Here is a 115310-nt window from a genome sequence, read left to right as displayed (position 1 = left end):
CTTTTTTAAAGAAAAATGCAAAAAGCTGACTGTTCGCGTGTATTTTAAACGAAACGTCTGTTTTCAAATGTTTTTTGTACAATAAGAAATCAAAAAGAAGTAAAACTACAATATTTAAGTCATATAACCACCCCCTAATCATTCGGGGGAATTTAAGTATTGTCGAGAAAGAAGATAATGCAAGGAAGAAAAGAAATAAATTTGGGCACACTTATAATATGAATGCCCAATGATTTGCCAGCTTCTTACTTTGTAAATGTAATAACGTCGTTATCTACCGTTACTCTGATTTTATCACCTGGGATAAATTCGCCTGCCAATAGTTTCTGCGCTAATGGGTTCTCAACATATTGCTGAATTGCACGCTTAAGTGGTCTTGCACCAAACACAGGGTCAAAACCATGTGCTGCTATTTTATCTAACGCTTCAGGTAACAATTCAAACTGGTAGCCTTTTTCAAACAATCTGGCTGTTAATTTATCTAGCTGTATATTCACGATCTCTTTAATATGTTTATCTATTAAAGGATGGAACACTACGGTTTCATCGATGCGGTTTATAAACTCAGGTCTAAACTGAGTTGCAAGGACGCCCATCACCTTTTCTTTCAAAGATGTGTAGTCATTTTGACCAGCTTGTTCTTGGATAATGTCAGACCCTAAGTTTGAAGTCATAATGATCACTGTGTTTTTAAAGTCAACAGTACGGCCTTGACCATCTGTTAAACGACCATCGTCTAGCACTTGAAGTAATATATTGAAGACATCAGGATGTGCTTTTTCCACTTCATCCAATAAAACAACTGAATATGGACGACGTCTAACCGCTTCTGTTAAATAGCCACCTTCTTCATAACCTACATAGCCAGGAGGTGCACCAACTAGTCTTGCAACTGAGTGCTTTTCCATAAACTCAGACATATCAATGCGAACCATGGCCTCTTCAGTATCAAACATAAAGTTTGCTAGCGCTTTTGTTAACTCTGTCTTACCTACACCTGTCGGTCCTAAGAATAGGAATGAGCCAATCGGACGATTTGGATCTGCAAGACCAGCTCTTGAACGACGTATCGCATTTGATACCGCATTTACCGCTTCATCTTGCCCTATAACTTTATTGTGTAGTTCATCTTCCATTTGAAGTAACTTTTCGCGTTCACCTTGTAGCATTTTAGCTACTGGGATACCTGTCCATCGAGACAAGATTTCTGCAATTTCATCTTCACCGACTTGATTCTTTAACAAACTCATTTCTTGCATTTCAGCTTGAGATGCAAGATCAAGTTTTCTTTCTAGTTCAGGAATTCGTCCATACTGAAGCTCTGACATTCTTTGTAAGTCGCTTGCTCGACGTGCAACTTCAAGATCTAATCTCGCTTGCTCTAGCTCACCTTTTATTACTTGCGTGCCCTGTAAAGATGCTTTTTCGGCATTCCACACTTCATCAAGCTCTTTATATTCACTCTCTAATTCTGAAATTAAACTCTGCATTTCAGTACGACGCTTTTGACTTGCTTCGTCTTTTTCTTTCGCTAGTGCATTGTCTTCTAACTTTAGTTGAATGATCTTACGCTCTAACCTATCTAGTTGCTCTGGTTTAGAATCTATTTGCAGACGAATAGAACTGCCGGCTTCATCTATTAAATCAATGGCCTTATCAGGAAGTTGTCTATCTGAAATATAACGATGGGAAAGATTCGCTGCGGCAACAATAGCAGGATCTGTAATATCAACAGAGTGATGAAGTTCGTAACGCTCTTTTAAGCCACGTAAAATGGCAATTGTGTCTGAGACACTTGGCTCACTCACAAATACTTTTTGGAAACGTCTTTCTAACGCTGCATCCTTTTCAATGTATTGACGATATTCATCTAGTGTCGTTGCGCCAACACAATGTAACTCACCTCGGGCAAGTGCAGGTTTTAGCATATTTCCGGCATCCATAGCACCATCGGTCTTACCCGCGCCTACCATAGTGTGGATCTCATCAATAAATAAGATCACTTGCCCTTCTTCTTTTGCTAATTCATTTAGAACGGATTTTAAGCGCTCTTCAAACTCACCACGATACTTGGCACCAGCTACCAGTGCCCCCAAATCAAGAGAAAGAACTCGCTTATTTTTAAGGCCTTCAGGTACTTCACCATTAATGATACGCTGAGCTAAGCCTTCAGCAATGGCTGTTTTACCAACGCCAGGCTCACCAATTAGAACTGGGTTATTCTTGGTGCGTCTCTGGAGCACTTGTATTGTGCGTCGGATTTCTTCATCACGGCCAATTACTGGATCGAGTTTGCCCTGTTCTGCACGTTCAGTTAGGTCTATAGTAAACTTTTCAAGAGACTGACGAGTGTCTTCAGCATTTGGATTATCGACTTTTTGGCCGCCTCGAATTGCTTTTATTGCTTGTTCTACTTTTTTCTGAGTTAGTTGCAACTCTCTTAAAATTTGACCTAATTCACCTTTATCTTCACACGCAGCAAATACAAATAACTCACTCGATATGTATTCGTCTTTGCGTTTTTGCGCATATTTATCACACAGATTGATAAGAGAAATAAGCTCATTGTGGAGCTGAACGTCTCCACCAATACCAGAAACCTTAAAAATTTTATCGATTGATTTAGTAAGTTTGTTGTTTAGTTCGTCTGCACTTATCCCTGCTTGCGCTAATAAAGCTCTAACACTTGAACCATTTTGTTGTAGTAGTGCATACATCAAATGCACAGGCATAATAAATTGATGGTCTCGGCCTAATGCCAGTGATTGCGCATCGGAAAGTGCTGCTTGGAATTTACTTGTGAATCTATCTAAACGCATGACGTCTAAACCTTTATAATAATAATCTAGTTACTTTATGGGTATTCAACAGGTATTGTTCAAGGCTATTTTAAGGTTTTAATTTGGTTTATTTGCGCCAAATCAATGTCGCTAATCGACCCGTAATTGCATCTCTGCGGTAAGAAAAGTACTTTGATGGTGAGGAAAAGGTGCACTCATACTGGCTATATATTTGTGTTACTCCTAGCGAAGACAACTGTCGTTTAGCGATAGAAAATATATCAGCTAGGTACTTTTGATTTTGTAGCTCTGTGAAATCATCAATATGTGAAGAGTTGATCCTTGTAAAAGCATTCACAACATCAGAACCCACTTCAAATGCAGTAGGTCCAATTGCTGGACCTAACCAAGCCGATATTTGCTGATTCGGTGCGGTAAACTTCTCAATCGTTTTCTCAATAATATTACCAGCGAGAGGCCGCCAACCACCATGCACAGCCGCCACTTCTTTACCATTATTACTCGCTAACAAAATTGGCAAACAATCAGCTGTCATAATTGCCAAAGGCTGTGCTTTTAGTTTTGTATAAAGCGCATCTGCTTTTGGCCTATCAGATAGCTTCTGCTCTGTAACAGAGTTTGTTACCTCTACAACATTGGCACTATGAACCTGATCTAGCCAAAATGGTGGACTTGGTAAAAACTCATTTAATACTCGATGATTAGCCAAAACCACATCTTCATCATCGCCAACATGATATCCAAGGTTAAAACTCGAATAAGGAGGTCTAGAACAACCTCCTAAACGTGTAGTTTGAATACCACCGACAACTTGGTGTAATGGCCAGTCAACTAACTGCATATTCTAATAGACTAAATCGGGATTGGCTTTCGTGTCATCACGTAACGCCTGGGTTAGAATCTGCATATCTTCAGGTACAGGGGCTTCCCAAGTCATTTGCTCTCCCGTAATTGGGTGCGCAATACTCAATTTAATTGCATGCAGCGCTTGACGTTTAAAGTCTCTTAGCTGCGCGAACAATTCTGGTGTTGCATTGCGAGGAGGACGAGGGCGGCCGCCATATAATTGATCACCTACAAGCGGGTGCGTTAAATAAGCCATGTGTACACGAATTTGGTGAGTACGACCTGTTTCTAGTCTTAAGCGTAAACGTGTATGCGCTCTGAATTTTTCTGCAACGCGATAATGCGTTACCGCAGGTTTGCCCATTTCATGAATAGCCATATGCGTGCGTTTTGTTGCATGACGACCAATTGGTTTTTCAACCATGCCTCCGGCTGTCATTGTACCATTACATATCGCTTCATATTCACGGGTAAAGTTATCGCGTTTTTGTAGGGCTTTAACAAGATGTGTTTGGGCTTGGATGGTTTTTGCAACAACCATTAAACCTGTCGTATCTTTATCTAGACGATGCACAATACCGGCTCGTGGCACATTAATGATATCCGGATGATGATGTAATAAGGCATTTAATATTGTGCCATCTGGATTACCAGCACCTGGGTGTACCACTAGCCCCATAGGCTTATTGATAACAAGGATGTCATCATCTTCGTAAACGATGTTTAACTCGATGTCTTGTGCTTCATATTCACGCGGCGCTTCGATTTGCGTCTCGATGGAAATTAATTCCCCACCTAATAGCTTTTCTCTCGGTGTCGATAAGACCTCACCATCGACGGTGACTTTTTCATCTAAAATCCAAGTTTTTATTCTTGAACGTGAAAAATCAGGGAACATTTGCGCCAAAATTTGGTCTAGACGTTTACCGCCTAATTCAGTTGGCACTTCGGCTTGTAGAGAAATTTGCTCAGACATCTGTTAGTTTACCTAAATTACCAGTGCAAGCTTAGCTCGACTGGGTTAGAATCGCATAAATGCATAGTTTACTCGGTTTTGCCATCTTGGCCTAGCCGAAGACACCGAAGGTAGTAAAATAAAATGATAACTAAATTAGGGAAACGCGCCTTTGCCATCCTAGTCAGTACTTCTTTTCTAGGTCTTGCGGCATGTTCTTCTGCGCCTGAGCAAGAAGACATTGAACGAGTACCAAACAAATCTGCACAAGCTTTATATGAAGATGCTAAGTCAACTTTAGACTCAGGACTTTATGCCCGCTCTATCGAATTATTAAGTGCACTTAATTCTCGCTACCCATTTGGCCCTCACGCTCAACAAGTACAAATGGATTTAGTATTCGCACACTATAAAACAGGGAATACGGATCAGGCACTTGCCACCATAGATCGTTTTATACGCTTAAATCCCAATCATAAAAATTTAGATTACATGTATTTCATGCGTGGCTTGGTAAATATTCAAGCTGATGAAAATGCATTCCAGGAATACTTTGGAATAGATAGAGCTGATAGAGATGCAAGCCGCACCAGTGTGGCTTTTCAAGACTTATCAACATTAACGGATAGCTACCCAAATAGCCCTTATGTTGCAGAGGCTAAAAAGCGCCTTGTTTGGTTGCTTAATAAAATGGCACGTTATGAAATTAAAGTTGCTGAGTATTACTTCGAACGAGAAGCCTTTTTAGCCGCGGCTAATCGCGGTAAATATGTTGTTGAACACTTCTCACAAAGCAGTTATTTAATTGAAGCGCTTGATATAATGGAAAAAAGTTACGAAAAATTAGGATTAGATGAGTTACGTCTGCATGCGCAGCAAACACGACTTCTAAATGAGCAAATAAGAAGTAGCAACTAAATAATACTCAAAATAAAAATGGCGCTTATCAGGCGCCATTTTTATTTCAAAGTTAAATTGCTTCTTCGTCTTCTTCACCAGTACGAATACGTACAACTCGCTCAACTTCAGTTACGAAAATCTTACCATCACCAATTTTGCCTGTCTGCGCAGTCTTTAAGATAACCTCAATTGCTCGGTCAACATCTTCATCTGCTAATACAATATCTAATTTAACCTTAGGTAAAAAATCGACCATATACTCTGCACCACGGTATAACTCCGTATGGCCTTTTTGTCGACCAAAGCCCTTAACTTCACAGACCGTCATACCTGTTATGCCTATTTCAGACAAAGCTTCACGAACATCATCTAATTTGAATGGTTTAATTATTGCTTCTATTTTTTTCATGGCGTTTTATTTCCTTAGCGAGTGCGTCGATTTTAGACAATCCCCTAAAACAAGGCAAACAAACTCGTTGCAAACATAGAAGAAAAAGCTTCATAATGCATTGTGCTATAATTGAATAATTGCTCTTTTCTAGGTGTAAATATGCAACATCGCGGTTTCACATTATTAGAATTGCTTATTACCATTGCTATCTTAGCAATCCTTGCGACTCTATCGTTTACAGGTAATACTGATTTAAATGAAAAAACTCGAGCTGAATCTTTTGTGCTTGAACTAAAAAGACATATTACGTTTGCTAGAGCAAAAGCAACGACAAGTGATGAGATAGTTATTTTATGCCCAGTAAATGCGACTGAATTAGCTGCGAAAAAAAACCTCACTTGCACCAACGATTGGAAAAACGACCAAATCATTTCATTTATAGATAAAAATAATAATGCCACATACGAAGTAGCGGGTGATGATTTACTACGCGTCATGGAGAAAATCGCTGTAAACGATAACCTAAAAGCCCCTGACACTCGTGTGAGATTTGATAGTAGTGGTCGAATTGTGAATAGTAATGGCGGTAAGTTTATCTACTGCCCACTGAATAAAGCTGAACATGCCAAGGTAATGACGCTTACTGTTGGAGGAACATCCCGTTATAACGGTGATGCAGAAGATGCTGATAATTGCTTGTAAAAACTTTGACAAATGAACACTTTGTTCTATATTAATTTAAAATAGTTAATATTTTAAGGTTGCAAGGATGGCAGCTAAAAGCACACCTAATTACACCCGAGGTTTAACTTTAATTGAGTTACTCATCACCTTATCTTTAATCGTTATTCTTAGTCTTTTAGCGGTACCTTCATTCAATAGTGTTTTACACAAGAATAGACCTGAAGTAGCCCTGAAACAGATAAAGCGACAAATTTTTTTATCTCGCAGCTACGCTATTACCCACGATAAATATATTAGTATATGTGGCTTAGTTCATAATAAATGCCACAAAGATCTTTGGCATGAGTCCTTAACCAGCTTTGTTGATACTAATAGAAACCATGTATTAGATGCTGACGAGCAAGTTTTATATGTAATAGACAGAATAAACATAAAAGACGAATTGTCGTATCCCAGACATGCTATTACCTTCAAACCCGATGGTAGTTTAAAAGGTCTAGCAAATGGGACTTTTGTTTACTGCTCATTCGATTATGAAGGTAAACCAATCGGATTGGAGATGAGCATTAATAATGCAGGTAGGGCTAGATTAAGAGATACAAAAAGGTGTAAGAAGCGCATTTAGCGCTCCCAACAGTCGACTGGCTCACTTGTGCCAGTTGAGCCTTTAATACCAGTATCTGTAATTGTAAAAGTTGTACAAGCTGTATCGCCTGCCACCGCTCCAGCAGCAGCTGTCGCAGTTATCGTGAATGAGGTGCCTGTGTCTGGCACCTCTACTGTAATATTAAAATAACCATTTTCACTCGTTGAAGGGACGTTAATTAAATTCAAATCATCCGCATAACTTCTATTATCAGCATAGTACTGCTCTTGTTTATTGGCAGCATCTAATAGTAAAACCATTGCATCTGAGCGTGCGGCTCTTTTAACGTATTCGGTGTACTGAGGATAGGCGACTGAGGCTAAAATGCCCGCTATCGCAACAACAATCAGCATTTCGAGCAAGGTAAAGCCCTTTATGCGATTACTTTTCATCATGATCTTCTCGCTTGTAAATATACATTTGCTTTGTCATAATACCATGGACTTCATTACTCAAAAATGTTGGCTGCCCTGCGCTATTGAGTGTTGGTAAGGGACCTGCTACTTTTGCACTTAAGAATGGTTCACTCGGTTTACTGCCATCTGGGCCTTTACCTCCCGAAGAGTCAACATTCTTTAATTCAATATTCAAACGACCAGTGCTGCGTTTGGAACCTCCTTCTGTTTCAGACTCGTTATGATAAAGAACCACAGGTGTACTGGGAACTTCTCTCACTGTGTCATACCTAATCTTTTGGAAGACACGCGCACCATAATGCAAATGTAGAGCATATAAAGCCCCACCACCGCTGCCAACTGAGCATTGGTCTATTGATGTATCTAAATGTGGTGTAAACGAAGTAAAGTAAGCAATACCACCCACTACGGTTGCTTTAGCTAGCGACTTTTCTCCAACTCTAAGTTGATACTTCCACCCTTTAAGCGCACCCAACTCGGCTTCTTTTTCATAAAATGCTTGTTTAGACGCTGCTTGATAGAAAGGTTCATCTTTCACTTGCATAAGCTGACTATGGTAAATCGGATCAGGGACTTCATCGCCTTGATATGAGCGTGTAACCGTGTTTTCATCACGTATCACATATAGCTGATTGTTCACTATCTTTTCAAGCGGGCTAGCTCTATTTCCACTGCCTATAATAATCGCTTCATAAGGCACTTCTCTTCTAGTTGAATATGTCCCATTACTGGTTATAGTCTTAGTCACTTTGCTAAAGAAAGTACGAGCAACTAATGGTTGATAAAAGAAGCGTCTATCATCCCTATTTTTTGAGCCTGATAACTCTGCAAATTTAAAGTGTGTCCAAGGATTATCAGTATCATTTGGCTTGTCTCTAGGCATATCTACTCGCCAAATGCTTCCTCCCGTGTCAGCTGCATAAATTCGATCCGTAAAGCCATCATAATCAGAATCCATGAGGGAGACATCTGCTGCTATGCTATGTATGCCTTTAAACTTGCTTGCTTTTTCAGTATTGCTAGCTGGTCCACCGGGTGTCAACGACCAGACTAAATTGCCACTCTCAGCATCGACAATAAATAAACCACGTCCCTTACTATCACTAGTTTTAGAAATATTATCTTTATTGGTATCGTAACCTGCACCAAAAATCACAACTGGCTTTTCTTTTTGCGAACGAATATAAGTAACAAAAGGCTTTGACCATGACTGACCTAATTCTTCAAATCCTGATTTTTGTGATGTTATAGGAGCGCCCCATAACATTTTAGGTGTATCAGGATTAGTTATATCTAAAGCATAATAAGCCGTTCCTCCTCTTCTAAGCCCAAAAAACAGCCACACTTTGTCTGTACCATTAACAATGCTGTCTCTGTTAATGTCTTTATGGAAAACAGTAATTGGGCCATCTACACCATAAAGCTTTGTTCCATCTAGCTTATTCATTAACGGCTTTTGAATATCAAGCAACTTACCCGGTAAAAATGCCCAACTTTCTTTTACTGTGTTGCCATTATCTTTGAAAGCATGCAGAAAGCCTGAGTTAGTGCCAATAAACACTCGGATATCATTATTACCATAGTCTATGTTCACTGGTTTTGAATGAAGGGGATCACCAAAAATATCTTTTCTTCTTCCCGAATCGCTATTTTCATTTAACACATCTAGACCTGATACCCAATCCATGAGGTCCTTAGTTTCTGCATCAGTAGACGTTCCAAACTTGTCCATTAGCTGAGTTGCACCTACCGCATTTTTGGCTTCCGACCACTTAAATGGAATTAAACTCCCTACTCCAAAATCAGAAAACAACTTTCGGGAGGTTTGTTGAGATAATTGGTAATTCACACCACCTTGCTCAATATTATTACCGTCATTCGAACCTGGCTTAGACCAAAAAGTTGTCGCATCTTTACTGATGATGCCATCTTGCGTATCAAGTGCAGGCTTATTCGACATGTCAATGATTTCACCATCTTTAACCTGTAGTTTTTTTAAGTTGCCTTGCCAGCGGGTATGTTTCTCAGGATAAAACATAGTGTAATAAAGGGAGTTACCACTTTGTGTCTGATCCGAACTATTCATTGATACTGAAGGAGAGACAAAGCTCGAGCTTCGTTGGTTTATGGCAACCAAGATTTTATTAAAGTCATCTTTTAATTTTTCTGCAGTGTCCGCTTGATAGTAATCACCACCTCCTAGTGCGGCAGTTTTTCTTAAAATTTTCTCACCAGCACCACTCATTCCCTCACCAAAACCAATGGTGTATACATAAGCTGTGTCTTTTAAATCAGATGTATTCGGGTAAAGATCGACTTCGACAGGATCTTTACCGCCTCTGCCATGCATAGCTGCTGCCAAAGCCGGCATATAACTGTTCTCTATAACAGGCGTATCTTGTTTGAATGTATTTTTATAGAGTTTAGAGATATCTGAATTCGAACTCGTATCAACAGAGGGGTCACCATCGGTCATTAAAATTACATTCACAGCGCTATTACACCTTTGCTCACCAGCTTTTGGGGTAAAAGGAGAGATGTATTGATCACCTAATTCTATATTTTGATCCCTTCCAATAGATTGGTTATCAGCGTAACCTTTCTTCTTACCAGTTAAATACAAATACGCTTCCCAGAGAGTTTCGCTCAAAGGAGTCCCCCCATTGGCCTCTAGGGTATTAATTTTATTTTTTATATCCGATTTGCTAGAACCTATCCCAGAAAGTACATACCCTCCTTCATTGTCACTGTTAAATCGCATCAAGCCAAAATCTACATTCTCATTCGCTTTATCTTCAATCAGGTCTGTTATGGTATCTTTTGCAACACCTAAACGATTATCCGGGCAAAGTATCCATCTTCTACGATAATAATCATAACCACAGCTGGTACCATACTCACTCGAAAATGCCATACTGCCCGAGGTATCAAATACAATCATTACCCTAGGCTTTTCTTCAATATTGACATTATGTTTAACAAAAAGTTCGATATCTTCAGATTTTGCAGTTGATGCGAGCAATAAAGATACAAGACCAAAAAATACACTATATTTCATCTTAGCTGCCCTCATTGTGACTAATGATTTCTTGACCAATCCCTATGACCACTGTAATTGTATGTTTATTCTTTGACCCATAGGTTATGGTTGACTCCATTTCCGTTAGATTACATGTTAAGCCATCTGTATAAGCGAACTGTCTTGGGCAGTGTAATTCCATTTCACCGTTATTTAAGTTTTTAAGTGTATTCGTCATATGCGAAGGGGTTGAGGACGAACTCATATCCATACCTTCATCAGGCATTTGTTGACGCTTAAGTGTAAATCGATTGTTAGCACTGGTCCCTTCTGCAACTATGAGCTTATGGATCTCACCAATAAGCTCGGTTTCAGCCTCTGCACGCTCTTGTGCGGCATTGGTAATTTTCAAATCTATACTACTGCTGCTCATTAGACTCACTGCAACAGCGGTTACGGCCACTATCATGATCATCGCTGTAATTAACACTACGCCTTTTTGTTTATTTACATTCGCCATGCTGTCGACCCCAAATTATTCAGTCGAATCGTTGTTGTGAAAACCGTACGCCTAATTTTGTCAGTGAAAGTATGTACTCGCTTATCCTCATCTAAACCTAAGGTGTAAGTCTGACTTGTAAGCTCTAAATCTGCATCTGCTTCAAGGGATCTAACGAGTAAAAATACCTGTACTGTTAAAATACCATCGGTATTTTCCCAAAGCGCAGCTGTCATATCTTCAGTGCTGCGATATGTATCAACTTTGTTATCTGCATCACTGTCTATACCAAACACCATGCGCAAGTCTTCAATTCCTTCCATAATTGGTTCTGTTGTCAAGCCGCCCTCAACAGTAAGGCGTTTTCTCATCAATACAGGAACCGTTATGCGACGGTTATTTATGGTAAGGTCTTGCTCATTTATATAATAAACATGATGGCTATATGGCCACAAAGTAGCGTTCACAGTAGGAAGTGGGTTACCTGCATCTTCTCCCGAAATAAACTGCGCTTTTTCTTGCTCTGCAATAAAGTAATAGCGGTTAGTCTTTGGTTTATTTGTCGGAGTTGGGATGATTTGCCGGCCTTCTAAAAACTTCACTTGAATAACATCTGTGCTCTCTTTAGAGTCATCAACACAGCCAAGCATTTTATTGCCATCAGACACTTCAGCATAAACAGGTCTGAAGTTTGTCGGAGTGGTATCAGGGAAGCTACCGTTATTTAATCCACCAAAACAATCAGGATCTGGGTTAGCAACACTTGTAGTGTTATCGATAGAAAACTCAGCTTCGTAAAATGTTCCCCAAAAACCAATTTGTTCAATATCTCTTCTTAAAATTGATAACGTTAGACGACCCGTTTCTTGCAATTCTCCAATTGCCATCGTATCTCGAGTGGTTGCTTTCATACTGACATAAGTCGCAATGACCCCACCTAAAATTAAGAAGCCAATGAACATAGAAATCAGAAATTCTAAAATAGTGAAACCTTTCTGCTTCATTTTATCCTCTGATCAATAAGTAACTATCTAGTTTTACTAAACGACGCCTGTCATCTACATTACCGCACTGTATGTCTTTGGTCGCATCGGACGCCTTAAAATCTTGCCTACCACGCCATGAAACAATGACGCTCACATCAAACCCCATGTCTGCAGTATTCGCTACTGGTGTAATATTGATACAGACCGTAGCTTCGTCCAAAGACCCAGTATTTTCTCTTGCTCTAATCGCCGCTTTCCAGTTTTCTAGGTCTGTGAGTGCTATATTCTGTGCTGTACACGCATCAGAATAACAATCGTCTTTTGGTTTGAGATCAGTGGTACTACTGAAAGTTTGTTTATATAAAGACACAATATCTGCAGTATCATTCGACCTTATACGTTGCATGATATCTTCACCGAGAGAGATCGCAGCAGCACGCTGCATAGAGTCAAAACTGGCTTTTTTGGCTTGCGCCTGTAGAGCAACAGCGCCTAATAACCCAAAGCTCAACACCATAAATGCGATTAGCACTTCTAGTAGGGTGAACCCTGATTGTGTTCGATTGATAAATGGCATACGCAGTCAAAAACGGTTTATGATTCGTGCATTATTTTAGAATTGATTACTAGAAGCAATTTTTGAAGGGATAAGCGGCTTTTATTTCTGACAAACGGTCTATAAATAATTTTTTATTGCAGAATAAGCACGGCGGCTTACAGAGAGTTTCTCTGGATAATTATTTAGGCTAATTAAAACACCGTTACTTGTGTGCTCAAGCTGCTTTATCGACTTCAGTTTAACTAAGGTATTGCGATGTATCTGTACAAAGTGTTCAGGGTATAAGCTGATTAACTTTTTAAGACTTAAATCAATTGTCGCATCACCTCCGAGGAAATAGATTTGAGTGAGTTTATCTTCTGCTTTTGCCACAATCACATCATCAACTTCGACCCAACGGGTTTGATTTCCTACTTGATACTGAATGCGAGGTTTAAATAAGCGCGCTAAAAGTGAAAACAAATCCGATTGACTCACAGGCTTAACCAAAAAACCTGCTGCAAACACATTAAAAGCTTGCAAAGCAAATTCACTGTGGGCGGTAATAAAGATTATTTTTAAGTCACGATATTTCTGATTAAGTATTTCAGCCGTTTTAATACCATCAAGCCCTGGCATATTGATATCAAGAAACAGCAATTGTACTGAATGTTCTTTTATAGCCGGCTCAACCTCATCGCCAGAGCCTACTTGTGCAACACACTCATAATGTGGCCAAGTTGATAGTAAACGAATAATTCTCGCTCTTGCTAAAGGCTCGTCATCAGCAATGATGTACTTCATACTTTAGCTCCAATGGGAATACGTAATTCTGCTACAAACTTATCTTGCTCAATTGTTGTTTGCAAACTTGCTCTATTACCAAAGTGAAGCTCAATACGAGCTTTAATATTCGACAAGGCGATCCCCTGCCCTGAATGACCATTGCAGTCATGATGAGTAATTGGATTAGTTATCTTGATCGCAATTTGTTCATCAGCATCAATAATTAACACATCAATCTGGCTTCTGTTACCACTCGGCTCGATGCCATAATTAACTGCATTTTCGAGCAAAGGCTGCATTGTTAAGACCGGTAATTGGCTTATCAAGTTGCAAGAATCAACCTGCCATACAACCTCGAACTTATCGCCAAAGCGCCATGCTTCAATAGCCAAATATTGCTTTGATAAGTTTATCTCATCTTCTAGGGTTGTTAATTGCTGTGTGCGCATTGCAGCTTGAGATAACCGCGCTAAGTTTAACGTTGCTTGCTCGGCAGCTTGGGGATCAACATGAGTTAACTCTGCAATGGCATTCAAGCTGTTATTTAAAAAATGAGGCCTTATTCGAGCATGTAGTGCGTCTAACTCCACTTTTGAGAGCGTTTTTATCGTCTCTACTCGTTCAGCATAAATGCTCATTAAATAAATAAAAAATAGCTGCATACCTAACCCTAATAAACAGTGCTGAGTCGCAATAGTCCAATCAATTTGGTCTGCAATATAATGCTGTGACAATAAACTTAGAATTAAGGTGTTTGTTTGAAAAATAGCTAAAATTATAAGGATTTCTGAATAGGAACTGAGCTTTGATAGCTGCGTTTTTAAGCCGTAGACAACAGCCAAACTTGTCGTGCTGACAAGATGGATAAATAGACTAATTAAACCTAGACGCTCCCAAGCTGAGCCAACACTCATCGGGGCAAAAGCTAACAAGGCTGCTAGTAATTGTGATGTAACGAGCATGGCAAGTACGCCACGCTCGGTGACCATGATTGGCAGCAATGCAGATGTTAAATCGGGCGATTTAAACCTTGCTGCCATAGAGTTATCTCAACTCGGCTGGCACCGCAAATACAATGCTTTCTTCAATGCCTGGGTTTTCGACCACAGTTTTACCACCTAACTCTTTTAAGCGAGTGATAACTTGTTGTACGAGCACCTCAGGGGCTGATGCACCCGCAGTAACACCGACTGAGTTGATATTCTCAAACCAACTTGCATTAACACAACTCGCATCGTCAATTAAGTAAGCAGTTGTGCCCATCTTCTCAGCAAGCTCACGTAAACGATTCGAGTTTGAGCTGTTTTTAGCCCCCACCACTAATAACACATCAGCTTTGTCTGCAAGATCACGCACGGCATCTTGACGGTTTTGTGTTGCATAACAAATGTCATCTTTTCGTGGACCATCAATCTCAGGGAATTTAGCACGTAACGCATCAATCACATCTGCAGTGTCGTCAACTGATAAAGTCGTTTGACTACAGTAGAATAAGTTACTTGGATCTTTCACCTCAAGGGCTGCAACATCTTCAGGGGTTTCTACTAAGTAAATACCGCCTTCTGAGTTGTCGTATTGACCCATAGTGCCTTCCACTTCAGGGTGACCTTGGTGACCAATCAAGATACATTCAGTGCCACGACGACTTGCACGTGTTACTTCCATATGCACTTTAGTAACTAGAGGACAAGTAGCATCAAATACTTTTAATTCACGACGCTTTGCTTCTGCTCGCACAGCTTGCGATACACCATGAGCGCTAAAAATAACAATACTATCATCAGGTACTTGGTGTAGCTCTTCAACAAAAACAGCACCGCGATCTTTTAAGCCATTAACGACATACTTGTTATGTACGACTTCATGACGCACATAAATAGGCGGGTTAAAAATATCTAATGCACGCTCCACAATTGAGATAGCGCGATCAACACCCGCACAAAAGCCACGAGGGTTTGCTAATAAGATATCCATTAGCCAGTTACCTCTAAAATATCAACTTCAAACGTCACTTTTTGACCTGCTAGAGGATGGTTGAAATCGATAGTCACAGAGTCACCAGCCACTTCACGAACAAGGCCTGGTAGCTCGGTACCATCAGGCTGAGTGAAAGCGATAATACTGCCCACTTCAGCTGGCGCATCAGGACCAAACTTACTGCGGTCAACATAATAGATGTTGTCTGGGTTTGGCTGACCAAATGCATCTTCAGGTTCTAAATCAAAAGATTTACTCTCCCCCGCTTTTAAGCCTAAAAGGCATTTTTCAAAGTTTTCAGTCAGGCTACCATCACCCATGAACAACTTTGCAGGTTTGTTATGTACTTTTGTTGAATCAGCTGCCGATCCGTCTTCTAGCTTGATCGAAAAATGAAAAAGAACTTCTGATTTTTCGCCAATGACGTGTTCGCTCATGCTTTTTTCTCCTGAGAACCATCTGCACCTTCACCTGTGAAGGCATCTAAAAGAAGTAGACCCGCACCACAAACAATTGCGATATCAGCCACATTGAATGCTGGATAGTGCCAATCTTGATAATAGAAATGTAGAAAGTCTACAACATAGCCATGCACTAAACGGTCCACTAGGTTGCCAATCGCACCACCAATGACCATTGAGTAAGCGCCACATAACACCCAGTTTTTCGCTGGCAGCTTTTTCAGCCAATAAGTCAGTAATAAACTGATCACCACCGCAATGCTGCTGAAAAACCAGCGTTGCCAACCGCCTGCATCACTCAAAAAACTAAATGCAGCACCATAGTTGTGCATGTAAGTGAAGTTAAAAATTGGCAAAATCTCTATCGATTCATAGAGCTTCATATTTGCCACGACTACTGCTTTGGTTATGTAGTCTACTGCAAAAAGCAGTAGACTCAGTACTAACCAAATTAAACCCGATTTTTGTTTAACTTCGGTCACTCGCTGCTCCTACGCAAACTGACGCTGTTCGCCGTCACCGTCAACGTTGCTCACACAACGACCACAAATCTCTTCATGGCCTTCGTGTGTACCAACATCATCACAATAGTGCCAACAGCGGTCACATTTCTTCGCGTCCGTTGAAGCGACTTTAATGAATAAGCCGTCAATATCTGAAGACTCTGCACCTTCAGGTTTCGCACTGACTACTTCAACATTTGCTTTTGACGTCAATAGTACGAAGCGTAACTCGTCACCGATCTTATTCAGCGTCTCAGCTAAGTCACCACCAGTGTATAGCGTCACTTCAGCTTGAAGTGTTGCACCAATAACTTCATCTTTACGCGCAGCTTCTAATACCTTGTTAACTGCATCACGTACTTCAAGCACTTGCTGCCAGTATGTATTGTCAAGTTGGCCTTCAGTCACATTTGCTAAGCCTTCGTACCACACATCAGTAAATACAAAGTCACCACGCTCGCCTGGTAATACATCCCAAATTTCTTGTGCTGTGAAGCTCATGATTGGTGCCATCCAACGCGTCATTGCTTCTGCAATATGGTAAAGCGCAGATTGACAAGAGCGACGTGCATGACTGTCAGCTTTAGCTGTGTATTGACGGTCTTTAATTACGTCTAGGTAGAATGAACCTAGCTCACCGGTACAGAAGTTCATTAGCTTTTGCGTCACAACTAACATTTGATAGTTGTCGTAAGCACTGATGATTTCTTTTTGTAACTCAGCGGCACGTGCCACAATCCATCGATCTAGCTCAACCATATCTTCAACGGCAACTAAGTCAGTTTCTGGGTTGAAACCGCTTAAGTTTGCAAGTAAGTAACGGCTAGTGTTACGAATACGACGGTAACGATCAGCTGAACGCTTAAAGATTTCATCCGATACAGTCATTTCTGCCGTGTAATCTGTTGATGCAACCCATAGACGTAAAATGTCAGCACCTAGCTTATTCATAACATTCTGTGGAGAAATCACGTTACCTAGTGACTTTGACATCTTGCGGCCGTTTTCATCTACAGTGAAACCATGAGTTAGTACTTGCTTATATGGAGCATGGCCGTTAATCGCTACCGACGTCATCATAGAAGACATGAACCAACCACGATGTTGGTCAGAACCTTCTAGGTATAAATCCGCAGGACCGGTTAACTCTTCACGCGCATCTACTACACAAGCGTGTGTTACACCTGAGTCGAACCATACGTCTAGCGTATCTTGTACTTTTACATACTGCTCGGCATCAGCACCGATTAAATCAGCTGCGTCTAAGTCATACCAAGCTTGAATGCCTTTTTCTTCAACCAGTTTTGCAACGTCTTCGATTAGGTTTTCAGTATTTGGATGTAACGCACCTGTGTCTTTATCAACGAATAAAGAAATTGGCACACCCCATGTACGTTGACGTGAGATACACCAGTCAGGGCGACCTTCAACCATGTTCGCAATACGGCTCTCGCCCCACTCAGGTAACCACTGCGTTTTTTCGATTTCACTTAGTGAATCTTTACGTAAGTCAGCTTGATCCATGCTGACAAACCATTGCGGTGTAGCACGGAAGATAATTGGCGTTTTGTGGCGCCAGCAATGTGGGTAGCTATGTTGTAATGCATGATGGTGCATTAACGCGCCTTTTTCTGTTAGCACTTCAATCACGCTCGCATTGGCTTTAAATACGTGCTGACCTGCAAATAATTCAGTATCAGGCAGATAAACACCGTTTGCGCCAACTGGATTTGCTACTTCTAGGCCGTATGCCTGGCCTGCCGCGAAGTCTTCTTGACCGTGACCTGGTGCGGTGTGAACAATACCCGTACCAGAGTCAGTTGTTACGTGCTCACCTAAAATTACAGGTACGTCAAAGTCATAGAATGGGTGTGCAACACGTAAGTTATCTAACGCTACACCTTTTGCATAACCTAACACATGGAAATGATTGAAACCGAAACGGTCCATACAATCTTTAACAAGCTCAGAGCCAAGGATTAAGCGCTGTACTTTACCTTCGTCTTCAACTTGAACTAGGGCATATTCTAGATTTTCGTGAACAGCAACCGCACGGTTAGCAGGCAGTGTCCATGGCGTTGTAGTCCAAATAACTGTACCGACTGTGCCATTACCTTCATGACCTTCTGCTAAGCCAAATGCTGCGACAACCGCTTGTTGGTCAACAAAGTCAAAACGTACATCGATCGCCGGTGATTGCTTGTCTTGGTATTCAACTTCCGCTTCAGCTAGTGCTGAACCACAGTCTGTACACCAATGAACCGGCTTAGCACCTTTATGTAAGTGACCGTTTTTAATGATACGACCTAAAACACGGATTGCGTTTGCTTCAAAGTCAAAGTTCATTGTTAGGTAAGGTTTGTCCCAGTCGCCAAATACACCTAAGCGCTTGAAGTCAGCCTTTTGCCCTTCGACTTGCTTTTTAGCGTAGGCACGGCATTTCTCTCTGAACTCAGCTGCAGATACTTTATGACCAGGTTTGCCTACTTTTTTCTCTACTTGTAGCTCAATAGGTAGACCATGACAGTCCCAACCAGGTACATAAGGTGCGTCAAAATCAGAAAGCGTTTTAGACTTAATAATAATGTCTTTTAAAATCTTATTAACTGAGTGACCTAAGTGAATATCGCCATTTGCGTATGGAGGACCATCATGCAAAATAAATGGCTTCTTACCTTTTTTCGCGTTACGAATTTGGCCGTAAAGGTCAGCTTCGTACCAAGCTTTCAGCATTTTTGGTTCGCGTTGCGCAAGATTACCGCGCATTGGAAACTCAGTTTCCGGTAGGTTCAAAGTATGTTTGTAGTCGCTCATTTATCCTAGTTTCCGTATCGGCTACTTAATAGTAAAACATTGTTGTGCGTCAGCCACATCACTTGCTATTTGCTCAGTCAACTGGGCCAATGTCTCGAATTTTTTTTCATCTCGAAGCTTTTTAACCAGCTCCACTTTTAGAAAACGTCCGTAAACGTTTTCATCAAAATCAAATATATGCACTTCTAATAGTGCTTTGGTGCCATTTAACGTTGGCTTTGTGCCAATGTTTGCCACCCCGTTTAATACGCGGTTGTCTAAATAAACTTTAACAGCAAACACCCCCTGTACAGGGATCACTTGACGTTTTAGTGCAATATTCGCGGTTCTAAACCCAAGCTCTCGGCCTTTTTTCCAGCCGTGGATCACACGACCTGAAATCGCATAGGTATGACCTAGCATCTGGTGCGCCGAATCTAAATCACCTTGCGCAAGTGCCGCTCTGATTAAAGTACTACTTACACGGCAATCATCACGGCGTAAGCTGGCCGTGCTTTTGACATGCATATTTAATTCAGCGCCAATTGCGCTCAGCATATCAAAATCGCCTTGGCGGTTTTTGCCAAACTTAAAGTCATCACCCACTGTAAGTGCTTTAACACCTAGCTTTTTGATTAACACTTGTCGAACAAACTGTTCGGCATCCATCGAAGCAAACTCTTTGTCAAACTTTACACATATCACTCTGTCGATGCCGAGTTTATCTAGTAGAGCAAGTTTATCTCTTAGTCGTGTTAAGCGTGCCGGCGCTTTGTCTTTGGCAAAAAACTCTTGCGGTTGCGGCTCAAACAACATCACGGTACTGGGTAATCCGTACTGTTCAGCATCCTGTATTAAGCCTTTTAAAACAGCAACATGACCTAGATGCACACCATCAAAATTACCTATTGTCAGCACACACCCTGCGTGTTCTGCTCTAATATTATGGATGCCTCTAATTAATTGCATGAAATAAAAGCCTTCACCACCAATTTATTCAAAGTGCCAGATTATACCCAAGTTGCTTGAAAATGCGAATAATCAGATAACCTTAACCTAAGGCTCATACTATGCCTTAGGTTAGGTATTAAGCCGAAGCTTCTTTTATGGTCTTCAGTCGTACCCCAAACGCGAAAAGGACACCGAAGTAACTTACCATGGCCACAGCGAGTAAAGCGCAAAGTAATGTAATTTGTTCAATCAAACTCCAGCTTTGCCATGTGTATTGCTGAGCAATAAAATAAACCAGCACTGCCATCAATATTGCACTCACAATACATTTCAATGCAAACCATAGGCTAAAAGAAGAGAACTGATACACACCTTGCTGGTTTAGCTTTCTATAAAGCAAAAACGCATTACAACTTGCTGATAAAGAAGTTGCTAAAGCTAATCCTAAATAGCCAATGAATGGGGCAAGCATGATGTTAAACACCATGTTCAAAACAAGCGTGATAATACCGATCTTGACCGGAGTTTTAGTATCTTGTCGGGCATAAAAACCGGGTGCTAATATCTTAATCAACATAAAACTGACTAAGCCAACCGAATAGGCGGCAACGCCCATACTCACTGCTTTGACGTGATCGACTTCACCCTCAGAGAAAGCACCATGATCAAATAAAACAGAGATAATTAGTGGGCTAATTACCATCAAACCCGCCATGGCCGGAAAGCCTAAAAACAGTACAAAGCGCACACCCCAATCTAATGTGTTCTGAAAATCTTCTGATTTTTCTGTGGCATATAGTTTAGACAATGCGGGCAAAATAACCGTGGCAATACCAATACCAAACAAGCCTAATGGGAACTCAATGAGTCTGTCTGAGTAGTAAAGCCAAGCTATGGAGCCCGTCACTAATAGTGAAGCAATGATGGTATCTAGCAATAAGTTAATTTGCGAAATCGACACCCCAAACATGGCGGGTAACATTAGCTTGCGCACTTTCGTCACTTCAGGAGAGCGCCAAGCAAACACTGGTTTATTCACCATACCGATACGTAAAAGAAAAGGAATTTGAAATAAAAGCTGTGCTAGACCACCAACAAATACTCCAATAGCCAGTGCATAAGCACTCACATCAAAGGCATCATGTAACAAAATCGCACAGCTAATAATAGAGATGTTTAATAAAACCGGGGTAAAAGCCGCTGCGGCAAAGCGGTTATAAACATTTAGCACAGCACCACTCAGTGCAACCAAGCTAACAAAGAACAAATATGGAAAGGTAAATTTTAATAAGCCACTCGCTAATTCAAACTTTCCTGCATTTTCACCTCCTTGCCACCAGTCAATAAACCAACCTGTACCAAATAACGCTGCGATGACGGGGGAGCCAATCACACCGAGAATGGTCACTATTAGTAAAATGGTTCCCAAAGTACCCGCGGCTTGAGCAACAAACAGCCTTACTTTGTCGTTTCCATGCTTTTCTTTTATTTCGGATAGCACTGGCACAAATGCTTGAGCAAATGCCCCTTCTGCAAATAGTCGTCTTAAAAAGTTTGGGATACGGTTCGCAAATAAAAACACATCTGCAGCAAGCCCTGCCCCGAGTAAATTTGCAACGACAGCATCCCTGACTAGTCCCATCACGCGTGAAATCATCGTCATGGCACTGACTATCATGCCTGATTTAAATAACCCTTTTGCCACAAATTTACTCCCAAGAACATATAACTGGCAGATTATGCCACAGACTTATACTGTCCTTGAACGCCAACCTTCGACAATTTGTAAATATCTTTCGTTTAATACTAGGTGTCGAGTTATAGATTTGATACAATCGCCCGCAACAATCACAAAACCATGAGGTGTTATGGTTTTGTTGATTCTGAGCCTGTTGCAACTAGCGCTATGCAACTTAAAACCATGGTTTTAGTACATTCAGGCCAATATGACCCAAATGGAAAAGGCTGGGTGGTCATTTTTTATTGACTTTTGAGAATAAAACAGGCATATTCCTCGGCCTTTAAATTAAGCTTATTTTAAGATTGTTAGGAGCAAACCTTGGCTAACATCAAGTCTGCAAAAAAACGCGCTATTACTAGCGAAAAGCGTCGCAAGCACAACGCAAGCCGTCGTTCTATGATGCGTACTCTATTCAAGAAAACTGTAGCTGCTATTGAAGCTGGCGACAAAGAAGCTGCAACTGTAGCTTTCGCTGCTGTAACTCCAGTTTTAGACCGTTACGCAACTAAAGGTCTTATCCACAAAAACAAAGCTGCTCGTCATAAGAGCCGTTTAGCTGCTAAAATTAAAGCACTATAATTTGTTTTTGAATGAAAAAACCGACTGTTAAGTCGGTTTTTTTTTGCCTTTAAGAAAGGAAGAAGAGAAGCTTTTTTTAATAAAGCTCCAATTCTGGATAAAACTTTTTCAGCATCGCTGCAATTTTCTTCGGTGAAAACGGTTTAACCACAAACCCTTTTGCCCCTCTTTCGATAGCATCTTTAACGTTATCAACGGTTGAATGGGCAGATACCATCACAACATTAATATTTTCGTTGATTTTATTAATGTCAGCGATCAGCTCTTTGCCGTCACCGTCAGGTAATTCGATATCCAAAAATACAATATCGAAATGTTGTTCTTCGCATGCGGTAATACATTGTGTCGCAGTAGAGGCTTCTCTCACATGGTCTATTCCCAAGTGCATCAATGTTTGATGTAAGAAACTACGAACTGTACCCACGTCGTCCACTATCAGTACTGATATCTGTTGGTCCATAATCATCCTTTCATATGCCGCCGAATAAATTTAGGCTATGATTAAATCATAGAATCATTATAGAGACATGCAAATAAAAGGCTACAAAACGAATGTCTAATCAATCAAAAAAACAATCTTTACTAGGACAAGTTAATCCACAACAAAAAAAACGGCAAAGTAGTCAAAAGAAAAAACGTCTTTCTCCACAACAACAAAATGTCGCTATGGCACAAGCACAATTAGCCCAAACTCAACTCAATAACCCCCGAAAACAAAAAGGTATCAAACGTTGGATTACACTTTGCATTATTGCCTTATTAATTATTGTTTTTCCTAAACCGCAATTGATTACCTATGAAAAACTAGGGGTCGTTGCTACCAGTGTCTATTGGTCTGCATTGCCAGGTCTTGATCCAGTCATCTTTGATTCATCGCTTCACCCAAGGCCAGCACTAGATAAGAATACTCTCTATTTATGTATGAATAAGCTCGATCCTGATACCTGTCAGAAGTATCAAATAATCAAAAAAGAAGGTTTCTTTAGTGCCTTAAAAGTGCTTATTTCGAATTAAAAAAACTAATCTGAAAATTACAAAAATACTCGTTTGAAGCATGGTCAAACTAACACCATAATGGCGCTCCTCTAACCAACCACAGGAACCCAAACAGACCATGCCAAACGAGCTCGACTTGTTGCTAAACATAGTGCTTCTACTTTTAGGTGCTGGAGCCTTTTTTATCAACCACTTAACTACTTTACGCGTTGCCGCATTGGCCGCTTGTAGCTTATTATTTTTATCGTTTAGTTTTGATCTGATGAGTACCAGTGTGGTGTCTAATTTAAGTCTAATTATGATTAATACATTTTATCTATTTAAAGTGTATACATTCGGACAACTTAAATTAAGTCATACCGACTAACATATTATTAACCTATCCTTTAAATTGTCTTGGTAGCCAATTCCTTAAGGCTAGGCTAAAATCATCGCCATATCTTCAATGCTACAGCTGAGGTGACGTATGGCGATGACAGATGAAGAATTGTTTATGGCTTCAATGGGTGATGTCACTCCGCTTGCCAAGAACAATCAAATAGAACTACAAAAGAAAAAAAACGCCCCGACCCTGAGTCAACTTGAAAAGCGCAAAGCCGCTGAGCAAGAGTTAGACTTTGATCCTAATTATCTTTCCACCGAATATGTAGATTTACTTGATCCACACGACTTACTGAGTTTTAAGAAAAGTGGTGTGCAACATGGGGTGTTTAAAAATTTACGCTTAGGAAAGTATCAAATCGATGCCACTTTAGATTTACATGGCAAAACATTTAGAGAAGCCAGAAAAACACTCTTTGATTTTGTTACCGATTGTCAGCAAAGAAGTATTCGTGTCTTGCTGATAAGACATGGCATTGGGTTAAACAGCAAACCACACCCAGCCATTTTAAAAAGTTATACTAATAAGTGGTTACAAGAAATGCCTATCGTTTTAGCATTTCACAGCGCATTGAAGTGCCACGGTGGTTCTGGTTCAACCTATGTACTGTTAACTAAAAGTGAAGAGAAGAAATTAGAAAACCGAGAGCAACACGCTAAGCGTTAATCTCCTGATAAGCATTGCAGCTTCCATGATCTGGAAGCTCTGCTGCTTTCGCCTGGGTAAACCAAGCAGAAACTGCCAAGAGAATTACTGAGATAAAAACGAAAGAAAATTTAACTCCACCTTGACTGTCACGCATTGTATTACCCTGTTTATTATTATTTTTTTACTAAACTACTGAAAGTATAAAATTCACACAAGATGTTTTTTTATACAGTAAGTGAAAGGCATGAATAAGCCTCTCAACTTAAGTATTTACAGTACTTATGTATTAGTCTTTTAATACCCTTTTTGTTTGCACACCAGATTACTTAACTGTGTATTTGATTGCTGTGCTTTGACATTATACGCAATTTGTTCACAGACTGTTTTGAGCTGAGTTAAAGCCGCGCAATGTGGTGTAATGGTTATTTTGGGGTGAGACCAAAAAGAATGCATTTTAGGTAGAGGCTCTTCGGTAAATACGTCCAACACTGCAGCGGCGAGTTCGTCTTGCTCAAGGGCTATTAATAAATCAGATTCGTTTAAATGTTTACCTCGAGCAACATTAATTAGTAGACAATGATCTGGTAACTGTTTAAACACCTCTAAATTCAAAATCTCTTCTGTCTCTGACGTCAACGGCAATAAACACACCAATACATCAAGCTCTTTTAGAAAATCAGATAGCTGAGCGTCACCATGGAAGTGAGTAATATGTTCTAATTGCTTTTCAGAGCGAGACCAACCACTGATTTTAAAGTTATTGCTAATCAGCTTGTTTGCAACACTTAACCCTAATTCTCCCATGCCTAAAATACCCACATGTTGAGTTGAATGCGCACGCTTTGGCTTCCACAGCTCTTGTTGCTGTTTTATTAAGTACTCTCTAATACGAAGCTTATGCGCCAAAGTATGAGTTAATACATATTCAGCCATGTCCTCAGCCAATTGTGTATCTACTATGCGAGTGACTTGAACATGTTCAGGAATAAGCCTTAAGTCAATCGCATCAACACCCGCCCCATAACTCTGCACCACTTTCAAATTAGGTAGCTGTGCCCAAAGCGTTTCAGGTGCTTTCCAAGCCAATACAAATTCGATTTCTGCTAAGTTTTCGCAGTGCGGCCACTCATATATTTTAACATTAGGTAACTGTTCGCTAAGTTCAGCAAGGAGTTTGTCGTTATTACGACCAGTGACACAGACTAAAACTGACATTTATTTTCCTAAATATATAATTATCACTACATCATATTAAGCTTAATCGCAACGCTCAAGCTTCGACAAGGCATAACTTCACTCTGATATTTAAGGTGTCATAAAAGCACCGTAAAACTGCAACAGGCTTGTCACACAGTATTTTTAATCTACAAAAAACTTACTGTAGAGAACGATCATGATCAGTGTTGATAAGGTTATCGAGGCTAATTTACCCCAGTTAGAAAAATCCCCAAAAGTAAAAGGGCTAGTCAAAAAAGGTTTGGGGTATTTACTTCATGAACAAGAATTTGTGGCATTTGCTGATACCTACCCGCATCTACAAGGGTTAGAATTTGTTGAGCAAGTGCTTGACGAGCTTGAATTTGATGCTCGTTATACCACTAAGCAACTTGAGCATATTCCAAGCGAGGGCTCTGTTGTGATCGTCGCAAATCACCCTATCGGCTCTTTAGATGCACTCGCTTTAGTAAAACTTATCAGTAAGGTACGAGGAGACTTAAAAGTCGTAGCAAATCGCATGCTGATGTCGCTGACGCCCATGCACTCGTTATTACTCCCCGTTGATAATTTATCGGGGACTAGCCGAAAGCAAGAACTCAGCAATATTCATAAACACCTCAAGCAAGGTGGCGCTATGCTGATATTTCCTGCTGGTGAAGTATCACGTCTCAGTCCAACAGGGATCAAAGACTGTAAATGGAATAGTGGCTTTCTGAGAATGGCAAAACGCGCCAACTGCCCCATTTTGCCCATCCATATCAAAGCCAAGAATAGCCCTTTGTTTTATGGTACTTCCATGCTCTATAAACCATTAGCAAGCTTGCTGTTGGTTAAGGAGATGTTTAAGCAACGCCAAAAATTTTTAGAGTTCGAAATTGGTGCATGCATTCCGCCTGAGTCTTATTTACATAACAATGTAAAAGACAAAGAAATGGTCTCTCTCATTCGTAAGCAACTTTATCGCATTGGCTCTAAAAAGACATTGCCGCTCACAACACAAACACCTGTTGCGCCTCCTGAGTGTAAAAAAGCCTTAAAGAGTGCTCTTGAAGCGTGTGAGCGTATTGGCGAAACACAAGATGGTATGCAAATTTACCTTTACCATTACACGGGTAGCTCGGTCATTTTCAGAGAGTTAGGTCGATTACGTGAACATGCATTTAGAGCAGTTGGTGAAGGCACAGGTAAACGCCGAGATATAGATAAATACGATATGCATTACACTCACTTAGTGTTATGGGACCCTAATCAACTTGAACTTGTGGGGGCTTATCGTCTTGCCAGCGCCAAGAAAGTTCTTGAGCAACAAGGCCGTGAAGGCTTATACACCGACACCTTAGTCGATTACAGTGACAAGATGACACCCTATTTTGAACAGGGCCTAGAGCTAGGTCGTAGTTTTGTCCAGCCAAAATACTGGGGACGTAAAAGTTTAGATTACCTTTGGTATGGCATAGGTGCATTTGTAAAACGTTACCCTGAACACCGTTATTTATTTGGGGCTGTGAGTCTATCAAATGCTTTACCTGAAGAAGCTAAAGCCATGCTGGTATATCACTATCAGCATTATTTCGGTGACCTCAAAGAGCATGCCGTAGCAAAACATAAATACCGACTTGATTCGATTCAAAAAGACAATTATCAAAAACTATTTTTAGGCAACAACATCAAAGCTGATTTCAGTGAATTAAAGCATGTACTAGCAAATATGAATGCTCAAGTACCGACTTTATTTAAACAATACACTGAGCTATGTGAAGAAGGCGGCGCGAACTTCCTCTGCTTTAGCGTTGACCCTGATTTTAGTAACTGTATTGATGGCTTAGTGCTGGTTGATCTTGAGAAAATCAAACCACAGAAAGCAAAGCGTTATTTAGCATAAATAAAGAATAATGACTGGTTAATTTGTAACCCTCCGAGCTAAAATACAAATTCGGTATTTGAAACAGATAGAAACATGTTTAAGGTTTCTATCTGTAATTTTCAGTGTTAACGTCGGGTCTATTAAATTACAAAGGACCCAATACGTTTCAAAGATGATCAGAAAAGTACTTCAAATAGCCATTTTTGCGGTAATATTTATCGCAGTAACCGCCTATCAAGAGCTAGGCATGTTAGCAGATAATGGTGAACAGTCCGCACCTTACTTCTCATTACCGACACTTGAAAATGAGCATAAGCAAATCAGTTTAAGCGAATTTGAAGGGCAGCAAACCGTTGTGTACTTCTTTGCACCTTGGTGCAGTATTTGTAAGTTCAGCATGCCAAATTTAGATAAGCTTCATGAACAACAAAAACTCAATGCCGTTGCCATTGCCCTGGATTATGATTCAAAAGAAGCGGTTGAAGCCTTCACACAAGATTTAGACCTTAGCATGCCAGTGCTCATGGGTAATCATCAAATCGCCGCCAACTTTAAGGTGAAAGCCTACCCCACTTATTATGTGATTGATGAGAACCTGATAATAACTGAGCGTTCTGTTGGGTATTCGACAGAGCTTGGATTAAGAGCCCGCTTATAAGCTGTGTTAATTAAATAAGAAAGCCTTAGTCAGAAAACATTTGTAAAAATGTCTTTATAAGCAACCTTTGTAATAAAGTGTAGAAGCGCCTCTACACTTTATTACCTAAACCCCTAATACACTTACAACTTATCTCCTTAAACTAATCGCCAATTCATCCAAACTCAGCTTGCAACAAGGATCCCAAATGAACAAGCTCGGCGCATTTTCAACTACCCTATTTAAGTTTTCACCGTTATTTTTAGCCATTTCACTGCCTGTTCATGCCGATGAGCAAAAACAGCAGAACAAAAAAATTGAGCACATTGAAGTACTCTATAAACGTAGTAGTATCACCAGTGAAATTACCGAAGATACTGAAAAGTTGATTGAAATGCCCGGTGCACTTGGCGATCCATTAAGAGCCGTTTATGCTCTACCAGGTGTTGTCGCTGCAGGCGGTTCAATGAGCGAACCTGCAGTTAGAGGCTCATCGCCCAGTGATAATATTTTCGAAGTGGACTTTATGCCTGCAGGCTACATATTCCATGACTTTGGCAGCTCTATTTTCAATCGTCATATTATTCAGGATTTCCAGCTTTACTCAGCTGGTTATGGCGCAGGTTATAGTAATGCTACAGGCGCAGTGTTCGATGTGACATTACGCAACCCTAAGTATCAACCTATAACCACTACCCTAGATTTTTCGATGTTTAATGCCGGTGTATTTGTTGAAGGTCAAGCCACAGAGAATACCGCATTTTACTTTTCAGCTCGAAAAAGTACTTTGCCGCTATTTTTCTCAGAAGGAGAAGAACTTGAAGATGATGACGGCGAATTAACGGGGGTAACAATCAACGATGCGCCCGATGACCATGATTATCAAGGGAAATGGCTTTGGGATATCAATGCGAATAATACCCTAACTTTTAATTTCACTGGTGCAGAAGACTCAGCCGCGGCTGGCTTTAATGAACGTGCAGAACTTGCACAAAAAACACCTGAATTTCAGGGGGATGCACGATTTATCCGCGAATTCACCAGCCAAAATATTTTATGGGATCACTATAATAAAAACTATCACTTCAGAGTCGGGTTAGGCGTGTTAGACCATTCTGGTCGACTTGAATATGGTAAACGAGCCACGTTAACGGAAGGATATTTCGAAGAAGAAGCAGAAAAGCAAACAACACTCAAGGCCCAATTAAACTACAAGTTAAATACACATCATCGAGTCGTGACTGACTTTGCTTACTTCGATAATGAAACCACATATAAGTATGACTCTTTTCAGTATTTATGTACTGAACTAGATCCTGATTGTGACCTGAAAAAAGGCGAACGCATAACCGGTAAACAAACTGCTGGCGCAGATAGCGGGTTTGTTGGTATCACCCATGTTTGGCAAATCAACGACAAGCTACAAACTGAAACCGGCGTGCAATTTCAACATAACAAACTCACTGATGAAAACTTTGTACAGCCTCGCCTTGCTTTAAACTATAACTTATCTGACTCAAGCACTATAACGGCTAAGTTTGGTCAGTATAACCGTCAACAAGACATCGACTACATTTTACCTGAGGTCGGCAATCCAAAACTAAAATCACAATCAGCAAATCACACGACTCTTGGGTTCGCGCAAGAACTTGAAAATGAATGGTCTTGGTCGGTAGAAGCCTATTATAAGACCATGGAAGATTTACCTTTGGCGATTGAAGATTCAGCCCCCGATGCACATAACCTATATGCCAATGATGTTGAAGGCCGAGCCTATGGTGTTGATTTTCTGATCAACAAAAACAAAACCGATAACTGGTATGGGTGGCTAGCATTTAGTTATGCCAAAAGTGAGCGTACGGACTTAAGAAATAATGTCACGCGTGACTACTATGCCGATACCCCATTTGTGTTCAATGCAGTATTTAACTACGAAATTAATGAGCTTTGGCAAGGCGGCTTTAACTTTACAGCACGAAGTGGTCAAGCATATACACCGATTGTTGGCGTGAGAGAAAACCCAGACTTCGATAATCGCTTTTTACCTGTCTATGGCGAGCCATTCTCAGAGCGTCACGATCTTTATCACAGACTCGACATACGTTTTGAACGTAAAACACGCGTATTTGGCCTAGATGGTAAACTTATTCTGGAACTAATGAACGCATACGGCCAAGACAATGTCAGCAGCATCGACCTTGATTACAAAAAAGTAAAGTCAGTAAATGACTTATATATAGAAGAAGAAACCGATGACTTTGAGATACGCCCTTCTATTGGGTTTAGCGTGACTTTCTAATATCACTTTTAAATTAGTTTTCGACCCTCCTAGGGCTTACCATATCTTGGTAAGCCCTGCATGATCCGCGCAAACAAAACCGGGAAAGAATGTTTATCCATAAAAGCTAAATTAGCCAAAGGTGGAGATTTTAATAAGCTCGCCAAGCAGCACTCTAGCTGCCCTTCTAAAAAGCGTGGCGGCGATCTGGGTTAGTTTAACAAAGGCGATATGGTTAAGGCTTTTGACGATGTGGTGTTTAAAAAACCACTGTTTGAAATGTACTGCCCTGTGAAAACTAAGTTTGGCTATCACCTCATCAAAACCGTTTATAGAACCTAACACTCAATGAGCCCCCTGTGAATGAAACGAAGTTTGCTGCTTCGTTATCATCATTTTTATTGATGAATCCAATTCAATTAATCAACTTTTACTTCTTATAAATTCCTCTAAAATTAGTTGCAGTTAAACAAAATCATCAACGAGGAATTCAATATGTTTACAGTTATTTTTGGTCGTGAAGGGTGCCCTTTCTGTGTTCGTGCAAAAGAACTTGCTGAACGCTTAAAAACAGAGCGTGACGATTTTAACTATCGCTACGTAGACATCATCAAAGAAGGTGTGAGCAAAGCAGATTTAGAAAAGTCAGCAGGCAAACCTTGCCCAACTGTGCCACAGATTTTCTTAGATCAATCTCACATTGGTGGATTTACCGACTTTGAAGCCTATGCAAAAGAAAATCTAGGTTTGTACAGTAATTGAGCAACACATATTTGCAGAAAAGTAAAAAGCCCTAAACACCTTGAATTTGTTACTTTGCTGTAAATTTGCACAAAACGCACTGGTTAAATTTCACACAGCATCAGTCACATATAAATTAGTTCTAATTTATACAAGCAATTGCTGGGCTTTTCCTATACAATGCGCGCCTCTTTAAATTCGTTGAGGCGCATTAATGTCAGAACCAGTCACGTTTGAATCTTTAGATCTTTCACCTGCAATTTTAAAAGCAGTCGAAGAGCAAGGATATAAGACACCATCTGAGATCCAAGCTCAATGTATACCGTTATTGCTAGAAAGAAAGGACGTACTGGGACTAGCGCAGACGGGTACAGGTAAAACAGCAGCATTTGCATTACCACTATTAAACAATATTGACCCGGCTACGAAGCAGCCACAAATTTTGGTGTTAACACCAACACGCGAACTTGCTATTCAGGTAGCAGAAGCATTTGAACAATATGCTAAATACACTAAAGGCGTTGAGGTACTGGCGCTTTACGGTGGTCAAAGCTACGGCATTCAGCTAAGCGCTTTACGCCGCGGTGCACAAATTATTGTTGCGACACCGGGTCGTCTTATCGACCACATCAACCGTAAAACGATTGATTTATCGCAGCTTAATGCTCTTGTTCTTGATGAAGCTGACGAAATGCTTCGCATGGGCTTCATTGAAGATGTTGAAAACATCATGGAGCAAACACCTGAAGACAAGCAAACTTGTTTGTTCTCAGCAACTATGCCTAAGCAAATTCAGTCTATTTGTACTAAGTACTTAGACAACGCTGAGCAAGTTCGAATCGCAGCACGTAACTCAACTGTATCAACAGTTGAACAAGTATTCTGGCGCTCTACTGTTCATAAGAACAAAGCAATCGTTCGCTTCCTAGAAGCTGAAGATTACGATGGCGCAATCGTATTCGTACGTACACGTAACGATACTGTTCAACTTGCAGAACTACTTGAGCGTGAAGGTTTCTCAGCAGCACCATTAAATGGTGACATGAACCAACAAGCACGTGAACGTACAGTTGACCGTTTAAAAAGCGGCTTAGTAGACATAGTAATCGCAACTGACGTTGCAGCACGTGGTCTTGACGTTGAGCGTTTAAGCTTAGTTATCAACTACGATATCCCGCAAGACAGCGAAGCATACGTTCACCGTATTGGTCGTACTGGCCGTGCTGGTCGTACTGGTAAAGCAATCCTATTCGTGAAAGGCAATGAGCGTTACTTACTACGTAACATCATGCGTCACACTAAGTCTGAGATTGCAGAAGTTGAATTACCAGATGCGAAAACAGTTGAGCAAAAACGTATCGCAGCATTACAAGCTAAGCTTACTAATGCACTAGAGCACAAAGACATTACTTTCTTTAATGAAGTTGCTGTAGATCTTGCTCAAAAGCTTGAACTAAGCCCTGAAGACTTAGCGGGTGCGTTACTAGCGCTTGCACAAGAATCTTCACCGTTAAAAGTTGAAGAAATTAAGCGTGAACGTCGTGAACGTGATGATCGCCGAGGCCGTGATGGTCAGCGTAATGAGCGTGGTGGTGAGCGTCGTGGTCGTGAGCGCGGTGACCGTGGCAATCGCAACAGCAGCCAAACACCTATGGATACATACCGTATCGATGTTGGTCGTGATCACGGTGTACAAGTTAAGAACATCGTTGGTGCAATTGCGAATGAAGCTGATATCTCAAGCAAATTCATCGGTGATATTCGTTTATTCAACGAACACAGTACCGTTCAACTGCCAAAAGATATGCCAGCTGATGTATTAGGTCATTTCAAGAACGTATTTATCTGTAAGCGCCCTATGAACATGACTAAAAGTACACACCCAGCTGATCAAGCAGGTGGTGGTCAAGAACGTGGCTTCCGTGGTGAGCGTAACGATCGTGGTAACCGTGGCCAAGGTAAGCGTAGCTTCCGTGATAACCGTGGCGGTGACCGTAAGCCTCGTCGTGACGGCGAGCGTGGTGAACGCAAAGAGCGTCGCCCAGTAAGCTTCACAGCTTAATAAATAGCTAACACTAAAAAGCCCGCATAAAAATGCGGGCTTTTTTATGGCTTATTGAATAATATTTCCTTAGAGATATTAAGTTAACCCTAGTTTTCTTAATAATTTTTTAGATTCATAATCAGCACCATAAATTAGTCCACTTGCGCGATTATGTTGCCATGGCTGACCAATTTGAAACAATCCCATTTGCTCACTCAAAGCAACATCTAAAGTCTTACAATCTGTTTTTATCTCTGGGATCTGAATAATGTCATAACCCTGTTGATAACCTATCGCTGAAATCAAAATATCAGGATTTATACAATTTCCATCGTCCAGTACAACTTGGTTGTACTCAACAGCTGAAACCCGTGAAACTAATTGCACGCCTAATTGCCTGAGTTTCTTGTCATTAATACCTGTATCAGGAAACGGATCTCGGTGTTTTAACCAGTTAGCTAATTTAAACTGCTTAGGTATGCGTAAAAAGCCAAATAATTTCAGTAACCAAAAAGTAGAAATACCCAGGACTGATTGCGAAAATAAGAATCGCTGCTTACCTTGTGCGAGATATACTTTATTGTGTTGACTTAATGTTTTAGCAATCTGCCGACCCGATGCCCCATCTCCAGCAACCACAATATGCTTATTTCGAAACGCCATAGACTCTAATTCATTTAGGTCTAGTTGCTGAAAACGCGTTTGTTTATCAGATAAGCGTAATGGTGTTGAAAAAGCCCCTGTCGCTAGTACGACTGTTTTAGCTTTCACCTCACCTTTCGTCGTTTTAATTCGAAAACCAATCGTATCATCATAGGTAATGCCTATCACTTTGCAGTTGATAGAAAGGGGTAAGTCAGCGTGTTTGGCAAATTCAGCCAAGTAATCTGCAAATTCATCTTTCGTTAAATAGGTATTTTTTGAACTTGGTTGATGAAAATTAGGTAATTTATTAAGACTATTAGGTGTAAACAAGCTCAAACCTTGATAACGCTTCCGCCATTGCTCACCTACTTTGTTATGCGCTTCGACAATCTGAAAGTCGACATTGCGGGCTTGTAAATAGTGACCCAATACAAGCCCCATATGGCCTGCGCCAATAATTAATACATCAGTACTTAATTTCATAAATGCTCCAAAGTAATTACCGTCTTATGGTAAAAACATTCTGAGCATCTGAATTGAATAAACTGGCTATACTTTTGAATTAGCGTTTGTGTGTAACTAACTTACTTAATTGATGATAGTCGGAATGATATCCTTCATATAAATATTTAACATTTACCTTTTTTAAGTATTCTGCCAAATTATCTAAATCATTTTCGAGTTTATAGATTTGCGCAATTCTATAAAGTGTTAGTGCCAACATTCTAGGGTTACTATTCTTGTATAACAGCATTTCGGCTTGTTTATAATATTCAATTGCAATGTTATTTTTTTCTATATACTGATTACTTCTTGCAAAGTTATAGTATGCGATTATTTTCTTTTTATCATGTTTAGTATACCTAACCGCACTAAGCGCCTTTTGATACATCAAAGAGGCTCGCTCATAGCTCTTCCATTGAGAAAGTATATGCCCTTTATTCGTATTTAATTCAAAGTGGAAAATCGGTTCGACTTGTTCACCAAATTTATTTTCTGCTAATAGAAGTAATTTATATGCCCTTTCTTTGTCTCCAAAGACATACTCCATATTAGCTATCTCTACCATCCTTATCGGTTCTTCAAATAAATTGTAAATATTTTCTAGGTTCTGAATGGTCTTATTAGCAAAATACTTCGCTTGCTCAGTCTTCCCAAAATAAGAAAGGGCTTTTGAATAATAAAAGTTTAATTGAACCTCAAAGACTTCAGGCTTATTTTTAATATTTATAAGCTCAGGAGATAGCTCTATAATTTTTTCAAACTTCTGGTTGTCATAATAATAATCAAGCTTATAAGTCATAAGTTTAAACCAGGAGTTTGAGTACTGCTTCTCTAAATCAATCCTTTTATTTAACAGCTTTAAACATGATTTTTCTTTATAATTTAAGCAGTATGCTTCATGATCACTGAAATTTTCGGATGAAAACGAATTAAAAGAAAAGACACTTAAAAATATTAAAATAAATAACACAGCATTAATACTCAAGAAAAAATGTGAAGTGTAAAATCAATTAAAAACTCTGGAATTAACCTATAATCCCATTTTTAATTATACTTTTTTTCTAACTTTACTAGTTAAACGATGATAGCTAGGGTGATAGCCTTCAGATAAATGTAGAAAATTCACACGACTCAAATACTTTAACACAGCAGTTAAATCATTTTTTTTCTCATATACCTCTGCAGTTCTCAATAAAATAACCGCCAATAACTTAGGGTTATTTTGTTCTAACAATAATAGCTCTGTTTTTTTGAAATATTCTAAGGCCGTATCATGCTTCTCCATGAGTTGGTTAACTCGAGCAAAGTTAGATAAAGCAACAACTGTTTTTGCATCATGCTCTGTGTCTTGAATCCAATCTAGCGCTGTTTTATAAAATTTGGCGGCTCGGTTATAGTTTTGCCAAGTATAAAAGATGTGTGCTTTATTGCTGTGTAACTCAAAATGAAATATCGGATCACCACGCTCTCCAAATTTATTTTCAGCTAATAAAAGTAATTGATAAGCTTTCTCTTTATCACCGAACACATACTCCATATTGGCGATTTCAACCATCCTCATGGGGTCTTCAAATACATGATAAATTTTTTCCAGTTTAGCAATCGCTAATTGTGCGTAGTGTTTAGCTTTCTCTCTTTCACCAAAAAAAGCGAGCGCTTTTGAATAGTAATAATTCAACTGCATCTCAAACACTGTCGGTTTATTTTTTACTTCTAAAAGCGGGATCACCGTCGTTTCTATTTTACGAAATTCACGTCTGTCATAAAAATAGTCAAGCTTATACGAGACTAACTTATACCAGTCTTTTGAATATTGAGGAACTGAAGCCGCTTGTTGAGTCAGTAAAGCTAAGCAAGCCTGCTCTTTGTGATCTAAGCAATAAGATTCATGATCACTAAAGTTTTCAGAAGAAAATGCGAAAGAGGAAAAAACAGTTATTAATAAAAAAATAATGAGCACAGTCAGATCAGCTTAAATTCTTATACAACTTAATCAGTCTAGTTTAATTAAAGTTGAACATAGATAAGAAAAAACTATTAAATATGGGCTTCATTTAAACTCGATTACAATAAAACAACCCTAAAAAACTAAAAAAATTAAATCACACAATCCTTTATAACTAAACCCTATCTTGAGTCGTAATTAGTTATGCAGCTACAAAGTGCAAAAACAGAAATTTTCAAACTTTCAGTGTAAACAAGTGTAAACAACCTACTGCCTTTATTGCTAAAAAGTGTTTAAATGCACCACCTCATAAGTTATGAGGCTATTGTTAATAAAAGGAAAATAACAATGTTTAATTATTCAAAAGTCGCTTTAGGCGTAACCGCATGTATTGCCCTTTCTGGCTGTTTAGAAGTTGAAGATAATAACAACGATGCTTTAGTAGCCCAACTTGAACAACAGAACCAAATTTTACAAGGTCAACTTGATCACCAAATTGCACGTTCAGAGGCCTGGAAAACAGCCATCACACTTTCTGGCTCGGTAAAACTTGCCACTGAAGGCGATACTTTGACTGACGATGTAACTGTCACTCTTTACTACAACGGTAAATGGCATGATGCAGTGACGGTTGATGAAGCGGGTAATTTTGAAATTGCGGGTTTACCAAGCCGTACTGATGTTATCGCCCAAGTAAGCAGCCCATCGAATGCGATCATGACACGTAACTTTTTCTTCGAGACTGACTATTCAAATGATCAACTAGTCCAAAACATATCTACTTTTGAAGTGGGTCAACCTGAGACTCTTGAGTTCACAGTACTTGAAGAAGGCACAAATTTACCTTTCGAAGGACTAGTTTTAGAGGCCCACTTAAACGGTTATCATAACGGTTGGGTTGATGAAGCGATTAGAGAGTTAGTCGAAGATAACGTTTCTAAAGCCACTCTTAATTCTGAAACAGGCAATTATGAATTAGTTGTGCCAAAAGGTATTAATACATCACTTTCTCAAACTACTGATTTAGACGCTGATGGTATGGATGATGTAGAAGGCTTAGGGTTCAGCAACTCTTATCAGCTAAAATTTAATCCAGTAACATACTTAAGTAAAATCGAAGCTGAGCAATTTAAATTAGCACTGACATTCTTAGCCCCTGATGGTTCAGTCGTTAAACCTGACAACATTTTCGCTACTAATAATGACTTTGGTGAGAATAAAGCAAGTTTTGATGACGAAAGTCAGTCATTCACTTTAGATGCTAATTATTACGGTAACCTAGAAGTACTCATTCCTTCTTTTACGGCCAACGATATAACCTATCAAGCCAGCCAAGTAAAAGTTTACAACTTCAACGAACATTCTCAAACTTATGATGTCCGGATTGATGGTGGTTATTACTATAATGTCGATATTGTTCCACAAGATAATATTGTGAGCGTAGCTGTTAGGTTAAGAGGCGAAGAGCAAACCACCCCTAACCTTGAACTAGTTTCAACCACGCAAAACTTCCACCCTGAATCACATGCATTCACTTATTACTTTAATGCTCCTATTGAAGTAGGTAATCGAACAGAAGCTAAGCTACTTCATACTAATGCTCTGGTTGTTACCAAAGGTAATGCTTCCACTGATGACAATATTGCACCAGGCACAACAGAAATTAGGTATGAAGACGTTGAAGTGCCAGTGACAACCAGTTTGGCTTTTAACGATACAGCCTTAACTGTTACACCAAACAGCAAGTTAGTCGAAGGGGGAAATTACACCCTAACACTTAGAAGACCTGTAAATAAGCAATCAGGTTACTATGATGACTTTTATGACAACAAATATCTCAGTGTTATGACTACAACCAGCTTTGCTGAAACACTATTTAAGGCTGATAACTTTAACTACCGTAAAAATGGTAAGCTAATTACCGCGACCAATACTGCGGGAGTTGAATCTGCCGACTATAGCTCAGAAGAAAGTTCACAGATCTGCGTACTGATTGAGAATAAATACAATGTTTCTATCACTAATGTAGAGGTGATTAAGGCCGTAGCGAATGGTCAAGACGCAACTATTAGTAATAGCTGGGTGAATAACTCTGGTTCAAGCCGACTTTATCAATTAGCAGCCAATGAATGGCTTTCTTGGTACACTGTTGAAAAGGGCGCAGCCGTTGAAAATGGCTCATACAATAAATCGTGTTTGAGTATCCTAGACGATAATAGCAATAATGTAATGTTTAAAGATCACACCAATGACAATGAAAACAGCATCACAGTAGAAATTGAATATCGCATTAATATTAATGGTAATTGGGAAACCAAATATACTGAGCAAATGCTAAATATTAATTAATCTTAACTAGCCTATTGGTTTCAAATAAGCCGCGTATATCGCGGCTTATTTATTGAAACTATCTACTTTTTAAAGCAATACAACTGCCCTCAGCGGAAGATTCAACTTCCAAGCTAAAACCATTTACACCACATAAACGCTCAACCAAAGACAAACCTATGCCAAAGCCACTGCTGTTCTTCGCTTTTACACCTTGTTGCTTCGCGTGTTGAAAATCAAAGCCACAGCCACTGTCTTTTATTTCAAATACACTATTTCGAGCGTGAATTTTTATACCGCCTTGCTCGGTATAACGCACCGCATTTTGCACTAGGTTTTCGATGATGATCTGCAAGCTTTATGAATCTGCATTTAATGTTGAACCCGGCTCTATCTCACACTCAATTTCGAGTTGCTTACGAATTTGAAAAATGTGCGAGCGAAGCGCGTCTGACTCAGGTGGCTCAGCCCCCATACCTTGTCATCAGATCGCTGCGACTTAAAGGTTTTGGGTGAGATTCGGCAATAGCCAGAAAGATTTGATAATGTAAATTCGATAAGGAGGTCACACTTTGCCAACGTTCAACGACTTGGGAATGACGATTGATTGTCAGCTCGCCAATTGCTAGTGCATACTCTGCCACAACTATTTTTCACATAAATACCAATGACATCTGGGGAGCCAAATATACTTAGCAAACGCCAAGGATAAACTAGTTATTGCTTAAGTTAGCCCTATCTAACTCATAGGAGAAAAGGGCTATTTTCATCTTAAATACCTCTATTGCTCTAGATTTAATGCATTCAACAAAGAAATATAACTTTCATGATAATGAGGTGATAGCTCATCAAACTCGACTAGCTCAAAATAGTCAATAGCCTCATCGATATCTTTCATTTTCAGCTTTACTTCAGCAATCCTTAATGCAATTACATAAATAAAATTATTGTCCTGCTGAAGCTGCAATAGCGCATAAGTTTTTTGGTAATATGTTAAAGCCTCTTCATATTTCAATAAAAACTGGTTAACTCTGGCTAAATTAGAATATGCGACCATTAACTTATCATCATGGCCTGTATTGTTGATCCAATTTACTGCTCTACGGTAAAAACGCTCTGCGCGTTGATAGTTTTTCCATTGATAAAAAATATGCCCTTTATTCGTATTAAGCTCGAGGTGAAAGATAGGATCATTTCTATCTCCAAACTTGTTTTCGGCAACGAGCAAAAGCTTATATGCTTTTTTCTTATCTCCAAATACATACTCCATGTTGGCAATTTCAACCATACGAAGTGGGTCTTCAAAAGTATGGTAGAGAGACTCAACATTTTGTATGACATAATTAGCATATTTCTTGGCTTCTTCAGGCCTACGAAAGTACATTAGGGTCTTAGAGTAAAAATAGTACAGTTGGATCTTAAAGCTTTCAGGTTGGTTTTCTATTTGAAGCAATTGAAGAATGAGTGATTCTAATTTTTTGAACTCAGTCTTATCGTAATAATAATCTAACTTGAAAGTCATCAGCTTATACCAGTTTACAGAATGTATCGGTAAAGCTTGCAGCTCGTTATCGATGAAGGTTAAACACTTAATGTCTCTTAGTTCTACACAGAAATCAGTGTGATCATTATAGGTTTCAGACGCTACAGAATGACTTGAAAGCAAAATAACTACAGTTAACAAGAGTAATTTAAACATGTTGCTATATTTTAACTAAACAGATTTTATTGTATATTAATCAACAATGGTTTCGCATAATACTAAATTACTAAACTGAATAATTTTATCGCAAAGTAATCATGCTACCTTCCGGTGATGAGTCAACCTTCAACTTCAAACCATTTACATCACATAAGCGCTCAACCAAAGACAAACCTATGCCAAAGCCGCTGCTGTTCTTCGCTTTTACACCTTGTTGCTTCGCGTGTTGAAAATCAAAACCACAGCCACTGTCTTTTATTTCAAATACACCATTTCGAGCACGAATTTTTATACCGCCTTGCTCAGTATAACGCACCGCATTTTGCACTAAATTTTCGATGATGATCTGCAAGCTTTGTGAGTCTGCATTTAATGTTGAACCTGGCTCTATCTCACACTCAATTTCGAGTTGCTTTGCGCTGATTTGCTCAGCGTAGTTTAAAATACTTTGCTCAATGAACGGCTCAATAAGTACTGGCTGTTTAGTGAGTTGTGTTTCGCCTCGTGCAACGAGTAATAGACTCTCTACTGTCTTTTGCATATTCTCAGCAGCATGGTGAATACGCTTAAATACGCCCCGCTGTTGCGCTGTCAGTTGCTTGTCAGCCTGTAGAAGCTCACATGCACCTAAAATACTGGTGATCGGCGTTCTCAGCTCATGACTGGCATCTCGGGTAAACTGAAGTTCTCGCTCGACAAACTCAGACACTTCATTGAGGGCTTTTTCTAAACTATTAGCAAACGCCCCAAGTTCGTTATTAGCAAATGGTGCAGCAAAGCCTTTTGGAAGACGCTCTGGGTCACATGAATTCAATAACTCGCTGAGCTCGGTAAGTGGTTTTAAAGCGCGTTTAGAAAAGAAATAAGCCAATAACGCACTCAACAGCAACATGATTGCCGCTAAGATACCTAACAAAATAAGCGCTGGCTGCGTAAAGCCTCTGACAACCAATAGCTGACTCACTTCTGACACCAACAGCGCATCATCAAACTTTAATCGCTCAATATGGTAATGCAGGCCATTCTCTCCAAAGATCTCTTTCTCTTTTGGATACTGTTCGAGAGAGCGCTGGATCTTTTCGGGCAATATTTCTTGGTTGTTATAAACCCTAAAATAACTTTTGCTGGGTGAACTGTACTGCCCTGTTGCCTCGTAACTTTGCTCTAATCGATGCCGCTCTTCCATAACTTCTCGGTGGATAAATTCATCTTCTACCGTGAACATAAAAATAAAACTCATACCGACAAACAGGCCTGAGTTGATAAGGGTAAATAACCCAAAATAGGCAACAAAACGGCTTTTTATGGTGCGAAACATTAACTTTCTACCTTCAAAGTAAATCCAACACCGTGTAAAGTCGCCAACATATCATAAGCAAACGGCTTATCGAGTTGCTTACGAATTTGATAAATATGTGAGCGAAGCGCATCTGACTCAGGTGGCTCAGCCCCCCATACCTTAGTCATCAAGTCGCTACGACTTAGAGGTTTAGGGTGAGACTCTGCAATGGCCAGCAAGATTTGATAATGTAAATTCGATAAGGGGATGACACTCTGCGCACGTTCAACAGCTTGAGTCTGGCGGTTGATTTTCAGCTCGCCAATTTCGAGTACATGATCTGTCGCAACCCGATGGCGCATTGATAGAGCTTCAATGCGAACCAATAGCTCTGCCAGTGCGAAGGGTTTTGTCAGATAATCATCGGCACCTTGCTTAAAACCACTGAGCTTATCATCTAATGTGTCGCGTGCTGTCAGCATAATAATGGGAATATGACGGGTACTTTGGGCTCTTAACTGCTGACAAACCTGTAAGCCGTCGAGGCCGGGTAACATGACATCTAATACGATGACATCAAAATAGCTATTCATCGCCAATTCAAGCCCTTGCGTGCCACTATAAGCAAAATCAACTTCATGACCTTGTGCCATCAAGTAATCCCCTATGTTGGCAGCAATATCAGTTTCATCTTCGACCACTAAAATTGATAATGCAGATGTCATACCCTATCCATTCTTATTCTTTTCAACCTAATGCGATACCTCGAGTATGCCATGCCACACCGTGAAGGTAATGTGAAATTCACTTTCACATCGCTTTCACACCTAAGTCAATAAGCTCATTACATCTTATTAAAGGAGCAATTGATATGGTTAAGAAAATACTTTTAAGTTTATTGGCTGTGGTTTTAGTTCTTGTGGCAGCTGGGTACTGGGCTTACAACCTAATAGACAGAGACGCTTTTAAGCATGATTTCAAAAACACTCAAAAGGCAGATCTACCTTACATTACAGAAAATATCCCTGAGCACAGAGGCAAAATATTAACGGTGGTTACCAGTCACAGTGAGCTAGGCAATACAGGCAAAACCGTTGGCTATGAATTGACTGAGTTATCACGAGCATATTATGTGTTTGAAGCCAATGGTTTTAGTGTCGATATCGCCAGCCCACAAGGTGGCAAGCCACCACAAGTGCTTGATGGCGACGATATGAATCAATACGACTATGCCTTTTTAAACGATGCAGCGGCAAGCAAAAAACTTGAGCACACCTTTAAGCTCAGTGAGGTAAACCCAGATGACTATCAAGCCGTGTATTTTGTCGGCGGTAAAGGCACCATGTTCGACTTTATTGATAACCCAGATATCACTCGTCTTGTTGAGCATTTTTATAATCATAACAAAGTCATTGCCGCAGTTTGTCATGGACCTGCGGCCCTGATCGGTGCTAAGAACGCCCAAGGCGATTATATTGTTGCCAATAAAGCCATTACTGCCTTTACCAACGATGAAGAATTATTGCTTATTCCTAATGCGCCTGAAGTCTTTGGTCAATTGCTACAAGATACACTAACAGAGCAAGGCGCTAAATTCAGCGAAGGTACAATGTATCTCAATAATGTTGAAATAGACGGCAACTTAATTACAGGGCAAAATCCATGGTCTGTATGGGCCATGGCAGAAGCCACGATTAAGCAGTTAGGCTACACGCCAAAAGTGCGAGAGATCACTGCGGAAGAACACGCCGTCACCATTTTAAACACTTATCACCAGCAAGGCTCTGAGCAAGCCCTTGCCGTTGCAAAATCCTTGCTAGAAAAACAGCAACCATACATGCGAAATCTAGTGTTTATTCATTCTCTTATGGCATTTATGCAGTTTGATGTGATTGAAGGAGTGAGCTTATTAGTCTTCGTACAGCAGTTGAAGAACTTAACCTGAACTCAGATTAACTAAAGTTTTTTGGCCGTATAGACTGCTTTTTACCGCAATAGTTTGTACACTTGCAGCATCAAAATAATCGATAAAAGAGAATTGTCATGACTATTGAGCGCAAACACACAAAACAACGTATGAGCCGTATTGTGGTTCACAACAACACAGTTTATCTATGCGGCCAAGTCTGTGCTGATGCCACACAAGGCATTAAAGAGCAAACGCAAACCATGCTAGACAAGGTTGATGCCCTACTTCTAGAAGCAGGCTCTGATCGCGAACATATGTTAAGTGCTACAGTGTACATCAAAGACATGCAATATTTCGCCGAGATGAATGAAGTGTGGGATGCATGGGTACCTGAAGGCCATGCCCCTGCTCGTGCATGTGTTGAAGCTGCGATGGCACGCCCTGAGCTACTTGTCGAAGTCTCAGTGGTTGCAGCAGTTAAAAACACTTAAACTCACAATCACCCAAATGAGCAAAAATCTTTGTTTTTGCTCATTTAATTTAACCTGAGCTTTGGTTAAGAGATTTACTAAAGTATTGATATTGAAATAATAAGTACTTTTTCAAGTCTGCAGCCGGAGGCTTTTAGCGATAACAAGGCGAATTTACGCATCAATAGCTGGCCTATTGTAAGTAAATTCAACGCTGTGAGCGCTGAAAGTAGCCGCTGGAGATAGATTTATTATCCAAAGCTCAGGTTAATTCACTTAAATTACAATATTTGCAGGACGTTTCAGCTGTTCAAACACGTCATCAACTCGCTTTACACCTAAATCAAATTCAGCACGACTACTTGGCCCACCAAGGGTAAAGCGTAAACCATTTAAAGTATTATCTGATGGCTGTTTAGGGTTTTCAAACACGTCTAATGTACGCACTTCAACTTTGTTGGCTTTTAATTGCCCCGCCAAAGCATGCATATTCAATTCACTTGCCAATGGAATAAATACATTGAGCCCAGCAAATACCGCCGTCATATGATGTTTCTCGAAAATGGCTTTGAGCGCAGCGATACGATAGCGAATTTCATCAGCCAGTTTATGTTGGTTATAAGCAAACTCTTTGCTTTTTAGCGAGCGCATCAAAAGCTCGAAGTTCATCATAGACACCGCCCAACACTGGCTGTGAATTTGTTTTAATAAGGTTTGCTGCCACAGTACCGGCGAGAGCACATAGCCGGCTCGCAATCCGCCTGCAAAGTACTTAGAAAAGCTCGCAATATAAAACACTCTATCAGATGCTTGCTGCCAAAGCGGTAAACGCCAGTTATCCGGTAAGCAGTAATTCACATCATCTTCCAGAATAAAGAAGTTGTAGCGGCGACTCAGAGCTAACAGTTGCTTTAATTTCTCATCGTTATAGCGCACATTCGTCGGGTTTTGGCAGTTTGGGGTAATGTAAATGGCTTTCACCGAGTGAGTTTTACACGCTTGCTCGAGCGCTTCTAAATCTAAGCCATCCTGCTGCACAGCAATGCCTAAGGGATTTAAATTGAGCGCGTCACAGGCGTGATAAAAACCAGGATAACAAAGGCTTTCATGCACCACATAATCGTTGGGCTGACACACTGACGCCAAACTTGCGTAAATACCCTGCTGCGCCCCTTGGCAAAAAATCACCTCATGTTGCTCACATTCAAGTCCTTTTTGCTGCAACCAATTCTTAAAAAAGCGTTGATGATGTGGCAGACCATTAAGCTTATAAGTCATTAACTGCTCTAACTCTACTGGCTCATTGACCAGTGATTGCATGGCTTTAGCCAGCACTTGCTGCTGCCCTAGCATGGGTTGCATGCTGGAAGCAAAATCTGTTTCAGAGGCAAACTCACTAACTTGCTCTTTGATTGCGACAAAAGTGCCCGCGCCAAGTCGAGCAGTCACCACCGCCCTTTGCTCTAACAAAGCATAGGCCCTGGTCACCGTACCATGGGTGATCGACAGAAAATCAGCGAGCTGTCGTTGTGGCGGTAATTTCTCACCAAAGCCCAATGCTTCTTCAGCAATCGCTTGTTCTATTAACTGTGCCAAAGCGCGGTACTTAGGATGAGTTTGTGAAAGTGTATGAAACCTATCTAAATCTGGCTGCCAAATTGTATTCATAACAATAAAATCATTGCTGCTTTTTAAGCATTATGACAATTAATAAGGCAAGTACAAAACAATTAATTGTATCAATACAATTTTCAGGAGTGTTTTACTATGAGTGCCGAGTTGCTTACTTTAATACCTGCCCTTATTTTATTTTGTTTCGCCGCTGCTTTTACACCGGGGCCTAACAACATTCTACTGACTTATTCTGGCGCGAATTTTGGTGTTAAGCGCTCACTAAATCATGTCATTGGTATTCGCGTCGGTATGACCGCAATCCATATCATTATGCTGTTTGGTTTGGGAAGTTTGTTTTTAGCCTTGCCAGTGCTTCATGCCGCTTTGCAAGTTTTGGCATCACTGTACATCGTTTATCTTGCGGTAAAAATTGCTCGTACCAGCACGCTTAAAAAGCAAGATTCGCTGCTTGCCGAGCCGATGAGTATTAAACAAGCGGCGCTGTTTCAAATCGTTAATCCTAAATCACTCACCATGATCATCTCAGTCTGTAGTGCACTGACCTTACCTGGCGACTTGTATTGGCACTCAGCCATTATGGGCTTAATCATTTTTAATATTGTCGGGATCTGCTGTGCATTATTTTGGGTGACAACAGGTAAGTACATTAGCAAGTACTTACAATCACCTCAGAGTCTAAAGCGATTTAACCTGATCATGGCGGTGTTATTACTCGGCTGTTTACCCCTAATCTTTATTGCATAGGAGGCGATGATGCAATTAGTTCACCAATTGACCCCATTACAATTTAAAGACGTATTTAGTTTTTTGTCAGAACGTAGCTATTGGAGTAAAGGCATAGACGAAACGCGTCTAAAAAAGGCGATAGATCATTCTATGTGTTTTGCGCTAGTCGATGGCAAACAAATATTGGCTTTTTGCCGTGTAGTCACTGATCACGCTACCTTTGCCAATTTGTTGGATGTGTTTGTACTTGAGCCCTATCGCGGCCAAGGGTTAGGTAAGAAGCTGATTGATGCTGTGATGACACACCCTGAGCTGCAAGGGTTAAGACGTTTTACGTTAGCCACCAAAGACGCCCATAGTCTGTATCAGCAATTTGGGTTTAATGGATTAGCCAACCCAGAAATTGCCATGGAGAAGTATGTAACAGATATTTATTGCAACCCTTTTAATTAAGAGATCTATTTTGAAGGTTGGTATTAACCAAAGCTTAAATGAAACAAAATAATGGGCCAGTCTTTGCCAAGCCAGCCCATTTAATGTAATTAACTTTCTGCTGGCTGTAACTTAGCTTGCTTCTTTGCAAAACTTGCTAAATACGCTTTTCGCCACAAGGCTTCAAGCGGACCTTGTTTGAATTGACTAAGATACCAATTGGCAAAAACAAGCTGGAAAAGGATCATCCCCACAGCCATTGCTAAATAATCGATCATCGACGCAGTTAAGTGAACCTCAGGGAAAGCCCAACGAAGTAGAATTGCTAAAACGACCGATTGCATAATGTAAAGCGTAAACGCCATGCGTCCCGGTGCTTTGAAAACGTCTATCCAACGGTGGTTGTTTTTAAGTAAATAGATCACACCATGAATATACAAAATTGACATAAAAATAGCTGAGATGCTCGCCAGCAAAGAGCTCATTTCACTACCAACATTAAAGTAGCTAAAACGCATAAAAATATCTAAACTGGTTACAGCTGCTGCAGCCAATACAAAGGTTTTAAATTGGCTTGTTGTTAAACCTCGCTTGAAAAAACCGCTGCGATAGAAATAAACACCCAAAAGCATTAAGCCTGCGACTTGCCAAAACACCCATAATGGAGAGCTTATCACTATAAACGCTGCAATTATGGCTTGTATTGTCACTTGATAATCATAGTTACCAACCCAACTACTGTATTCCTCTAGGAATAAGTCTGAACCTCTCACCATTTCAGGCTCTATCCCAGTAGACCAAATCACGAGAGCACTAAACAGAATATTTAAAACAGCGCCAATAATCAGCCATTTCTTGGCTTTTCGAAACAGTTCTCGGGTAGGTAATGTGAGCTTTTTAATAATGACCAATGCGCACACTGAATATAGAAATAGAATGTCACCACCAAAGATAAATACACCGTGAATAATGCCAAAAATCATCAACCAGTTTAGCCGTGATTTTAAGAAATCTTGATAATTCAGTCCTTTCTTTTTACAGCTTTTTATCTGAATGGCTAAACCCGCACCAAATAAGATACAGAACAGTGTTCTAAATCGCCCATCGGCAAAAATAGCATTGAAGGTATCGACCCACATATCTGTTTGAGGTGTAATATCAAAAGGTACATAGCCCACTGTGATAATGCCATGAAAGTAAATATTCATCAGCAAAATGCCTAATATGGCAATGCCCCTTAAAACATCAATAGATTGGATTCGCATTGTAATCCCTCACAGATGAAGTACTTAAAACACTATCATATCGGCTTAACACAAAAACGGCAGGACAAAGTTGTAAAGAATTGTCATAACTAAAGAAACAAAAACGCCTGTGTCTTTGTTACACAGGCGTTTTCTTAACTTCTCAGTTATGTTTTTTATTATTGATCTTCGCGCTTGTTATCAAGAATGGCCACCAAAAATGCCGGTAAGAAGCTAATGCTAAGTAAGGTCGACACAAAAATACCACTTAATACTATGATACCCACACCACGATATAGCTCAGTACCTTCACCCGGGATCAAAACCAAAGGCGCTAAGCCAAAGATAGTGGTCGACGTAGACATTAAAATAGGCTTAATGCGCTTTTCGACTGCTTTTCTTACTGCATCAACCACAGGTAGGCCATTATCGACAATAAAACGACGCGTTTGGTCAACAATTAAAATCGGGTTGTTCACCACTGTTCCAAGCAAGATTAAAAAGCCTAACATGGTGATCATATCAAACGGTTGATGGAAGGTTTGCATACCTAAACTCGCAAGCCCTGAGTTTAAGCCATTCACCATCACAAGACCCAGTAAACCACCCGCCATACCTAGCGGCACAGTCGCTAAAATGAATAACGGATAGCGCCAATGGGTGAAAATAGCCACTAAGAGTAAATAGCTCAGCACCAATGCGATCATAAAGTTGCCCGATAAAGATGCTTTGGTTGCTTCGAGTTGATCAGCTGCACCGCTAATACTCACTTTAATGCCTTGAGCTATTTTTCCTTGCTGCCAAAGTGTTGGTAGTAGCTCGGTGCGCACTTTCTCTTCTGCTACTTCTAATGCCACATCCCTAGGCGGAATTATATAAACCGTCACCGTTCGGTTACCATCAACACGCCTTACTGAGTTACTGTTTTTGCTTTCAACTAAGTCAGCCAATGCATTCAACGGTAAAACTTCATCTTGTGGCGTCACAATAGGCATACTTTCAAGCTGCTCTAGCGTTTGTTTAGCACCTGCGCCACTGAATAAGAAAATATCCACTTTGTCGTCGTTTAAAATAAACTCATCAACAAACGCCCCATCACTCATTGCTGCTACGGCATAACCGAAATCTCGGCTACTGATCCCCAGTTCAGCCAAACGATGCCAACGAGGCTGTATTTCTATTAAAGGTTGATCAAGGGTTAACGAGCCCGGGTTAGAATTGATTTGTGGGTTATCAAATACTTGATTTGCTTCCTCATAAACAGCTTCTGCTGCGCGATACAAGTCTTCAATGTCATTACCTGCAATGTCTACCGCAACTGCACGCGTACCACCATCATTACTAGAAATAATCGAACCGCGCGCCGAGAACGCCCGCATGCCTTCATAGCTTCTAAACTTAGTAGTGATGGCATCCATCATCTTATTGATATGAGCAGGATCGACTGGCGCACTTAAAAACCAAATACGACCAATTGATACCGACATCGAATAATAAGCAAGTGGTGGCATATCTGTCTCGCCATTTGCAAAAGCAGCACCATCCGCTTTTACATAATCAGCAAAATAGGTTCTTAGTTCACTGCCAATGCGTTCCATTTCAGATAAGTTGTAATTAGGCGGGGCAATCATCATAGAGAAGGCTTTTGGCTCTTCCCCTTCAGGTAGGTATTCGGCTGCTGGCATCAGGGTATATGCAGCACCTAAAATCACCACAATAAATGACGCAGAGGCGATACGCGCTCGCTGTTTTGATTGAGTAAAGAATTTCGCACATTTCAGCCAAACTTGAACATAAGCCTTGCTTTGCTTCGCGCTTTCGCTAGCTACCTCTTGCTTATCTAAACGCGCCAAGGCGACAGGGACCACAAAAATGGCCACCAGCATAGATGCGATAATTGCGCCACAAATCGCAATGGCAATATCTGAATACAACTGCCCAGCTTCTTGTTGTACAAACAAGATTGGCGCAAATACCAGTACGGTTGTCGCAGTAGAAGCCAGTACAGCTGGCCAAACTTCTTTCACACCGCTAATGGCGGCTTGGCGCTTGCCTTTACCTTGTTTTTTGGCTTGAAATATCGATTCAAGCACTACGATGGTGTTATCAACAGTCATACCAATCGCAAAGGCCACACCTGCTAAAGAAATCACATTAATGGTGCGACCAAAACTCATTAAGGCTAAAAACGCGGCGATGGTACAGATAGGAATACCCAACACGCCGATTAAAGTAGCGCGTCCTGAACGCAAGAAGAAATACATGACTAAAGTTGCCAGCAAGCCACCGAGAATAAGGTTAAACCATACGTTCCCAAGGGAGCTTCGGACATACTGCACGTCATCACTCATGAGCGTCAGGCTCAAACCGTTTTGTTTAAGTAACTGCTGATTTAATTCTTCAACAATCGGCAACATGTCGTCTTTAATCGCCAAAACATTGGAACCACTTTCTCGGCGTACCGACAGACTCAATGTACGCTCACCCACATTGTAAGACAGACTGCGAGTTTCAAAGTGATCTAAAGTCACTGTTGCAACATCTTTAAGATAAATATTAGTATTGTTATGACTGCGAATTATCAAGTTTTCAAGTTCGGTCAACTGCTCAAAACGCCCGACAACACGCAATAAGTATCGGCTGGTACCACTTTCAATATCACCTGCCGATGCATCTCGATTACGATTTCTAATCGCATTTCGTAATTCACTAAGACTAATTCCACGATGCGCAAGTTGCTCTGCATCAACCTTTATTTGAATTTGTCTTTGCGCACCACCGCCCACTCTCACTTCAGATACACCTGACACGCTTTCCATTCGCGGCCGAATAAAGTCTTCTGCAAAATCTCTTAATAAATCAACATCCAGATTAAGCGGGTTCCCTGGCAGTGGTTTAAGTACAAAATACATAAACGCATTGCCCGAGAAAGAACTCGAAAATAATCTTGGCTGATCGACATTTTCGGGGTAATTGGGCACCTGACTTAAAGCATTATTTACCCGAATAAGCGCATCATTGGCATCAACCCCAAACGGAAATTCCAATTCAATTTCAGCACTGCCCATTCGCGCATAAGACACCATACGTTTTAAATTTGGTAAGCTTCTTAGATAGCGCTCTTGTTCAATTAAGATTTCTTTTTCAACATCTTGAGGGGTGGCGCCCGCCCAGCCTGTTTGCACAGTGATAGTACGTACTTCTAAATCAGGGATCATCTGCACGGGAATATTTAACGCGCCAACCAGCCCCAGAATACAACTGATTAATACAACTACGGTGACAAGCACACCGCGTTTGACTGCACCTTCAATCATAGGGCGTTACCTGCAACGCTTTTGACAGATACTTTTGCGCCGCTTTGCAATAACTCAACGCCGGCTTTGATGTATTGCTGCGAGGCTGATGCCCCTTTTACTGCCACTCGTTCAGCTTGCTGCTGCGTAACCTCAACAAATACGCGCTCTGCTGTATTGTTATTCACTGCAAAAATGCTATAGCCACCATCAGGGTGACGCTTTAACGCAGATTTAGGTAACCAAACCTGCGTATTTTCAATGGCTGGTAATTGAATGGTCACTTGTGCTGAGCTGCCCACCACAAAAGTATTATGCTTTGGTAATGACACAAATACCTTGAATGTCCGATTTACAGTATCGACTGATGCAACTACGCGCTCAACCTGACTATTTATGATACCTTCTGCTTTGTTTTGACTTTGGATCTTTGCATAAATCGGGATCGCTTGTGATAAATGAGAATAATACTTCTGAGGAACAGCGAGCTCTACACGCAACTTATCACTTGAGATGAGATTAAATACATGGTTTTGAGTACCTATCCACTCCCCTACATCAACCATACGATCTGTCACCACGCCTGCAAATGGCGCTTTAATATGGTGACGATTTAAAAGCTCTTGCTGAAGTGCGAGCTTCGCCTTAGCATTTTTTAATTCTGCATCAGCTTTAGTAATATTTGCTTTGCGCTCTGCCAATAAAGTTTGTGCGACTAATTGACGCTTTGACAGTGCTGTTAATTCTTGATGTAAACGCTGCGCTTCTTGTAATGCCACCTGAGCTATATTCAGCTCTGAACTGGCTTGTTCAAATTGCAACTGCACTAAGGTATCGTCTAAAGAAAGTAACAGCTGACCTTGTGTGACCACATCACCCGCTTCAGCTAGAATATTAGCCACAACACCAGATTGCTGACTCGCTAATTGTGCATTATGTACTGCACTGATCGATCCCGTTAATGTTAACCCAGCATCAACTGCTCGCTCGGGATAAACCACATCTACTTCAATAGACTCAGCTTTTACTGAGTCGCTATAAAAACCGACTGCCACTATGGTTACAAACCAAAGCACCGACAACTGCACAAAACGCATAGTAAACCTCAAATGATAATTATTAGCAGTAATGTAATTCATTCTTATACAATACTCAGCTATTTTGCGATAAGACTCTGATAATTAAGTTAAGCTATTAACTTACAACCAGTTATGTCAAATTAATGTCTAAACGAACTGAGTTTTGATTTAATATTATTAAAGGGTTAACACTAGACGATGGATCACCTGCAAGCACATGAATATTTGATCTCCAAGCCCGAGACTACTGTTAGCCAACCTTTTGGTGAGGGAGTCGATGTTTATAAAGTGAAAGGAAAAATGTTCGCCACATTGGCGCTAGGAAAGATGGGCAAAGGCGCTGAAGAAAATCCACATTGGTGGATGAATCTTAAGTGTGCCCCCGATGAAGCTCATATATTAAGGGATATTTTCGATGCCGTGATCCCCGGCTATCACATGAATAAACGACTTTGGAACACCATCATACTCGACGGCTCTATTCCACAAGGCGAAATAGAGCGCATGATAGATAACTCATTTATGTTAGTGGTCGAGAAAATGCCAAAGAAAGCACAAACGTCAATTTTACTGAAGCTTTAAAACAATAATAAAAACCAGTATTACACCCAAAGCAATACTGGTTTTTCTTCAAAATATTTAGGGTTACATTAGGTGTTTATTAAAGAAAGCCAGCATTTCTTGTAACGTTCTTATTCTGTATGGCTGATACACCAAGTGGTGACTTCCATCTTCAAGCTCAATATATTTCACGTCTTTATTTGCATCTTCAAGTTCTTCGGCCATCTCACGACTGTGTCTTACAGAAACAACACTGTCCTCCGAACCATGAATCAATAAAACGGGTTTAGTAAACTTTTCAGCAAAATTAATTGGAGAAACCTGCTCTAACTGGTCTCTGTCAGTGCCTATTTGCTTACGAACAATGTCTTTATTCGTGAAGTTTCTAGCTTGGTAATAGATGTAGTTTAGATCGGCTACCCCAGCAAAACTTGCTGCACACTGAAAGGTATCAGGATGTTTCACCAAGGCCATTAATGAGGCATACCCCCCGTAACTGCCACCAGCAATACACATTTTATCTTTTTCGGTATAGCCTTGTTCAACTAGCCAGTTTGCAGCGTCTTGCAGATCATCTTGCATTGCTTCACCCCAACCGCCTATTGCAGCATTTTCAAAGCTAAAACCATAACCCGATGAACCTCTAAAATTAGGCTGAAAAACTAGATAACCGTGATGTGAAAAAAACTCAGACCAATAGTCAAAACCCGCATAATCTCTCGCCATTGGACCACCATGAGGTAATACAATCGCAGGGTAGGTTTTGCCTTTCTCATAATCGGCTGGAAAAGTTAAATAGCCTTCAATGTTTGTTTTATCTCGTGCGGTATATTCAACATTATTCTTACCATTATAAAGCTCACCTTCAATTAAAGGGTACTTTGAAATGATATATTCAACTGAGCTTTTATTACGGTCACCTAATAAATACGCACCTGGGTGATCATTTGAAGAGGTGTAAAGAATATAAACTTGCCCAGTCACATCTGTATCTATTATGACATTTGTTGAGTCTGGAATGGCTTTGTTAATAGAACGCTGAAGTTTTTCTAGGTCTTCGTCCCAGTACTTAATTACATCATCAAAACCTGAATGTGAAAAACCAACGACCTCATTAGTTACTTCTGAATAAACTAAAGAGCCATCAACATCGTAATTTTCATCATGGTAGACTAATTCGCGTGTTAGCTTTGGATCCGTCACATCCATTTTAAATAACGCATCTTTATCTTTATAAATGGCTTTGAAATATAAGATATTTGGGTTTTTATCAAATCCTAACAAAGTAACTTTATCGGCAGAGAATACTTCATACTCAAATAGTTTATTCCACTTATTAGTATTTAAATCTTTCAAACTATAGGTAACAAGCGTATCGTCAATTTGGCGCATAATACGCACTTTACCTTGCCTATCAGCAATCCAACCATCGATATTCTTTTTCGGGCGCTCAATACGTTTTCGCTTACCCGTTTGTACATTAACTTTAAATACACTGGGTTTGTTTGGGGTGTCTAAATCAATTGATAATAAAACGTGCTCCGGATCGTTAGGTAACATACTGATGACATTATCTTGAAATTGCGAGTTATGCGACCTGCGGCCTATGCGAATAACATTTTTTGTCTCATCATCAGTTCTTAAGTCAAACTTTAGTAATCTCGATACATTGTAACGGATGCCCCTTTCAGAAACAGTAGAGGAAACTCCCATCAATAACACATCATTATTAAGCCAATCGAACCAATTCAGAGTGACTGATAAGTTATCGGTTTTGGAAATAAAACGCTTTTTGCCCGTTATTAAGTCAAAAACCACTAAAAACAGTGTGCCCTTGCCATTTTGCACAAAAGCCACTTTATTACCATCTGGCGATAGGTTCATTTGAGACGCATTTGCTAAACTGGCATGCGCTTCGATTGGTAATGTGCTTTTAAGTGAGGATTGCGCCGAGGCTGAAGCCCCAAAGAGTGTTATTATAAAAGTAAGAAATAAAGCATGCTTAAGCATAATCATCCCTAATCATTGTTATTATTAATTGAATTCATCAAAAATATTAACCCAGTGTTGTACCTATCTCAATAATGTACTTGATTAACTTCGCGGTCCTTTTACTGTATCTTTGCTAAAAAAGTAAAATCGGACAACGCATTGCAGTATCAAACTTTAGATTATTATATTAATCCTCACGCTTTAACGCTGCGAAGCATAGGTGGCGAAGCGGTTGCTATTCGTCCGAAGACTTGCCAATTATTGATATTGCTTCTAGAAAATGCAGGAAAACCTGTTAGTAAACAGCACATTCTTGATACTGTGTGGGCTGACTCTGTTGTCGCCGAGCAAGTTGTATTTCAATCGATCAATGAACTAAGACAGATATTTATCAATGAAGAAGTTATAAAAACCATACCCAAGCAAGGATATGTGTGGTTACCCAGTGTCACTAAACTTTCTACCCCTGACCCAAAATATAAGTCCAACCGACACACTATTAAAGTGATTATCTGCTTCGCAGTAATCACCTTTGCATTTATGCTGCATTACTCTACTTTTAAACAGCCTGAGCAATCTAAACCAAATAAAGTGGCTGGCTCTGTCGTCATACTGCCAACACAAAATCAAATTGAAGGAAACGACCACAGCTGGGTTCGTTTAGGGTTAATGGACCAAGTCATACAGCGTTTACCCAACAATCAAGCGCATGGCGTATTACAGACCGACTATGTGCTGGAAGTATTAGAGCGAGCAGGCGCGCCCTTGAGCAATGTTCAACCTGAGCATATTAGACAAATATTTACCGTCTCTGGCGCTGAATTGATTGTCTCATCAAAACTTTCAGGCTCACCGCATGATTATCAGCTGAGTTATGCGCTGCATTATAAGAATACGCAACAAAAAGGCGTACTATTTGGTCGTAACATTCAAGATGTAATCGATAAATTTAGTGATAAAGTGGCAAAACAATTAGGCGAAGAAAACTCTCTTCAAGCCAGTAACTACCATGCTGATTTTAACGATGAAATGCTGGGAGTAGCCATTGACCTAACATTAGAAGACAACCACCTAGCAGCAAAGCCTCTGCTAGAAAGTATTATTGCGCATGATCCTGAAAACCTGACTGCACAGCGACTTTTAATCAACACACTCTTTGATTTAAAAGATTACCCTGCAGTAAACAAACACCTCATGCAGGCTATTCCACTCGCTCAAAAGCTCAATGACAAAAATGAATTAAGCCGCTTACATTATCTCAATGCCATTCACGCCATTATTGAAGGTGATGACGAACTAGCTAAACCAAGAGTTGAGCAAGCTTTGCAAGTAGCCCAAAGCAATCATGATTGGCTATTTATGGCCTACTCGAAAGATTTGTTGGCACGAATTGCTCAGCACCAAGGTGAATATGAACTAGCTAAAACGTATTACCTCGAAGCAAAAAAACATCACCAAGTTTTGCGCTGCCCGGTTGGTGAAAGCAGTGTTTGGGCAAGCCTTGCTTTACTTGCCAAAAAGCAAAACAAACTCGATGAGTTCAACACTGCATTAAACAAAGCCAAGCAGATAGCTAAGAGTCGAGCGCTTACAAATCAACTCAAATATTTAAACACTCTAAATTATTAACAATAAAATCAATAACCTTAGATAATTTTAGAAAGCTTTAGTGGCTTTTATTACCTCATGTAAGCGACAAAGAGGTAATTCAAAAGGAGTCACTATGTCATTTTTTAATGCCCGAGTATTTATCGGCACCCTACTATTTTTAGCCTTCATTGTAATGCTGGTTACCTCTGTACTGTTATACAGTCAGCAACATGATGCTGTGATTGCGCTTATTCATACTTTAATCGGCGCGGCAATGATTTTGGTCGTCGTATGGCACTTATTTAAAAATTCAAAACCCCTATTCGCTTATTTAAATCCGCTAAAGAAGCATATGGGCAAAATCAGTTTGGCCATGCCACTGGCCGTTTTATTGGTAGGTTATTTGTTGGCGTCGCCATTTTTCGCGCTACCCCCTGCAATGCAAGTTTACACTTGGGGCCAAACCCTAAAAACCGCAGATAAAGCTGGCCAAGATAAAGAACTAAAATATGTCGAACGTGTAATTACCCCAGCAGAAGCCAGCGGACAAACGATCACCTTAGAGTTGAAAAAAGGCCCTTACTTTATGTGGCCACAATATGCGTTTTGGTTAGAAACTTTAGACGGTAAGTTTGTTCAACCGCTTTATGTCACAGAGAAAATCGCCACTAATAATTTCACCAATAAAGTCTCTAAAGTAAATCCTGACCAAGTATTCAATGAACATTTACTTATCGGCGAGAATGCAATTGGTAGAGAGGCATTAACCGGTGGTGAAGATGCAAAATCAAAAGATACTCGCATGCGCCCTGAATCATTACCCGTATTTTTACATCAACTTGGTGTGCAAGCCAGTAATGGCTTCTACCTACCAACCGATAATAAACTGGTTGTCGACGGCTTTAGTGGTGCAACTATGACAGATAATTTCATTTACTCAATTCAGCTACCGACCTCTCTTACTGGCCAATACAGTATCCGTTTTGAGATAAACCATTCATTCGATTACAACACTTACTACAGTAGTGACCGATTCCCTGACGATCCTGTGTATTCAGGCGACGGATATACTGCGCAACCCTCGCTTATTTATCAAGCCATCGTCGATTTTGACCAACCGAGTAAACTACAGCAAATGCAGCTTATCGGCCACGGTCACCATTCTGGTAAAGATGGCGATGTTCGAGCTGATCTCAGTAACTTTACCACTGCACTAGAGTTAGTTGATAGGATCTTAGTCTCTCATTCTCTATAACAAAAAAGCGCAGCCAACTGGCTGCGCGTTTTAAAGATCAATAATTAGTTTTATCTTTAAGTCCTTTCATGCAATAAACAATGAGTTAATTTAATACGTTTGAAAACCTCAATGAAATACTAAAGCCTCTCTACATCAAATGCTTATCAAAGAAAACCAACATTTCTTCAAGTGTTTGAATACGATATTTTTGATAGGCAAGGTGATGGCCTCCTCCCTCGAAATTAATAAACTTAACATCTTTATTTTCTGATTTCATTGCAGCCGCCATACGTAAACTATGCTCAAAGGGCACTACAGTGTCTTTAGTGCCATGCAGCAACAATAATGGTTTAGTGATTTTTTTGGCAAAATTTACTGGGGAGGTATTTTTGAGCTTTTCTAAATCTCTACCAATATATTCACGTTCAAATTTAGTATTTGTGTACCTAAAAGCTCTTGCATACAAAAACTCTAGATCTGAGACGCCAGCAAAACTAACTGCACATTGAAAAGTATTTGGATACTTTACTAGAGCCATCAAAGAAGCGTACCCACCATAACTTGCTCCAGCAATACACATTTTATTTTTTATGGCGTAGCCCTCAGAAACTAACCATTGAGCGCCGTCTTCAAGGTCATCTTGCATGACGCCCCCCCAGTCTCCAATCGCTTTACTCTCAAATTCATGGCCATATCCTGATGACCCTCTGAAGTTAGGCTGAAATACTAAATAACCATGATGTGCAAAAAACTCAGACCAATAATCAAAGCCTGCATAATCTCTGCTCATTGGTCCTCCGTGAGGAATAATGATAGCTGGGTGCCTTGCACCTTTTTTATAGTTCTTAGGAAAAGTAATATAAGCTTCTATTTCAGTTTTATCTTGAGCTAAATATTTTACCTTTGTTTTACCTATGTAGTTTTTTGACCCAATTAAAGGATAACGGTTGGCAAAGTATTCAACACTATTTTTCTTCTTATCTCCGATTAAATACCCGCCGGGGAAATCTTTCGCTTCAGAGTAAATGATGTAGCGGTTTTCTTCTCTGTCGGTATCAATTATATAATTAAGACTATTAGTTAATACTTGGTTTAAAGCAACTTGATGCTGAATATATTGAGTGTCCCAATATTGAATTCCGTTCTCTATTTGTGAATGGGAAAACCCAATTACTTTTCCTGTTTTTTGCGAATAGTGAAGCTGACCGTCTACATCATATTTCGCATCATGAAATACAAGCTCTCTTGTTAATGTAGGGTCTGTCAAATCGACTTTAAATATTGACTTTTTATCTTTATGTACAGCTTTAAAAAAGAGCGTATTTGGATCGGAGTCAAATCCTAAGATTTCTACATTATTTGCACTAAAAGCTTCATACTCAAATAACGCGTTCCAATCTTCTGAATCCAGAGATTTAAATTCAATATAAACCTTAGTATCTCTAACCTTAGTGCGAGTTCTCACTCTACCTTGCCTGTCAACTCCCCAACTAGAAACCAATTCAATATTTTTTTGAACCCGTTTATGTTGTCCAGTATTCACATTCAATTTATACACATTTGGAACATTTTTTCTGGCAAGGTCAATTAACAATAAAATATGTTCTGGATCATCGGGAAGCATGCTCAAAACCCGATCTTCAAATTGAGGCTGATTCTCAAACCCCCTAGCTCTTATGACACTTTCTACACCCTTTCCTTTTTTAAAGTCATACTTTAAAAGGTGTGTTGAAACATAATTGTTATTTTCACCAAAAACTGAACGCGTACCTATTATTAGTAAGTCATCATTAACCCAATCAAACCAATTAATTCTCACTTTGAAATTATCGGTTTTTACGATTAGTTTCACGGTATTTGCGTCTATATCAAGCACACTAAGAAGTAAATCGCCCTTGCTATTTTGAAGATAAGCTAAGCGCTTACCATCGGGGGAAATATTTAAATGGCTGTAAGAGGGGAGACTTGCAAACGCCTCAATTGGCAATTTATCTTCAGTGCGTTCTGCATGAACATCAAAAGCACAAAACCATGACAACAGGCATAAAAAGCGAAAATAGAGCATCATAATCCTTAATTTTTCTGTACATGTTAATAAATTAACAGAATAAACACTAATGCTCTTAATTAAGCGAACTATTTTTGAGAAAAGAAACGCAGCTTGATAGCACCATTCATATGTCCTGCTATCGTTAAATGAGTATTGTTAGAAGCGGGTATAAATTCACAATACCCTATAACATTAGCTGAAAGCGCAGCAAAGTTGCCACGCTATTTATACTTGGCCATTATCTGCCTGATTTTAAAGCACGCATATCTGTAATTAGCTCATCAAGCTTTTTAAACTGCCTACCATAAATGATATCTAAGTCTAAACGATATAAGGCTTCTGAGTATCTCACTATCAGCAAAAACAGTAATGTGATAACCACCCAGATATAACCCGGAATAGCTAAAAACACGTACTCAGTCGGGTAATACTTTAAAAGCACAACCATCACCTTAGTACCTGCATCACTCACTAGCCCTTGGGTCACCATTCCGATATAAAACAACGGATAAAAAAATCGGTAGTAGTTTGAGTAGGTATCTATTGAGGCTTTAAGCCAAGCATCAAAGCTTTCTAAATATTCTAGACTACTCTGCCCTTTAGATAAGTTATGTGATTTGGTGAGTTCTTTTTTCGCAATGATCACAAGCGGTGCTAGCAATACACTGATATACAAGCCTAGCCAAGGTGCACCGATTAAACTCATCACCAGCAGCATGATTAAAGCACCAATCACAATGGCTTTAATATTAACTGCAAACATATTTTGCAGTTTATCTACTATATTTTGCGACTTCCTATTATATAAGTCGTTCACTTTTGGTGCTGATAGCTCACCCTCACTCACAAAACCTTGTTTCCACATTGCTTCAATAGACTTACTCATGTGTTCACTCCTGCGCTTTTATAAACTTGTTTAATCTTTCTTTAATACGCGTAATGCGTACGCCAATACTGTTTGTGTTAGCACCAATAATTTCGCCAATTTCAGCGTAAGATTTCTCTTCTAAATAAAGCAGGATCACTGCTCTATCTATCTCTGACAAATGCTTAATGGCGTTATAAAGTAGGTTAATATCATCAGAACCAAATGCCTTGGCGTCGTCATGCACTTCATCAGGTAATGCATCAGATACAAACTGTTGCTCACCTCTTTTACGCTGTTTTAAATGGGTCAAACAAACATTTAAAGCAACCTTATAAATCCATGTTGACCATTTAGACTCCGCATTAAAATTGTCTCTACTTCGCCAAATTTGTAGGCACACCTCCTGGTAGTAATCTTCAAAATCTTCTTGGCTATGCGTGTATGCCCGACAAATTTTGATGATGATCACCGCATAAGGCAGTATTGATTGCTGATAAAAATCGCTTCCCATTCACCTCGTTCCATTTTATATTTTTTCTAATTAGTAGATAGCAGATGGTATTTATTACAGGTGCTATAAAATATTTGTTAATTACACACCTGAGTATTCAAGTGGTTAACCTTAACAAGAACAACTCGATACGGAGTTCGCTCTGCTCAAAAATAGCTGCTTATTAATTAAAATCATTTAGGCTATTGCATAAATATTTACAGAGAGCCACTCGTCATATGGCTCTTTAGTGTTCTGATCAAACAAAGTAGAATCGATAGCCAATTTGCAAGGAGCATAATTTTCAATGAAAACAATCACCTTAAGCGCTTTATTCTTGTTACTCCTGCTAGGCTGTGCGAGACAAACCGATAATCTGCAAGAATCGCTTACTTTACAAATGCAAAGTAATGCTGAGACACACGGCTTATTGGCACAAGCAGTATTAGTTAAGCACAATAATAATCTGCTGTTTGCTCACGCTATGGGTGATACGGATATATCTCGCACTAATCCAGTGACTAAAGACAGCATTTTTCCTATTTTCTCAGTCAGTAAACTGTTCGCTAGCACCTTGCTATTTCAGCTTGTAGAGCAAAACAAAATCGATTTAGACACCCCAATTGGCGAGTATCTTGAGCACTTACCGAAAGTTTGGCAACCTATACCTGTAGCCCATTTTTTAAACCACAGTACTGGCTTACCTGAGTATTTTGACTATGATGACAAGCAAGTCTTTGCGCCAGAAAGCATTGATACTGCGATTCAATCTCTAAGCAATACGCCATTGCAATTTAAGCCGAATAGCGCCATTCGATATAACCAAACTAATTATTTAGTCATTAAGTTACTACTAGAGAAGATCACTAAACAGCCTTATTCAACACTAGTTCAAACACGAATTTTAACGCCATTGGAAATGCATAATACATTTATCAAAGGAATGAATACGACGTTTCAATCTGTGACAGCTTATTTACCAAATAGCGGTGATGCGTTGCAGGTAAATCCATATACATTTCCTGTCTATGCAAATACACATTCTGACGCTTATTCAAATATTCACGACCTTAGTGTTTTTCTTTCGGCATTAATCAATGGCGAGCTGGTTGAAAAATCAGTGCTTGAAAGCCTTTGGCAACCTTCACAGTTAAGAGATGGTTCAAGAAATTATTTCGCCTCAAGTTGGGAATATGAAGAAGTTGGTAATTGGCAATCGGTTGGTCATGATGGCGGAGGTGTACTCAGAGTAAAATTGCTCTTCAAAGAAAACATGACTGACAGCATCATTATTATATATTTAACCAATGGTAACTTGGACGGCGTTTGGAGCCGCACTCTTATCAACACAATAGAAAACAAGGCACTTCCAGACCGTTACTCTAGATTTGCCTCATGGGTAGATGGATTGTTTCATTAAAAAAGGCCTATTCAAATAAACCAAATCTATAAATGAAATTTAAATTTTTCCTAGCGGTGTGATCGCCTGCACCTCAAGGGAAAACTCGCCTGCTTGCTTTTCACTGATCATAAAACCAAGAGATCTGACATCATCGAAATTGAGTTGATAATCAGCATAAAAAGAGCGACCACGATACATGAGCGTAAAGTCATCTTCTGTGACAACGAGTGTTTGTGTTTTATTTGCTGAAGTTTGAAATTTATAAACAAAGGCTGGCCCGTCAAGATATTGGTCAACTCTTAGCCTAAGCTGGTACTGCTTTCCATCGCCTTTTACAACAACACTTAACTGTTCAGCGTTCTTATTTTCTAAATTAAATGGCGTACGAACAGAAGCAAAACCGCCATTATTGCGCAAAGACACATCGCCTTTAAATTCTACAGAGTGTGCACCAACAACTAAACGACTTTCAGAAAGGCCACCCATGACGGTGTCATTAACCACAAACCAATCAAGTAAAGTCAGTTTAGTTTCTGCCAATACTGAAGACGACGCCATTAAAATTACCCCAAACAACACAGGTTTAAAACACATAACAATTCGCACTTTATTAAATATAACTTTCAGTACGACCTAAGTAAGCATTCAGATTGCATTTACATATCAAACACACAGACTCCCCCTAACCCGTTATGTTTGCTTACATTAAAACCATAGAGTGTTTTGTTAAACCTGTTAAAATCTCGCAAAAATGATAATAAGGAAATCTAATGAAGAAGTTAGCATTACTTTTCTCTTTAGCGACATTAACTGGCTGCTCTGTTAGCAATCAGGTTGAAACCCTCATTCCAGAAAACGCGGTAGTCAAAAATAAAACCACTGAAGGATATACCGATCGTTATAAAAATATTTACGATGACTTTAAGGATTATCCGGTCACTTGTAGTGAAGACTGTTACCCACCTAGCCCTATCATTAAGTGCAAATCTGACATGCAAAGCTGCCAATTTACAGGTAAAAACCCAGCTGTAAATTTGAAGTCAGGGTTTAATGTGCAGTGGCTTGGCCATGCCAGCTTTAAAATCACCACAGAGAATGGTCAGCAGTTCTTATTCGACCCTGTTTCAGATGATTTTGATTGGCCGGTTAACTGGGCGTTCCATATAGTAGCAGGAGTCGATAGAACACCAACTATTGAACTTGAAGAAGGTGATATTTCAAAAACCGATGCCATTATGTATTCACATATACACTATGATCATTTTAAAAAAGATGACTTAGCGCGCATTGGTAAAAATAGTGAGTTTTTAACACCATTAGGCTTTGCTGATCACTTTCCAGATGACGGCTATAAAATCACTGAAATGGCTTGGTATTCGAGTAAAAAAGTGGGTAATAGCACCATTCACTTTGTGCCTGCCAATCACTTCAGTAGCCGGATCTTAGTGCCTTTTATTCATGAAGATAATGACGCAACTTTGTGGGGCGGCTGGGTGATTGAGCAACAAGGCAAAAAGCTATTCTTCGCTGGTGATACAGGCTACTCTCCACACTTTAAAGATATTGCCGCTAAATATGGCCAGATGGATGTATGCCTGATCCCTATCGCCTCCTACCACAGCGAGCAACACCCAAAATGGTATCGAAAAGTGCATACCACACCTGAAGACGCCTTAGTTGCTGCAAAAGACATGAATTGTAAAGTGATGATCCCTTGGGGCTATGGCAATGCATCGTGGCAGATGGGCGATAAAACCTCCCACTCCGCCTTGTTTAGGTTGTTACATATGTATGAGCAGATAAACGCTGACACACCTATAATAGTGTTGAATGAGGGTGAATCAGTTAAGTTATAGCTATTTACTTTGACCCTCATTTCAATTGAGGGTCACATACTTAAGTTATCCTCAAGCCTTTCTAGTAAATCTTCTTCTGTTATCGTGTCTGAGATAGAATAGCTTGCACTGGTTATTTTTAATTCTCTGATACATTGGTGCCTTGCACTAACATGTATTTCTTTTAAACGCTGAGCCAACGTGTGCGCGTTCATAAAGTTAAGGTTCGGTGCATGAATAATAAACTGGCCAATTTGCAAAGAAATAATCAACTGCTCGTCTGTTAATTCCTTGCTTAACAGGTACAATACTTCGATCAAAACTTGCTCAGTAGTGACTGAGCCATATTTTTTTCGGACCTCTTCAATACCCAACACTGAAACCAAGATAAAGGAGTGTTGCGGTGTTTGCTCTTTATTTACTTGCTCTAGTAACCTTTGTAATGCACGACGATTCGCAATATGTGTTATTGGACAAGTCAGAACCAACTCTTCAAGTAAGTGACTAAGAAAGCGAACATCGAGCCATCTCCTAAAGCTAAAATAGCCAAAGGTGATGCTTACAATAAATAAACTCGGTAATAGTTCATCTAACTCAATGTATTCATATTTCCTAGAAAAGTGATATATCGCTTCTGACAAATCAAACTGAATTGAGATCATAAAGCTAGAAACTGCCACAATCGCAATAATAATTATATCTATACGTGTTCTCAATCGAATATGCTTTTTTGCTTCCTTAAGCACAATGGTGGACTCTCGTTATAATTGTTGAGAACACAATAACATACCTTTAAGAGGAACATTAAAACAATATATTTCAATGAGATATAGGTATATTCCAAAAAGGAATATACCTCAAAAATAATTCAATGGTTATGAACCAAACTCATATTAAGATAACGGTATAACACTAATTTTAAAGAAAAAGTATATTTAAACTGATATCCGCTTACGCTAATTACTTGCATTTTTTTCAATACTTTGAATCAGTATTTTCTGCATTTTTTTACCCAACTCTACATGTGTATGCAGACCATTGAATTGTTTGGCTTGGGCTTCAGGCCCTAAAACAAAAACACCCACAGGGGTATGCGTGTGTGTGCCCGTTGACCAGACGATATTTTGCTTACTCGACAGTGCTCTGCCTATTAAATTAAGCGGACGCTCAGACAAATACACATAAAACGGCGCAAAGTCATTTATTTTAGTGGCTGTTTTCAAACCCAGAGACTTATGACCCCGTTGGTAAAATGCATTCTTTTGCTCAGCTAAAATTTGCATAGCGTCATCTTCGTTAATTTCAAACTCGCTATACTTATTCACTGTTTTTACGAGCTTCTTTGGTGTGGGTTTAAACGCATTGCCTTTAGCTTCATACCAAATATCGCCATAACTTTTTTGTTGAGCATATAACTTATCTAAGATACTCAATTCGCCGAAATTAAAGTTTGGCTTATAAACATCCTGTTGATGATTACTTAGCTGCTCAGCTTTTGGTAAGTCTGCACCGCTATAGCTAAAACCAAAACCGCCGGTTTCGTGATCAGCGGTGACAATCACTATTGTATCGTCTCTGCCTTTTGCCCACTCCAATACAGCATTGACGGCATTATCGAATTTGATCATTTCATGCAATAACGTGCCTGCATCATTGTTATGTCCAGCCCAATCAATCTGTCCCCCTTCAACCATTAAGAAAAACCCTTTGTCATTTTTCGACAAGGTATTGATAGCAGTTTGTGTCATATCACTCAGACTAGGTTGATTGCTTACTCGACCATAAGAGGTATCAACGCCATTAGCCATCGCACTATTGGCAAATAACCCCAGTAACTTTGTGCCTTGCACTTGCTGTAATTGCGACTTATTAAAAGCAAGTCCATAGCCATTACGACTGGCCTCAGTTAGTAAGTTCTTATCGTCTCGACGTTTTGATTTAAGCGAAAGTGTACTGGCTTTTAACTTGACTTCAAAACCCTTGGGGTTATCTGGCAAGGCATAATTTTTTGGCACAAAATGACGCAAGCCACCCGATAACATGACATCGACAACCCCAGATTGGATCATCTGCTCGGCAATCTCATTTTCCATTGAACGATGAATAAGGTGCGACGCGAATGCCGCAGGTGTTGCATGGGTTAGACGGGTGTCTGATACTAGTCCCGTCGATTTCCCCAGCCCTTTGGCTTTTTCTAAAATCGTCGGCACTTTATATCCTGCCCGATTTAGCCCTATCATTTCACTGCCCGCGGCAATTCCAGTTGCCAACTGGGTTGCTGAGCAAGCAGAATCGACCACCAGCTTATCTGCTGGCCCATGCAGTGACAGCCCAGTGACGCCCAAGTTTGCTAACTTAGCAATGGCACTATTATCACCTCGGTAAATAGAGCTCGGTGCGCGAGTCGCATACTCTTCTAACAGACCCACTTGTTGCGGACCCATACCGTCACCAATCATCAAGATAATATTTTTTATTTTTGGCGGATTATTTACATTTAGCTGGTCTGTATTTTCAGAGGTTTTAAGTAACGAGCATGCTGATAAACTTGAGATAAATATAAGGGCACTGCTCAATGCCCAAACTGGTTTTCTAACTAACATATCACCGTTTTCCTTGGTGTTATTTAAACTGTAACGCCGACAACGGCATGCTTTGTTTGTGAGTCACATCGCCGTTGATATCTTTAAGGCCAAACTCAATATTTGGATCTGCTTGCTGCCAATCAATTTCAATAAAGCCATAATTCACATCAGACGTTGACTCACCCACTCTGTGCTTATTGGGGCTCACATCTTTCCATTTTTGTGTAAGTCCAGAACTAGTCACTTCCCATAACGGGTAATTTTGCTTTACTTGATACTTTGACAGCTCTCCCCAGTGGGTGTCGCCACTGATCATGATCACACCACCGATTTTGTGCTTTTCAATAAAATCGAATAGTCGCTGTCTGTCTGCCGGAAAGTTCGCCCAACTTTCCCAACCTGTAAAGTCAGGAATAAGTTGCAAACTAGAGGATATCACTTTTATTTTTGCAGGCTTTAGCAGCTCTTGCTCAAGCCATTGCCACTGAGCCTCGCCCAGCATAGAAATACTTTCATCAACAGGACGGTACGGCCCGACATTGTTAAAGAAACTATTTAACCAATAACGAAATTCGCCAATCGAACTGAGCGCAGGACGATTCCAGCGTAAGTCTGGCATGATCACCTGCACACGCTGTGCTTCTTCACCATACATATACGATGTATAAATACCTGAGTCTCTGGTTCGGCGCGGGCTGTCTTTGGGCTCTTGCCAAAAATCTAGCATAATTTTTCGAGATGCTTCTTTAAACGGGTACTCTTTACCCGCATCGTTTTCGCCGTAGTCATGATCATCCCACATGGCTATCACAGGCGTATTTGCGCGTAGCTGGGCAAAACCAGGTTTAATGCCCAACTTATGGTACTTAGATTTAAGCACCGTCATGTTTTCGGTGTCACCGTAAACGTTGTCACCAAGAAACACGAATAGGTCAGCTTGCTCTTTGTTGATCGCATCAAAAATCGGAATGTCTTTATCTTGGTGGCTGCAAGAGCCAAATAGAATTTTATCGACTTGATCTGCAGCGTGAACTTGAGTGACTAATCCACCTATTGATATAAGGCTTGCTGTTAAAAATGTTCTCAGTTTCATTGAGTTACTCGCATGATTTAAAGCAAAAAGAGCCTTTATCGCATTCAAAATGAAATAAGGCTCTGTGTTGTTAACTAATTTTTGTTATTAAAAAATGGAGTAGCACGTCCTGTACTACTCAGTTTGGAGATTAAAAGCGTGTTTGGAAGTTCAGCGCTGCAGTACGAGGTGCGCCAATCCAGCCTCCCCAACCACCGGCTACGCCACCCATGTAGCTCTTATCAAATAGGTTATTGACCGTAAAGCGGATTGATGCACCTTTTAGGGCACTGTCAAAGTTTTCTAAATCAACACCTACGTATAAGTCACTTACCGCGTACCCATCGATGCGCTGAGTATTAGCTGAATCCATCCAACGTTCACCTAGCCATTTTGTCGAAATACCCGCTGAATAAGCTTCAGACTGCCAATCTAGCGATAACACAGCCATGTCTTCTACTGAGCCAAATACCGTATTGCCTGCAGCAATGCCAACAGTGCCATCAGTGTATTCTGAGCTGTTGCTAGTGTATGACATATATACAGATAACTCTTGGCTTGGGTAGTAAGTTAACGAGGCTTCAACACCTGATGACTCGATACCACCGGTATTGATGTAGCTACCATTTGTACCCACTAGATAGTCATTGCCCGACTCTGAACCTGGTGCAATAAAGGTTAAGCGGTTTTGGAAGTCGATACTGTAAAGAGTGATGCTGGCATTGAAGTCTTGATTGTCGTAACGCACACCAAAGTCCATGTTTTCAGCAGTTTCAGGCTCAACATTATCTAGTGCTGATGCATCAGCTTCTAACACTTGGTCTTTAATCGCGGCAAAGTTTTCAGCATAACCTGCGAATACTTCTAAGCCATCTAATGGGGTGTACCACACCGCACCTGCTGACAATAAAACATCTGAATCTGAATTCACAGATTTTGCAGTGCCTGTGTAAGTGTCTTTACTATCTAAATCAACTAGATACTTTTTAAGACCTGCACGTACTGTGACATTCTCCATCTCGAATGAATCTTCAAGATAAAGCATGGTAGTTTCTACAGGGTAAGTACGGTCGTACTGGATCCAATAAGGTGTGTGATCAAAATCATAGCTGCTTTTTGAATCAATGATTTTGTGCCAATCACGGTATTCTGAGCGCTCATAGTCTTCATACCAGATACCTGCACGAACCACATTCGTGTTATTGCCAATCTGTTTTTCCCATGTCAGGTCAGCATTCAAACCAAAGCGATCTTTCGCATAATGAGAAGTTCGATATGATCCCACTGCACGAGCACCAGACTCATAGCAATTAGGATCATACTCTGGACCTGCTCCGCCATACGGGAAACCAATCGAGCTTTCACAACCCTCTATTGGACTTAAAGACTTACCATCGGCATCAACAAAAAATATTCTTCCTAGCGAGTCACCACCTTGTACTATGTTGCCAGATACCAGCTCACTGTGACCTTTCGCCGCATCATCTGTTACGTCAACAATATATGGTGGTAACCAGTCGCCGCGTCCTTCATTTTTATGAAAGTAAGCATTCGCTTTAAGCTCAACTTCACCAATCATGGTATCAACTTCAATATATCCGAATAAGTTTTCACGCAGCGTTGACCAACCTTGACGATACACTTGGTCAATGTAAGGGACACCCGTCCATTCACCTAATAGGCCGTCTGATTCAGGATTTTGTTTGAAACTCTCTAGTGAAACACGCTGATAGTTATCTTCGTGAACATCATCGTAAGAAAGGTAAGCAGTAATTTCTAAATTGCTATCCATACCTTTCACAAACTTAGCCGCAAAGTGGTCACGTTTGTTTTCTGCTGTGCCTGTGATCCAGTCACTGTTACTTGAATTTGAGTAGCTGAACCAACCGTATGTGTCATCTAATACTTCGCCCGTTTCAAGTCGCATGTAATATTTTTGCGCATCGAAGTTACCTAATGACAAGCTCGCAATGACCGCTTTTTCTGTACCTGGATCAATGGTGGTGAAGTTCAGCGTACCGCCCAATGCTTCATTTGAACGAGACGCCACATCAGCAGTACCTTGAGATACTTCTACAGCCATTAAGTTTTCAGTATCAATATAACGGTTTGCTTTAGCACCACCGCCATAGTTAGAGTTACCGTTGGCAATACCGTCAATGGTAATACCTACTTGCTGCTCATCTAAACTTAATTGGAAGCCACGAATTGATACTGTTGTTGACCAATCATCAGAGCCAAATGTATCGCCTTCATTGATTAAAACACCCGGTAGGTTATCAATCATTGCCATCGCACTGGTCATAGCCGATTGCTGTTTGAACATTTCGTCTGATGTCGCGTTATTCGCGTATGACACGCTTTTGCCAACAACTGTGATTTCTTCAATTTCTTGGTCTTTCTTTGCTTTTTCATCTTCTGCATAAACAGGTGCTGATAGAGCGCTCGCTATTGCAATAGCAAGTAAAGATGGTTTAGTGATGCCAGTAGAGTATAAAGTTTTCATTATGATTCCAGAAAGTAATTGGTACATACCAAAGTAACGAACGGGGGAAGATACTATCGGTGGATTATTACAGGGACTTGACAGAAATATGTATTATTTAAAAAACTGGTACGGACCAAAAAGTGTATTTTTAAGTAAGCGCTTGTTCAGCGGTGAGTGATGTGATACCAATAAAGAACCAAGTGTATCTGTGAATTAAGACCCTGAATGAGTACCCAAAGCTTTGCCTACGCCCAAGTGCGTGAAGTACTAACCAAACAAATAACAGAGCAACAATTAACAGGCAGCTTGCCTTCAGAACGAGAACTCTGTGCGACGTTTGATATTGCCCGCTCAACACTTAGACAAGCGCTTGGGCAACTTGAAAATATGGGTCTTATTTACCGTAAAAACCGCAGTGGTTGGTATGTATGCCCAAGGAAACTTAAATACGATCCAATGCAACATGCCTCATTTTTGCAATACACTACAGCGCAAGGGTTTCAACCTAGCACAGAGCTAATAGAACAAAAAAAGCAAAAGCCCTGTAGAGAAATAGCAACTGCGCTAGCCCTTGATGGCAGGGCTAGTTTAACCAGTATATTACGTGTGCGCTCTGTCGATGGGCGTGCTGTCGTGGTCGAAAATCTAAACTTCAGCAATAAGCATTTGCCAAATATTGATAAATACGACTTATCATTATCAATCAGTGTGTTATTAAAAAACACTTACCAACATCATGATGTACTTTATGACATCGCTGTAGAATCTTGCTGCTTGTTTAACCCCATAGCACAATTACTCGATACCTATGACGGCGCGTTAGGCTTAAAAGTCACTCGAATTGTTCGAGATCTTAATGGTGTGGCTTTTGAATTTGATCGTGAATACTGGCGCCATGACGCCTTAATGATTGAAAACAAAGCCAAACTTCAATTTTAACAACACTTCATTTGTTGAGTGAAAATAGCTGAGCTCAACAAAAAAACTGTAAAATTCCTGCAATGTACAACCCCTACACTGAGCAAGAACTCTAGCTTGTTTGGTGCATACCAGATCAAAGCATTTATAAAAGGTCTGTCATATGCTCAGTGTTTTTGGTAATCTATTACACGATAAACTCAGCAGCAATACCCTGCTGTTTTGTATCTATGCCATTATTGCAGCCTGTAGTACTTACGCATTTATGTACGGCTTTCGAAAACCTGTTTCTGTTGGCCTTTATGCTGATACCTCACTGTTAGGCCTATCACTTAAAACGCTTTATTTAACGGCACAAATTTTTGGTTATGCGCTCTCTAAATTCATTGGCATTAAAGTCATCTCTGAATTACAAAGTCACGGTAGAGCAAAGGCAATTTTAGTTTTAGTTTTCTTCGCTTGGGCGGCACTACTTGGTTTTGCACTTGCCCCACAACCTTACAATGCTGTTTTTATGCTATTAAATGGCTTGCCGCTCGGCATGGTATGGGGGATCGTATTTAGTTATTTAGAAGGCCGCAGGGTCACTGAAATATTAGCCGCAGGGTTATGCACTAGCTTTATTGTTGCCTCTGGGTTAGTAAAAACCGTCGGTAGTTATTTGATAATTGATTATGGTGTTAATGAACTTTGGATGCCCTTTGTAACGGCCACTTGCTTCTTACCACTCTTGATTTTATCAGTGTGGATGCTTGACCAATTACCGCCCCCTAATCAAGAAGACATAAAGCAACGCTGCGCCCGTGTCCCCATGACCAAAGCAAGCCGCAAAGAATTACTACAGTTATTAGGTTTTGGTCTGACATTATTAATCATAGGGTATGTGCTGCTCACAGTGCTTAGAGATTTACGAGATAATTTCGCTGCCGATGTATGGCTGGCAACTGGACTTGATGGCACTCCTGAACTATTTACGCTCACTGAGCTACCCATTGCTTTGGTGGTGCTCGTCATTGTGGCTCTACTCAAACTGATTAAAGACAACCACCTTGCAATGGTGATTAATCATTTACTCATTTTTGCCGGATTCACAATCACCTTATTAAGCTCGCTCGCCTATCAACAGGGAATGTTGAGCCCTATTTATTGGATGGTGCTAAATGGTGTTGGTCTCTACCTCGCCTATGTGCCTTTCTCAACCACACTATTCGAACGCTTAATTGCAACATTTAACCGCCCTGCCAATGTTGGCTTTTTAACTTATCTAGCGGACTCATTTGGTTATTTAGGCACAGTCGGCGTGATGGTGTATCAGAGCCTTGTGATTGCCCAAGTAGATTGGAATGACTTTTTGCGAGAGCTCAGTATTATCACTGGCGCTTTAGGGGCATTGCTAAGTGCCGGATCGCTTGGCTATTTTGTTTATAAAGAAAGGAAAAATAACCAAAAGCGCTCTCAGCCACAGTTGAAAGCGCAAATAGGTTAAAAAGTAAAAGTTAATTCCAATAGTAATTTAACTTCAACTGCCAAAGTGTTTGCTCCGATGATTTATATATCAATCGGAGATCAGTATCTTGATTTATGGGCACCACAAGCTCAACATTTTTACTCAACTCAGCCGTCTGCTTATGATAGAAACGTTCAATGGCAGCACGCATTTTAATATCTTGGTAAATATCACTGATCACACCGACTTCAATAGATGCATCAATTAACTGTGCAGTGCTTGCTAGCTCGCCAAAATATCCGTTTACCATGCCATACACTAAACTACGGTCATTATTAAATAGCATGGATTTACCAGCGCCACCCATTGCAAAGGTGCTTTTGCAGCCTTGGCAATTTGTTCTATCACGCTCAAATCCTAAATTAAGCTGCCAAGACCAACCTCCTTCGTTTACCCAGTCTGTATACGCTGGATTGAAAGACTCTAAATCAAGTATGTGCAGTTTATCTAAATACATATTTGAATCACGAACTGCGACTTCAACATCTAGCATTTCTAAATTCGAGTAAGGTACTCGCGCGATGTCAGATGCGAGTGAATCAAAATAACTTAAGCGAAACCCCAGATTAGACTGAGTTTTAGAGCCCACATCTAATGCTGAAACTGAATAATTTGATGGCTTTTGTGCTTTATGAGGCGCACTTTGCTGATAGTTACCCACTTTAATCTCATTACCTATTGGCAATTTCAACCTTGCTCTGACCAAAGCTTTTTTGATTACTTTAATATGTTCAGACTCATACTGTCTTAACTGCTGAAGCTGAACAAATTCAAATAGCACTTCGATGATTTTTTTCTGAGTCTGCACATTCAGTGATACGAAGTCTGCACTTTTTAATAATTCTGCATTGTTAAAAATACGCTTTGCCAGTGCATTTTCTTGTTCATTTAAGTGTTGTTGATACTGATAAAACGTACTACTTCTCGAGGGAGTAAATTTAATATCTCGAACTAAAGACTGGTCGTTATGTTCTGCCTCAGCTAACTTGGAAAAAATAGTTGCAGGGATCACCCAAGGTGACAGCTCATTTGTTAGTTTATCGCCTGCGACCAACTCAATCACTTTGGCAATGTGAAATGCACAGTTTTCATCGGCAAAATAATAAGTGTATTTTGCCCCCATTAACTCCCAAATATGGTTACTAATAAAACGTACTTCATCTGTAGTTAAATTAAGCTCATATTCCCATAAGTCTCTGAGTTCTACTTCACCATAATTGTGTTGATGACGATAAAATAATTGATCAGAAAACCCTGCAACGTAGCCGCCAAATAATCCTTTGCTAATATAAACAAGACCATTTTCGTTGTCAGGCACAATGGCACCATAATTGATACTGTAATCAAGTAACTGGTTATGTGATTCTGTCGCTCTGTTTAATTTTAACAGCATATGACCATAGAGGGATGCCGGGTTACTCATATAGCCTGATGCAAAAACCAAACTAACCGAGTGAATGGGTTGGCCCTCTCGCCATTGGGTTAACTCATCGCAATCACTGCTTGGCTGTTTAAACTTTATACCTTGTTGCAGCAACCATTGATATCTAGCGGGATATCGACATTGTTTTTCAGGCTGTTTATTAAAGGCGTTGATAGTCGCTTCAAGTTCACGATAAGGATCATCTTTACCTCTAGGTGACAAGAAGAAATCATCACTGATGATATAACTTTTAAGCTCTTGCGGTGATTTATAATGACCTAACTTTAACCATGTTGGGTGCTGTGCAAGTTGTTCAATATCAGATGCAGAATAAGTGCTAAATGACAGAGTAGAGCAAAGTAGTAATGATGAGATACGTCTTAGCATAAGAAGAAAGTGGGCATTACTGCCCACTCAATCAATTAGATTACAGAACAACTAGCAGCGAACTGACTAGTTACTTGACTTTCTACGATGCTGTAAAGTGCCTGAGCATCAGTAGCTTGCTTGTCAGCATAATCGTTACGGATTGCAGAAACGATGTCAGCGTGTGCTGTAGCTTCACAACCACGTACTTTTAGCATTGCAGCTACGTACTCGCCTTCACCCTGTGCAATTTCTTGCTCAAGTACAGGGAAAGTTTGCTGAATGAACTGAGCAGTCTTAACGTCTGCACCTTCACAAGTTTCTTGTGAAGAAACGTTTGAAGAAACAGCTGTTGTACCAAGGTCCCAGATTACGTTAGATATAGCAGCTGCAGTGCCGTTATCTGGGAAAACCATTGCACCTAGGCCACACTGTTGCCAAGGGTTAACATTGTTTGCTTTTGCTGGTGCTACAAAAAAAGCACCAGCTAGAATAGCTGCAGATAGTGTTGCTCTTAACATTTTGAAATCCTAATTTAAATTTTTATTTCCCCAAATAAGTTAGAAAATCTTATCTTACGAGAAAAATTAGCGATCATTTAATTTAAAGAATTGCGATATTTATAAACTCTGTTTTTTAACTGTCAAAGCTTAAAAATCGAATAAAACTTCAATTAACATATTGTATTTAATGTAAAAATAATCAAATCCATTTCTACATCATTTTAATGATGCTTCAACTTAAGTTTAATTATTGCCTATTTTAAAACGTTGAAACCACTAACATGCATTCAATAAAAGTGCATTAATGATTTTTTCAAAGCATAACGTTTTAAATAGTTCAAGCTCCCTTAAACCGAGAGTAAATATGACATTAATTAAAACTAGAGTCTGTGAGAGTCTGTGAGGGTGTGTTTTAAGATGTTAGAAACTGTTTGAATACTTGCTCAATCGAAATAAGTAACCCTATCTCTACCTAAACGTTTGCTTTCGTAAAGGGCTTGATCTGCCCGAGACACTGCAGTTTCAAAACTCATGTCACGTTGCCATTTAGCAACGCCAAAGCTTAACGTTGCATTTAATTGTTCTCGACTCACCTTATGTTGCAGTAAAAGAGTGGTGATCAAATCTATAAAGCGTTGAACTGTATACTTATCACTTTCATGAATAACAAATAAGAACTCTTCCCCTCCCCATCGGATCACTAGGTTAGGAGGCTCAAAACAATCAATAAAAATGCTCGAAACAATGCGTAGCACTTCATCTCCGCGCTCATGGCCAAAGCTATCGTTTATTTTTTTAAAATGATCTATATCGGCCATTACGATATAAACACTCTCTCTGTGATGCTCTTCAAACCAGCGAATATTACTTAAATGCCTTTGCGCAAACCGCCTGTTATGCAACCCAGTTAGTGCATCTTTACTGGCCATTAAAGCTAATTCTTCCCGAGAGTTGATACTCATTTCTCGCAGGGAAGCTAGTGCATAAATCATCGGCAAGCCACTGATCATAACATTTAAAAAGTGTATATAAGGCAATAAGTTAGGATAAGTAAAGTCACTTAAATGGGGAAAATCCAAAGTAACAAGCAGCGCAAAACTAAGCATCATCAATGCAGCAAAAGCAATAGAGCGTACTAATGGTATTGATTGTTCAACCAATAAAATACATGCTATTGCCCATAAATAATAATGAAAACCCAGCTCTATTCCAAAAGTGACACACACTGCGACTGAATGGACTAGAACTTCAAAACACACCAATTGAAGTGCGCAAGATAACCGCTCAGTTGCAAAACAATTTATACTAATAGCCCAGCACGTAACGCTCAATACATTTAATATAGATAACCAATAAGCTTCAATAAAAGCAAAGAAGAAAATCAGCCCTACATGCAAGAACAAACAATACCAAGCCACCGTGGTTAATATCGCAACCTTTTTATGCTCAATAGAAAAAAATGCTTGCTTATCTACATTCAAACTTGGGCCACTTCCTCATAAACACCTGCAATTAGTATAGGCAACTTTATTGTGTTTTTTGCATTTAAATATTTTGGATAAATTTATCCACTTTATCTAATTCACCTTATTTAAAATATCTCAAGTTCAAATCATGCTTATTTGCTTGCCGTATTCACTGTGTACCGATAAGTTGATGAGAACAATTCATAAGGAGTAACTAATGATGAAAGGTTTAATAAGCGGCTCAATTGCTGCCTATGCACTCTCTGCCTCTGTGAGCTTTGCTTTTTATCCAAATAACGCAAAGCATGCGATTAGCATAAGTTTTGATGACGCCAGAAAATCTCAAGTTGAAGTTGGTTTACCCATACTCAATAAACACCAGGTAAAAGCCACGTTCTATTTAATGCCGCACCATATGCAAGGCAAAGAAAAACAATGGAAACAAGCCGCCCAGGCCGGACATGAAATAGCAAATCACACAGCCAATCACCTGTGTACTGGAAATTTTCAATGGCTGAGACAGCAAAATAAAGGCTTAGAGCAAGTCGACCTTAACTTTATAAAGCAAGATATTGAATTTGCTCAAAACTACATAAAGCAACACACTGGAGTTGCAGCCAAGGGCTTTGCTTATCCCTGTGGGCAGAAGTTTGTTGGCCGTGGCAAACATGTACAAAGCTATGTACCCATTATCGCAGAAACCTTTGTATATGGCAGAACTTGGAACGATGAAACGGCAAATGACCCTAATTATTACGATCCCGCGCAAATTCGCGCTTTCAATATGGACAATAAATCATTTGAAGAGATGAAATCCTTGTTAGAGCTTGTGAAATTCAAAAACGCTTGGATAGTATTGGCTGGTCATGAAGTAGGTAGTGAAGGTTTGTATACAGTAAAATCAGAAGCCCTTGAAAAACTCCTCGTTTATTTAAAAGATCCTAAAAATGGCTTTTGGTTAGCGACAGTGAATGAAGTAAATCACTATATCCAAAATAAAAAGATGGAAAAGCCTGTGGATTAACACAGGCTTTATTTAATCAGGTAGCTGCTCTATTTTTTGCCACAAAGCCTCTGCATCGGCAGTTAACATAGAGTATGTTCGGATGTCGCCGTTTCTTTGTGCATGCATAGCTTTTTCTAAAAGCGCGTCGTATTCCTTTCTCATCTTCTTTTTAGGGTTTCTTTTAAAAATTCCAAACATATCAACTCCTACAATTGTCTATAAAATGTTACGAGCATTTCTAAAACTGAGATCACCCTCTGTAAATTCTCATGAAACTAATCCAAACTTACATTTAATTCGTTCAATAAATACTGAATGTTTAAATTCTATGGTGATTTATGATTGACGATGAATTTGATATTTCAATTTTGAAGCAGCTTGGCAATAGCCATCAGGATGAATTATTGTCAAAAATAAGGAAGAAAAAATTAGAGTTAGACAACGCGCATGAAATGGCACAAATAGAGTCTCAACACGGCCTAGAATACCTGTTTGATGAAATAGACAACTTAGAGTGAACTTATCAGTTTACTGAACGTATATATATGGTATCACATCTTCCTTAATTTGACTTTTCCATAAGGTCACATAAATTAGGCTTTATTAGCGAGTCAATGGGTGAGTTTCTTTTACGACTCACCCATTTTTATCACCTTTTATTTGGTTAATGCTTTCAGTAATTGCATGTAAAGCTTGTTATGAGCATTGTCACAGTCAGTGTAGCCATTGCAATTAACTAAAAAAGCAGCACTTGTATTAGACTCTTTAATATAAAAATTATACGTCGCATAGCCCAACTCAGAACCATGATGATGAATAACTTCTTTACCGTTTATGTTTTCTTTAAATAACCCATAGCCATACTTCAACCCACTAATATTAGTATTAATAAAATTACTCTCTGCCATCATTAATTCATGAGATGTAGTACTTAATAGATCGCCATTCACTATTATTTTCAGTACATCTGCCATATCTTTTGCTGTGCCAACTACAGGCGCGTCAGCTACACCTATATTCTGATAATAGGGCTTTGTATCTACTTGCTCTCCATCTGATAAAAAATAACCTGAATTAATGGTGGCAAATTCTTTCTCAACGCCACCATAGGTCATACTATCCAAGCCAAATGGCTCAAAAATTCGTTGACGCATCGCATTTGAATGATGCTCACCAAGTAACGTGTCAAAGATGAGCCCAGTGAGAATATAACCCGTATTGGAATAAGCCCAATCATTTCCAGCTTTAAAATTTGCCTCTTGGTCATAGGCAAATTGCATTGCAAATGCATCTGTTTTTAATGAATCAGGTTCTTGTAGCACTGCGTCGTAAAATGCACCTTCAGATTCATTTAAGTAATCAAATAGCCCTGCAGTATGCTGCAACATTTGTCTTGTAGTGATTGTATCTGCATAAGCAACACGCGAGGTGATATCAGTAGATAAATACGCTGTAATGGGCTTGTCTAAATCTAATAATTGATCGTCTACTAACATAGACGCCATTAATGCGGTTAACTTCTTACCTGCACTACCATTTGGGATACGCGCATCAATTTGCATAGGCGTTTGCTCATTGATATCTGCAACGCCAGCAGCACCATGAAACGTAAGTTCTGGCGATTCAATATAAAGTACGACTCCAGGTATTTCACCTTCTACCGTTTTATTAAGTAAAGCTTGGAAATCAAATTTCTGCCCAGCATGATTAACTGGTTGCGCATTCTGTTTTGCTGATTCACCACTCGAACCACATGCAGTTAATCCAATTGCCACAGCTAAACAAGTTAGGTATGCAAAATACGGTTTGGTTTTCATTGTTATATCCTTTTTAAATTAAGTTACGGTTAGGCTAACTAAACAAAGGGATATGAGTTGTAACGACATAAGGCAGTTTGTAGCAAAGTGTATCAACATACCTTTGAAACCTGAGCACTGATTGCTTGTTCACTTTTTTGATACACATTGATACATTTCGGGATACACTGATACGGATTATCATGCTCTACCGCTTTAATATGAATGCAAATTAACAAATACAAGAAATTGCAATGAAAATACTCTTAATCACGCCTTTGCTGCTATGTACTGTTCTTAACTTCGCTACTGCCCAGACAAGCCCAAGCAATTTAACCGATGCCTTTAACAATAAACGCGATGCGGGCGGTTACTTTTCACCAGGCTTTGTTCTTGAGCATCAGAAAGGCCTTTATCAATCAGAGGGGTTTGACAGCAAACTGAGCGTTCGCGGCGCTTATTACTTTAAAAATGGTTTTTTTCTAGAGATACCCGGAGGTTCGGATAAGTTTGAAAGTAACTTTGCCTTAGGCTACAACCTATTAAATGTCGGTGATTGGGAGTTTGATGCGCTCTACTCATCTGCCCACGGCGACCTTAATTATAATTACCTCGAAGATAGCTTTGAGAAAAATAGCACTCCATATTTAGGCCTTCGAGCTATAGGAACAATCTCAGGGTTAGACGCCATGTTCTTATACGGGGTCAATACCAATAAAAGTGACTTCAGTGGTGGTCATTATGCGGCGGCTTGGTTAGGAAAGAGTTGGAATATACAAAACTGGCACCTTTTCAGCTCTGTTGGTTTTCAGTATCGTAATGATGAAATTCTTAACTACTACTATGGCGTTCCAGAATCTGCCAAGTACCACCCAACTTTTAAAGCCAACGGTGGTTTCAACTTTATCTATAAGATGGGAGTAAAAAGACCCATCACCGAGAATTGGCTATTAGAAGGCTTTTTTAGCTATACCAATTACGCTGATAGTATTGTTAATAGTCCTTACACCCAAAACATCCTTAAATATAATGAAGATCGTAGTGATACAGGCAGCCGATTTAATGTATCTCTGCATTACGTTTTTTAGGAGAAGATGATGAATTCAACTTTTCGTACTTCTCTAATACTATCAGTATTAATCGCTTCAAAAGTGACTTCAGCTAAACAGAGTGAGGACTATAAAAACGGCACGCTAACTATCTCTCCAAAGCAATGTACCACGCTGAAGCAAGGCGAGCTCTGTTATTTAGAATTAGAAGTAACCTGGCAAATCCAAAATAAAAAAAATACCTGTCTTTTTGCTAATTCGCGAAAACTACAATGTTGGCACAACAAAAAGCAAGGTGTATTGAAACAGCCAATCACTATGAAAAACGACTTAGTACTCACTCTGCAAACTGCAGACAAACAAGTTTTGCAAACGCAAACAGTTCGCTATGCTTGGGTTTATAAAAAGAATAACAGTAAGGCCATGCGCTGGCGCATGTTTTAAAGACTATGATTACAATCGCACTTGTTGAAGATGATAGAGAATTGGCCGAGTGGATCCGTGACTACTTAGAAACCAAGCAATATGCCGTTCAGATTTATCATGATGGGTTAACTGCATACCAAGCACTCTCGGCCAATACACCTGATTTGATTATTCTAGACGGTATGCTGCCTTCAATGGATGGGTTAGAGGTGTGTAAATTACTGCGCTTGAAATCAGATGTGCCCATTATTATGCTCACCGCACGAGATGAAGAAATTGATGAAATTTTAGGCCTAGAGATGGGCGCTGACGACTACCTTACAAAACCAGTACGTGGCCGACTACTCGAAACTCGCATCAAATCTTTATTACGAAGAATGGCTTCGACAACAAGCACGGTTGAACTCGATACGATCTCTTTAGGTAATTTAGTCATTTGTAAGCCCACTCGACTAGTCACACTCAATGGAGCTTCTCTTAAACTATCAAGTAATGAGTTTGATGTATTATGGCTTTTAGCCAAACAAGCAGGGCAAGTCGTCAGTCGCGAATCACTCAGTCAACAGCTTAGAGGATTTGAGTACGATGGTTTTGACCGTACCATTGATTTACGAATTTCAAGACTCAGAAAAAAGCTCTTAGATGATGCAGGTGAACCATACAAAATTAAAACGATTTGGGGTAAGGGTTACTTACTTTGCGCTGAGGTATGGCAATAATGTGGCGATTCGCAATTGCGCTGACCATAGTGGTATTAGCTGGAAATATTCTATTGGGCCAAGTGTTTAATACTTTACTTGAACAAAACCAATTACAGCATCAAGCGCGACAATTTAGCCAAGAGCAACAAAGCTTACTCGCACAAATAAAGCTGATTACCTCCGCATTCGGCTCTGATATAGAAACACATAAGCTTAACCAATGGCTTGATCGTAACTCTCAAAATGAAGGATTTAGCTATAAATTACAATCGTTAAAAGATTACCCACTACCGCACAGCTTACTGAAACAAATAAACACCGATGGTGCTGTATTTCTGGAATCAAACGAAGGTTTAACGGCCTATGCAACTCTCCCTAAAGAACAAGTATTGCTGGTAACTCAAACCAGCATTGAACCTGAAAGTCATCAAACCGCTTGGCTATTTACGCTGATTTTTTACTCCACTCTATTGATTTTGATACTGATTTTTTTAGCGCCTTTTCTGCATCGCCTATACATGTTGCGTGCTGCAACCACCGCTATCGGCAACGGTCAATTAGATAAAAGACTCAAGGTCGGCTCTCTTTGGTATTTAAAAGAAATTGAAGTAGCGTTTAATAATATGGCTGAGAAGCTTGACCGATTAATGCAAGATATTAAGCTGTTATCAGGAGGCTTATCCCATGAACTAAGAACGCCTCTAGCACGAGTAAGAATGGGGCTAGATACATTATGCGAAACAAATGACCCTAGGCAAAAGGAGCAATTTGAAATCCGTATTAATCAAAATTTAGATGATATGGAAGCTCTGGTCGACGCCTTACTCAATTTTGCCAGATTGCAACATACATTAGACAGTACGCTTAAAACTGAACTCGACTTAAATTTGTTATTAAAGCAACAAGTTGAAAAAGCTAACGATCCTCGTTGTAAACTAAAAGTCCAAAAATCGCCTTGCTATATTAAAGCTGAGACACATTTCATAAACCTGTTATTGAGTAACTTACTAAATAATGCATTCAAGTATGCACGAAAGCGCATTGAATTAGAATGCAAGCAAGATAACGACTTCACTTACCTTATGATTAACGATGATGGTGATGGTATCGCTCCTGAAGATAGAGAAAAAGTGCTTAAACCATTTATCAGATTAAATAAGAAAAATCATAACTTAAAAGCAGGTTACGGCATTGGTCTCGCATTAGTTGAGCGTATCGTCAGCTGGATTGATGGGCAAATAACCATTAAAACATCAAAGAGTTTAGGGGGAGCAAGCTTCATTATAAAAATACCCAGAAGCTAACTAAGCAACGCTTATAGCCCAGCCATTTGCTCTTCAATATCAATACCGACATTGGCGAGTCTATCTTTTCGCCAACTCAGCCACCATTCAGTGGCATGATCCGCTATAAACTCTCGATATTCAGCAAGTTCATGGCTTTCACCTTTTGCTTGATTTAGTTCTAACAAAATCAACGCACTATTTAAACTCAGCCAATTCATATGTTGACCACGGCCAATATTGAATGAGCGCTTAGCATAATTGATTGCTTTATCAGTATCGTTTAGGGCGCGATAGTATTGCGCATGCAATAACGCTGAACGAGCAGGCTCAGTGATTTTCTCTATCACTTCAAGGGCTTCTTCAGGTTTATTCTCTTTAAGATAAAGTTTTGATAAATTATCTGCTGTAGAAAAAAACACCCAATAATTTTCTGGTGTAACCGGTTTATCTAAAACTGCATGGTAAAATTTAATCCGCTCTTCTAGGGTCTCAGCAAAAATAGCAAAATGATACATGGGTAACATGTAGTGCGAGCCATCTAATTGATATTCGGCCAATAGTGTTTTTGCTTGAATTAAATAATCAATACGTGCTTTTTTCATCCCAAACTTGCTGGCTTTAATAGAAAGCAAAGTATATGCGCGGATCTCGGCCACAGGTTTTTTGCCTAATCTGGCTAAACTTGCAGCCTTGTATAGATGTCTGCGTATGACATCGAAGTCTTCTTTATTATGTGCCACAGAATGCGCAAGCTCTGCTGACGATTTATTGACTTCAGCTTGAAGGTCATAAATGTGGGCATCCGAAAATAACAGGTCAGCTTGTTCATAATACGTCTTTGCATTAATTGCATCACGCTTACCATTATAAAGCTGCCCTTTTAGCCACTTTCCGTAAGCATAATAAAGTGGATGTTTTAATTCACTCTCTGTCAGTAACAATTCAATGTAACCACTTGCCGAATCAAACTTATCGTCATCAATAAGATGATATGCCAGTAGCGGCAATACATGTAATGACGAGCCCACTCTTTCATTGATCAGTGCAAGCTCTGCTGATAACAATGATTCGCTTTTTAATCTAAAATAATTCGTACTCGCTAAAGTCTCAATTAGGGCTTTTACTTGATCTGCTAAATCTGGCATAGATGCACCATACATATAGCTTACCCAGCTTCGCTCTGGCCCTTGTACTATCAGCTCTAATAAAAAAGGCATGTGCTTACGAGTTGACGTGTCAGCATTATGTTTTAAGATCCCAGTAAAAATAAGCGCATCATTTGGGTTAAGCTGCTGATACTGCATATAAGGAGAGTTAACAAACTCTCTTGCATCTAACTCATCACTCGCAGTGGCAAAGTCTAATGCAAGGTGCAGCTCATCTATGTCCTCTTGGAAATGACGAGCACTGTCAGCGGTAAATGGAAGATAAATTAAATCATTGTGCACAGCTGGTGTTTGCTCTACAGAGCTTTGACTCTCAATTGATTGTGCAAATGCGCTTTTAAATGCCCCTTGTTGCTCATATTTATCTATAAAATAAAAAGTACCAAATACTAAGCACAATAAAGTACAACACCCCACGATAATTCGAGTGTATGGTTTGTGTGTTTTAATTTCAGAAGAGTGCAACGGTGGTGTGTTTACTCGCATATTAGCAAGAGTAATATCAGCTTCAAGCTCATCTGATAGCTCAACAATGGGCGTTTCTTGTGGAGCACCAGTCTGCTGCTCTTTAGAGTACTCAATGAATGTAAGCTCTGGCTGCCATTGATAGCCTTTTTTTGGAAAAGTCTTTATGGCGTTATCACCAATTATGGTGCGCAATTGACTGATGTTTTGAAAAACAACCTGCTCTGATACGACTTTACCTTGCCACACTTCAGTCAAAATATCGTCTTTACTAAAAATCTTTTCAGGCTTTGAGATAAATAATGCGAGTAGCTTAGATTGCGTGCTATTTAATGCAATAACTTGCGCGTCTTTAAACAAAATCGTTTGTACTTCATCAAACTGGAAATCTAAAAACTGGATCATACTACTCGCAACCTTTGCTTTATATTCTTAATTGTTCGAGTAGCAATGCTCTCGGCCCTGAATCGCTTTAGTGTACGATAATCAGGACCGATTTCAATCATGCTTTCTCGTTCCTCTTTTGAGGCTATAGCTTTTTAACATCCAACCAATTAATTGATAAGCGAGTACGTTCACCAATTGGCTTAATCGTTAAGGTGTGCGTACCTTTAGGAAAAGTGACCGGAACTGCCTTAGCGGTTTGCCAACCATTCTCGCCCGTTGTCGTAATTTCTTTTAATAGCTCATCATTCAGCATGACAGCAAATGACTGTTTCTCACCACTATGAAACACCCTAGGTTGTATAGTGTATTTGCCCGCTTTACTCACTTTGATTTGATAATCAGCACTGGTATTACGCATATTCGCAAATACTAAGTCATGCTTAGGCTCTTGCGAAGAGTTGCGCACAGCAACATTCGTCCCCTCACTGAATGCCTCAGCTTGAATACGCGTTGGAAGCGCATGGGTAAATATCGCGTTTGAATCAACGGTATTTGAAGCCAGCCCTTCTCGTTCGCCAATCTGCGCGGTTACTTTATATCTTGCTTTGTGCTTACTTGGTTTTGTATCTACAAACTTAAGCTCGGTTACACCTTGTGCAAGGACTTGCTCTTCATTCGAAATTAAATCTTGGCGAATAACTTTATATGTTGTTCCTGTCATATCCTTGTCATACTGCCAAGTTAGCGTAACCTTACGACCATTATCTTTTAAAGCAAGTTTAGCCACTTGACTCGGATAATCAGCTATTTGAGCATGTACTATTTTGACTTGTTTTTGAGCTTTAGCTAAACCTGCAACAAATTCACTGCTACCGGCTTGAGCAGGTAAGGCTTTACCATTTGTATCAAGCACCAAACGAAACCCCTCTATGGCCGCGATAAAATCATCAGCCATTTCACCTCTTCTATCTAAATCAGGAACTTCCCAGTGCCAACTGCTACCTTTGGCAATGCGTGAAGTACAGTTTTCTTGGGTAACAGGTCCGCCACCTTGAGGAAAACGTTGTTTACCATCTACATAACAATCAGCAACCACCTCTTGAATATTGCCCAGTAAATCATGTACCCCATATCTATCGGCCTTAAATAAGCCCACAGTAGAGGATAGGATCTCTTTATCATTACAATCCTCAATGGTATAGGCTGATGTATAAGGCGCTTGATAAATTTTGCCTGTCATCGCTTTTGCATGTTGATCTGCTAAGTTTGCAATTTCACATACTTGATTGCGCTTTTTTCCATTTTCAGAAATATAATCGTCATAACCACCTGTTCTCATTACATACAGCCACTGAGCTTCTGACATTAAGCGATACTGTTTACCTGTTTTATCAGAAAGCCACTTTGCATAATCTTCAGCCCCTTTTGTACCGATGCAAACAACTGGGTGGTATTCTGACAGATTGAAGAAGTTGTCATCCCACGAGCCATCTCTTTCACCTGCACCAAACCAGCCTGGACCTATTTCATGCATACAGTTTGTTGGTGCTTTGTAGCCTGTATCTTCAACAAACTTTCTGAATTCAGACACCGTGAGCTCATATTTTGCCATTTGAAATGGTTGCATATTTACTTTATATCGGCCTTCACCTGCGTGATCTTTTGCCATAAAGCTACCAGCAGGGATACTGGCAGTTGGTGGCTCAAAGTAACTGACAATCTGACTTCCTGCATATGCCTGTGTGCAACTTAATGCTACGCATATTGAAAGGATTTTCTTAACCATTGTGTGCTCCGTTTACACCGTTTTGTTGTTTAGCAAACAATAGTTAGAAGCCAGAATTGAATCTTATTAATTTTCTATAATATTTTTCTTTATTTTTTTATCTTTAAATTCAGTGGCTTTAGATTTTTTTGAGCCAAATTTGGCATTTTGAATTTATGAGTGTATTGTTGTTATTAATATGTAAATAAAAGTTATAAGCTACATTACTCTCAGATTTTCACAGAATTAGTTACATGCTCTATATTTACACTAATAAATACCTAATCATTAATATAATCTGAGGCAAATTTCAGGTGTTATGAAGATAAAATCGGGGTTTGCAATTTCTCAAGCAGGTATCATCATCAGTTTAGTGGTCGCACTTGCTGGTGGCTTGTTTTTATATCAGCAGTTCAAGCATGCTAACAAAACTAACCAACAATTAATGAACTATAAATATGCCTTTAACGATTTTCTAAACCTTCAAACTGAGTTCACACTTTATCGCTCTCAAGACATTGCAGACTCATTAAAAGACGTTCGCACGACTTACACCCTTGAAAGAGTTTCTATGAAACAAAGATTAGAACAAGACAGTGAAGCTCTTCTGTTACTAGAACAAATACAGATTGGTATCTCAGAATTTGAAAGTAACCTGCAAGAACAAATCAAATTACAAAGACGACTCGGATTTGATGAAGATAGAGGCCTAAGAGTTTTTTTTAGGCAAGCTGTTCATCGTCTTCAAAAAGAAAGTAACTTACTAAATGATCTAGAACTCGAAGTTTTAATTTTAGAAATAAGAAGACGCGAGAAAGATTACTTGCTTCGCTGGGAACCGAAATACCTTGAAAATCATGCAGCCTTACTAAAACAAGCACAAAATCTTGTTACAACGAAATATCCAGAAAATAAACAAACTCTTATGACTAAGCTCAATGAGTACATCCAAGGGTTTACTCAATATATTTACCACTTAGAGGTTCAAGGTCAACATTCAAAGCAGGGACTTAAAGGAAAAAATACGCAGCTAAATACTATATTAAAAGAGCGCTTTAACTCCTTATCAATGCATATTAAACAAGCGCAAACTGAAGCTGCCAAAAAGCACTTAAAAGTCACTTTCTTATTCATTTTAACCACTACTTTTCTCAGTCTTTCAATCTCTTTTTTAATTAACCGTCGTATTACATTCTCCTTATTAGAAATTACATCATTTGTAAGAAAATTAGCTAAAACCGAAGACTTCAGTAAACGTTTAGAATTAAAAGGCAATGATGAACTTGCGCACTTTAGCGATGATTTAGATGCTCTACTCAAGCATTTTGAAACTCTACTCGAAAGGCTCTCTCTTGCTCAACAAAGACTTGTTGAAGATGCCAAAATGGCAAGTTTGGGCGGATTAGTGAAAGGGTTTGCTCATGAACTTAATACACCTCTAGGAATAGCAATTACCAGTGAATCTTTTTTAAGAGAAAAAGTAGAGTGTTTAAAACATGACTTCAAACATGGCAAAATTACCAAATCGAACCTTCAAATATTGTTACAAGAGTTTGATGACTCTCTTTCACTAATAGAAAGCAACTTAAACCGTTCCGCAGATCTGATCTCTAGCTTTAAAAAAGTAGCATCACATCAAGAATATGACGAACTTGTAGAGTTTGATGTTAGAGAATTTTTAAACAACCTATTTTCAAGTTTCAGGCATGAAATAGAAAAACATAATGCTACTGTTCAATTAGACATACCTAAAGGCATGATATTAAAAAGTTACCTTGGCGCATTCAGCCAAATTTTTACTATTTTTCTTGTCAATAGCCTACGTCATGCGCAAGTGCCTAGTAGACCATTAAATATTGATATCTCGTGTAAATTTGTGAGTGGTACAATACATTTTAGATTCAGTGATGACGGAGTAGGTATCAAAGAGGAGTTGCTTGATAAAGTATTTGAACCTTTTGTAACCACCAAAAGAGGTGAAGGCGGCACCGGTCTAGGACTAAGTATTGTATACAACCTAGTCACTCAGCGCCTTGGGGGGCATATAGAACTTCAGAGTGTTGAAAACAAAGGCGTATGTATCTATATGCACTTTAATGATATCTCTTTCAGGCAACACTTTGAATGACGACTCTGCGATAAATAAAACTAAGAAAATGCCTTGATAAGATTCTGAAAATAAGACTCTACGCTAGCTACATGCGACAAGTGCTCTACTAAGCAAGTATGCACTTGTGCACTGACCCTTTCTTCCTGAAGGTGATGTGCATAGCATAAATTAACGGGTGAAATAATTGCCTCTATTTCTGCATCAATCAAAATACAGGCTTGGGCTAATATCACCTTGCCTCCACCTTGCTTTAACACAACACGTTGAGCCGTACCTACAACCTTCTTGCCTTCAATATTTAAATTATAATCACCATCACAGTAAGAGTTTGGCGTTGCATGTATATCGACATTAATGTCATACCGCTTAAAAAAGGCTGACAACTTTTCGCAAAAACGTTGATAGGCTTTAGGTATTGAATAAGGCGCTTTTTCTTCCCACACATACATATGCGAAACATTAATCACACCAGGCACTTGCGGAACCGGAGCACCGCCGGTTTTTCGGCTAAACAACTGCCACCCCTGCTCGATTAATAAATTCTCTAATGCACTTGAGCTTTGCCATTTATTACCTGAGGGTAACACTAAAGTTGGTACATCAGGTTGCCACAGCACCAGCGCCTCGTTAAGTGCACCTTGTTGTAATTGAGTCAGTAACTCGGTTTCTTTGGCAAATACGTTTGCAACACTGATTTTTGGATATAAAAGAAGTCTAGGTTTCAAGAAGTTATCTAAAATTGTTTCAAGGTATAGCTAGTTTAGCGCTTTTGTTTTGAAGGTTGAATAGATTTTAGACATATCAATTTACATTTAAAATCCCCTTTCAGACTGCAACTGGTTTATATTCATGCTGCTCATATTGAGCTATTAACTATAAGGAAATCATAAAAATGAAACTAAAATTAAACAGTAAAAAACTAAAAACACTGTCTAACGACAAATCACTTTTACCTTCTGACGCGACACACAAGATTGCAGGTGGTAAGCCGCCAGCTTCTGATTCTTGGTGTGGTACAGAGTTTTGTAATGGTGGTCGAAACACATTCTGTTTCACAGATGGTTGCTGGAATTAACCACATTAATAGCCAGCTCTAAGCTGGCTACTTAAGCTTTAAATAATTATGACGCCTTTCACTTTTGTTTTCTCACCACAAAATGCAATAAAACCTTCATAAAAATTTGATTCAGCTCAACTTGAAATAAAAATCATTTCCAAAAACGGAACAATCTGTGTATTTTAGTTATATCAAAATCACTTTTAATTTTAATTTTGATTTTGTCTAAATACTAAACTATCTCTTAGAATTGCATCTCTTATTGGTACATTTTTAGGAAGCTAGGCATGGACACTGCAGCCCCCTCTTATGGCATTTTTAATACACTAAAAGCCAAACTTATTTTTGCATTTACTCTTATTCTTCTCATTCTTGCGGCAATTGGATTTACCGCCTATTTAGTGTTGAAGTCTGCTGATGATGGCTTTAAAAGTTATCGTGAATTAGCTCGAGATTCTAATCTCGCAAGTACCTTACAATCAAACATGCTTATGGTACGTATGAATGTAAAAGACTTCTTGCTCACAGGCAGTGATAAAGATATTCGTCAATACACACAATATTTTGATGAAGTCGATAGACTCATGAGCGAAGCTAAAAAAGAAATCAATGAGCCTGAACGTACGCAGATGGTTTCTCAACTCATTCAAGAGTTAGAACAATACAACGCAACGTTTAACGTTATCAAAGCATATCGTGTTCGCCGTGATGAGTTAGTATTAAATCAGCTCAATATAATTGGCCCACAAATGGAACGTGAACTTACCCAAATTATGCAAAGCGCAGCTCAGTCAAATAACACTCAGTTAGCCTATTTAGCGGGTGAAGCCATGCGTAATTTATTATTGGGTCGACTTTATGTTGTCAAATATTTAGAAAGCAATGAGCTTTCTGCATTTGATCGAGTGAATACAGAGTTTTCGTTATTTGATGACCAACTTACCTTAATCAGTACGTTAATTTAAATACCAATAACCAACAGCGTTTAGACAGCATAATGAGTAAACGCAGTACCTACATGCAAGCATTCAATGAAGTGCAAGACATCATTGTCGATAGAAACGATAAAGTGACAAATGTACTTGATGTAATAGGTCCTCGATTTGCCTCTTTAGTCAGAGATTTAAGTAAACCGGTTAAAACAGATCAAGATATACTCGGTCCACAATTAAAGGCTTCAAACGAGCAAGCTGTTTCGCAAATCTTTTTCATGTTTATGACAGCGCTAGTCATCAGTGTTGCAATTATTTTTGTCTTATTACGTATGGTAATGAAGCAGTTAGGCAAAGATCCTAATGAGCTCGATAACATTGCCATGGCAATTTCTAAAGGCGACCTTGATCTGGAATATGATGAGCGAGCTCCACAAGGCGTTTAAATCTATGTTGGCTATGCGACAGAGTTTAGGTCTAATAAGAGAAAAAGAAGCGCAAGAGCGTATCATTGCTAGAGTCAATGCTCGCATAAAAAGTGCATTGGATAACGCCAATTCAAATGTCATGATCGCCGATAAAGATCATAAAGTGATTTACTTAAATGATGCGATCCAGCAGATGTTTAATCACGTTGAATCTGAGCTACAACAAAATGAACTGCCAACCTTTAATGCAAATCACATCTTAGATACGCATAACGCAAGTTTAATGCCGTATTTTGAGCAACAGTTAAGCCATATTGAAAGCCTAACCACAAGTTTAGAAGCGCAGTTTGTGGTTGCTGCTAGAACATTCAAACTGGTCGCAAGTCCCATCATGGTTGAAGCGCAAAGAGTCGGTACTGTGTTTGAATGGCAAGATAGAACCGATGAACTTGCTGCTGAAAAAGAGAAAACACGTATTGCGTCAGAAAATGCGCGTGTAAAATATGCACTAGACGGTTCATCTGGCCAAGTTATGATTGCTGATACTGATTTTAATGTCATTTATCTAAACGACTCACTTGTTGAGATGTTTAAAGTCGCGCATAAAGACATTACTCAAGAAATGCCGCACTTTAATGTCAATGCGATTGAAAACAATAAAGTAGATACCTTCTTCAGCCATTTCAGTGACAAGCTAGCTGATATCGCTGCGCAAACCAACAGCATAGAAACGGAATTTGTCATTGCAGGGCGTACCTTCACCGTTATTATCAGTCCTGTTAACGTTGATGGAGAACGCGTAGGCGCCGTTTTAGAATGGCAAGATAGAACTGATTGGCTTGAACAAGAGAGGGAAAAAATACGAATTGCCGCAGAAAATGCTCGAGTTAGGTATGCTCTGGACAGTGTTTCGGGCAATGTCATGATTGCCGATAAAAACCTGAATATCATTTATGCTAACCAAGCGCTTAAAGCAACGATGCAAAGCGCAGAAAATGATATTCAAGCACATATTGGGCAATTCGATGCACACAACTTAATCGGCTTCTCAGTTGAGCAATTTTACTTAGAACCATAGCAACAAAGATTACTATTCAATAACCTATCAAGTGCTCACAACAGCACCGAATTCATTGGTGAGCGTGTATTCTCTGTCACTTCCAATAGAGGTTAATGGCGAGCGCATAGGCACTGTACTTGAGTGGACTGACAGAACCGCTGAAGTAAATATCGAAAAAGAAATAGACACACTGGTGCAATCTGCCGCACAAGGTGATTTAAGTCAGAAGTTAACCATAGAAGGGAAGAGCGGCTTCTTCGAAGCGTTAAGCACTGGTCTAAATGACTTGGTTTCGACCGTGGAAGTTGCCTTGAATGATGTCACTCAAGTACTCAGCGCATTAGCTCAAGGTGATCTAAGCCAACGTATCACCAACGATTACGAAGGTTCGTTTGGCCAACTTAAACAAGACACAAATAGTACCGCAGATAAACTCACTGAAGTGATTGAAAATATCACTCATGCCTCTGGCAGCATTTCTCAAGGAGCAAATGAAATCGCACAAGGGAATGCTGATTTGAGCCAACGCACCGAAGAACAAGCAGGTAGCTTAGAGGAAACCTCTGCAAGTATGGATGAGGTAACAGAGATTGTTCGTCAAAGCTCAGAGAAAGCGGAAGATGCGAATGCTCTATCAATGACTGCTGAAGATAAAGCCAGCCATGGTGGTGAAGTCGTTAAACTGGCCGTCAGCGCAATGCGGGAAATTAATCAGTCGAGTAAACAAATCACCGAAATCATCAGTGTGATCGATGATATCGCTTTCCAAACCAACTTACTGGCACTGAATGCAGCAGTAGAAGCTGCACGAGCTGGCGAACAAGGTCGTGGGTTTGCGGTGGTTGCTGGTGAGGTACGAAACCTTGCCCAGCGTTCTTCAAATGCCGCCAAAGAAATCAAAGATCTGATCAGAGACAGTCAGTCAAAAGTTGAAGAAGGTACCGATTTAGTAAATCGCTCTGGTGATACACTAAATGAAATCGTTGAAGCCACCAGCAAAGTACGTGTCATGATGGCTGAAATCGCTCAGTCTGCAAGGCATCAATCAGAGAGTATTATGCAAATCAACACCGCTATTACACAGATGGATCAGATGACACAACAAAATGCAGCCTTAGTTGAAGAAGCCGCCGCTGCAGGTGAGGCAATGGCAGAGCAAGCGCAAATGATGAATCAGACTGTAGAGTTTTTCTCTTTGAGCGAGAGCAGTTCCACACCTGTTTTAGAGCAAACCTATCTGCCTGATGAACGTTATCTGCCTAGTTTGGCGTAAATAAAACTATAAAAAATTAGCAGTGAGTAGCTTCTACTCACTGCGCTTTATAAAAACCAGAGTTCAACCTTGACCTGCAGAGTGGAACCAAAATTAAAGCCATCATTACAAAGCAAACATATAGCTACACATGATGTGCGCCCTAACAGATTGAATTCATGTCTACTTTACCATAATGCCAAGCAACAGATTTCTTTCTCTTCAACCATAAATACTTTCAAGCTTTGTATATCTATCAGGATATTTTTGATGCCTTTAAAAGATAAACTTGAAGATGAAAGCATGAGACAAAAGTTTAGCTCAAAAAAATCCCCACTAATTACTTAGTAGGGATTTACATATGAGCAGCTTATTAAAAGTAGGCGTTGTCGCCACCAAAAATAAAGCCTAGCTATCTTAAGCATTAATTACTTAAATACTTTCTCTACATCTAACACTTCAATGTTTTTCGCAGGAATGTTCAGCTTATAGCTTTCAATTTGCTTATCTTCATTGATAAGTGCTGCAGGCTTATCTGAGTTGTATTTCAGTGGTGAAACCGTTTCTTTTGCAAGACGTTTTTGCATGTCTTTGCCGTCACCTGTGATGAACACATAATGCACATCGTCAGTTTGCAGGTTTTCACGAATAACGCGGTTCACATCTTCCACTGTCAGTGAAGCAAGTTGTTTACGAACGTACTCAACAAAACTTTCTGTGTTGTAGAATTCGCTATCAAGCGCATAACCTAGCTGACGATCTTGGCTTGCCACCAGCTGAGGCACAAAGTTGCTCAAGAAGTTACGTGTGGCATTAAAGTCAGCTTCTGTCATGCCATCTTTAATTAGCTTGTCTAGTTCAAACAAAGCAACGCGCGTTGCGAAATGCGCATCATTGTTTGAACGAAGTGGACGTAACCACACTTGGAAGATTTGCTCTGAACGACCTAGGTTCGCATCTGGCTTAGTTTGGAACATACCGCGAGGGAAGTACTCAATGTACGCATAATCACCATAGTTCATACCACGTACCTGACGAATGCGCTGATATAAGAAACTGTTTGAGCTTCTATGCTCACCAAAGTAAGAGCGAACAAGCCAAAGTGCAGTCCAATCTTTGGAGCTACGGATTGTGTCGATTGGGAAACCAAATGATACTGCAGTAGATTTAGCATTTTTCTCAACAACCGTCGCATGACGGCCCGCTAGTTTAGGCGCATCAGGAATGCTTAAACGCGCTTCATCACCTTTTGGTAGGCTAGCTAAATCATTTAGCATCTGTGTTTTCACGTCATTGTCTAAATCACCCGTAATACCCACGTTTAACTTAGCTTGGGTGAATTGTGCTGCATAGAATGCTTTCACGTCATCTAGGGTTAACGCTTCAAGGTCTGACAAATCACCTAAGTTATAACTTTCATAAGGGTGACCTTCATATAGCTTATGATAAAGCACTTCTTTACCCAGCTCTTCATCATTTGAAGACTTCAAACCTGCTTTAATGCCATCAATTAGCTCTTTCTTAAGACGTTTAAAGTCATCTTCTCTGAAACCTGGGTTTAACAATTGCTCACTAACAAGTGCATACCATTGCTCAGCGTTATCTTTGTGAACACGGCCACGTAAAGAAATCATTTCTTTATCTAACTGATAGCCAAAGCTACCAGCAATTGGATAAAGTGCTTTTTGAATTTCTTTGTAGCTCTTAGTTTGTGAACCACCACGTGCGATCATAGCTACTGTTAATGCCGCTACGCCCTTTTTGCCTGCCGGATCAGCGGCTGCACCAGTGTAAAATAATAAGTTTACATCAACCAATGGTGAACTATTGGTTTTATCTAATACCTTGAAATGACGCTCAACAGGTTGACTCGCTTGTTTAGCAAGCGCTGATACAGACACTTCTTTATCGAAACCAGAAACAGTCTCAAGTGCAGACATGGTCACGGTCGTACGGCCATTATCAACAAAGTATTTGTTTGCAATGTCACGAATGTCTTCAGCTGTAATGGCATCTGCAGACGCATATAACTGGTTGATCACTTCTGGGTCACGCTCAAAATGCATATAGCTTGCAAGCGTTGACGCAATGGCTTGTGATGAATCTAAGCCATTGATGAAGCTGTATTTAAGGTTTGACTTCAATGCAGCTAACTTATCAGCATCCACCAGCTCAGTGCGTGCTTTTGCATAAGTGCTTGCAATCGCATCACGAACAGTTGCTAAATCTTCTTCTTTTTCAACTTTAACAAAGACATGCAGTAAGCCTGGGTCTTTTGTCTCTGCGTTATAAGTAAACATTTGGCTGGCAAGTTGCTTGTCTACTACAAGCTCTTGATATAACTCTGAATTCGACGAGAAATAAAGCTGTGATATCAGATCAAGCGCTGCGCGGTCTTTTTTAGTCGGCTGCCAAGCTGTGCCTTTGTAAGATACTAATAACCAGTGACCCGGCATCCCTTCAAATTGTTCATGCACATATTTGGGCGCTTGTTGTTTTGGCTCTACCGGAATATCCGCTTGGTAGTCACCTTTTTTCCAATTACCCCAATGCTTTTTAACCATCTTCATGGTTTCTTTAGGGTCAACATCACCCACAATCACCAGTGAAACATACTCTGGCTTATAAAAGCGCTCAAAGAACATCTGGCCATACGCCATTTGATCAGGCATGGCTTCAATATCTTCGAAGAAGCCCATTGTGGTGTGCTTATAGGTGTGCTTTTCAAATGCCTCTTTACGCACTGCCGCAAGTAATTTACGAATTGGGCTGGCATTATTTTTTAAGTACTCGCCTTTAACTGTTAGTGCTTCAGTACGAAACTGCTCTTCTGAATACTTTAGATTTTGGAAAATATCCGCTTTGATCTCAAGTACTTTATCTAAATGCTCTTTAGAAAAGTTTAAGTGATAGTTTGTGTAGTCGTTTGTCGTGTACGCGCGGTTGTCTACCCCTGAATTTTTCAGAATATCTGCATACACATCTTGCGGGAATTTTTCAGAGCCTTTAAACATCATGTGTTCAAAAAAGTGTGCAAAACCGGTTTTACCCGCTTCAATTTCATTTCGAGAGCCTACTGAAACCGGAATTTGTAGCGATACAACATCAGGGTAATCCGTTTTAACGACCATCACACGAAGACCATTTTCTAATTCTTCTAGTACATAGTCTTGTGCAAATACTTTGTTCTCAACAGATGCTGATGCAACAGAGGCATTTGCTGTATTGCTTGTCTGTGCATTGTTACTCATACAACCTGACAGTGCTAAAGTCACTGCAAGGCTGGTTGCCAAAAGTTTAAATTTCATACGTGTCCCTAATTACTATTATTTTAATCATGTAGCTTTGCTACAAACCGATTAATTATGCAATAAATTGCCACTATTCTCGCTTTAGAAAGCAATATTTATGTAAATAAATATATCTATTAATTACTCAGTGAACATCCGGGTTGATTGTAAACATGAGATAAATTCATAGTGTTTGAATAAGTTTCATGAAAAAAATCTATCTAGACGTCTAAATGGCTGCTATATTTACCTCACTAGCATTACAGATGGGAATGAGGACCATGGCTTTATCACTACAAGAGAAAATATCTGACCCGAATCAAGGTGTATATTTAATTGGTACTACACCGCCTAAAATGGGAACTGATGAAGCACAAGTTAAAACCATCGCAAAAAAGCTACTTGGTCGATTACATGAAATTGAATATGACGGTGTAGTGATCTACGACATTCAAGATGAAAGTAGTCGTACACAGGTGCCACGCCCTTTTCCGTTCAAACATACTGTAGATCCGTGTGAGTATAGCCAACTTGTAAAAGAGTTATCTCAACTAGATGTCATCACTTATAAAAGTGTGGCACAACGGGAAGCGAGCGAATTTAATCAATGGCTTGAAACTACCAAAACCAAGCATGATCTAAAGAACCTAGTCTTAGTCGGCAGTCCATCATCAAACGGTGAAGTAAAATTAAGCTTACCGAATGCATATGAGACCATTGCACAGCACAAAGACGACTTTTTCTTAGGTGGTGTCACAATTGCCGAGCGTCACGCCAGTAAACGAAATGAGCATGAACGCTTAATTGAAAAAACGGCTCAAGGGTGTGAATTCTTTATTTCTCAAGCTGTTTATAACGCACAGGCTACTATTGATTTAATTACAAGTTATGCCCGCAACTGCCGCCAGCAAGGTATTGAGCCAAAAAGGATCATTCTTACTTTTACCCCTTGTGGTGGTGAAAAAACACTACAATTTATGGAGTGGCTGGGGATTTCAGTACCAGAAGCAACAAAGTGGCGCATGCTTGACTCGCAAAACACTTTAAGCGAATCAATCCGTATTTGTCGTGAGAACTTAGACTTAATTATTCAAAGCTGTGGTCACTTAGACGTACCATTAGGCTTAAATATTGAAAGTTTAACAAACCGTAAAGAAGAAATTGATGCTTCAATTAACCTTTACCGTTTACTAAAAGCTACCATGGAGCTTAATCTAGCCGAGAAGCAAATTGCTTAAATATCAAGCTCAACTTAGATGTAACAAAAAAGCCATTCAAATATGAATGGCTTTTTTGTTTTGAGGTAATGTTAATCAAACATACTCTTCACATCTTCAAGTGTTGATAAATACTCATCACTGGTAAACATTTCTAATGAGCGGATCACGCCTTTGTCTTCATAAATTTGAAGTGAACCGGCTTTGTCTGATACTTGTAAAATGCCTTCAGCAATCGCACCAATACGAATGAAATCGACATAGCAAGCATGATCAGGCTTGTAATTTGGGTTCGACCAGCTTTCTGCAACTTCTACAAATTCATCTGTAAAGCCCCACTCACGCATAATAGAGCCACCAATTTTTCCCGCAAGTTTCTGGATTGCATGCGCTAAGAAGCTCGGGTTTGCAAATACTTCTGGGTGACGCTCAGCTTCTGTTAATATTGGTAAAACACCAATATTAAATACTAGCGATGCGAGTGTAATGGTATCTTTGTTGAGTGACGTGTGTTTGTTAACGCGTAAATAAAAGTCCATACAGGTAATCGCTTGGCAAGCTACCTTTAAGGTTTGCTGCCAGGCTTTGTCCATATATGCTTTTATCAACTTATTATTCGAAACAAACAGCTGCTCCATTGCCATTGCTGTTGCTATATTCTTGATTTGTCTCAAACCAATACGCGTTACAGCTTGATTTAGGGTGTTAACCTTCAATGAGCGTCCCATAAACGCACTGTTTGCTACTTTAATCATGCGTGCAGCAAGTGCTGGATCTTGTGAAATCACATCAGCCATTTGCATCAAGTTTACTTCTGGATCATCTGCAGCTTGTCTAACTTTAACTGCAATTTCAGGTAAGGTTGGTAACACCAAAGTGTCGTTGTTAATCCTATCGATTAGGATGGTCAATAATGCATTTTCTGTAGACATAAGCTGAGTCCCTCGAGTAACAGGTGATACGCGCAAAGCGTACTGTATTATTTTTATACCACTAGTATTAACTAAGTTAGGGATAAAGTTAACAAATCTATATCAATAAAGTATGAAGCTCTAAGCAAAAATATAGTCATATAAAAAGCCCTTTAGCAACTTTTATCTCATAACAATAATAATTTTCACTCAGTAAGAAACTGTGAAGAATCAGGAAACTAAACAAAAGTAGATCAACAAAAGTGCCAGAAGCCACAACGTATTAACTTCTACTATGCTTGCGTAACTAACCTTTATATTTTCGGGTCAATGTTCGCTTTGCAATTTGTGTTTCCTGTCCTGATTTTTCAGCTGTAGATAGACTATCAAAATCTGTTACATCCACATCCTTTCGATATTCTCTCAAAAAATCGATTATCTTTTTAGGAAACAGAAAATAACCACGGTAACGACACTTTTTCTCTATCAAAATAACAAGAGTACGGACTGACACATACGCCGCCCATAGAAAAATAGGTGCTAAAAGAATCTGCAAGAGTTTAGTTAGCCAAATTGACAAGCCTAAGCAGACTAAGCACTTCGCTTTTATTTTCCACTCACCGGGAAAACCATAAAACTCAAAATAGTCGAGTCGATTTAAATACCACTTGCCGATTTTAGTGCCGGTTTCATTTTGATACTTATACTCTCGACTCATAATTAACTCCTACACCTTAATTTAAAAACTAGAACACCTTCTTCAGCTCAGCAATTTGCTCGTCGGTGTAAGGCTTAGCAGGATGAAGCCCCCATACAGGCTTTGGCCAAGCAACATCATTGGTAAAGCGAGCGATATGATGAACATGTAGCTGAGGGACCATATTACCTAGCGCGGCGACATTGAGCTTATCTGGACTAAATACCGCTTGTAATGTACGGCTTAGCTGTGCCGACTCTTGCCAAAACTGAGTTTGTAGTGCTTCATCTAAATCAATGATTTCACGGCAATCTTCTACACGGGGGACTAGAATAAACCAAGGGTACTGACTGTCGTTCATCAAGAGTACTTTACACAGTGACCAATCGGCCAATTCAATGCAATCTCGTTGTAATTCAGGCGCTAATTCAAATGCCATGATTGAAATCCTCTTCTAATTATACTACTCACTTTATCCTAATACATTGCCAATGCCCATGCTTGAGGCTACCATCGCTCTACTTTTAATAACTAACAAGGTGATTTTGTGCGCATTACATTCAAATCAATGGCGCTAAGCTTACCGTTAATGGCCGCTGTAACCACAGCCGTTGCTCAACCATTAACCCTTGAGCGTATTTTTGATGATCCAGGTTTGGCTGGTAAAGCCCCTGTGCAACTTAAGTTTTCTCCTGACGGCAGTCGTGTTACTTATCTACAAGGTAAAGTAGATGACTACAACCGTTATGATTTATGGGAATACAACTTAAAAGACAACACAAATCGCCTATTAGTTGACTCTCAAGCGCTCTTCTCAGGTCCTGAAACCTTATCAGACGAAGAAAAAGCACGTCGTGAACGCCAGCGTATTTTTGGTCGTGGTATTTTAGAATACAAATGGTCAGCAGATGGTAAAGCATTGCTTTTCCCACTTAATGGCGACTTGTACTACTACCAAATTGCATCGGGCAAAAGCCGAAAGCTAACTAACACTGAAGCGTTTGAGACCGATGCCCGTTTCTCGCCAAAAGGTAACTTTGTTTCCTTCATTCGTGAGCAAAACCTGTATGCCCTAGAGTTGAGTTCAGGTAAAGAAATTCAATTAAGTAAAGACGGTGGCGGCACCATTAAAAATGGTATGGCTGAGTTCGTCGCGCAAGAAGAAATGAGCCGTATGACGGGTTACTGGTGGTCAGGTGATGAGAGCAAGATTGCTTTTACCCGCATTGACGAAAGCTCAGTACAAGAGGCCATACGTAACGAAATTTACGCTGACGAAGTAAAGCTATTCAATCAACGTTATCCCTTCACAGGCACACCAAATGTAGAAATTGAACTGGGTGTGGTAAAGCTGAATGACCAAAAAGTGGATTGGGTTGAACTTGGCAAAGACAAAGATATTTATATTGCTCGCGCTAAGTGGTTAAAAGACAATAAAACACTGTCTTACCAATGGCAAAACCGCTCTCAGCAAAAGCTCGAATTACGTTTTTACGACAGCAAGCGCAAAACACAAAAAGTGGCACTGGCTGAAACCAGCGATACGTGGATTAACCTACACTTTGACCTACGCTTCTTAAAAGACAAAAAGCATTTTGTTTGGGCCTCAGAGCGCGATGGCTTTAAGCACCTTTACTTATATCGCACAGACGGCACGCTTATTCGCCAAATCACGAAAGGTGATTGGATCGTTGAAAGCATCAAGGCAATCGATGAGAAAAAAGGCATTGTTTACTTCTCTGGTCGTAAAGATACGCCATTAGAAAGCCACCTTTACAGCGTACCGCTATTCAAAAAAGGTCATATCACGCGCATCACTCAACCTGGCAGCTTCCACAGTGTAGTTGTTGCAAAAGATGCGAAAACCTTTATCGATAAGAGCTCATCAGTAAACAAACCAAGTTCAGTTGCTTTACGTAAAGTAAACGGTGATTTCATCACTTGGTTAGAAGAAAACAAGCTAGATGACAAACACCCTCTGACACCTTACCTAAGCAACTTAGTTGAGCCCGAGTACGGCACACTAAAAGCAGAAGACGGTCAGCTGATGCACTACCGTATCTTTAAACCTGCGAACATGGAAAAAGGTAAGAAACACCCTGTTATGGTAAACGTTTACGGCGGTCCACACGCGCAACGTGTAACTAATAGCTGGCGTAGCAAAAACTTATACTTCCAATACATGGCACAGCAAGGTTTTGTGATCTTCCAATTAGATAACCGCGGCTCTTACAATCGTGGTAAAAAGTTTGAAGATCCTATCTACAAGTACTTAGGCGAAGTTGAAGTACAAGATCAGATCCGCGGCGTTGAGTTCTTACGCACACTAGATTATGTCGATGCAAACCGCATTGGTATCTATGGTCACAGTTACGGTGGTTACATGGCGCTTATGACCATGTTCAAAGCAGGCGACTACTTCCAAGCGGGTGTTTCTGGTGCACCAGTAACTGATTGGGCACTGTATGACACACACTACACTGAGCGTTATTTAGGTCACCCTGCGACAAATGCAAAAGGCTACGAAATGAGCGCTGTATTCCCGTATGCTGATGGCCTAAAAGGTCCACTGATGATCTATCATGGTATGGCCGATGACAACGTATTATTTACACACGCAACTAAGCTATTTAAGCAACTGCAAGACGATGCTAAGCCATTTGAAATGATGACTTACCCAGGGTCTAAGCACAGCTTGCGTGGTAAAAAAGTACAAACACACTTACATCAGACGATCACTAACTTCTTTAATCGTCACTTCAACATGTAAAAGTAGTGCTAAGCCGTGACCTTTCAGGTTGCGGCTTTTTCATGTTTTTCAGAAAATACCCAAAACTTACTAAAAGTATAATTCCCAAGCATAGCTATTGTCGTGCCCACCAAAAAAGCCAAAAAGAGTGGCACAATCAAACTAAGGCAATAAAACACACTGATATTCATCAACCCAAATAAATGACTCACCGATAGATGCCGAATAAGTTGTTTAAACCAATCTGAATCATAAGCTGCAAAAGTAAAAAGACGATAACCCAACCAAGTCACTATTGTGGCGCACCAAAAAGCACATACCCGTGCAACCAAACTCTCTATATTCATAAAAACCAGAAGATAAAAAATCAAGAGATCGGTGACAAAACCGAGGACCCCCACCATGGCAAATTTAATAAACTGCTGACCCAAACATCTATCTCCAAAATGACAAACACCACTGAAGAGTACGTTTAGACCGGTCTAAAAAATGTCTAAAGCTAAGTGAGTACATGTAGACATTTTTTCGACATTCTCCTGTTTAGACTGTGCGTATTGAACAATTAGGAGTAGTCAAAATGACACCACTTTCATTGGTTAAGCTGAGCCCCTCTAGTGAAGCACAATCTCGCAGAAAAGGATTCATTGAGCAGCAAAAAGAAGCCACTCAAAACAAGCCTGTTATTAGCCTCATTGTGCCTGTATTTAACGAGCAAGAGGTGCTTAGAGCATTTCATCACAGAGTATGCTCAGTGAGTGCAGGCATTAAACAGTGTCATATCGAACTTGTGTACATTGATGACGGCAGTCACGACGACTCATGGCAAATTCTACAAAGTCTCACTCACCAATTCTGTGATGTTCGGTGCTTACAACTGAGCCGCAACTTTGGCAAAGAAGCTGCCGTAACAGCTGGCCTTGAACATGCAAAAGGTGATGCGGTGGTGCTACTTGATGCTGATTTACAAGACCCGCCTGAATTGCTCCCAGAGATGATTGAAGCGTGGCAGCAAGGCGCCGACGTAGTCAATATGAAACGCGCAAGCCGTCAAGGAGAGTCTTGGTTCAAAGTAGCCAGTGCGCATGCTTTTTATCGCCTTCTAAATTGGGTATCAGACAGTCCTGTTGCTGAGGATGTCGGAGATTTCAGGTTATTATCTCGTAATGTCGTTGAGGCAATTAAGCAGCTCCCAGAACGCAATCGCTACATGAAAGGCTTGATGAGTTGGCCGGGGTTTAAACAAATAACTTTAGAATTTGAACGCCCCGAACGCGCTGCAGGCACCACCAAGTGGAACTACTTTCAACTTATCAAACTTGCCCTGTCAGGGATCACCTCGTTTAGTGTCAAACCGCTGCGTTTCGCAACTTGGATGGGGGCATTAGTATCTTTGTATGCATTTATTTTTGCCGCTTGGGTTATGATAAAAACACTGATATTCGGCGAAGTCGTGCAAGGTTACCCGAGTATGATGCTCACGATGCTCGCCCTAGGTGGAGTGCAATTACTGGCGATTGGCATTCTAGGGGAATATATAGCAAGGCTGTTTACCGAAGCAAAACAACGACCTATCTACTTAGTCATGACAGAGCATTATAAACCTTGTCACACTGCGGAGCAGCGACATGAGGTTTAGTCATTGCTTGTTGGTCATTACTGCCCTACTGCTATTAATCAGATTATTCACATTGGGCATGTATCCGCTGTACGATACAACAGAGGCAAGATATGCAGAGATAGCCAGATTAATGGTGCAAAGCCAAGATTGGATCACCCCTTGGTTTGATATCAATGTGCCGTTTTGGGGCAAGCCTCCTGCCCATACTTGGATCACCGCTCTCAGCTTTGAGATATTTGGTATCAATGAATGGAGCGCGCGCTTTGCACATTGGTTAATGGGCGCGGCAACAGTTGCATTACTTTTCGCATTTACCAAACGTATTCTAGGTCACACTCTTGCCATATATAGCAGTTTTATTTTGGTAACGTGTCTGGGCTTTTTTATCGCCACCAGCATGGTGATGACCGATCCGGCACTCCTTTTTGCAAGTACCTTAGCCATGACCAGCTTTTGGCTCTGTTACACAGAAAAAAGCCGTCTTGCAGGCCTTGTTTTCTTCTTCGCATGTGGACTAGGCATGCTTATCAAAGGTCCTGTTGCCGTTGTTATTATAGGGATTGCCCTTGTCGTTTGGGCTATTTGGCAAAATCAGTTATTCAATGCCATTAAATCGTTACCTTGGGTGTTAGGGCTCACTGTCTTTATCGTAACTTTTGCGCCATGGTATCTACTTGCTGAGCAAAAGACGCCGGGCTTTATAAATTACTTCATTATTGGCGAGCATATTCAACGCTTTTTAGAACCAGGTTGGCAAGGTGACTTATATGGCAGTGCTCATCTAGAAACTAAAGGCACTATCTGGCTATTCTGGCTAGGTGTGGCATGCCCTTGGTCGTTTATTTTAATCTTCAAATTACTCACCGCACCGAAACAACTAAAAGCTTTATGCAAAATAAATCTGAATCGCTACCTGATTGCTTGGGCCATTGCACCAATGCTGTTGTTTACACTGGCGAGTAATATTTTATCCGCCTACGTGCTTCCTGGCTTACCTGCATTTGCACTACTGATGACCATCGTGTTTTCACATGAAAAACAGCTAGCTGTGTCAAGTAAACCCGTATTGCAAACAAAGGCTGATAAGCAGTTTTTGACTATAGGTCTAGTTTGTTTAGCAATATATAGTTTAATCATCACAGCTGTTATTAAAGGCTGGCATAGTAAGTACTCTGAAATCGAACTACTCGAAGTGATTGCGAAGCCTTGCCCTTCGGTGCCTGTTTTCTATATAGAAAAACGACCATTTTCAGCACGCTTCTACAGTTGTGGCAAAGCACAATTAATTGAGCAAGTTGCTGAACTATCAGACATACTTAATACTCAGAAACAAAGCTATTTAGTGCTGACACATACACAAAAAGAGATACTCACTTTACCCAGCACGCATACCTGCTTAACCATTAACACGAGTCAAAAAGGGGTGCTACTGACGTGCACACAGAAAAGTCGCTGAGCATTTTATTGGTCGAAGATTCTCAGCAAGTCGCTGAGACCATCTTCGACTACTTTGAAGAAGAACAGTACGAATTAGACTATGCAGCCAATGGCATTATGGGGCTGCAATTGGCCTGCGCTAATCGCTATGACTGTATTATTTTAGACATCATGCTGCCTGGTCTCGACGGCATCGAAATTTGTAAACGCTTACGCGCACAAGGAAACAATACCCCAATCATCATGCTTACAGCCCGAGATACCCAACAAGACATGCTAGGTGGCTTAAATTGCGGTGCGGATGACTACATCATTAAGCCCTTTGATCTTATGCTCTTAGAAGCCAGGATCAAAGCGGTTATCAGACGCACCCAAGGCGTTGGTTTTAAAACACAATTAAATGTGGGTTCATTAATGATTGATTTAAATACTCGAACAGTCAGCCGAGCCGGTCAGTCAATCAAGCTCAATCCCAGTGGCTATAAAATTTTACTGACATTAGCTCATCAGAGCCCAAACCCAGTTACTCGAGAGACCATTGAGCAGGCACTTTGGCCCGATGATGTACCGGACCAAGATCTATTACGCCGACATATTTACCAATTGCGTAAAGCACTTGATAAACCATTCGAGCAAGACATGCTAATAACCGTACCTAAGTTTGGCTATAAGTTGATCACAGATGAAAACGCTTAAACAACAGCTTTTTAGAGCAACATGGCTCGGCGCAATTATGCTTATCTCAATTTATACATTGATATTGAGCTCTGCCATTATGTATACCGAAAATAGAAGTAGTGAACAGAGACTCAGTATTATTGCCCCCCATCATTTTAAACAGTTTGCAACGACCGAAACACCTGAGATAGAGATAAACCCACTCCTAACACTCTACAAAGATTACTCATCTTTACCCCAAAAGATACAAGCCGCTATCTCAGAGGGTTGGACGGGTGTACAAACTTTCCAGTTTGATGATGACAGTGAATTTAGTGTATATGCAGCCGCTTTTGATGATCAGACACACACCTATTATGCCGTTGAGGATGTGAACCCAATTGAGTGGAGTGATGCTGATTTATTAAAAGTTGAGGTTATTTTTGCCGGTGCTGGTGGTTTACTTTTTTTACTCGCAACGTATCTGATCCGTGTTCAAGCGGGCCGTTTAGCAAAACCGCTTCAGGATTTAGTGCATCATATCAGCGATAAAAACAAAGATGATTTAGATACAGACATTGTCAATGAGAAAAGTTGCGCGGAGATCTACCACATCGAGACGGCTGTGAACCATTATCGCCAACGGATGAAACAAATGCTCCATCGAGAGCAAACCTTTACTCGCTATGTCAGCCATGAATTGCGAACACCTATGATGGCCATTAAGGGTAATGTGTCTGTGTTACAAAAGCGACATGGCGACAATAAACAATTGAAAGGTATTAATAAAGCTTTAGATAACGTGAATGAATTAATTCACACCTTTTTGTGTTTGGCCAGAGAATCAGTGCTAGCGCCTACTCCAATTACACTCGATAATAGGTGGGTTGAAATGCTCATTGCCCCCCTACAAAGTAAATGTCAGGCGAATCAAGTCACTTTACATTGGCAATTACAAGAACCTTTTGAGATAAACTGTGAAGCAATCCTGTTGCAGACGCTTGTATATAATCTATTAGACAATGCCATAAACTGTACCTTTGATGGCGAAGTTGATTTATTCGTCAGTCAATCAGGTGTCGTCGTGATAGATTCAGGTATAGGACTTGATGAAAAGCCCAGAGGTTATGAAGGGTTTGGTGTGGGTTTACAAATCGTTGAAGATATTTGTGCAAAATACCATTGGCAATTCTCATTACAAAGTAACCCTGAACAAGGTTGTCGAGCCGAAGTAACATTTGTATAAACAAGGAGAGCGCTATGCGCGAACAAGCCCTGATAGAAGCCAAGCAGCTACTCGCCAACGCTAAGATTGCGGTGCTCTCTACTCATTCAAATACTTTGCCAGGCTTCCCGTTTGGTTCAACAGTACAGTTTTTTGCTAATACCAAGGGACAAGTCTATCTATTCATTAGCGATATAGCTCAGCACGCTAAAAACTTGTCTCATGACAACAAATTATCTCTAACGGTATTTGAGCAACAAGACTTTAATGACCCACAAATGTCGCGCTTAACTCTCGTCGCTGAGGCTACTAAACTTGCTAGAGCTGATAGTGAGAATTTAATCAGCCAATTTGTTGAACACTTCCCAAGTAGCGAGCAATATAAGAATCTAACCGACTTTCATATTTGGGAATTGAATATGGTAAGAGCCCGCTTTATCGCAGGCTTTGGCAAAATATTTTGGTTAGAACAAAATGAGTGGGCTAATGGCGTATAGTGAACGTTAAAGAATATCTTCTCCAGCCTCATCCATTTCCACCCATTCAGTTTCTTCAAGGGCTGCTTTGACCCACTTTTGCAAAGCTGGACACTCAAGCACTCGCTGCATATAGGCGGTTGCCAACTCATTAAGTTCAATGCCATAAGTCTGAAAACGTAACACCACTGGCGCATACATGGCATCCACGATAGACCACTCACCAAATAACCAGCCTCGATGTTGCTCATATTGCTCCATGAATATTTGCTCAATACGTTGAATATCGCGCTGCGCTTGTTCGCTTAAGACAAGTTTACGCTTCGCACGGATATTCATCGGCATTTCGTTACGTAAAGCGTTAAACCCTGCATGCATTTCAGAGGCAAGCGCTCTGGCTTTTGCCCTTTGGCTCTTCTCACTCGGCCAGCCTTTCCCTGATAAATAAGTTTCACTTATATACTCACAAATTGCGAGAGATTCCCACACAAGGCTATCACCATCTACCAAACATGGGACTTTCGCTGTTGGTGTGATATTTTTAAGCGTGCTAAAAAATTCAAGTGTTTCTAAATTGAGCTTAGTCTCTTCAAAACTAATACCTGACTTTTCTAGCATAAGCCAGGCTCTTAATGACCAAGTCGAGTAATTTTTATTAGCGATATATAGCTGCATAAATGATTTCCTTGTTAACTGCTGTATCGTGGTTTAATGTCAATGAAAATAACCTGAGCTCAGGTTAAGTATTTTTATAAACCTTGACTAACTGATTATTTTTATACAACCTATAAGAAATTCGAATAGGTACTGATAATGGATATTGACGCGCTACGTAGTTTTTTAGCTTTTATAGAAACAGGCAGTTTTACTCGCGCAGCAAAACAGGTGCATCGCACCCAAGCTGCCGTGAGTATGCAGATGAAAAAGCTCGAAGAAGATGTCGGTAAATGCCTATTTGAAAAACAAGGCCGGTTATTAACTCTAAGCCAAGATGGTCGCCAGTTTAGTCACTATGCTAACCAGCTATTACAGCTCCATGATGAAACTTTACAGACGATGCGTCACAGTGCGAGCAATACGCTGCTCAGACTGGGTTGCCCAGATGATTATGCCGACAACCTTTTACCTGAGCTGATTAAGCTCCTGCATGCACAGTTCAGTAACCTAGACTTAAGAGTAACCTGTTTACCGAGTTTTAAAATCAAACAATTGCTGGATGCGGGCGATTTAGATCTTGGGCTTATTACCCGCTCCCCCGACTCCGAAGAAGGTCAGCTCATATACCAAGACAAAGGGGTGTGGGTGTATAACCCAGAGCACAGCTCTCACCTTAAATCACCTCTGCCTATTGCTGTATTTCAACCAGATTGTCGCTTTCACCAAGGTGCCATTGAAGGACTCATGAAAGCAAAAATTCCTTTTCAAGTCGTCGCGAGTTGTAGCAGCCTTGCGGCTTTACTGGGTTTGGTAAAGCAAGGTGTTGCCGTTGGTGCAATCGCAAATATATCTGCCGCTGACTATAGCGTGTTAAGTAACGCTGAGTTGCCCACTCTACCCGGAGCTAATGTTGCTTTGATACGCAGTCAAAGTCTACGTAACCCCATTTCCCAAGACATTTATGAGCAACTCAGTCAAACTATGAGAACGTTTGCTATAAATATAAGCAATTGAAATATCTACACATCTCATTTGACACTTTTTCACATTCTCATACATTCCGCCTACAACCGCTGACATTCCTCCAACAGACTCTAACAAGCTTGCGCTCTACTATGAGCACATCAAAATCAAACAGGAATGTTCATCATGAAAACTCGCGCACTTTTATTAATGGCTTTACTATCATCAACGGCTCTAATGGGCCAAGCTCATGCATCTGAAGAAAAACACAAAGTGGGTGTTCAGCTATCAGGCGGTGGTGCTGAATATAAAGGCTCAAGTAAAGACGGTGACGGTGTAGGCCAAGCGTATCTTTATTACAATTACCAGTTTTCACCAATGTTAGCTTTAGAAGTCGGCTTAAACGGCGGTAGCGAAGCTGACGACTGGGAATGTACAGACATCGACGATAATAAATTCACATGTAAAAATAACGACAAGCCGCTGTTTAATTTAGATGCAAATAAACTTGAGTACAGCAACTTAGTGTTTGCCGGTAAAGGTGAGTATGCCTTAACTAAAAATAACAGCTTATATGCAAAGTTAGGTGTTAACTTTTACGACTACGATATTAAGCAAAATAGCAAAGTACTAAACTCAGATGACGGTGTTGGCTTGTTTGCAGAGCTAGGCTGGGAGTATGATTTCAGCAATGGTTTAGGTATTAATGCCTCATATCAGTACATGGATATGGGTGATTTAGATACATCAACATTAGGTGTTGGTTTAAGCTACCGCTTTTAAATCTGATAATCAACAATGAAAAGGTTAACTCTCAAGTTAACCTTTTTTGTAAATCGGGCTAGTTAGTCTCTACTATGTGCTTTAAGGGCATCAAGCGATATGTAGTCCAGAACTTTCTCATGAGTTGCATGAAGCTTTACCGGTGGCGCAACGCCTGCTTCATATGCTTCTTTCCAGCGTAATGCACATAAGCACCAGCCATCACCGGGTTTTAACCCTGGAAAACCATATTCAGGTATCGGCGTACTTAGGTCGTTGCCTCTTAAGCGTGTAAACGTTAAAAACGCTTCTGTTACAACTGCACACACAACATGAGTACCGATATTAAGATGATTTGTGTTGCAGAACCCGTCCCTCATAAACCCGGTTAATGGATCACTACAACACAGCTGTAATTCACTGCCCAATACATTCAGAGCCTTCTTCTCTGTCATGACTTTTTCACTCTTTTGATTATTTTTGAGTGTTAAAACGAAGAATTACTAAGCATCGATCAATTGCTGCTGTAATTGATGGATTTCATCACGTAACTTGGCCGCTTTTTCAAACTCTAGCTCTCTAGCATGATGCATCATTTGTGTTTCAAGTGCGCTGATCTGCTCTGCAATTTGCTTCGGATCTAGATAACCCGCTTTAGGCTCAGCGACTTTTGCTGACACAGGTGAACTTGATGACTCATCGACACTTTCACCAACATCCATCACATCCGTGATTTTCTTATTCAATGCCGTTGGCACTATGCCGTGTTTTTCATTATAAGCTTCTTGTATTGAGCGACGACGTTCGGTTTCTTCAATGGCTTTTTTCATCGACTTGGTGATCACATCACCATATAAAATTGCTTTACCATTTAAGTGACGTGCCGCTCGACCAATTGTCTGTATTAATGAGCGCGCAGAGCGTAAGAAGCCTTCTTTGTCTGCATCGAGTATTGCGACAAGAGACACTTCTGGCATATCCAGACCTTCTCTAAGTAAGTTAATACCTACTAGCACATCAAATACGCCTTTACGTAAATCGCGGATAATCTCCATACGCTCAACGGTATCAATATCCGAGTGTAAATAACGCACCTTCACATCATGGTCATTAAGATAATCTGTTAAGTCTTCAGCCATACGCTTGGTTAATGTGGTCACCAAGACGCGCTCTTTCTTCTCTACACGTTTATAAATCTCAGAGAGTAAGTCGTCCACTTGTGAGCCAACTGGGCGTACTTCTAATTTAGGATCAAGTAAGCCCGTCGGGCGAATAACCTGCTCAGCCACGTCGCCATTTGATTTCTCTAATTCGTAATCGCCGGGTGTCGCTGATACATAAATAGTCTGTGGTGAAATTGCTTCAAACTCATCGAATTTTAGCGGTCGGTTGTCCATGGCCGATGGCAAACGGAACCCGTATTCAACTAAGTTTTCTTTACGGCTTCTATCCCCTTTATACATGGCGCCCACTTGAGAGACGGTCACATGAGACTCATCGATGATCATTAGCGCATCATCAGGCAAATAATCGAGTAACGTTGGAGGCGGCTCGCCAGGCGCACGGCCAGAAAGATAGCGGCTATAGTTTTCGATGCCAGAGCAATAACCAAGCTCGGTCATCATTTCAATATCGTATTGTGTACGCTGAGCAACCCTTTGCTCTTCAATTAAACGATTTCCATCGAGTAATTGTTTTCTTCTATCTTTTAGTTCGGCTTTAATTTTATCGATCGCATCTAAGATTTTCTCACGAGGAGTAACATAGTGCGTTTTTGGATAGATAGTTGCACGAACAATATGCTTTTCAATGGCACCAGTAAGTGGATCAAATAAACTCAAACGCTCAATTTCGTCATCAAATAATTCAACGCGAACACCGATATCAACAGATTCAGCAGGGAAAATATCGATGACTTCACCACGAACACGATAAGTACCTCGACTAAAATCTATGTCGTTTCGAGTATATTGTAGCTCTGCTAACTTTCGAAGAATATCACGTTGGTCAACTGTATCCCCTACTTTCAGCAGTAACATCATTTGCATATAAGAATCAGGATCGCCCAGACCATAAATCGCCGACACAGACGCAACAATAATGGTATCGCGCCTCTCTAATAAGGCTTTGGTTGCTGATAAACGCATCTGTTCAATGTGTTCATTTATCGACGCATCTTTTTCTATAAAGGTGTCACTTGCCACCACATAAGCTTCAGGCTGATAGTAGTCATAATATGAAACAAAATACTCTACTGCATTTTCAGGAAAGAACTCTTTCATCTCTCCATATAGCTGTGCCGCCAAGGTTTTATTGTGAGCGAGTATAATTGTCGGGCGGTTCAGGTTGCTGATTATATTCGCCATGGTAAAGGTTTTACCCGTACCCGTTGCCCCTAGCAAAGTTTGATGCGCAAGGCCAGAATCTAAGCCGTCACAAAGTTGCGCGATAGCCGTTGGCTGGTCACCATTTGGTGAAAATTCAGAGTGAAGTTTAAATACATCAGTCATGTTTTAATTCCTGCTCAGGCACAGATTGCATTCGGTTTAAGCTCGCGCAGAACCAATTGTAGGCGACAATGGCTGTGACCAAATTACCGATTGCAGCACCAATAAATAACCCTTTCAGACCTGCTAAATGCGATCCTAAATAAGCGAATGGTACGAAAAACACAAACAATCTGATCACGCTCAGTAACAAGGCATTCATTGGTTTGTGAAGCGCATTGAATGAAGAATTACTTAAAATGATCACCCCTTGAAAACCGTAGCTCAATGGCATGATATAAATAAACAGCTCAATGATGCGTTGAACTTCTTTTTCAGCACCAAAGGTTTGACTAATTAAGCCTGAACAAATGAGTAATACGATATAAATAGCAAACTGCCAAACCATTACGAACTTCAATGTAGTTTTATAGGCTTCTGTCACACGCTGATAGTTCTGCGCCCCATAATTTTGACTGACAAAGGGCGGTAATGTCATCGACAATGCAAGTACCACTAAACTCGCGATAGATTCAATACGGCTGCCTACCCCAAAAGCTGCAACCGCTTCAGGTCCATAAGTTGCTACAATCGCTGTCATAACAGCCATGGCGATAGGTGTCAGCATATTCGCGCCTGCAGCAGGAAAACCAATTTTTAGGATTTTCTTAACTGCCTGCATAACGCCCTGCTCTCCAGGGCTTACACTGAGCAGGCGCTTTTTCACTGCAAGTAAATAAAAGATAATACCTACAGCCACAGACCAAGCAATGACACTGGCAATCGCGGCACCTTGAACACCTAGTTCAGGGAATGGGCCTATACCAAAAATAAGAAGAGGGTCGAGGATCGCATTTATCAAACCCGCTGCACCCATAATAATACTTGGCGTTTTAGTATCACCACTGGCACGTAGTACTGAATTACCAATCATAGGTGTGATTAAGAATACGCTACCCAAGAACCAAATAGACATATAGTCATATATATGTGGCATGACTTCAGCGTGAGCACCGAGTAGTTTGAAAATCGGCTCTATCATTAAAAAGCCAAATAAAGACAATAAGAATACCATCACTGCTGATAATAAAAGTGCAATAGTGGCATCAAACTTTGCCTCTTCTACTTTATTCGCACCCAGAGCTTTGGCAATTACTGCAGACGTGCCGATACCTAAACCTATTGCAAGACTAATCACAGTGAAAGTAACAGGGAAAGTAAAACTGACAGCAGCAAGCTCTTCAGTCCCTAACATACTGATAAAGAAAGTATCGACTAAATTGAACATCATCAGCGTGATCATGCCAAATATCATGGGAATGGTCATACGTTTGAGTGTGGACGGGATGTCCCCTTCAAGGATGTCATTGGAGACTTGAGACTGCTGCGCTGATGCCATATTAAATAGAAACCTTAAGATAAGCCCGACCAGTGGATTGAGCATTCTAGATCATCATGAAAACTAAACCCAGAGGATCGTGATCTTTTATCAACAATAAATATTAATTCAACTCTGAGATCTTCGCTTTTGAATCATTTAGACCAAGCTATGCACCAAAAAGGCACAAAAACACCTTCCATAAGCACTTACTAACCTGTCGCTTTAGTAGCCACTGAGATTTTTTTGCACAAGTATGACGCTTATTTGACTATAAAAAATACTGCAATGAGTAAAAACCACACAAACCAGAACAAAAAACAGCAACCCATTGTTTTTATTGAACTAAAAAAATTTAGCAAAAAGTATTGCAAAGCTCCCAAAGCCCGACATATATGGCTTTGCAATACTTTTTAAAGATTAATAAACAATGTTATCCACAGATTCTGTGGGTAAGTGTCATAAAGCTAATAAAATAAAGACTTATAGCGCGATCAAAAGATCAGAAACACACCTGTGGAAAAGGATCTTTGTTTCATAAATGTGACAAGAAATGATCATTTTGTTCGTCTGTTGATAACTTTACTGTTATGAACAGACGTTCTACAAGCGATTTAAGTTATTGAATCTTTATGTAACCCCTTATTTTAAAAGACTAAATAAACACATATCATAAATTTTATGCTATCAAACAATTTTATATGTCTATTTTCTGCACAAAACGAATAAATGTAACAAACAATATACTTTGCATTTTTGCGATCCTGATCCCATAGAACAAATAAAAGTAAGATCAAGTTAAAAAGTTAAAATTTAAGCCTTTAAGACTAAATCTCACTTTAGATGTTCAAAAAAAGCATTTTTATTCATTTTAACTACAACAAAAAAAGGGCTTTCAGGATTTTTCTTTATTTCAATGGTCGAACTTCCACTAAAAAATCGACAAATCGAATATAAAACCAGCGGATAAACGGATTTTTTAACTTTCTGTCATTTTATTTGTTGACACCTTGGCAAGGGGTCATTAATATTTCGCCCCGTTGAGAGACACGCTTCCCCCTTAGCTCAGTTGGT

Annotated in this window: 102 protein-coding genes and 1 pseudogene; 46 read left to right on the top strand and 57 right to left on the bottom strand. The window is 39.9% G+C overall.

Features of this window, described 5'->3' with window-relative positions; translation table 11 throughout:
• Positions 1-245: 245 nt before the first annotated feature.
• The 3 genes from clpB to rluD form a co-directional block, all read right to left on the bottom strand.
• The gene (gene clpB / locus CWB72_RS15910; RefSeq protein WP_138633378.1) at positions 246-2819 is read right to left on the bottom strand and encodes an ATP-dependent chaperone ClpB; all 2574 of its coding nucleotides are present in this window, start codon (positions 2817-2819) and stop codon (positions 246-248) included.
• A gap of 88 nt (positions 2820-2907) precedes the next feature.
• Complete coding sequence (gene pgeF, locus CWB72_RS15905; RefSeq protein WP_138633375.1) at positions 2908-3642, bottom strand: peptidoglycan editing factor PgeF; 735 nt, start codon at positions 3640-3642, stop codon at positions 2908-2910.
• Between the two features lie 3 nt (positions 3643-3645).
• Positions 3646-4623: a 23S rRNA pseudouridine(1911/1915/1917) synthase RluD gene (rluD, locus tag CWB72_RS15900; RefSeq protein ID WP_138568294.1), complete on the bottom strand. Its 978-nt coding sequence runs from the start codon at positions 4621-4623 to the stop codon at positions 3646-3648.
• Positions 4624-4746: 123 nt separating this feature from the next.
• Between rluD and CWB72_RS15895 the strand changes: the two genes are divergently transcribed.
• A complete protein-coding gene (locus tag CWB72_RS15895) occupies positions 4747-5520 on the top strand; it encodes an outer membrane protein assembly factor BamD (protein WP_138568293.1) in 774 nt (257 codons plus the stop codon).
• Positions 5521-5572: 52 nt separating this feature from the next.
• Here the strand turns inward: CWB72_RS15895 and glnB are convergent, their stop codons facing one another.
• Positions 5573-5911 carry a nitrogen regulatory protein P-II gene (glnB, locus tag CWB72_RS15890; RefSeq protein ID WP_130256575.1) on the bottom strand — a complete coding sequence of 113 codons (339 nt, stop codon included), beginning with the start codon at positions 5909-5911 and terminating at the stop codon, positions 5573-5575.
• Between the two features lie 141 nt (positions 5912-6052).
• Here glnB and CWB72_RS15885 point away from each other — a divergent pair, with 141 nt between their 5' ends.
• Both CWB72_RS15885 and CWB72_RS15880 read left to right on the top strand, forming a co-directional pair.
• Positions 6053-6595 (top strand): GspH/FimT family pseudopilin, encoded by a 543-nt coding sequence (locus tag CWB72_RS15885; protein ID WP_130256598.1) that lies wholly within the window; start codon positions 6053-6055, stop codon positions 6593-6595.
• A 67-nt stretch (positions 6596-6662) separates the two neighbouring features.
• Positions 6663-7202 carry a GspH/FimT family protein gene (locus CWB72_RS15880; RefSeq protein WP_138568292.1) on the top strand — a complete coding sequence of 180 codons (540 nt, stop codon included), beginning with the start codon at positions 6663-6665 and terminating at the stop codon, positions 7200-7202.
• On the opposite strand, the gene CWB72_RS15875 is transcribed toward CWB72_RS15880, so the two are convergent.
• The 13 genes from CWB72_RS15875 to murJ all read right to left on the bottom strand — a co-directional run bounded on the left by CWB72_RS15875 (position 7199) and on the right by murJ (position 21857).
• Positions 7199-7615 (bottom strand): type IV pilin protein, encoded by a 417-nt coding sequence (locus CWB72_RS15875; protein ID WP_138568302.1) that lies wholly within the window; start codon positions 7613-7615, stop codon positions 7199-7201. The genes CWB72_RS15880 and CWB72_RS15875 overlap by 4 nt on opposite strands.
• Positions 7605-10697: a PilC/PilY family type IV pilus protein gene (locus CWB72_RS15870; RefSeq protein ID WP_138633372.1), complete on the bottom strand. Its 3093-nt coding sequence runs from the start codon at positions 10695-10697 to the stop codon at positions 7605-7607. The genes CWB72_RS15875 and CWB72_RS15870 overlap by 11 nt, the downstream gene beginning before the upstream one ends.
• 1 nt (position 10698) lies before the next feature.
• Entirely contained in the window at positions 10699-11178 is a 480-nt protein-coding gene (locus tag CWB72_RS15865) for a pilus assembly protein PilX (RefSeq protein WP_138568290.1), read from the bottom strand.
• Positions 11166-12161: a PilW family protein gene (locus tag CWB72_RS15860; protein WP_138568289.1), complete on the bottom strand. Its 996-nt coding sequence runs from the start codon at positions 12159-12161 to the stop codon at positions 11166-11168. The genes CWB72_RS15865 and CWB72_RS15860 overlap by 13 nt, the downstream gene beginning before the upstream one ends.
• A 1-nt stretch (position 12162) precedes the next feature.
• The gene (gene pilV / locus CWB72_RS15855) at positions 12163-12720 is read right to left on the bottom strand and encodes a type IV pilus modification protein PilV (RefSeq protein ID WP_138633369.1); all 558 of its coding nucleotides are present in this window, start codon (positions 12718-12720) and stop codon (positions 12163-12165) included.
• Between the two features lie 99 nt (positions 12721-12819).
• Positions 12820-13485 (bottom strand): LytR/AlgR family response regulator transcription factor, encoded by a 666-nt coding sequence (locus CWB72_RS15850; protein WP_138568287.1) that lies wholly within the window; start codon positions 13483-13485, stop codon positions 12820-12822.
• On the bottom strand, positions 13482-14507 hold the full coding sequence (locus CWB72_RS15845; RefSeq protein ID WP_138633366.1) for a sensor histidine kinase: 1026 nt from the start codon (positions 14505-14507) through the stop codon (positions 13482-13484). Before CWB72_RS15845 ends, CWB72_RS15850 begins: the two co-directional genes overlap by 4 nt.
• 4 nt (positions 14508-14511) lie before the next feature.
• Positions 14512-15441 carry a 4-hydroxy-3-methylbut-2-enyl diphosphate reductase gene (ispH, locus tag CWB72_RS15840; RefSeq protein WP_130256582.1) on the bottom strand — a complete coding sequence of 310 codons (930 nt, stop codon included), beginning with the start codon at positions 15439-15441 and terminating at the stop codon, positions 14512-14514.
• Positions 15441-15881 (bottom strand): FKBP-type peptidyl-prolyl cis-trans isomerase, encoded by a 441-nt coding sequence (gene fkpB, locus CWB72_RS15835; protein ID WP_130256583.1) that lies wholly within the window; start codon positions 15879-15881, stop codon positions 15441-15443. The genes ispH and fkpB overlap by 1 nt, the downstream gene beginning before the upstream one ends.
• Positions 15878-16387, bottom strand: coding sequence for a signal peptidase II (gene lspA / locus CWB72_RS15830; protein ID WP_138633363.1), 510 nt, complete (start codon positions 16385-16387; stop codon positions 15878-15880). Before lspA ends, fkpB begins: the two co-directional genes overlap by 4 nt.
• Before the next feature lie 9 nt (positions 16388-16396).
• Positions 16397-19222: an isoleucine--tRNA ligase gene (gene ileS, locus CWB72_RS15825; protein ID WP_138633360.1), complete on the bottom strand. Its 2826-nt coding sequence runs from the start codon at positions 19220-19222 to the stop codon at positions 16397-16399.
• Between the two features lie 21 nt (positions 19223-19243).
• The gene (ribF, locus tag CWB72_RS15820; protein ID WP_138633357.1) at positions 19244-20170 is read right to left on the bottom strand and encodes a bifunctional riboflavin kinase/FAD synthetase; all 927 of its coding nucleotides are present in this window, start codon (positions 20168-20170) and stop codon (positions 19244-19246) included.
• 118 nt (positions 20171-20288) lie between these two features.
• Positions 20289-21857, bottom strand: coding sequence for a murein biosynthesis integral membrane protein MurJ (murJ, locus tag CWB72_RS15815; protein ID WP_289508453.1), 1569 nt, complete (start codon positions 21855-21857; stop codon positions 20289-20291).
• 354 nt (positions 21858-22211) lie between these two features.
• On the opposite strand from murJ, the gene rpsT reads away from it, so the two are divergent.
• Entirely contained in the window at positions 22212-22472 is a 261-nt protein-coding gene (gene rpsT, locus CWB72_RS15810) for a 30S ribosomal protein S20 (RefSeq protein WP_058029114.1), read from the top strand.
• Positions 22473-22548: 76 nt separating this feature from the next.
• On the opposite strand, the gene CWB72_RS15805 is transcribed toward rpsT, so the two are convergent.
• On the bottom strand, positions 22549-22932 hold the full coding sequence (locus tag CWB72_RS15805; RefSeq protein WP_130256587.1) for a response regulator: 384 nt from the start codon (positions 22930-22932) through the stop codon (positions 22549-22551).
• A gap of 92 nt (positions 22933-23024) precedes the next feature.
• Here CWB72_RS15805 and CWB72_RS15800 point away from each other — a divergent pair, with 92 nt between their 5' ends.
• From CWB72_RS15800 to smrA, 3 genes are all read left to right on the top strand, one after another.
• On the top strand, positions 23025-23486 hold the full coding sequence (locus tag CWB72_RS15800) for a hypothetical protein (RefSeq protein ID WP_138633354.1): 462 nt from the start codon (positions 23025-23027) through the stop codon (positions 23484-23486).
• Positions 23487-23586: 100 nt separating this feature from the next.
• On the top strand, positions 23587-23835 hold the full coding sequence (locus CWB72_RS15795; RefSeq protein WP_058029111.1) for a hypothetical protein: 249 nt from the start codon (positions 23587-23589) through the stop codon (positions 23833-23835).
• Between the two features lie 99 nt (positions 23836-23934).
• On the top strand, positions 23935-24516 hold the full coding sequence (gene smrA / locus CWB72_RS15790) for a DNA endonuclease SmrA (RefSeq protein WP_138633351.1): 582 nt from the start codon (positions 23935-23937) through the stop codon (positions 24514-24516).
• Here smrA and CWB72_RS20620 read toward each other — a convergent pair.
• Positions 24506-24652, bottom strand: coding sequence for a hypothetical protein (locus CWB72_RS20620; RefSeq protein WP_171037335.1), 147 nt, complete (start codon positions 24650-24652; stop codon positions 24506-24508). The genes smrA and CWB72_RS20620 overlap by 11 nt on opposite strands.
• 140 nt (positions 24653-24792) lie before the next feature.
• A complete protein-coding gene (locus CWB72_RS15785) occupies positions 24793-25713 on the bottom strand; it encodes a 2-hydroxyacid dehydrogenase (protein ID WP_138633348.1) in 921 nt (306 codons plus the stop codon).
• Positions 25714-25891: 178 nt separating this feature from the next.
• Between CWB72_RS15785 and CWB72_RS15780 the strand changes: the two genes are divergently transcribed.
• The 6 genes and pseudogenes from CWB72_RS15780 (at position 25892) to CWB72_RS15755 (ending at position 33298) form a co-directional block, all read left to right on the top strand.
• Positions 25892-27598 (top strand): lysophospholipid acyltransferase family protein, encoded by a 1707-nt coding sequence (locus CWB72_RS15780; protein ID WP_130256591.1) that lies wholly within the window; start codon positions 25892-25894, stop codon positions 27596-27598.
• 154 nt (positions 27599-27752) lie between these two features.
• Complete coding sequence (locus tag CWB72_RS15775) at positions 27753-28238, top strand: TlpA family protein disulfide reductase (RefSeq protein WP_138633345.1); 486 nt, start codon at positions 27753-27755, stop codon at positions 28236-28238.
• A 187-nt stretch (positions 28239-28425) separates the two neighbouring features.
• Positions 28426-30516, top strand: coding sequence for a TonB-dependent receptor plug domain-containing protein (locus tag CWB72_RS15770; protein ID WP_138633343.1), 2091 nt, complete (start codon positions 28426-28428; stop codon positions 30514-30516).
• Between the two features lie 60 nt (positions 30517-30576).
• Positions 30577-30837 (top strand): annotated as a pseudogene (locus CWB72_RS15765) (peptidylprolyl isomerase).
• A gap of 153 nt (positions 30838-30990) precedes the next feature.
• Positions 30991-31257, top strand: a complete 267-nt coding sequence (locus tag CWB72_RS15760; RefSeq protein ID WP_138633340.1) for a GrxA family glutaredoxin — start codon at positions 30991-30993, stop codon at positions 31255-31257.
• Positions 31258-31450: 193 nt separating this feature from the next.
• Entirely contained in the window at positions 31451-33298 is a 1848-nt protein-coding gene (locus CWB72_RS15755; protein ID WP_138633337.1) for a DEAD/DEAH box helicase, read from the top strand.
• 78 nt (positions 33299-33376) lie between these two features.
• Here the strand turns inward: CWB72_RS15755 and CWB72_RS15750 are convergent, their stop codons facing one another.
• The 3 genes from CWB72_RS15750 to CWB72_RS15740 form a co-directional block, all read right to left on the bottom strand.
• Positions 33377-34408 (bottom strand): NAD(P)-binding domain-containing protein, encoded by a 1032-nt coding sequence (locus CWB72_RS15750; RefSeq protein WP_138633334.1) that lies wholly within the window; start codon positions 34406-34408, stop codon positions 33377-33379.
• Between the two features lie 79 nt (positions 34409-34487).
• Positions 34488-35228: a hypothetical protein gene (locus CWB72_RS15745; protein ID WP_138568273.1), complete on the bottom strand. Its 741-nt coding sequence runs from the start codon at positions 35226-35228 to the stop codon at positions 34488-34490.
• 249 nt (positions 35229-35477) lie between these two features.
• Entirely contained in the window at positions 35478-36389 is a 912-nt protein-coding gene (locus CWB72_RS15740; protein ID WP_138633331.1) for a tetratricopeptide repeat protein, read from the bottom strand.
• 333 nt (positions 36390-36722) lie between these two features.
• Between CWB72_RS15740 and CWB72_RS15735 the strand changes: the two genes are divergently transcribed.
• Entirely contained in the window at positions 36723-38723 is a 2001-nt protein-coding gene (locus CWB72_RS15735) for a hypothetical protein (protein ID WP_138633328.1), read from the top strand.
• A gap of 58 nt (positions 38724-38781) precedes the next feature.
• On the opposite strand, the gene CWB72_RS15730 is transcribed toward CWB72_RS15735, so the two are convergent.
• From CWB72_RS15730 to CWB72_RS15715, 4 genes are all read right to left on the bottom strand, one after another.
• The gene (locus CWB72_RS15730) at positions 38782-39057 is read right to left on the bottom strand and encodes a sensor histidine kinase (RefSeq protein ID WP_138633325.1); all 276 of its coding nucleotides are present in this window, start codon (positions 39055-39057) and stop codon (positions 38782-38784) included.
• A gap of 426 nt (positions 39058-39483) precedes the next feature.
• Entirely contained in the window at positions 39484-40401 is a 918-nt protein-coding gene (locus tag CWB72_RS15725) for a tetratricopeptide repeat protein (RefSeq protein WP_138633322.1), read from the bottom strand.
• An 85-nt stretch (positions 40402-40486) separates the two neighbouring features.
• The gene (locus CWB72_RS15720; protein WP_138633319.1) at positions 40487-41722 is read right to left on the bottom strand and encodes a sensor histidine kinase; all 1236 of its coding nucleotides are present in this window, start codon (positions 41720-41722) and stop codon (positions 40487-40489) included.
• On the bottom strand, positions 41722-42408 hold the full coding sequence (locus CWB72_RS15715; protein WP_138633316.1) for a response regulator transcription factor: 687 nt from the start codon (positions 42406-42408) through the stop codon (positions 41722-41724). The genes CWB72_RS15720 and CWB72_RS15715 overlap by 1 nt, the downstream gene beginning before the upstream one ends.
• A gap of 146 nt (positions 42409-42554) precedes the next feature.
• On the opposite strand from CWB72_RS15715, the gene CWB72_RS15710 reads away from it, so the two are divergent.
• Together CWB72_RS15710 and CWB72_RS15705 are read left to right on the top strand one after the other, a co-directional pair.
• Complete coding sequence (locus CWB72_RS15710; protein ID WP_138633313.1) at positions 42555-43628, top strand: type 1 glutamine amidotransferase domain-containing protein; 1074 nt, start codon at positions 42555-42557, stop codon at positions 43626-43628.
• Between the two features lie 98 nt (positions 43629-43726).
• A complete protein-coding gene (locus CWB72_RS15705; RefSeq protein WP_138483704.1) occupies positions 43727-44083 on the top strand; it encodes a RidA family protein in 357 nt (118 codons plus the stop codon).
• Between the two features lie 255 nt (positions 44084-44338).
• Here the strand turns inward: CWB72_RS15705 and CWB72_RS15700 are convergent, their stop codons facing one another.
• Positions 44339-45730, bottom strand: coding sequence for a PLP-dependent aminotransferase family protein (locus CWB72_RS15700; protein WP_138633310.1), 1392 nt, complete (start codon positions 45728-45730; stop codon positions 44339-44341).
• Between the two features lie 99 nt (positions 45731-45829).
• Here CWB72_RS15700 and CWB72_RS15695 point away from each other — a divergent pair, with 99 nt between their 5' ends.
• Together CWB72_RS15695 and CWB72_RS15690 are read left to right on the top strand one after the other, a co-directional pair.
• Positions 45830-46441: a LysE family translocator gene (locus tag CWB72_RS15695; RefSeq protein ID WP_138633307.1), complete on the top strand. Its 612-nt coding sequence runs from the start codon at positions 45830-45832 to the stop codon at positions 46439-46441.
• A 9-nt stretch (positions 46442-46450) separates the two neighbouring features.
• Positions 46451-46876: a GNAT family N-acetyltransferase gene (locus CWB72_RS15690; protein WP_138633304.1), complete on the top strand. Its 426-nt coding sequence runs from the start codon at positions 46451-46453 to the stop codon at positions 46874-46876.
• A gap of 89 nt (positions 46877-46965) precedes the next feature.
• Here CWB72_RS15690 and CWB72_RS15685 read toward each other — a convergent pair whose 3' ends face one another.
• The 3 genes from CWB72_RS15685 to CWB72_RS15675 form a co-directional block, all read right to left on the bottom strand.
• Positions 46966-48120, bottom strand: a complete 1155-nt coding sequence (locus tag CWB72_RS15685; protein ID WP_138633301.1) for a DUF418 domain-containing protein — start codon at positions 48118-48120, stop codon at positions 46966-46968.
• Positions 48121-48278: 158 nt separating this feature from the next.
• A complete protein-coding gene (locus tag CWB72_RS15680; RefSeq protein WP_138633298.1) occupies positions 48279-51416 on the bottom strand; it encodes an efflux RND transporter permease subunit in 3138 nt (1045 codons plus the stop codon).
• Complete coding sequence (locus tag CWB72_RS15675; RefSeq protein WP_171037334.1) at positions 51413-52492, bottom strand: efflux RND transporter periplasmic adaptor subunit; 1080 nt, start codon at positions 52490-52492, stop codon at positions 51413-51415. Before CWB72_RS15675 ends, CWB72_RS15680 begins: the two co-directional genes overlap by 4 nt.
• Positions 52493-52672: 180 nt before the next feature.
• Here CWB72_RS15675 and CWB72_RS15670 point away from each other — a divergent pair, with 180 nt between their 5' ends.
• Positions 52673-53056: an MmcQ/YjbR family DNA-binding protein gene (locus tag CWB72_RS15670; RefSeq protein WP_130256887.1), complete on the top strand. Its 384-nt coding sequence runs from the start codon at positions 52673-52675 to the stop codon at positions 53054-53056.
• Between the two features lie 63 nt (positions 53057-53119).
• Here the strand turns inward: CWB72_RS15670 and CWB72_RS15665 are convergent, their stop codons facing one another.
• Positions 53120-55045, bottom strand: a complete 1926-nt coding sequence (locus CWB72_RS15665; RefSeq protein WP_138633292.1) for an alpha/beta hydrolase family protein — start codon at positions 55043-55045, stop codon at positions 53120-53122.
• Positions 55046-55186: 141 nt separating this feature from the next.
• On the opposite strand from CWB72_RS15665, the gene CWB72_RS15660 reads away from it, so the two are divergent.
• Both CWB72_RS15660 and CWB72_RS15655 read left to right on the top strand, forming a co-directional pair.
• Positions 55187-56656 (top strand): winged helix-turn-helix domain-containing protein, encoded by a 1470-nt coding sequence (locus tag CWB72_RS15660; RefSeq protein ID WP_171037333.1) that lies wholly within the window; start codon positions 55187-55189, stop codon positions 56654-56656.
• A gap of 94 nt (positions 56657-56750) precedes the next feature.
• The gene (locus tag CWB72_RS15655; protein WP_138633286.1) at positions 56751-57872 is read left to right on the top strand and encodes a DUF4405 domain-containing protein; all 1122 of its coding nucleotides are present in this window, start codon (positions 56751-56753) and stop codon (positions 57870-57872) included.
• A 130-nt stretch (positions 57873-58002) separates the two neighbouring features.
• Here CWB72_RS15655 and CWB72_RS15650 read toward each other — a convergent pair whose 3' ends face one another.
• The 3 genes from CWB72_RS15650 to CWB72_RS15640 all read right to left on the bottom strand — a co-directional run bounded on the left by CWB72_RS15650 (position 58003) and on the right by CWB72_RS15640 (position 61283).
• A complete protein-coding gene (locus tag CWB72_RS15650; protein WP_171037332.1) occupies positions 58003-59919 on the bottom strand; it encodes an alpha/beta hydrolase family protein in 1917 nt (638 codons plus the stop codon).
• 223 nt (positions 59920-60142) lie between these two features.
• The gene (locus CWB72_RS15645; RefSeq protein WP_138633280.1) at positions 60143-60790 is read right to left on the bottom strand and encodes a hypothetical protein; all 648 of its coding nucleotides are present in this window, start codon (positions 60788-60790) and stop codon (positions 60143-60145) included.
• 4 nt (positions 60791-60794) lie between these two features.
• Entirely contained in the window at positions 60795-61283 is a 489-nt protein-coding gene (locus CWB72_RS15640) for an RNA polymerase sigma factor (protein ID WP_138633277.1), read from the bottom strand.
• Positions 61284-61569: 286 nt separating this feature from the next.
• Here CWB72_RS15640 and CWB72_RS15635 point away from each other — a divergent pair, with 286 nt between their 5' ends.
• On the top strand, positions 61570-62682 hold the full coding sequence (locus CWB72_RS15635; protein WP_138633275.1) for a serine hydrolase domain-containing protein: 1113 nt from the start codon (positions 61570-61572) through the stop codon (positions 62680-62682).
• Positions 62683-62721: 39 nt separating this feature from the next.
• Here the strand turns inward: CWB72_RS15635 and CWB72_RS15630 are convergent, their stop codons facing one another.
• Positions 62722-63222 carry a CIA30 family protein gene (locus tag CWB72_RS15630; RefSeq protein ID WP_138633272.1) on the bottom strand — a complete coding sequence of 167 codons (501 nt, stop codon included), beginning with the start codon at positions 63220-63222 and terminating at the stop codon, positions 62722-62724.
• Positions 63223-63434: 212 nt separating this feature from the next.
• Here CWB72_RS15630 and CWB72_RS15625 point away from each other — a divergent pair, with 212 nt between their 5' ends.
• The gene (locus tag CWB72_RS15625) at positions 63435-64520 is read left to right on the top strand and encodes an MBL fold metallo-hydrolase (protein WP_138633269.1); all 1086 of its coding nucleotides are present in this window, start codon (positions 63435-63437) and stop codon (positions 64518-64520) included.
• A 32-nt stretch (positions 64521-64552) separates the two neighbouring features.
• On the opposite strand, the gene CWB72_RS15620 is transcribed toward CWB72_RS15625, so the two are convergent.
• The 4 genes from CWB72_RS15620 to CWB72_RS15605 all read right to left on the bottom strand — a co-directional run bounded on the left by CWB72_RS15620 (position 64553) and on the right by CWB72_RS15605 (position 70662).
• Positions 64553-65245 carry a diguanylate cyclase domain-containing protein gene (locus tag CWB72_RS15620; protein WP_138633265.1) on the bottom strand — a complete coding sequence of 231 codons (693 nt, stop codon included), beginning with the start codon at positions 65243-65245 and terminating at the stop codon, positions 64553-64555.
• Positions 65246-65455: 210 nt separating this feature from the next.
• Positions 65456-67102, bottom strand: a complete 1647-nt coding sequence (locus tag CWB72_RS15615) for an alkaline phosphatase (RefSeq protein WP_138633263.1) — start codon at positions 67100-67102, stop codon at positions 65456-65458.
• 19 nt (positions 67103-67121) lie between these two features.
• Entirely contained in the window at positions 67122-68177 is a 1056-nt protein-coding gene (locus tag CWB72_RS15610; protein WP_138633260.1) for an alkaline phosphatase D family protein, read from the bottom strand.
• Positions 68178-68307: 130 nt separating this feature from the next.
• Complete coding sequence (locus CWB72_RS15605) at positions 68308-70662, bottom strand: TonB-dependent receptor domain-containing protein (RefSeq protein ID WP_138633257.1); 2355 nt, start codon at positions 70660-70662, stop codon at positions 68308-68310.
• A 207-nt stretch (positions 70663-70869) separates the two neighbouring features.
• Between CWB72_RS15605 and CWB72_RS15600 the strand changes: the two genes are divergently transcribed.
• Positions 70870-71583 (top strand): UTRA domain-containing protein, encoded by a 714-nt coding sequence (locus tag CWB72_RS15600; protein ID WP_138633254.1) that lies wholly within the window; start codon positions 70870-70872, stop codon positions 71581-71583.
• A 142-nt stretch (positions 71584-71725) separates the two neighbouring features.
• Complete coding sequence (locus CWB72_RS15595) at positions 71726-73048, top strand: DUF5690 family protein (RefSeq protein ID WP_138633251.1); 1323 nt, start codon at positions 71726-71728, stop codon at positions 73046-73048.
• 10 nt (positions 73049-73058) lie between these two features.
• On the opposite strand, the gene CWB72_RS15590 is transcribed toward CWB72_RS15595, so the two are convergent.
• The 3 genes from CWB72_RS15590 to CWB72_RS15580 form a co-directional block, all read right to left on the bottom strand.
• The gene (locus CWB72_RS15590; RefSeq protein WP_138633248.1) at positions 73059-74879 is read right to left on the bottom strand and encodes an Lnb N-terminal periplasmic domain-containing protein; all 1821 of its coding nucleotides are present in this window, start codon (positions 74877-74879) and stop codon (positions 73059-73061) included.
• Positions 74880-74914: 35 nt separating this feature from the next.
• On the bottom strand, positions 74915-75379 hold the full coding sequence (locus tag CWB72_RS15585) for a DUF3015 family protein (protein WP_138633245.1): 465 nt from the start codon (positions 75377-75379) through the stop codon (positions 74915-74917).
• A gap of 425 nt (positions 75380-75804) precedes the next feature.
• Positions 75805-76842 carry a GGDEF domain-containing protein gene (locus tag CWB72_RS15580; protein WP_138633242.1) on the bottom strand — a complete coding sequence of 346 codons (1038 nt, stop codon included), beginning with the start codon at positions 76840-76842 and terminating at the stop codon, positions 75805-75807.
• A gap of 202 nt (positions 76843-77044) precedes the next feature.
• Between CWB72_RS15580 and CWB72_RS15575 the strand changes: the two genes are divergently transcribed.
• Positions 77045-77851 carry a polysaccharide deacetylase family protein gene (locus CWB72_RS15575; RefSeq protein ID WP_252371575.1) on the top strand — a complete coding sequence of 269 codons (807 nt, stop codon included), beginning with the start codon at positions 77045-77047 and terminating at the stop codon, positions 77849-77851.
• Positions 77852-77863: 12 nt separating this feature from the next.
• Here CWB72_RS15575 and CWB72_RS15570 read toward each other — a convergent pair whose 3' ends face one another.
• Positions 77864-78031, bottom strand: coding sequence for a DUF6435 family protein (locus CWB72_RS15570; RefSeq protein WP_130256867.1), 168 nt, complete (start codon positions 78029-78031; stop codon positions 77864-77866).
• Between the two features lie 140 nt (positions 78032-78171).
• Between CWB72_RS15570 and CWB72_RS15565 the strand changes: the two genes are divergently transcribed.
• Entirely contained in the window at positions 78172-78351 is a 180-nt protein-coding gene (locus CWB72_RS15565; RefSeq protein ID WP_130256866.1) for a hypothetical protein, read from the top strand.
• A 138-nt stretch (positions 78352-78489) separates the two neighbouring features.
• Here the strand turns inward: CWB72_RS15565 and CWB72_RS15560 are convergent, their stop codons facing one another.
• Positions 78490-79650 carry a serine hydrolase domain-containing protein gene (locus CWB72_RS15560; protein ID WP_138633239.1) on the bottom strand — a complete coding sequence of 387 codons (1161 nt, stop codon included), beginning with the start codon at positions 79648-79650 and terminating at the stop codon, positions 78490-78492.
• Between the two features lie 233 nt (positions 79651-79883).
• On the opposite strand from CWB72_RS15560, the gene CWB72_RS15555 reads away from it, so the two are divergent.
• The 4 genes from CWB72_RS15555 to CWB72_RS15540 are packed head-to-tail and all read left to right on the top strand — an operon-like array spanning position 79884 to position 83109.
• Positions 79884-80717: a MipA/OmpV family protein gene (locus CWB72_RS15555; protein ID WP_138633236.1), complete on the top strand. Its 834-nt coding sequence runs from the start codon at positions 79884-79886 to the stop codon at positions 80715-80717.
• 9 nt (positions 80718-80726) lie between these two features.
• Positions 80727-81122, top strand: a complete 396-nt coding sequence (locus CWB72_RS15550; protein ID WP_171037331.1) for a DUF3019 domain-containing protein — start codon at positions 80727-80729, stop codon at positions 81120-81122.
• 5 nt (positions 81123-81127) lie between these two features.
• On the top strand, positions 81128-81823 hold the full coding sequence (locus CWB72_RS15545; RefSeq protein ID WP_138633230.1) for a response regulator transcription factor: 696 nt from the start codon (positions 81128-81130) through the stop codon (positions 81821-81823).
• Positions 81823-83109 (top strand): ATP-binding protein, encoded by a 1287-nt coding sequence (locus tag CWB72_RS15540; RefSeq protein WP_171037330.1) that lies wholly within the window; start codon positions 81823-81825, stop codon positions 83107-83109. Before CWB72_RS15545 ends, CWB72_RS15540 begins: the two co-directional genes overlap by 1 nt.
• 11 nt (positions 83110-83120) lie before the next feature.
• Here CWB72_RS15540 and CWB72_RS15535 read toward each other — a convergent pair whose 3' ends face one another.
• Both CWB72_RS15535 and CWB72_RS15530 read right to left on the bottom strand, forming a co-directional pair.
• The gene (locus tag CWB72_RS15535) at positions 83121-85127 is read right to left on the bottom strand and encodes a winged helix-turn-helix domain-containing protein (RefSeq protein WP_138633224.1); all 2007 of its coding nucleotides are present in this window, start codon (positions 85125-85127) and stop codon (positions 83121-83123) included.
• A 124-nt stretch (positions 85128-85251) separates the two neighbouring features.
• Entirely contained in the window at positions 85252-86895 is a 1644-nt protein-coding gene (locus tag CWB72_RS15530; RefSeq protein WP_138633221.1) for an SUMF1/EgtB/PvdO family nonheme iron enzyme, read from the bottom strand.
• A 298-nt stretch (positions 86896-87193) separates the two neighbouring features.
• Between CWB72_RS15530 and CWB72_RS15525 the strand changes: the two genes are divergently transcribed.
• Positions 87194-89002, top strand: coding sequence for a sensor histidine kinase (locus CWB72_RS15525; RefSeq protein ID WP_138633218.1), 1809 nt, complete (start codon positions 87194-87196; stop codon positions 89000-89002).
• Between the two features lie 20 nt (positions 89003-89022).
• On the opposite strand, the gene CWB72_RS15520 is transcribed toward CWB72_RS15525, so the two are convergent.
• Positions 89023-89709, bottom strand: a complete 687-nt coding sequence (locus CWB72_RS15520; protein ID WP_138633215.1) for a lipoate--protein ligase family protein — start codon at positions 89707-89709, stop codon at positions 89023-89025.
• Between the two features lie 167 nt (positions 89710-89876).
• Between CWB72_RS15520 and CWB72_RS15515 the strand changes: the two genes are divergently transcribed.
• The 5 genes from CWB72_RS15515 (at position 89877) to CWB72_RS15495 (ending at position 93734) form a co-directional block, all read left to right on the top strand.
• Positions 89877-90059 carry a hypothetical protein gene (locus CWB72_RS15515; RefSeq protein WP_130256856.1) on the top strand — a complete coding sequence of 61 codons (183 nt, stop codon included), beginning with the start codon at positions 89877-89879 and terminating at the stop codon, positions 90057-90059.
• 269 nt (positions 90060-90328) lie between these two features.
• Positions 90329-91006 carry a CHASE3 domain-containing protein gene (locus CWB72_RS15510; RefSeq protein ID WP_138633212.1) on the top strand — a complete coding sequence of 226 codons (678 nt, stop codon included), beginning with the start codon at positions 90329-90331 and terminating at the stop codon, positions 91004-91006.
• A 32-nt stretch (positions 91007-91038) separates the two neighbouring features.
• Positions 91039-91419 (top strand): hypothetical protein, encoded by a 381-nt coding sequence (locus CWB72_RS15505; RefSeq protein ID WP_138633209.1) that lies wholly within the window; start codon positions 91039-91041, stop codon positions 91417-91419.
• A gap of 4 nt (positions 91420-91423) precedes the next feature.
• Positions 91424-92479 (top strand): PAS domain-containing protein, encoded by a 1056-nt coding sequence (locus tag CWB72_RS15500; RefSeq protein WP_171037329.1) that lies wholly within the window; start codon positions 91424-91426, stop codon positions 92477-92479.
• A 31-nt stretch (positions 92480-92510) separates the two neighbouring features.
• On the top strand, positions 92511-93734 hold the full coding sequence (locus CWB72_RS15495) for a methyl-accepting chemotaxis protein (protein ID WP_212747897.1): 1224 nt from the start codon (positions 92511-92513) through the stop codon (positions 93732-93734).
• Between the two features lie 407 nt (positions 93735-94141).
• Here the strand turns inward: CWB72_RS15495 and CWB72_RS15490 are convergent, their stop codons facing one another.
• Positions 94142-97021, bottom strand: a complete 2880-nt coding sequence (locus CWB72_RS15490) for a M16 family metallopeptidase (protein WP_138633199.1) — start codon at positions 97019-97021, stop codon at positions 94142-94144.
• Positions 97022-97284: 263 nt separating this feature from the next.
• On the opposite strand from CWB72_RS15490, the gene CWB72_RS15485 reads away from it, so the two are divergent.
• Positions 97285-98241 carry a methylenetetrahydrofolate reductase gene (locus CWB72_RS15485; RefSeq protein WP_138568229.1) on the top strand — a complete coding sequence of 319 codons (957 nt, stop codon included), beginning with the start codon at positions 97285-97287 and terminating at the stop codon, positions 98239-98241.
• 71 nt (positions 98242-98312) lie between these two features.
• On the opposite strand, the gene CWB72_RS15480 is transcribed toward CWB72_RS15485, so the two are convergent.
• From CWB72_RS15480 to CWB72_RS15470, 3 genes are all read right to left on the bottom strand, one after another.
• Positions 98313-99152: an HDOD domain-containing protein gene (locus CWB72_RS15480; protein ID WP_138633196.1), complete on the bottom strand. Its 840-nt coding sequence runs from the start codon at positions 99150-99152 to the stop codon at positions 98313-98315.
• 286 nt (positions 99153-99438) lie between these two features.
• Positions 99439-99849: a hypothetical protein gene (locus CWB72_RS15475; RefSeq protein WP_138633193.1), complete on the bottom strand. Its 411-nt coding sequence runs from the start codon at positions 99847-99849 to the stop codon at positions 99439-99441.
• Between the two features lie 28 nt (positions 99850-99877).
• Complete coding sequence (locus CWB72_RS15470) at positions 99878-100267, bottom strand: HIT domain-containing protein (protein WP_130257223.1); 390 nt, start codon at positions 100265-100267, stop codon at positions 99878-99880.
• 129 nt (positions 100268-100396) lie between these two features.
• On the opposite strand from CWB72_RS15470, the gene CWB72_RS15465 reads away from it, so the two are divergent.
• The gene (locus CWB72_RS15465) at positions 100397-102598 is read left to right on the top strand and encodes a S9 family peptidase (RefSeq protein ID WP_138633384.1); all 2202 of its coding nucleotides are present in this window, start codon (positions 100397-100399) and stop codon (positions 102596-102598) included.
• Positions 102599-102621: 23 nt separating this feature from the next.
• Here the strand turns inward: CWB72_RS15465 and CWB72_RS15460 are convergent, their stop codons facing one another.
• The gene (locus tag CWB72_RS15460; protein ID WP_138633190.1) at positions 102622-103008 is read right to left on the bottom strand and encodes a GtrA family protein; all 387 of its coding nucleotides are present in this window, start codon (positions 103006-103008) and stop codon (positions 102622-102624) included.
• 146 nt (positions 103009-103154) lie between these two features.
• On the opposite strand from CWB72_RS15460, the gene CWB72_RS15455 reads away from it, so the two are divergent.
• From CWB72_RS15455 to CWB72_RS15435, 5 genes are read left to right on the top strand one after another with little or no spacing between them, the layout of a single operon-like run.
• The gene (locus CWB72_RS15455) at positions 103155-104213 is read left to right on the top strand and encodes a glycosyltransferase family 2 protein (RefSeq protein WP_138633187.1); all 1059 of its coding nucleotides are present in this window, start codon (positions 103155-103157) and stop codon (positions 104211-104213) included.
• Complete coding sequence (locus CWB72_RS15450; RefSeq protein WP_138633184.1) at positions 104203-105651, top strand: ArnT family glycosyltransferase; 1449 nt, start codon at positions 104203-104205, stop codon at positions 105649-105651. Before CWB72_RS15455 ends, CWB72_RS15450 begins: the two co-directional genes overlap by 11 nt.
• Entirely contained in the window at positions 105630-106328 is a 699-nt protein-coding gene (locus CWB72_RS15445; protein WP_436409860.1) for a response regulator transcription factor, read from the top strand. The genes CWB72_RS15450 and CWB72_RS15445 overlap by 22 nt, the downstream gene beginning before the upstream one ends.
• Entirely contained in the window at positions 106315-107535 is a 1221-nt protein-coding gene (locus CWB72_RS15440) for a sensor histidine kinase (protein ID WP_138633181.1), read from the top strand. Before CWB72_RS15445 ends, CWB72_RS15440 begins: the two co-directional genes overlap by 14 nt.
• Before the next feature lie 14 nt (positions 107536-107549).
• The gene (locus CWB72_RS15435) at positions 107550-108011 is read left to right on the top strand and encodes a HugZ family protein (protein WP_138633178.1); all 462 of its coding nucleotides are present in this window, start codon (positions 107550-107552) and stop codon (positions 108009-108011) included.
• Positions 108012-108017: 6 nt separating this feature from the next.
• Here the strand turns inward: CWB72_RS15435 and CWB72_RS15430 are convergent, their stop codons facing one another.
• Positions 108018-108665, bottom strand: coding sequence for a glutathione S-transferase family protein (locus CWB72_RS15430; RefSeq protein ID WP_138633175.1), 648 nt, complete (start codon positions 108663-108665; stop codon positions 108018-108020).
• A 138-nt stretch (positions 108666-108803) separates the two neighbouring features.
• Between CWB72_RS15430 and CWB72_RS15425 the strand changes: the two genes are divergently transcribed.
• A complete protein-coding gene (locus CWB72_RS15425; RefSeq protein WP_138633172.1) occupies positions 108804-109661 on the top strand; it encodes a LysR substrate-binding domain-containing protein in 858 nt (285 codons plus the stop codon).
• Positions 109662-109796: 135 nt separating this feature from the next.
• Positions 109797-110393 carry a porin family protein gene (locus CWB72_RS15420; protein ID WP_138568219.1) on the top strand — a complete coding sequence of 199 codons (597 nt, stop codon included), beginning with the start codon at positions 109797-109799 and terminating at the stop codon, positions 110391-110393.
• 62 nt (positions 110394-110455) lie between these two features.
• On the opposite strand, the gene CWB72_RS15415 is transcribed toward CWB72_RS15420, so the two are convergent.
• From CWB72_RS15415 to CWB72_RS15405, 3 genes are read right to left on the bottom strand one after another with little or no spacing between them, the layout of a single operon-like run.
• Positions 110456-110827: a DUF2237 family protein gene (locus CWB72_RS15415; RefSeq protein WP_138633169.1), complete on the bottom strand. Its 372-nt coding sequence runs from the start codon at positions 110825-110827 to the stop codon at positions 110456-110458.
• A gap of 48 nt (positions 110828-110875) precedes the next feature.
• The gene (gene uvrB / locus CWB72_RS15410) at positions 110876-112882 is read right to left on the bottom strand and encodes an excinuclease ABC subunit UvrB (protein WP_138633166.1); all 2007 of its coding nucleotides are present in this window, start codon (positions 112880-112882) and stop codon (positions 110876-110878) included.
• Complete coding sequence (locus tag CWB72_RS15405; RefSeq protein WP_138633163.1) at positions 112875-114257, bottom strand: MATE family efflux transporter; 1383 nt, start codon at positions 114255-114257, stop codon at positions 112875-112877. Before CWB72_RS15405 ends, uvrB begins: the two co-directional genes overlap by 8 nt.
• Positions 114258-115310 lie beyond the last annotated feature (1053 nt).

Source organism: Pseudoalteromonas phenolica (assembly GCF_005886345.1).
Taxonomy (GTDB): Bacteria; Pseudomonadota; Gammaproteobacteria; order Enterobacterales; family Alteromonadaceae; genus Pseudoalteromonas; species Pseudoalteromonas phenolica_A.
Note: the sequence above shows the minus strand (reverse complement) of the source record. Positions and strands in the feature narration are given on the sequence as shown.

Coding starts and splice junctions, on each gene's coding strand:
- CWB72_RS15700 (WP_138633310.1), bottom strand. CDS start 45,730: ATGAATACAATTTGGCAGCCAGATTTAGATAGGTTTCATACACTTTCA.
- CWB72_RS15440 (WP_138633181.1), top strand. CDS start 106,315: ATGAAAACGCTTAAACAACAGCTTTTTAGAGCAACATGGCTCGGCGCA.
- ileS (WP_138633360.1), bottom strand. CDS start 19,222: ATGAGCGACTACAAACATACTTTGAACCTACCGGAAACTGAGTTTCCA.
- CWB72_RS15485 (WP_138568229.1), top strand. CDS start 97,285: ATGGCTTTATCACTACAAGAGAAAATATCTGACCCGAATCAAGGTGTA.
- CWB72_RS15650 (WP_171037332.1), bottom strand. CDS start 59,919: ATGCTCTATTTTCGCTTTTTATGCCTGTTGTCATGGTTTTGTGCTTTT.
- fkpB (WP_130256583.1), bottom strand. CDS start 15,881: ATGAGCGAACACGTCATTGGCGAAAAATCAGAAGTTCTTTTTCATTTT.
- CWB72_RS15585 (WP_138633245.1), bottom strand. CDS start 75,379: ATGTTAAGAGCAACACTATCTGCAGCTATTCTAGCTGGTGCTTTTTTT.
- CWB72_RS15635 (WP_138633275.1), top strand. CDS start 61,570: ATGAAAACAATCACCTTAAGCGCTTTATTCTTGTTACTCCTGCTAGGC.
- CWB72_RS15455 (WP_138633187.1), top strand. CDS start 103,155: ATGACACCACTTTCATTGGTTAAGCTGAGCCCCTCTAGTGAAGCACAA.
- CWB72_RS15535 (WP_138633224.1), bottom strand. CDS start 85,127: ATGATCCAGTTTTTAGATTTCCAGTTTGATGAAGTACAAACGATTTTG.
- CWB72_RS15705 (WP_138483704.1), top strand. CDS start 43,727: ATGACTATTGAGCGCAAACACACAAAACAACGTATGAGCCGTATTGTG.
- CWB72_RS15760 (WP_138633340.1), top strand. CDS start 30,991: ATGTTTACAGTTATTTTTGGTCGTGAAGGGTGCCCTTTCTGTGTTCGT.
- CWB72_RS15465 (WP_138633384.1), top strand. CDS start 100,397: ATGGCGCTAAGCTTACCGTTAATGGCCGCTGTAACCACAGCCGTTGCT.
- CWB72_RS15720 (WP_138633319.1), bottom strand. CDS start 41,722: ATGTTTCGCACCATAAAAAGCCGTTTTGTTGCCTATTTTGGGTTATTT.
- CWB72_RS15435 (WP_138633178.1), top strand. CDS start 107,550: ATGCGCGAACAAGCCCTGATAGAAGCCAAGCAGCTACTCGCCAACGCT.
- CWB72_RS15500 (WP_171037329.1), top strand. CDS start 91,424: ATGTTGGCTATGCGACAGAGTTTAGGTCTAATAAGAGAAAAAGAAGCG.
- CWB72_RS15595 (WP_138633251.1), top strand. CDS start 71,726: ATGCTCAGTGTTTTTGGTAATCTATTACACGATAAACTCAGCAGCAAT.
- CWB72_RS15670 (WP_130256887.1), top strand. CDS start 52,673: ATGGATCACCTGCAAGCACATGAATATTTGATCTCCAAGCCCGAGACT.
- CWB72_RS15575 (WP_252371575.1), top strand. CDS start 77,045: ATGATGAAAGGTTTAATAAGCGGCTCAATTGCTGCCTATGCACTCTCT.
- CWB72_RS15785 (WP_138633348.1), bottom strand. CDS start 25,713: ATGTCAGTTTTAGTCTGTGTCACTGGTCGTAATAACGACAAACTCCTT.
- CWB72_RS15590 (WP_138633248.1), bottom strand. CDS start 74,879: ATGCTAAGACGTATCTCATCATTACTACTTTGCTCTACTCTGTCATTT.
- CWB72_RS15505 (WP_138633209.1), top strand. CDS start 91,039: ATGAGTAAACGCAGTACCTACATGCAAGCATTCAATGAAGTGCAAGAC.
- CWB72_RS15530 (WP_138633221.1), bottom strand. CDS start 86,895: ATGGTTAAGAAAATCCTTTCAATATGCGTAGCATTAAGTTGCACACAG.
- rluD (WP_138568294.1), bottom strand. CDS start 4,623: ATGTCTGAGCAAATTTCTCTACAAGCCGAAGTGCCAACTGAATTAGGC.
- CWB72_RS15425 (WP_138633172.1), top strand. CDS start 108,804: ATGGATATTGACGCGCTACGTAGTTTTTTAGCTTTTATAGAAACAGGC.
- pilV (WP_138633369.1), bottom strand. CDS start 12,720: ATGCCATTTATCAATCGAACACAATCAGGGTTCACCCTACTAGAAGTG.
- CWB72_RS15415 (WP_138633169.1), bottom strand. CDS start 110,827: ATGACAGAGAAGAAGGCTCTGAATGTATTGGGCAGTGAATTACAGCTG.
- pgeF (WP_138633375.1), bottom strand. CDS start 3,642: ATGCAGTTAGTTGACTGGCCATTACACCAAGTTGTCGGTGGTATTCAA.
- ribF (WP_138633357.1), bottom strand. CDS start 20,170: ATGCAATTAATTAGAGGCATCCATAATATTAGAGCAGAACACGCAGGG.
- CWB72_RS15800 (WP_138633354.1), top strand. CDS start 23,025: ATGTCTAATCAATCAAAAAAACAATCTTTACTAGGACAAGTTAATCCA.
- CWB72_RS15480 (WP_138633196.1), bottom strand. CDS start 99,152: ATGTCTACAGAAAATGCATTATTGACCATCCTAATCGATAGGATTAAC.
- ispH (WP_130256582.1), bottom strand. CDS start 15,441: ATGGATATCTTATTAGCAAACCCTCGTGGCTTTTGTGCGGGTGTTGAT.
- CWB72_RS15615 (WP_138633263.1), bottom strand. CDS start 67,102: ATGTTAGTTAGAAAACCAGTTTGGGCATTGAGCAGTGCCCTTATATTT.
- CWB72_RS15560 (WP_138633239.1), bottom strand. CDS start 79,650: ATGAAAACCAAACCGTATTTTGCATACCTAACTTGTTTAGCTGTGGCA.
- CWB72_RS15515 (WP_130256856.1), top strand. CDS start 89,877: ATGAAACTAAAATTAAACAGTAAAAAACTAAAAACACTGTCTAACGAC.
- CWB72_RS15770 (WP_138633343.1), top strand. CDS start 28,426: ATGAACAAGCTCGGCGCATTTTCAACTACCCTATTTAAGTTTTCACCG.
- CWB72_RS15750 (WP_138633334.1), bottom strand. CDS start 34,408: ATGAAATTAAGTACTGATGTATTAATTATTGGCGCAGGCCATATGGGG.
- CWB72_RS15895 (WP_138568293.1), top strand. CDS start 4,747: ATGATAACTAAATTAGGGAAACGCGCCTTTGCCATCCTAGTCAGTACT.
- CWB72_RS15680 (WP_138633298.1), bottom strand. CDS start 51,416: ATGATTGAAGGTGCAGTCAAACGCGGTGTGCTTGTCACCGTAGTTGTA.
- CWB72_RS15540 (WP_171037330.1), top strand. CDS start 81,823: ATGTGGCGATTCGCAATTGCGCTGACCATAGTGGTATTAGCTGGAAAT.
- CWB72_RS15850 (WP_138568287.1), bottom strand. CDS start 13,485: ATGAAGTACATCATTGCTGATGACGAGCCTTTAGCAAGAGCGAGAATT.
- glnB (WP_130256575.1), bottom strand. CDS start 5,911: ATGAAAAAAATAGAAGCAATAATTAAACCATTCAAATTAGATGATGTT.
- smrA (WP_138633351.1), top strand. CDS start 23,935: ATGGCGATGACAGATGAAGAATTGTTTATGGCTTCAATGGGTGATGTC.
- CWB72_RS15745 (WP_138568273.1), bottom strand. CDS start 35,228: ATGACTTATAAGCTTGATTATTATTATGACAACCAGAAGTTTGAAAAA.
- CWB72_RS15795 (WP_058029111.1), top strand. CDS start 23,587: ATGCCAAACGAGCTCGACTTGTTGCTAAACATAGTGCTTCTACTTTTA.
- CWB72_RS15420 (WP_138568219.1), top strand. CDS start 109,797: ATGAAAACTCGCGCACTTTTATTAATGGCTTTACTATCATCAACGGCT.
- CWB72_RS15430 (WP_138633175.1), bottom strand. CDS start 108,665: ATGCAGCTATATATCGCTAATAAAAATTACTCGACTTGGTCATTAAGA.
- CWB72_RS15685 (WP_138633301.1), bottom strand. CDS start 48,120: ATGCGAATCCAATCTATTGATGTTTTAAGGGGCATTGCCATATTAGGC.
- CWB72_RS15405 (WP_138633163.1), bottom strand. CDS start 114,257: ATGGCATCAGCGCAGCAGTCTCAAGTCTCCAATGACATCCTTGAAGGG.
- CWB72_RS15570 (WP_130256867.1), bottom strand. CDS start 78,031: ATGTTTGGAATTTTTAAAAGAAACCCTAAAAAGAAGATGAGAAAGGAA.
- CWB72_RS15715 (WP_138633316.1), bottom strand. CDS start 42,408: ATGACATCTGCATTATCAATTTTAGTGGTCGAAGATGAAACTGATATT.
- CWB72_RS15525 (WP_138633218.1), top strand. CDS start 87,194: ATGAAGATAAAATCGGGGTTTGCAATTTCTCAAGCAGGTATCATCATC.
- CWB72_RS15475 (WP_138633193.1), bottom strand. CDS start 99,849: ATGAGTCGAGAGTATAAGTATCAAAATGAAACCGGCACTAAAATCGGC.
- CWB72_RS15780 (WP_130256591.1), top strand. CDS start 25,892: ATGATCAGTGTTGATAAGGTTATCGAGGCTAATTTACCCCAGTTAGAA.
- CWB72_RS15870 (WP_138633372.1), bottom strand. CDS start 10,697: ATGAAATATAGTGTATTTTTTGGTCTTGTATCTTTATTGCTCGCATCA.
- CWB72_RS15565 (WP_130256866.1), top strand. CDS start 78,172: ATGATTGACGATGAATTTGATATTTCAATTTTGAAGCAGCTTGGCAAT.
- CWB72_RS15545 (WP_138633230.1), top strand. CDS start 81,128: ATGATTACAATCGCACTTGTTGAAGATGATAGAGAATTGGCCGAGTGG.
- CWB72_RS15735 (WP_138633328.1), top strand. CDS start 36,723: ATGTTTAATTATTCAAAAGTCGCTTTAGGCGTAACCGCATGTATTGCC.
- CWB72_RS15610 (WP_138633260.1), bottom strand. CDS start 68,177: ATGAAACTGAGAACATTTTTAACAGCAAGCCTTATATCAATAGGTGGA.
- CWB72_RS15695 (WP_138633307.1), top strand. CDS start 45,830: ATGAGTGCCGAGTTGCTTACTTTAATACCTGCCCTTATTTTATTTTGT.
- CWB72_RS15600 (WP_138633254.1), top strand. CDS start 70,870: ATGAGTACCCAAAGCTTTGCCTACGCCCAAGTGCGTGAAGTACTAACC.
- CWB72_RS15630 (WP_138633272.1), bottom strand. CDS start 63,222: ATGGCGTCGTCTTCAGTATTGGCAGAAACTAAACTGACTTTACTTGAT.
- CWB72_RS15490 (WP_138633199.1), bottom strand. CDS start 97,021: ATGAAATTTAAACTTTTGGCAACCAGCCTTGCAGTGACTTTAGCACTG.
- clpB (WP_138633378.1), bottom strand. CDS start 2,819: ATGCGTTTAGATAGATTCACAAGTAAATTCCAAGCAGCACTTTCCGAT.
- CWB72_RS15645 (WP_138633280.1), bottom strand. CDS start 60,790: ATGAGTAAGTCTATTGAAGCAATGTGGAAACAAGGTTTTGTGAGTGAG.
- CWB72_RS15805 (WP_130256587.1), bottom strand. CDS start 22,932: ATGGACCAACAGATATCAGTACTGATAGTGGACGACGTGGGTACAGTT.
- CWB72_RS15625 (WP_138633269.1), top strand. CDS start 63,435: ATGAAGAAGTTAGCATTACTTTTCTCTTTAGCGACATTAACTGGCTGC.
- CWB72_RS15710 (WP_138633313.1), top strand. CDS start 42,555: ATGGTTAAGAAAATACTTTTAAGTTTATTGGCTGTGGTTTTAGTTCTT.
- CWB72_RS15690 (WP_138633304.1), top strand. CDS start 46,451: ATGCAATTAGTTCACCAATTGACCCCATTACAATTTAAAGACGTATTT.
- CWB72_RS15640 (WP_138633277.1), bottom strand. CDS start 61,283: ATGGGAAGCGATTTTTATCAGCAATCAATACTGCCTTATGCGGTGATC.
- CWB72_RS15885 (WP_130256598.1), top strand. CDS start 6,053: ATGCAACATCGCGGTTTCACATTATTAGAATTGCTTATTACCATTGCT.
- uvrB (WP_138633166.1), bottom strand. CDS start 112,882: ATGACTGATGTATTTAAACTTCACTCTGAATTTTCACCAAATGGTGAC.
- CWB72_RS15865 (WP_138568290.1), bottom strand. CDS start 11,178: ATGGCGAATGTAAATAAACAAAAAGGCGTAGTGTTAATTACAGCGATG.
- CWB72_RS15470 (WP_130257223.1), bottom strand. CDS start 100,267: ATGGCATTTGAATTAGCGCCTGAATTACAACGAGATTGCATTGAATTG.
- CWB72_RS15860 (WP_138568289.1), bottom strand. CDS start 12,161: ATGAAGCAGAAAGGTTTCACTATTTTAGAATTTCTGATTTCTATGTTC.
- CWB72_RS15875 (WP_138568302.1), bottom strand. CDS start 7,615: ATGAAAAGTAATCGCATAAAGGGCTTTACCTTGCTCGAAATGCTGATT.
- CWB72_RS15675 (WP_171037334.1), bottom strand. CDS start 52,492: ATGCGTTTTGTGCAGTTGTCGGTGCTTTGGTTTGTAACCATAGTGGCA.
- CWB72_RS15775 (WP_138633345.1), top strand. CDS start 27,753: ATGATCAGAAAAGTACTTCAAATAGCCATTTTTGCGGTAATATTTATC.
- CWB72_RS15725 (WP_138633322.1), bottom strand. CDS start 40,401: ATGTTTAAATTACTCTTGTTAACTGTAGTTATTTTGCTTTCAAGTCAT.
- CWB72_RS15605 (WP_138633257.1), bottom strand. CDS start 70,662: ATGAAAACTTTATACTCTACTGGCATCACTAAACCATCTTTACTTGCT.
- CWB72_RS15845 (WP_138633366.1), bottom strand. CDS start 14,507: ATGGCAGCAAGGTTTAAATCGCCCGATTTAACATCTGCATTGCTGCCA.
- CWB72_RS15510 (WP_138633212.1), top strand. CDS start 90,329: ATGGACACTGCAGCCCCCTCTTATGGCATTTTTAATACACTAAAAGCC.
- CWB72_RS15550 (WP_171037331.1), top strand. CDS start 80,727: ATGAATTCAACTTTTCGTACTTCTCTAATACTATCAGTATTAATCGCT.
- CWB72_RS15665 (WP_138633292.1), bottom strand. CDS start 55,045: ATGCTTAAGCATGCTTTATTTCTTACTTTTATAATAACACTCTTTGGG.
- CWB72_RS20620 (WP_171037335.1), bottom strand. CDS start 24,652: ATGCGTGACAGTCAAGGTGGAGTTAAATTTTCTTTCGTTTTTATCTCA.
- CWB72_RS15450 (WP_138633184.1), top strand. CDS start 104,203: ATGAGGTTTAGTCATTGCTTGTTGGTCATTACTGCCCTACTGCTATTA.
- CWB72_RS15555 (WP_138633236.1), top strand. CDS start 79,884: ATGAAAATACTCTTAATCACGCCTTTGCTGCTATGTACTGTTCTTAAC.
- CWB72_RS15880 (WP_138568292.1), top strand. CDS start 6,663: ATGGCAGCTAAAAGCACACCTAATTACACCCGAGGTTTAACTTTAATT.
- CWB72_RS15755 (WP_138633337.1), top strand. CDS start 31,451: ATGTCAGAACCAGTCACGTTTGAATCTTTAGATCTTTCACCTGCAATT.
- CWB72_RS15655 (WP_138633286.1), top strand. CDS start 56,751: ATGTCATTTTTTAATGCCCGAGTATTTATCGGCACCCTACTATTTTTA.